Here is a 100,154-nt window from a genome sequence, read left to right on the forward strand (position 1 = left end):
GCCGGGCGCAACAGGCACCCCGGGCGCAACAGGCACCCCGGGCGCAACAGGCACCCCGGGCGCAACAGGCACCCCGGGCGCTTCCACTGAAAAGGCCGCCGGAAGCGCTGCGGCCGACGCCAAGGACATCACTTCCGGCATGCCCAGTTGGCTTGCCGACAACCTGCTCGTCATCGTTACCGCCGTGCTGGCGCTGATCGCGTTCGTGATCGCCTGGCTGCTGCGCCGTGCCGGCGCCCGGCGGGGGGACGACGACGAGGATACGTACGCCTATAACGAGCCTGCGCTGGACACGGCAGCGCTGAACCGCAAGCTCGATACGATCAATCTCGACCTGGACGAACCGCCCACGGACGAACCGCGCCGAGTCAGCGGTCCCAGGGTTTGAATAATGTCTAGAGTTGCATTGGGGCTGGCGTATGACGGCTCCGCTTGGCAAGGTTGGCAGACGCAGCCGCATCGGCAGACGGTGCAAGACACGTTGGAGTCGGCCTTGGCTAGTTTTTGTGGTGGTCAGGGCGTTGTTCCCACGATTTGCGCCGGCCGTACCGATACGGGCGTGCACGGCGCGATGCAGGTGGTCCATCTGGACACGACGCTGGACCGCCGGATGGAGTCCTGGGTGCGGGGCGTAAATGCGTTTCTTCCGCCCAGCGTGTCGGTGCAGTGGGCGCAGCCGGTTTCCGACGAGTTCCACGCGCGCTTCTCCGCGCGTGCCCGCACATATGTCTATTTGCTGTGGCGCGGCCGCGTTCGGCCGGCGCTATGGGCGGGCCGGGCGGGCTGGTGCTTCCAACCGCTGGACGTGGAGGCCATGCGGACCGCGGCGAACGCCTTGCTGGGCGAACATGATTTCTCCAGCTTCCGCTCTTCGCAATGCCAGGCCAAGCATCCGGTGCGCCATATGCACCGGCTGGACATCGAGGAGCGCGGGCCGTTCCTCGTGTTCACGTTGAAGGCGAATGCGTTCCTGCACCACATGGTGCGCAATATCATGGGTGCGCTGCTGCAGATCGGGCAGGGCAGGGAGTCCGTGGACTGGATGGCGCAACTGCTGTCCTGGCGCGACCGCAAGCGGGGTGCGCCGACGTTCTCGCCGGATGGCCTGTATCTGTCCGCGATTGATTACCCGGCCGAATTCGGCTTGGACGAGCTGGACGGCGGTTCGCTGCTGCTGTCGCCGTTCACGCAAACCTATTAGAAAGCCGCCGCAACCCAAGGCGCCTTTTTCGCGCTGACTTGGAGGTCTTTGCCATGCAACGCCGCGCGTTCTTGAAACAAACCGCCTTGGGCGCAGCCACCGCAGGAGGCGCCGTGTTGGCCGCGCCGGCCTTCGCGCAGGAAGCGCCTGCCGTTGCGTGGCGGCTGGCCTCCAGTTTTCCGAATGAATCGCCCACGTTGTTAGCGGGCGCCGAGGATGTCGCGCGGTACGTGGCTGAAGTCACCGATGGCCGCTTCAAGATCGAGATCTTCCCTGCCGGCGATCTGGTGGAGTCCGGCCAGGTGTTGGAAGCCGTCCAGCACCGCGTCGTGGAGTGCGGGCATACCGCGTCGACCCGGTATTTCGACATTGATCCGGCGCTGTGCTTCGATGCCGGCGTGCCGTTCGGCCTGAATACGCGGCAAATGAACGCCTGGATGAGCCAGGGCGAAGGCCTGGCCCTGACGCGCGTGCTGTTCGACAAATACAACATCCTGAACTTCCCCTGTGGCTATACCGGCGCGCAGATGGGCGGCTGGTTCCGCGGCGAGGTCAAGACGGTCGATGACTTGCGCGGGTTGAAGGTCAAGGCCGGTGGATTCGCCCGCCATGTGCTGTCGCGTTTGGGCGCGACACCGGTCGACGTGCCGGTCGCGGAATCCTATGCCGCGCTGGAGCAGGGCACGGTCGACGCCGTGGCATGGATCGGCCCTTACGACGACGAGAGCCTGGCGCTCTATAAAGTCGCCCGGAACTACTACTTTCCGGGGTGGTGGGCGGGCACGTTGCAGCTGTCGCTGTATGTGAACCAGGACGCGTACGACGAACTGCCCAAGCCGTATCAATCGGCGTTGGCGCTGGCCTGCCGGATGGCGACGGGCAACATGATCGCCAAGTACGATGCAGGCAACCCGGATGCGCTGCGCAGGCTGGTGTCGCGGGGCGCCCAACTGAAGGCATTCCCCAAGCCGGTCCTGCAGGCTTGCTACGAGGCATCGCTGGCCGCCTACAAGGAAATGAGCGCCAAGGACCCGATGTTCAAGAAGCTGTACGAAAGCATGGCGGCGTTCCGCGACAAGGAAGTGCCGTGGTTTCGCGTGGCCGAGGGTAGTTTCGATAATCTGGTCGCGACGCTGGGGCAGCCGGGCGCCTGACCGGTTTCTGCTCGCCGGATATACTGATCCGACACGTCGCGCTGGGCGACATAGGTGATGGATTTCATGCGTACCCGCATCAAAATCTGCGGCTTGACCCGCGAACAAGACATCGAAGCCGCCGTTTCGGCCGGCGTCGATGCGATCGGTTTTGTCTTCTACGCCAAGAGCAAGCGCTGCCTGACGCCGACGCGCGCCGCGCAACTGCGCCGCACGGTGCCGGCGTTCGTGGATGTCGTGGCGCTATTCGTGAACCCGGATCCCGCCGACGTTCAAGCCGTGCTGGATGAGGTCGGCCCCGAACTGCTGCAGTTCCATGGCGACGAGACGCCTCAAGACTGCGGCCGCTACGGCCATCGCTTCCTGCGCGCATTCCGTGCTGGCGCACCGGGCCTGGATACCGCGCAAGACCTGGCCACGCACTGCCGCGCATACGGTGAAGCGGCGGGGTGGCTATTCGACAGCTACAGCGCGGGATACGGCGGCAGCGGCCATGGATTCGACTACGCCTTGCTGGATGACGTCCTTGCGGATCCCGTGTCCCGCCCGCTGATCCTGTCGGGTGGCTTGAACGGCGAAAATGTCGGGCAGGCGATCGAGTGGGTGCGTCCCTGGGGGGTCGATGTCAGCAGCGGCGTCGAGGTCGAGCAAGGAATAAAAAGTTCTGATAGAATCTCGTTCTTCGTTGACGCAGCACATGCAGCGGACGCGAAACTGAAGGGAAAAAAGTAGTGCTGGCGGTTGCTGTTTTTGGCTTTGATGCCGACGACTCAAACGCAATGAAAACAGCAAAAAGTCTTCAAAGACGATTTGCACAGTTTAAAAAAGCACTATATAATTCTTCTTCTTTGCAGGCGGTTAGCTCAGTTGGTTAGAGCGCCACGTTGACATCGTGGAGGTCGTTGGTTCGAACCCAATACCGCCTACCAGAATTCCTGCAAAGCAGTGCCAAGCACTGCCTTAAAAGCCGCGAAAGTCCTAGACTTCGCGGCTTTTTGCATTGTGCTTCCGGCTGGCACCGGCCCGTGCGGGTACCCATTACGTGTAATAACTGCGGACGGCAATTGCGATTGCCGCCTGCGTCGGTCCCCACGTTTGCGGGCAGCCGTTTTCGATACCCGTGCAAGCACGCTGCGGATTAATGCGCCCACCGCCGCGGTATCGGTTTTCCCCTTATCTTCGTTCCCTTTGCATAATGCGCGGGGATTCCGTGGGATATTTATCTGATATGTTCCCGGTAATGTTTATCACCGGCACGGACATGCGTTACTTCCTCAAGACAATACTCCTGGCCCCTGCGCTGATGCTGGCCGCGTGTGCCGGCAAGCCGCCGCCGGACGCGCCCGTCCAGGCGCGCATCGATGAACTGCCGATGTATGGCGGCATGGATCGGGCGGCGGCCGCGGAACGGCAGACTGGCGACAAGAAGCTCATTGCCGACGCCACCCAGGCATTCGGCTCGGCCGAGAACGCCTCGAAGGCCTGGGTCTCGCAAGGCTATCGTTTTTATCGAGCCGACCAGCTCGGCATGGCCATGCGGCGCTTCAACCAGGCCTGGCTGCTGAATCCCGACAACCCCGAGGTGTACACGGGCTTTGCGGCGGTTCTGCATGACCAGGGCAAATACTGCCAGGCCATGAGCATGATGGATCAGGCGATCAGCCATGATCCGCCTACCTTCCAGGGTATCTACGCCGATGCCGGCCGGATCGCGGCCCGCTGCGCGGCGGAGGACAAGACCTTGCCGCCGGAAGCCCGGGTGGCGGCGACCGCCCGGTCGGACGCGTGGTACCGCAAAGGGGAAGCCGTGGAGCCCGACAAGGGCTATCTGTATTCGTCCTGGGCGACGGCGTACTACTGGCGCGGCCAATACCGAGAGGCGTGGGCGATGGTCGTCAAGGCTCGCGCCGCGGGCGGCACGCCCGGTCCGAAGTTCATGGACCTGCTGCGCGCCAAAATGCCCGAACCCCGGACATAGGCCTTGCGTCGTATCGGCCAATCCGGTTCCTGCCCGGCATTTGCGATATTCTGCTGACCATCATGATGAAAGCGCTTTGGTTGGTGTTGGGCTGCGTGATGTTGGCATTGGGCGTCATCGGCGCGTTTCTGCCGGTCATGCCAACAACGATTTTCCTGATTCTGGCCGTGGGCTGCTTCTCGCGGTCTTCGCCGCGGCTGGAAAAATGGCTGCTCGACAGCCCCACGTACGGACCGGCGTTGCGCACATGGCGGGAACAGGGCGCAGTGTCGCGCAAGGGCAAGACCTACGCGTGCCTGGGCATGGCCGCGGGTTACGCGCTGTTCTGGTGGAGCGCGCATCCGTCCTGGCCGCTGGCCGTTGGCGTGGCCGTGTTTTTCATCGCCAGTGCAGCGTATGTGATCAGCCGTCCTGCGCCGAAAACCTGATTGCCGTTTAGCCGCTATTCAGGCGTTTGAGACGCTTCTGAAAGGCTGGGCCGGCGCGTAACGCGCCGAAACCGTTGGGTCGGCAATCCCGGGCCGGCGCCCGCATTTTCTCTGATGTAATGGGCCGCAGCAAGGCTGTTCAAGTCGCAGCGCGTCGTTCCGGTCGCGCGTTCAGCCGGCAAGGAACATTCATGGTGAACAAGCGTCGGGAACTTCTATTTGCCGCCATGTCCGGGGCGGCGTTCGGGTGGGCGAATCCATCCTCCGCTGCGTCGGCGGGCCAATCCGCAGTCCAGGAAGCGCTGGACCTTTGGCCGGGCAACTACGCCCCTCAAAGTAAGGGCCCACATCAAGGCAACGGGCCGGAAGGCCCCGAGAAAGTCAGCGCAAAGGGTTCCGTCGCGCAGGTGTCGCGGCCGCGCCTGATTGTCTACCGGCCGGCCCGGCCCAATGGCAGCGCCGTGCTCGTGATTGCCGGCGGCGGTTACGCGCATATCGAGCGGGGCACGGAAAGCACGCCGACCTGCCTATGGCTGCAGGCGCAAGGCGTGACCGCCTTTGAACTCGTCTATCGGCTGCCGGGTGAGCATTGGACGGCAGAGGCCCCGTTGCAGGACGGTCAGCGCGCCATGCGGGTCATCCGTTCGGTGGCGGGGCAGTACGGGCTGGACACCGGCAGGATCGGCGCCATCGGGTTTTCAGCGGGCGGGCATCTGGCCGGTCTCACGGCCGCCACGGCAGCGGTGGCGCGGTATGCCGCGGTGGACGCGGCCGACAGCCTGTCGTCCCGCCCTGATTTCGCGGGGCTTATTTATCCGGTACTGACCTTCATGGCGCCGTTCGACCATACGCATGCACGCCGGGAAATCGTGGGAGAGCACCCCACGGCCGAGCAAAGTGCGGCGTTCTCCGTGGACCGTCTGGTGACGGCGCAGATGCCGCCCGTGTTCCTGGCGCAAGCGCAGGACGATCCGATCTCGCCCGTGGACAACAGCTTGCTGATGTTCAACGCGCTGCGCGCGGCGGGTGTGCCGGCCGAGATGCATATCTTTCCCCAAGGCGGCCACGGCTGGGGGCTGGGCAAGCCCGGCACACGGGTGCATGCGTGGCCGGGTTTGTTTGCCGAATGGGCCGCGATCAGCGGCTTTTTCGGGGTCCCTCAGTGAGAGTGCCGGGGATCGCCGCGCGTTTCGATGACTTTCAGATATAGCGTCGCGGGCTCCAGGCAGCCGCCCGTCGACAACTGGCCGACCAGTTGCCGGTACAGCTCCTGCCAGGGCGTTTGCGAGGCCGGTGCCTGGTAGGGCGGTTCTTGCTTCCGTCTTGCCATTTCCGCGTCGTCGACCAAGGCGGTGACGCTGCGCTGGTTCAGATCGACACGGATCTTGTCGCCGGTGCGCAGCAGCGCCAATCCTCCCCCGACTGCTGCTTCAGGCGACATGTTCAAAATGGACGGGCTGCCGGAAGTGCCGCTTTGCCTGCCATCCCCCAGGCACGGCAGGGAATCCACGCCGCGCTTGATCAGGTGGGACGGAGGCGCCATGTTGACCACTTCGGCGCTGCCCGGGTAGCCCACGGTGCCGGCGCCGCGGATGACAAGGATGCAGTGTTCGTCGATGTTCAGCGCCGGGTCTTCGATGCGCGCGTGGTAGTCCTCGGGGCCTTCGAACACGATGGCGCGGGCCTCGAATGCGTTCTCTGAGCCGGGTTCGGACAGGTAGGCGCGGCGGAACGCTTCGCCTACGACCGACATCTTGATGATGGCGCTGTCGAAAAAATTGCCCGACAGCACGATGAAGCCTGCCCGGTGTTTCAGCGGGGCGGCGCAGCTGCGGATGACGTCGGCGTCGCGGGTCTTGGCGCCCGCGGCGATGTCCCCGATGGTCTTGCCGGATACGGTGGGGCAGTCGGGGTGAAGGCGCCCGGCGGCGAACAGTTCATGCATGACCGCGGGGACGCCGCCCGCGCGGTGGAAGCCCTCGCCCAGATGCTCGCCCGCCGGCACGCAGTTGACCAGCAGCGGCACGTCTTCACCCAGGCGCTGCCAGTCGTCCAGGCTAAGGTCGATGCCGGCGTGGCGGGCCATCGCGATCAGGTGCGGCGGGCAATTGGTGGACGCGCCCAGCGCCGATGCCACGACGATGGCGTTCTCGAATGCCTGCCGTGTCAGGATGTGGGAGGGCCGCAGGTCTTCGCGCACCATGTCGCAGATGCGCATGCCGGTGGCGTAGGCCATCTGGGCGCGTTCGCGGTAGGGGGCGGGAATGCTGGCGCAGGTGGGCAGCGACATGCCCAGCGCTTCGGCCAGCGAATTCATCGACAACGCCGTGCCCATGGTGTTGCAGTGGCCGACCGACGGCGAAGACGCGGTGGCCAGCGTCATGAAGCCCTCGTAATCAAGCTTGCCGGCCGCCATCAGGTTGCGCGCGTGCCAGATGACGGTGCCGGAACCGACGCGCTGGCCGTCGTGCCAGCCGTCCAGCATGGGGCCGCCGGACAGCACGATGGCGGGCAGGTCGACCGTGGCGGCGGCCATCAGGCAGGCAGGCGTGGTCTTGTCGCAGCCGGTCGTCAGCACCACCCCGTCCAAGGGGTAGCCGTGCAGGATTTCGACCAGGCCCAGATAGGCCAGGTTGCGGTCCAGCGCGGCCGTGGGCCGCCGGCCTTGTTCGGCCAGCGGGTGCACGGGGAACTCCATCGGGATGCCGCCCGCGTCCCGGATGCCCGCTTTGACGCGCTCGGCCAGCGCCAGGTGATGGCGGTTGCAGGGCGCCAGATCGCTGCCGGTCTGGGCGATGCCGATGATCGGCCGCCCGGACTGCAACTCTTGCCGCGTCAGGCCGTAATTCAGATAACGCTCGACGTAAATCGCCGTCATATCGGCATGCGCGGGGTCGTCGAACCATTTCTGGCTGCGCAACTTGCGGGGTGTCTGAGACATGGGGGCTCGCTTTGCTTCGGTTGAACAGCGCTAGTTGCGCGCCTTCTGGATCTCGTCATTGAGCTGCTTGATGAGCTCGGGCCCGAGTTCCTGCGTGTACTTGTCCACGACGGGCTGCACCTTCTGCCGCATGCGGGCCACTTCTTCCGGGCTGATCGTATTGATCTTCATGCCAGCCTGCTCAAGCGTCGTCATGGCCTTGGCGGAATCGGTGCGGCTGTCCTTGCGTTCGAAATCGCGCGAGGCGGCAGCAGCCTGGCGGATCAGCTTTTGTTCGTCCGGCGACAGGGTGTCCCACCACTTCTTCGATGCCATCACCACCCAGGGGGTATAGACGTGACGAGAGATTGTCAGGTAGGGCTGCACTTCGTAGAACTTGCTGCTCTGGATCGTGGTGATCGGGTTTTCCTGGCCGTCCACCGTGCGGGTTTCCAGGGCGGTGAACAGCTCGGAGAACGGCATGGGCACGGCATTGGCGCCCAGCGTATTGAAGACGCCCAGCGCGATCTGGTTCTGCATCACGCGCAGCTTGATCCCTTGCATGTCTTCTGCGCGGTTGATCGGGCGTTTGGAATTCGTCATGTTGCGGAAGCCGTTTTCCCAATAGACCAGGCCGACCAGGCCGCGGGCTTCCAGTTTCTTCAGCAGGTCCTGGCCCAGTTGCCCGTCCAGCACCGCGTCGGCTTCCTTTTCGCTGTTGAACAGGAAAGGCAGGTCGAACACGCCGAATTCCTTGACCATGCCGGCCAGCGGCGCGGTGGACCCCACCATCATTTCCTGGGCGCCACCCGCCAGTGCGCCCTGCATCTGTTCGTCCGAGCCCAGGTTGGCCGAGCCGAAGGTCTTCATCTTGAGCTTGCCGCCGCTGACTTTCTCCAGTTCCTGCGCCAGGAAGCGCGCGGCGCGGCCCTGGACGCTTTCTTCGTTCAGACCGTAGCCGAAGCGGATCAGGCGGGGTTTGACGTCCGCCGCCGCGGCCACGCCGGCGACCGCGCAGGACAGCGCGGTCGCCAGCACGAGTAGACGGGTTTTGAATCGATGAATCATGGTGCTCCTCCTTGGGGTTTTCTCTATGCCGCTAGTGCATCCAGCGTGCGGGTACGGTGATCAGTTCGGGGAAGATCACCAGCAGGATCAGCAAGACCGCGTAGGCCACCACGTAGCGCCACACGCCCTTGCAGATGGTTTCCATATTGATGCGGGCCACGCCGCACACGACGTTCAGCACGGTGCCAACCGGAGGCGTCAGCAGCCCCACGCTGCCCACCATGACGAACATGACGCCGAAATAGACGGGGTCGATGCCTGCCTTGATGACGACGGGCATCAGTACCGGGCCCAGGATCAGGATCGTGGGAGTCAGGTCCATGACCGTGCCCACCAGCATCAGCAGGATCAGCAGGGCGAACATCAGCATCTTGGGCTGGTCCATCACGGGTTCCAGCAGGGCGATCAAGTCCTGCGGCATGTCGGCCAGCGTGATCATGTAGGACGAGACCATCGCGGCCGCCACCAGGAACATGACCACGGCCGTCGTGCGCGCGGCATTGGCGAACAGCTGCGCCAGGTCGCGAATGCCGATCTCGCGGTAGACGAACAGGCTGACCAGCAGTGCATAGACCGCGGCGACGACAGCGGCCTCCGTGGGCGTGAAAATGCCGCCGCGCAACCCTCCGATGATGATGACGGGCAGCATCAGGGCCCACAGCGATTCGCGCAGGGCCTTCATGCGGCTGCGCCACGGCACGCGTGGCGCGGGTTTGATGCTGCCGTGCTTGCGCGCCACCCATGACCAGACGGCAATCAGCGTCAAGCCCATCATCAGCCCTGGGGCAATGCCCGCGAAGAACAGCTTGGTGATCGACACGTTGGTCGCCACGCCGAAAATGATGAACGAGATCGAAGGCGGGATGATGGGCGCGACGATGCCGCCGGCAGCGATCAGCCCGGACGCCTGGCCGGCGTCATAGCCCTTTTCGCGCAGCATCGGGATCAGCAGCGACCCCAGCGCGGCGGCGTCCGCCACGGCGGAGCCCGATAGCGAGGCCAGCAACACGCTGGCGAAGATGGCCACATAACCCAGGCCGCCCTGGATATGGCCGACGAAGGCACTGGCCAGATTGACGATGCGGCGTGAAATGCCGCCGGCGTTCATGAGCTCGCCGGCCAGCATGAAGAGCGGCACCGCCATCAGAGTGAAGCTGTTTGCGCCCGACAGCAGGTTCTGCGCCAGGATCTGGGTATCGAAGAAGTCCAGCTGAAACATCATGGCAAGCGCGCTGAGCAGCAGCGCGAATGCGATCGGCATGCCCAGGGCGATCAGCCCCAGCAGCACAAGCAGGAAGACGGTCAGGATCATTGCAGGTGTCCGGGCGGAATGGGGAGGGGGGCGGCGCCGTATCAGGCCAGGGTGAGGAGCTTGGGCATCAGACCAGCGGATCTTCGGGGCTGGACTCCGCCGGCAGCGGGCCGCCCGTCAGCACCCGGACCAGGTCGATCACCGTCAAGATGCCCATGGCCACCGCCGCGTACAGCGCCGCGGAATTGAACACTGCCAGCCGCATGCCCGTGACCGGCAGCACCGTATCCATGCCGATGACGGTCTGCACCCAACTGCCCTCGGCCATCAGCCACAGCACCCATAGCACCAACAGTTGGCAGAACACGTGGGACACGCGGCGCGCCGCCGGCCCGAAGCGTTCCACCAGCATGGTGACGCCGATGTGCTGATGTTCGCGCAGCGCGATCACCGACCCCAGGAAGATCATCCAGACGAACGCCAGCCGGGAGACCTCGTCCGAGGCGTTGATGCCGGAATTGAACAGATAGCGCAGCGCCACGTTGCCGAACAGCAGCACGGTCATGACGATCAGACAGGCCACCATCAGCCAAGTCTGCAATGTGAAGCACCAGTCGGCGGCGCGGGCCAGAGGCGTGCCGCCCGGCTGGCCGGAGGGGCGAGCTTGCATGGTTTGTCTCCTATCCGTTTTCCGGAATTTTCTGGATTATGCTTTTGCGGATGTTAGCGCTAACATTTCCAGTTTGGCAACCCCCCAATTTTTGCGTCAGACTACGCGCTTCCCACTCCACCTCGAGGGCCAATGTCCGTCCGTAAACCCCGAAGCACCCGTGCCGGGCGCGTCACCATGCAGGATGTCGCCCGCCGTGTGGGCGTTAGCGCCATCACCGTGTCGCGCGCGCTGCGCACGCCGGACAAGGTGGCGGAAGCGTTGCGCCTGCGCATCGCCCGGGTGTGCCAGGAACTGGGGTATGTGCCCAACCACGCCGCCAGCGCGCTGGCGTCGGCGCGGTCGCAAACCATCGTGGCGTTGATCCCGTCGCTGAGCAACGTCGTCTTCGTGGATATCATCACGGGCATCAAGGACGTGCTGGACCGTCACGGTTATCACATGCTGATTGGCGTGACGGGGTATTCGCCGGAGGAAGAGGAGGCGCTGCTGCGCAAATATCTGCAGCATTCACCCGACGGGCTGATCCTGACCGGCATTGACCACAACCCGGGCGTGTGGAGCTTGCTGCGCGTACAGCAGATCCCGACGGTGCACACGATCGAAACGTTGCCCGCCGGCGAAGACATGAGCGTCGGTTTTTCGCAGTTCGATTCCGGATACGCGGCGGTCCGCCATCTGCTGGAACGTGGCCACCGCCGCATCGGCATCGTCGGCGCCCAATTGGACCCGCGTTCGCTGCGGCGTTGCGAAGGGGCTCGGCAGGCTTTGCGGGATGCGGGCTGCCATGATCCCGCGCTTGAAATCATGACGCCCGAAAAGTCGTCCATCAGCCTGGGCGCCTCGCTGTTGCAAGACCTGCGCGCGCGCCATCCGGATTGCGATGCGGTCTTCTTCTGCAATGACGACCTGGCCCAGGGCGCGGTCTTCCAGTGCGGGCGCCTGGGCGTGAGCGTGCCCGCGCAGATGGCCATCATCGGCTTCCATGATCTGGCCGGGACGGCTTGGACGACGCCGCCTTTATCGACGATCGCGACCCCGCGCTACGAAATCGGCGCCGCGGCGGCCGGCTTGCTGATGCGCCATCTGGCGGGCGATACGGTGGCCGAGCGGCACGTGGACCTGGGCTTTACGCTGGTGCAGCGCGAAACCAGCTAAGCCTCGAGGTCACGTCGCGCGACGCATGGCCAGGAACACGCCGGAAGCCATGATCAGGGCCATGCCCGCCAACGCCAGCGTGTCGGGCGGGCGCTGGAACCAGAACGTGCTGAACAGCACGGCCAGCAGCAGCTGGAAATAGTTCAACGGCGCCAGCGTGGCGGCCGATACGCGCTGGAATGCGGCGATCAGCAGGATCTGCGCCAGGCCGCTGCACGCGCCCAGGGCGATGATCAGCACCGCATCGGTCAGGTCTGGCCACGGGTCGGGCAGGAAGAACGGGGCGGGCAGCGCCGTGACGATCAGGCAGATGATCGCGGTGTATGCATATTGCACCGGCCCGGCCACTTTGCCGGACAGCTTGCGCGTCAGCACCTGGAAAATGGCGTAGCTGACGGCGGACACCGCCATCAGCACGGTGCCCAGTAGTGGCAGGTCCGAGCCGGGGCGCACGATCAGCATCATGCCCGCGAAACCGGCCGCCACCGCCGCCCATTGCACGGGGCGCACCCGTTCCCCCAGCAGCCATGGCGACAGGGCCACCATGATGAGCGGCGAGGTGAAGTAGATGGCCGTGGCTTCGGACAGCGGCATCCAGATCAGCGCGGTCATGAAGCACGAGGCCACGGTCGCCAGCATTACGCCGCGCAGCACCAGCAAGGGCTTTTCCGGCGCGTCGCGCAGGCGCATGCCGCGGCCGTGCCGCAACAGCATCGCGATCGCCAGGAAGATCACGGCCAGATACCGCATCACGTTCAGGAACGGCGCGGGATAGCGCTCCAGCATGTGCTTGGATCCGGCGTCGAAGGTGGCGAATGCCACCAGCGCGGCGAAAAACAGCAGGATGCCGGCATTGCGGGTGGCGGACGAAGGGGGCAGGACAGCCGAGGGGACGGAGGACATGGCGGGAGCCGCGCGTCAGGCGCCGCCGTGTCCCATGCCTTGCAGGAACGCGTCCAGCGCCGGGCCGATCGCCTGCACCATATAGCCGCCTTCCTGCACGACGACGGTGGGCACGCGCAGGCTGGCGACCCGCGCACCGATGTCGCGGTAGGCGTCGATGTCCAGTTTCAGCACGCTGATGGGATCGTCTTTGTAGGTATCGAAGCCCAAGGCCAGCACCAAGGCTTCGGGCGCGTAACCGCCAAGCGCCGTCAACGCCGTATCCAGCGCGGCCAGGAAAGGTTCGTTGCCCGAGCCGTGCGGCAGCGGCAGGTTCAGGTTGTGGCCTTCGCCCGGGCCGTGCCCGCGCTCATGCGCATACCCCGTGTAGAACGGGTAGTAGGCGCTGGGATCCGCATGCAGCGATACGGTCATCACATCCGCCCGCTGATAGAAGATGTTCTGCGTGCCGTCGCCGTGGTGCGCGTCTACGTCCAGCACCGCCACTTTGGACCAGGTCTGCAATAGGCGGCTGGCTGCCGCGGCGCTGCTGTTCAGGTAGCAGAAGCCGCCGGCGCGGTCGCGGTGCGCGTGATGGCCGGACGGTCTGCACAGTGCATAGGCCATGCCGCCGCGAGCGGCCACGTGATCTGCGGCGGCCACCGCGCTGTGCGTGGACCGCAGCGCCGACCGCCAGGTCTGGGGGCCGATGGGGCAGGACAGGTCGCTCAGGTAGTAGCCCGTCTGCGCCACGATGGAGGGCGACGGGCAAGGCCCGCGGCCTGCCTGTTCGATGCGGCCGTTGTAGTACGGCGACAGGTTGGGCAGCACCTCCGGACCCGGGTCCACGCCGGGCGCCTTCTGCGATTGCCAGCGGGCGTAGGCCGTTTCCAGGTAGTCCAGGTAGTCGGCGCTGTGGATGCTCTCCAGCGGCTTGCGGCCGTAGTCGGCCGGCGCTTCGACTTTGATTCCCCTGGCTGCCAGCGCGCCTTGCAGGCTTTCGGCCCGCGAGGGTAGATCGGTGGGCGCGCTCAAGCGGCCCAGCCGCATGAATTGCTGCGGGGTGTGCAGCAATTGCTCTTCCGAGAAAAACGCCTTCATGTTGATCCTCGCTGACGCGTCAGGCCTGCTTGATTTCGATTTCGACGAAAACGAACTCGGTTTCGCTGGGGTTGATGACGTTGTGCTCGACGCCAACGGGCCGATAGTAGGCGATGCCGGTCGTGAGCTGGCTGGTGATCGGGCCGTCGGGCGTGTCCAGCAGCAGCGGGCCGGTCGTTTGCGGCACGACCACGTAGTTCATGCCGTGGCGGTGCCAGCCGGTTTCCCCGCCCGGCGGAAAGCGCCATTCGGTGACGGTGACCATGTCATTGTCGATCTGCACGGTGGGGACGGCTGCGGGGCGTTGCACGGGGGTATCTCCTGGGGTTGTCATCGGGTTCGGGGGGGCGTGCTCAGGCCATTGTCGCCTGAGTCGGGTCCCAGTGTTGGCCGGGCACGGCGGCGATCAGCTGCCGCGTGTAGGCGTGTTGCGGGTTGTCGAAAATCTGCGTGGGCGAGCCGTACTCGACCACTTTGCCGCGATGCATGACCAGCACGGAATTGCAGATCTGTGCCGCAACGCGCAGATCGTGGGTGATGAACACCAGTGCGATCTTCAGGCGTTGCTGCAAGTCGTGCAGCAATTGCAGCACCTGGGCCTGCACGGACACGTCCAGCGCCGATACCGATTCGTCGGCGACCAAAACCTTCGGCTCTAGCGCCAGTGCGCGGGCGATGCCGATGCGCTGCCGCTGCCCGCCCGAAAACTGGTTGGGATAACGATCGAAGGCGGACGGGTCCAGGCCCACCAGCGACAGCAGTTCGCGCACGCGGGCTTCGGCTTGCGCCCGGGGCACGCCGTTGGCGACGGGGCCGTCGCTGATGATGCGCCCGACCGTATGGCGGGGGTTGAGCGACGCGAATGGGTCCTGGAAGATCATCTGGATATCGTGGCGCATGGGCCGGAAGCGCGACTCCGACATTGCGGCGATGTCCTGCCCGTTGAAGATCAGCTGGCCGCCGTTGATGCCCACCAGCTTTAGCAGGCATTTGCCGATGGTGGATTTGCCCGATCCGGATTCGCCCACGATGCCAAGCGTTTCGCCGCGCCGCACGGCGAAGCTCACGCCATCCACCGCGTGCACTTCGCGCTTGCCGCCCAGCCAGCCATGACCGATCACATAGGTCTTCTTCAGGTCCTTCACTTCCAGCACGGGCTGGTCGTCCGCGGTGGCGACGCGCTCTTCGCCGCGCCGGTGCGGCACCGCCGCGATCAGGCGCTGGGTGTAGGGGTGGCGGGGGCGGTTCAGCACCTCGTCGGCGGGGCCCTGTTCCACCAGCACGCCTTTTTCCATGACGGCGACGCGGTGGGCAATTTCGGCCACCACGCCGAAGTCATGCGTGACGAACATCACGCCCATGCCCTTTTCTTTCTGGATGCGGGCGATCAGTGCCAGGATCTGCGCCTGGGTGGTGACGTCCAGCGCGGTCGTGGGTTCGTCGGCGATCAGCAGCGCCGGCTCCAGCGCCAACGCCATCGCGATCATCACGCGTTGCCGCTGGCCGCCGGACAGGCGGAACGGATAGACGTGATAAAGCGTGGCCGGATCCGGCAGGCCCACGAAGGCCAGCAGCTCCAGCGTGCGCTTCAAGCGTTCGGCGCCCGGGTAGGCGTTGTGCACCCGCATGACTTCGCTGATCTGGTCGCCCACGGTCATCAGCGGGTTCAGGGCCGACAGGGGCTCCTGGAAGATCATCGCCATGTCTTTACCGCGCATGGCTTGCAGGGTGGCTTCGTCTTGCCGCAGCAGGTCCTTGCCACGGAACAGGATGCGGCCCTGCTGCGGGGTCAGATAATCGGGCAACAGGCCCATGATGGCGTTGGCGCTCATGGACTTGCCCGAGCCCGATTCGCCGACGATGCACAGGATTTCTCCTGCGTGGATGTCGTACGAAACGTCCTGCACGGCAAAGGGGCGGTCGCCGCCGCGGGGCAGGGCGATGCTCAAGTTCTGGATGGACAGCAGAGGCGTGGCTTCGGTCATGTCGGCCTCCTATTCGCCGCGCTTGCGCAGTTGCGGGTTCAGGGCGTCGTTCAGCCCCTCGCCGATCAGGTTGATGGCCAGCACGGTCAGCAGGATCGCCACACCCGGCCAGACGCTCATCCACCAGGCTTCGCGGATCATCGTGCGCGCGGCGCCGATCATGAAGCCCCAACTCATCAGGTTGCGGTCGCCCAGGCCCAGAAAGGACAACGACGATTCCGTCAGGATGGCGGTCGCCACCATGAAGGACGCCGACACGATGATGGGCGACATGGCGTTAGGCAGGATCTGGGTGCTGACGATGCGGGCGGGCGTCTGGCCGATGACGATCGCCGCCTGCACGAACTCGCGTTGTTTGAGCGTCATGAATTCCGACCGCACCAGGCGGGCGGCCGGCGGCCATGACACGATGGCGATGGCCCCCATGATGGAATAGACGGACGGGCTCAGGATGGCCACCAGCACGACCGCCATCGCCAACTGCGGAATGGTCTGGAAGAACTCGGTGAAGCGCATCAGCGCGTCGTCCACGCGGCCGCCGCAGTACCCCGCCACGGATCCCACCAGGATCCCGAAGAGCAGCGCCACGGCGGTCGACAGCAGGCCCACCATCAGCGACACCCGGGCGCCCCACACCAGGCCGGCCGTGATGTCGCGGCCCAGCATGTCGGTGCCAAAGGGATAGTCGGCATTGGTGAACGGCGGAATCAGCGGGTCCGCCACCATCATCCAGGGGGATTCTTCATACAGCAGCGGGGCGGCCAGCGCCACGACGACCACGACCAGCATGATGGCAAGGCCCGCCACCGCGCCGTAGTTGCGCATGTACCGTTGGGCGAATGACTTCATGCGGCGGCTCCTTGCTGCGCACCGGCGCCGATGCGGGGATCGATCAGGCGGTACAGCACATCGGTCAGCAGGTTGAACACCACCACCATGATGGAGGTGACCAGGAAAATGCCCAGCAGCAGTTGGTAGTCGCGTTGCAGCAAGGCGTCGAACATCAGGCGGCCGATACCGGGCCAGGCGAACACGGTTTCGGTCAGCACTGCGCCGCCGGCCATCTGGCCCAGCTGGATGCCGGCAAACGTGATGACGGGCAGCAGCGCGTTGCGCAGCACATGGGTGCGGATCACGCGGCTGGGGCTGACGCCCTTGGCCCGCGCCGTCTTCACGAAATCCATGCCGATGACTTCCAACATGGAAGCGCGCGTCAGCCGCACGTACACGGCCATGAAGAAGCAGCCCAAGGTGACGGTGGGCAACACCAGATGCTGGGCGATGTCCGCCGCGCGCGCCAGGCCGGTCAAGCCGGAACCCACGGTCTCCATGCCGAAGGCCGGCAGCCAGCCCAGCACGACCGAAAACAGCAGGATGCCCATCAGCGATAGCCAGAACAGCGGCGTGGCATACAGCAGCAGCGCGCCCGTCATGACGGAACTGTCGATCCAGCGGCGCTTGTTCCGGTAGCGGGCTTTGGCCGCAACGACGCCCAGGAACACGCCCAGCACAATCGAGAACAGGAAGGCACAGGACATCAGCAGGAACGTCGCCGGCAGTCGCTCGACGATGAGGTCCAGCACGGGCACATGGTTGCGGTAGGAAAAGCCCAGGTCCAGCTGGACCACGCCCTTCAGGTACAGCATCAGCTGGGTCAGGATCGGTTTGTCCAGGCCGAAGGCCACACGCAGCTGGTCGACATAGGCGGCGTCGCCCGCGCCGGCCTGGCCCGCCAGCACGGCGGCGGGATCACCGGGCGCCAGGCGGATCAGGAAGAAATTGATGATCACCACGCCCAGCACGACCACCAGGGCCTTGCCGATGCGGGAAACAAGGAAAGACAGGAATTTCATGCTCAGGGTCCTCTCTGGACGGGCGCGGTCTGCGTGGGCTACGTCCGTCGCGCGGGCGGGGATCCGCCGCCGCGGGGGCTCCGCGGCGGCGTCTTGCTGCGCTTACTTCTCGATGTACACGTCGTCGAACGACTCGTTCAGGCCGATGGCGGTCTTGACCAGGTTCTTCACGTTGCTGCGATACAAGGTCGGGAACTCCATGTCCACCAGGAAGCCGTTGGCGACTTCATTGACCAGCGTCGTCTGCAGCGAGGTGTAGAGCGCCTGGCGCTTGGCCGGATCGACTTCGGAGGCGGCGGCCTCCCACTGCTTGTCGGTCTCGGGGTTGCTGTAGCCCTGCACGTTGGCGAACGGCGACCCCTTGACGATGTTCGACGTGATGTACAGGCGCTGCACGCCCAGCGCGGGGTCGCCGTACTGGTAGGTGAAGGTCGTCGTCATGTCGAAATCCCAGTTGCCCGTGCGGCTGGCCCAGCCCCCCGCGTCCGTCGATTCCAGGTTGACCTTGAAGCCCAGTTGCTCCAGTGCCTGCTTGGTGTATTCGCCCAGGCGGTCCCAGGTGGACCCGTAGGGGAAGCTCAACTGGCGGATCGTGTAGTCCTCGGGCTTGATGCCCGATTCCTTGATCAGCGCGCGCGCCTTTTTCATGTCGAAGGGCATGGCCGGCATGTTCTTGTCATAGAACATTTCGGTGGTGACAAAGGGGCTGGTCGACACCTTGCCCAGGCCGAAAAAGATGTTGTTGACGACCATGTTGCGGTTCATCGCCGCCATGACCGCCTGGCGCACCTTCAGGTTGTCGAACGGCGGCTTGCGCATGTTGAAGATCAGGTAGGCCTGCGGCGAGAACATTTCCCAGCCCGCCGTGGTGTATTCCACCTTGGGCAAGGCGCGCAGGCGCTTGATGTCGACGTTGTCCACGTCGCCGCCGCGCAGCACGTCCACGCTGCCGCGCTCGAACGCCACGGCGCGCGAGGCCGCATCGGGGATCACGTTGAACACCAGTTCGTCCAGGTACGGCATGCCTGGCTTCCAGTATTCAGGGTTGCGCGTCAGCTTGATGTATTCGCCGCGCTTCCATTCCTTGAACATGAAGGGGCCCGTGCCCACCGGTTTCTGGTTGGCCGGGTTGGTCATGTAGTCGGTGCCGGCATAAAGATGCTTGGGCATCATCGGGGCAAAGCCGGGTTCGAACATCAGCATGAAGGCGGGAAAGGGCGTCTTCAGCTTGATGACGACGGTCTTGGCGTCGGGCGCCTGCACCGAATCGACGAATTTGTTCAGGATGACGCGGGCGCGCGCATGCGTCTTGGGCAGCATGTCCGCCAGCGAGAACACGACGTCTTCCGACGTGAACGGCTTGCCGTCATGCCATTTGACGTTGTCTTGCAGATGGAAGGTGTAGGTCAGGCCGTCGGCCGCGGCTTCCCACGATTTGGCCAGGCCCGGTTGCGGCTTCAGGTCGGTGGAGTAGGTCAGCAGGCTTTCATAGATCTTGCCCGCGACGAATTGCGTGGGACCCTGCTGGTTGATGGCCGTGACGATCACGGGCGGCTCCGGCTGAACGATCATGTTCAAGGTGCCGCCCTTGGTCTGGGCCAGGGCTTCTGTGGCGGGCAGCGCGGCCGCAAGGACCAATGCGCCGATGCTAAGGGAGAACCATTTCTTCGATTTCACTGCGAGCCTCCGGGCTGGAAAGGGACTGACAGGTGACCGCCGTCGCGCGGCGGATGCCGGGCATTAACAAGCAAACCTCATGCCACCTGCATTTCTCAGGGGTACTACGGGTGAAGCCGCTACAACCATGCTTCATACAGGTGCTGGGTAAGGCAGCCGCGCACCATTGCGGCGAAATCGGCGGTGCTAGCGCGCGGCGTTGGCGCGCGCCACCATGGCGTCTAGCAGCACGTTGCAGCCGGCTTCCAGGTGTTCGGGCTGCGCGTCCTCAATCTCGTTGTGGCTGATGCCGTCTTTGCAGGGCACGAAGATCATCGCCGTCGGGGCCACCGCGGCCATATAGACCGCGTCGTGCCCCGCACCGGTCACGATGTTCATGGCGGGCAGCCGGCGGCTGGCGGCGCCTTGGCGCACTTTGTCCACCAGGTCAGGGTCGAAGGGCGTGGGAAGGAAGGTCTGCACGTCTTTCACCTCGACCTGCACGCCGTGCGCGACGGCGATGTCGTCGCAGGCGCGGCGCCATGCCTGGTCCATGCGCGCCAGCGTCGCTTCGTCTTCGTGGCGCAGGTCTGCCGTGAACCGGACCTGACCCGGGATGACGTTGCGCGACCCCGGATAGGCGTGGATTTCGCCGACGGTACCGCGTCCGTGCGGCTGGTGCGCGTTCGCGATGTTGATCACGGCTTGCACCAGGAAGCTGGCGGCGAACAGCGCGTCGCGGCGAATCGCCATCGGCGTGGGCCCGGCGTGCATTTCCATGCCCGTCACCGTGATGTCGTACCACCGCAGGCCCAGCGAACCCGTCACCACGCCGATGGTCTTTTCTTCGTGCTCCAGGATCGGGCCCTGTTCGATATGTGCCTCGAAGTAGGCGTCGACGGGCCGTCCGCCAACGGGGTCAGCGCCTGCGTAGCCGATGGCCTGCAGTTCGTCGCGCACGGCAATGCCCTGCGCGTCGCGTGCCGACAGCGCCGTCTCCAGCGGGAACTTGCCCGCGAAAACGCCCGATCCCATCATGACGGGCACGAAGCGCGATCCTTCCTCGTTCGTCCAGATGGCCAATTCCAGCGGCGCCTCGGTCTGGATGCCCGCGTCGTTCAGCGTGCGCATGACTTCAAGCCCGGCCAGCACGCCGTAACAGCCGTCGAACTTGCCGCCCGTGGGCTGGGTGTCGATATGGCTGCCGGTCATGACGGGCGGCAGGTCGTTATCGCGGCCCGCGCGGCGCGCAAAGATATTGCCCACCTGATCCACCCGCACCGTCATGCCGGCGTCGCGCATCCAGCCCGTCACGAGGTCGCGGCCCTGGCCGTCCAAGGCGGTCAGCGCCAGTCGGCAATTGCCGCCCTTGGGCGTGGCGCCGATCTGCGCCAGATCCATCAGTGATTGCCACAGCCGCTTGCCGTTGATGGAAAGGGAAGACGATGTCATGGGTTGCCTCGAACGTCGGTGAATGAATCGAAGTCTTCGCGCAGGCGCGCCAGGATGCCCAGCAGGTGCGCATGCATGGCGTGCCGCGCCCGGATCGGATCCCGCGCCGCGATGGCGTTCAGGATGCGCTGATGCTCGGCATGGGCCGCGGCCCATGCCTGCGTGGTGACGAAGTAGTCCTGCATGCGGCTGTACAACGGGCTGGCCTGGCTGAGGTTCCACAGGTGCGCGACGGCCGATGCCAGCGCCGCGTTGCCGCAAGCGGTCGCGATGGCGCTATGGAACTCACGGTCGTGGCGGCCGGGGGAATCGGTCAGGGACATGTCGGCATGCGCGTCGCGGATGGCGGCGATCTGCGCGGGCGAAGCCTGGTGCGCGGCCAGCGCGGCGCATTCGGGTTCGATCAGCATGCGGGCTTCCAGCAGGTCGAAGGGGCCGAAGTCGTCGCGTTCGGCTGCGCCGTGCGGGGCCGCACTGACGGGCGGCGGAAACCCGGCGCCGTCGGGGGCGATGGTGACGAACACGCCCGAACCTACCCGCACTTCCACATAGCCTTCGATCTCCAGCGCGATCAAGGCTTCACGGATCGACGCCCGGCTGACCTGCAATTGCTCCGCCAATTCCCGCTCCGACGGCAGCCGGCCGCCGCGGGGGAAATCCCCCGCCCGGATACGGCCCGCGATTTGGTCGGCGATCATGCGGTACAGCCGGGTAGCAGCGACAGCCTGGAACGTGCTCATGGCGTGATTGCCAACTTTAATGGCCTGGTGGTCAGGCCGCCAATATAGGCATGCCGGTATTGAAATAGAAGGAAAATATCGAATATTCAGGGAAAACGATCAGAGGGATTTCACGTCTTCCTATCAAGTGGTCAGGCCAGTTAGGAACGCGTTTCCCCTCCTTTCGGCTTTACAGTTTTCGAACAATTGGCGAACAAAATCCCCGGGCTTGGCGCGCCCCGCAAACTGATAATTCTCCCGGCCCGGTGGCGGGCAGTCGAAGCGGTCCGCCGGATGGCGGCGCAGGGAGATGCGGGTGGGAATGGGGGTAACGCGGACGGCCCGGATAGAGGGGTGGAAGATTGGCGTGGGGCTGCTGGTGTTCGCCCTGTGCTGGCTGCTGCTGCTGGATCGCGGGGCGCTGGCGCCGCCCACCGACAATATCGAGCAACTGACCTGGGTGCGCAGCCTGGAATGGGGCTATTACAAGCATCCACCGCTGCCGACCTGGCTGCTATGGCCGGTGGTGCAGGTGCTGGGGTGGTCGGCGTGGGCAACGTATGTCGCGGGCGCGGCGTGCACGCTGGGCGCCTTCGCGCTGTTGTGGCGCTTGCTGCGCGAACTGCGCGGGCGCGTCTACGCCACGACCGCCTTGCTGGCCGGCCTGTGCGTCACCTTCTACAACGGCCGCTTGTACTTCTATAACCACGAGATCGTGCTGATCCCCCTGGTGGTGGGCTGCGCGGCGGCCTGCTGGAAGGCCTACACGACGCGTCGCATCGGCTGGTGGATCGCGCTGGGCGTCTGCCTGGGTTTGGGCGCCTTGGCCAAATACCAGGTTGCGGTGGCGGGCGTGGCGGTGTTCGTGTTCTGGCTGAGCCAGCGGGGCTGGCGCGACCCGATGCAGGTGTTTGGCTTGCAGGTGGCGGGGTTGGCCGCGCTGGCCGTGTTTTCGCCGCATCTGGTCTGGCTGGCAACCAACGATTTCGAGTCGCTCGGCTATGCCATGTCGTCGTCGCTGGCGGCCAGCCTGTCGTGGCCGGCCCGCGCGCAAGAGGTCGCGCGCTGGTGGGGCGACCAGTTCCTGAACCGGGCCATGCCCGCATGGGTGCTGCTGGGCGCGTCGTGGCTGTTGGCGCGGCGCCGGCAATCCCGGCGGGCCGTTCCTGTCGCACCGGCCGCGGCGCCAGGTGGCCCGGGGCGCGCGCTGCTGCTGGCGTTCGGCTTCACGCCGCTGGTCTTCGTCAGCACGATGACGCTGGCCACCGGTTCCCACATCCAGCTGCATTGGGGGACGCCGTTTCTGTTGTTCGCGGTGCCGGCCGTCATGGAGTTGCTGCGCGGCCGCGCAGGCTGGGGGCATGTCAGGCTGCGCGACGCGGTGGGGGGCTTCGTGCTGATCCAGTTGCTGCTGATGGCGCGCGTGGAACTGACCTCGCCCGCGGGGGCCGGCCTGTCGCGGCGGGCTGCAGACTGGCGGTATTTCGATTCACAGGCGTTGGCGCAGGCTTTGCATGCGCGCGCCAAGCAAACGTTGGGCGGACCGGTCCGCGTGATATCGGGGCCGCCGGCCGAAGCCGGGGCGCTGGCTTTGCGGCTGCCCGAGCAGCCCCTGGTGCTGATCGACGGGCAGCCGCGTTTCAGTCCTTGGGTGCCCGCCGGATTGGCGGCGGCCTGCGGTGCGCTGGAATTGCGCCTGAATGCGCGTCCCGAGGGCTTCGAGCCGGTCGGCGCTGATTTTCCCGGCCTGTACTGGCGGCTGTTGCCGCCCGGCGCCGCTTGCGGCGCGGACGGCTAGGCGAGAGGACTACTGTGCGTCGCCGTCCGGCTCCGGCGTCTGCGTGAAGGCGCGCACCAGCCGCGCGATGCCGTCCAGTTCGTCGTGTGCGCCCACCACCCATTCCGGCTTCTCGAACGGGCTGTCCGACGGCGCCTGGTCCATGTTGGCCTTCAGGTCGTTCAGCAGTTCCAGCGCCATATCGGTCGCTTGGGGGCTGCTGCGGGTGGAAAGGGCGATGGCGATCGCCAACGCCTGGCGCATGGCCAGCAATCGGCCTTCCAGTTCAGTGCCCATGAGGTGTGTCCTTGTTCTGCAACGTGAATGGACGCATTTTAGGGCCAGGCCGTGCGCGCCCGCGCTTGGTGCGAGGTTTGCGCAAAATCAAGGTGGGAGGGGCGCCACAGGCGAATAATCCAGGGTATGCAAGCCGCCCTACGCCCACTCATTTCAGAACCGCCGGCTCCTGCCGCCTCCGAGCCCTTTTTTCCGCCCCAGTTGCTGGCCAGGCTGGATAAGAACGGGCCGCGCTACACCTCGTATCCCACGGCCGACCGCTACCACGGCGGCTTCGGCGAACAGGATTACCGGCAGGCGCTGCAACAGCGGCGCGCCGTCACCCCGGACGAGCCCCTGTCGTTGTACGTGCATATCCCATTCTGCGATTCGGTCTGTTACTACTGCGCCTGTAACAAGGTGGTGACACGGCATCACGAGCGCGCCGCCCGTTATCTGGATGCGCTGGCGCAAGAAATCGCGCTGCATGTCCGGGAGCTGGGGGCGGGCGTTCCGGTGTCGCAACTGCATTTCGGCGGCGGCACGCCCACCTTCCTGTCCGACGACGAACTGACCCGCCTGATGCAAGACCTGCGGGCGAGTTTCCGGTTTGAACCGGAGGCGGAAATCTCGATCGAGGTCGATCCGCGCACCGCCACCCCGGCGCGCCTGGCCCACTTGCGCCAACTGGGCTTCAACCGGTTGAGTTTCGGGGTGCAGGATTTCGATCCCAAGGTCCAAGTGGCGGTACACCGGGTGCAGTCCTTCGACGACGTGCGCACGCTGATGCAAAGCGCCCGGGCGCTGGGCTATGACTCGGTCAACGTGGACCTGATCTACGGGCTGCCCTTGCAGACCACCGAATCGTTCACGCGCACGATCTCACAGGTGGTGATGCTGCGGCCCGACCGCATCGCGTTGTATGCCTACGCGCATTTGCCGGAACGTTTCAAGCCGCAGCGCCGCATCAACGACGCCGACTTGCCCGACCGCGCCACGCGCGTCGGCTTGCTCAGTTCGGCCATCGACGGCTTCCTGCAGCAGGGCTACACGTACATCGGGATGGACCATTTCGCGCTGAACACGGACGCGTTGGCCATCGCGAAGCAGCGGGGCGAGCTGCACCGGAACTTCCAGGGCTACAGCACGCAGCCCGACCGCGATCTGGTTGCGCTGGGCGTGTCGGCCATCGGCCGCATCGGCAACACCTATAGCCAGAACGCCAAGGGGCTGGACGCCTATTACGCGGCTATCGAGTCCGGGCAATTCGCGGTCGAGCGTGGCTTGGCGCTCAATGCCGACGACGTGGTGCGGCGCGAGGTCATCATGGACATCATGTGCCAGGGCCGCGTGGATTTCGCGCGTATCGAGGCACGCCATGGCTTGCGCTTCGGCGACTACTTCAGCCGCGAATTGCTGCAAATGGCGAACCTGGCCGAATTGGGCCTGGTGAACCTGCGCGCGGGCGAGGTCCAGGTGACCGGCCTGGGCTGGTACTTCGTGCGCGCCGTCGCCATGGCCTTCGACGGCTATCTGCGCAGCGTCAGCACCAGCGCCAGCTATTCCCGGATCATCTGACCGGCAGGGGAAAGGCGTGGGCGCCGATTTGCGCATCATTCGGCGAACTTCTCGCGCAGGTACAGCGCCAGCGACAGGTCATCGGCCAGTTGCAGCTTGCGCATGGCGCGGCGCTTGTGCGTGCTGACCGTCTTTTTGCTGCGCATGAGTCGGACCGCGATCTGCGTCACCGACAGCCCCTGGCTGATATGGCGCAGGATTTCGACTTCGGACGTGGTCAGGAGCGCTTGAGGGTGCGTGGGCAGCAGGGGGCGGACCTTGCCTTCCACCACCGACAGGAAGGGATCCCTGCCGTTCAGTACGCCGCGGATCATGTCCGGCAGCGAAGTCATTCCCCATTGTTTGGCCAGGTACCCGTTGGAGCCGGCCCGGAACGCGGCGTACTGCGTTTCGTAGAGGTTACCGGCCGAAAACGTGATGATCGCCAGGTTGGGGTGGTATCGGCGCAGGCGTCGCAGGTAGTTGACGCCGTCCCAGGGTTCCTGGGGCAGGTAGAAATCGATCAAGGCCACGTCACAGGGCGAATGGCTGAGTTTTTCCAACAGGGAACGCGCCGATGTCTCCCGGTGGACGACCCGGAAGCCCGGACGGCTTTCCAGATACGCGGCGACGCCCAGCGTCACGACGGGATGGTCGTCCAGAACGGCAACCCGGATCGTGGGGGGAGGGCGCGACAGCAGCAGATGCCGGCGTGCGCCAGGACGGTCATCGCTGTCGCCGCCGCGTGACGGAGACGAAAAGCATGACGCCACGGTCATAGGCGTTGAAACAGGTCTCATCGATGCCCCATAGGCCGGTAGAAGGGAACGCCGGTGGCGGTTTCATCCGGTTCAGGGCGAAATCCGAAGCACGCGTCGCGGTTGTCTGAAATTTGCGAAGGCAGATTACGTTTTCGTACGGTTGTTCGGACGGGAAAAGCGCCAAAATCAGACTGTTGCACCCTTGGCCTGATATAGAGCGTAAGCATGTCCACGAAGATCCTGGTGTTAGGGCGAGACGGTCAGTTGGGCTTTGAACTCAGGCGCAGCCTTGCGCCGCTGGGCAACGTGACGGCGGTGGGAAAAAGCGAGTGCGACCTGACCTATCCCCTGCAACTGGCTCGGCTGGTCCGCCGTGAAAAGCCCGACGTGATCGTGAATGCCGCCGCACTGACGTCGGTCGAGCGCGCCGAGGAAGACGTGGTGCGGGCCATGCGAATCAACGGCGAGGCGGCGGGCGAACTCGCCGCCCTGGCCGCAAGCCGCAGCGCGCTGATTGTCCATTACTCGTCAGATTACGTGTTCGATGGCGCCAAACCCGATCCCTACGTCGAATCCGACAGGCCGGCGCCATTGAACGCGTATGGGCGCAGCAAGCTCGCGGGCGAGCGCGCCGTCCGGGCCATGAACCCGGCGCACCTCGTGTTCCGCACGTCCTGGATCTATGGCGTCTTCGGCAGCAGCTTCCTGAGATCCGTGCTGATGGCGTTGCGGCAGCCCGAGCCGCTACGCGTCGTCAGCGACCAGCGTGGCGCGCCGACGGGCGCGGCGTTCATCGCCGACGTGACGGCGCTGGCGGTGGCGCGCTATCTGCACGGGGGAGCCGGGTTCCCGTTCGGGCTGTATCACCTGGCGGCTGCGGGCCATGCCTCGTGGCATGAATATGCCTGCTATGTGGCGGAGCAGGCCCGGATTGCGGGGCTGCCCATCACGCTGACGCCCGCGGACATCCAGCCGGTCCCGTCCAGCGAGTACCCCTCAACGGCGCGCAGGCCCTTGAACTCCTGCCTGGACACCGGTCTGCTCGAGCGGCAGTTCGGGATCCATGCGCCGCCTTGGCGGGACGGCGTCCGGCATGCGCTGGCTGCCATGGCGGGCAGCCGCAACTTGGCGTGACGGGATCGGTTTGTCTCGCTTACGCCACGGAAAGGGCGCAAATGGTGCTACAATCGGCAACGATAAACGCAATTGATCGATCCGTTGATCCCGATTGCGTCACTTTGCTCCGCGCCGCCTCGGGCGCGTACCAACAGGCTTAGAAACATGTTTTTCCCGCTGGCACGAACTACGACCCGGAACTTTCGCCCTATGTCGCGTTAGTTTTTCGTGCGTCGGGTTTCACCGTGTCAGGTCAGCGGTAGGACTCAGCAAGACAACCACTAGAACGCGGCTCTCAGGCCGCGTTTTTCGTTTCCGATTTTCGTTTTTTCCAGTTCCAAGAACCCCAGGAAGCACTCCCGATGGTACAGATCACATTGCCCGATGGTTCGCAGCGCCAATATCCGGGGCCGGTAACGGTCGCCGAAGTGGCGCAATCGATCGGTACGGGCCTGGCCAAGGCCGCCTTGGGCGGCCGCGTGACGGTTGAAGGCGCGGAATCCAAGCTGGTCGATACCAGCTTCCGCATCGAAGGCGACGCGCGCCTGGCGATCGTGACCGCCAAGGACGCCGACGGCCTCGACCTGATCCGCCACTCCACGGCCCACTTGCTGGCCTATGCCGTCAAGTCCCTGTTCCCTGACGCCCAGGTCACCATCGGCCCCGTGATCGACAACGGCTTCTACTACGATTTCTCGTACAAGCGCCCGTTCACCCCGGAAGATCTGGCCGCCATCGAAAAGAAGATGGCCGAACTGGCCAAGAAGGACGAAGTCGTCACGCGCGAAGAATGGTCGCGCGACGATGCCGTCGAGTTCTTCAAGGGCATCGGCGAAACGTACAAGGCCGAGATCATCGCTTCGATTCCCTCGAACGAGCCGCTCAGCCTGTATCGCGAAGGCGACTTCATCGATCTCTGCCGCGGCCCCCACGTGCCGTCCACGGGCAAGCTGAAGGTCTTCAAACTGATGAAGGTGGCCGGAGCCTACTGGCGCGGCGACAGCAAGAACGAGATGCTCCAGCGCATTTACGGCACGGCCTGGGCGACCAAGGAAGACCAGGAAGCGTACCTGCACATGCTGGAAGAGGCCGAACGCCGCGACCATCGCAAGATCGGCCGCGAACTCGATCTGTTCCACTTCCAGGACGAAGCGCCGGGCCTGATCTTCTGGCACCCCAAGGGCTGGGCCCTGTGGCAGCAGGTCGAGCAATACATGCGCGCCGTCTACAACAACAACGGCTACCAGGAAGTCAAAGCGCCGCAGATCCTGGACCTGTCGCTGTGGAAGAAGACGGGCCACTGGGACAACTACCGTGAAAACATGTTCACGACCGAGTCCGAGAACCGCGTCTACGGCCTGAAGCCGATGAACTGCCCGGGCCACGTGCAGATCTTCAATTCCGGCCTGCATTCCTACCGTGAACTGCCGCTGCGCTACGGCGAATTCGGCCAGTGCCACCGCAACGAACCCTCGGGCTCGCTGCATGGCATGATGCGCGTACGCGGCTTCACGCAGGACGACGGTCACATTTTCTGTACCGAAGAACAGCTCCAGGACGAATGCGCCGACTTCACGGCCCTGCTGCAGAAGGTTTACCGCGACTTCGGCTTCACCGAAGTGCTGTATAAGGTCGCTACGCGTCCTGAAAAGCGCATCGGCTCGGACGAAGTCTGGGATACGGCAGAACAGGCGCTGATGGAAAGCTTGCGCCGCACGGGCTGCGAATTCGAGATTTCGCCCGGAGAAGGCGCGTTTTACGGCCCGAAGGTGGAATACACCTTGAAGGACGCCATCGGCCGTCACTGGCAATGCGGTACGATTCAGGTCGACTTCTCCATGCCCGTGCGCCTGGGCGCCGAGTACGTGGACCAGAACGACCAGCGCCGTCCGCCGGTCATGCTGCACCGTGCCATCCTGGGTTCGCTCGAGCGTTTTATCGGCATGCTGATCGAAAACCATGCCGGCGCGATGCCTCCCTGGCTGGCTCCGGTGCAGGCTGTCGTATGCTGCATTTCCGAACCTTCGGCCGATTATGCGGCTGAAATCACACAAAGCCTGAAAAAACAAGGCTTTAGAGTAGAGTCCGATTTGCGTGGTGAAAAAATCACTCGTAAAATTCGTGAGCACAGCCTGCAAAAGGTGCCGTACATTCTTGTCGTCGGCGACAAGGAGAAGCAAAACGGCACCGTAGCCGTACGCGGTCTGGGCGGACTGGACCTTGGCGCCATCGCATACGACGAGTTCGTCGCGCGATTGTCCGAGGATGTGTCCACCCGTCGCGACGTCAATCAACCTGATAGCAGTGCTGCTTAACATTTCTAGGAGCTTTCAACATCGCCACTGAAAAAGCCAATCGCATCAACGGTGAAATCCGCGTCCCCGAGGTGCGCCTGATAGGTCTGGAAGGAGAACAGCTGGGCATCGTCAAGATCGCCGACGCGTTCCGTCTTTCCGAGCAAAGCGACGTGGATCTGGTGGAAATCGCGCCGAACGCCGAGCCGCCGGTCTGCCGTTTGATGGACTACGGTAAGTTCAAGTACCAAGAGCAGAAGCGCCAAGCCGAAGCTCGTTCCAAGCAGAAGGTCATTCAGGTCAAGGAAGTCAAATTCCGTCCGGCCACCGACGAGGGCGACTACCAGGTCAAGCTGCGCAACTTGCGCCGCTTCCTCGAAGAGGGCGACAAGGCCAAGGTGACGCTGCGTTTCCGTGGCCGCGAAATGGCTCACCAGGAACTCGGTATGCGGGTGCTTGAACGTGTGCGCGACGATCTGCTGGAACTTGCCCAGGTCGAAGCCATGCCGAAGCTCGAAGGCCGTCAGATGGTCATGGTGCTGGCACCGAAGAAAAAGGCAGTGCCCGCCGCGGGCAAGCCTGAATCGGCCGCCTGAGTTCCAGCCGCAGCCCTCTCAAGAGGGCTGGGCCGCTCCACTTCCGACCCGCCGTCCGTCCCGTGACCGGCGGGTTCGCTTATTGGGCGGCTCTGCGCTACGATGTCTTATAAAGCCGCCTTCCCTCCAGGGAAGGCGGCGTACGTTCGGGGTGTCGCGATGCATGTTTTGTTCGTTTTGGATCCCTTGCCGCTGCTAAAAGCGTACAAGGACAGTTCTGTCGCCATGATGCGTGCCCTGGTGGCGCGCGGCCATACGCTCAGCGTGGCCATGCAGGGCGACCTTTACATCGAGGCAGGCGTCGTCAAAGCCGTCACCACGCCGATCGCGCTGGTGGCGGACGCCGACCTGCACGGTCATGACTGGTGGACGGAGTCCGCCGCCCAGGATCTGCCTTTGGCAGATTTCGGCGCAGTCGTCATGCGCAAAGACCCGCCTTTCGACATGGAATACGTGTATTCCACGCATCTGCTTGAATACGCCGAAGCGCAGGGCGCCCGCGTTTTCAACAGCGGCGCAGCCATCCGCAACCACCCCGAAAAGCTGGCCATCACCGAAATCAGCGAGTTCACCGCGCCCACGCTGGTGACTCGCAACATGGCCCGGTTGAAGGCGTTCCACGACACGCACCACGACGTCATCGTGAAGCCGCTGGACGGCATGGGCGGCACGGGCGTATTTCGCCTGCAGCCCAAGGATCCCAACTTGAACGCCATTCTGGAAACGCTGACCGACAACGGCGCGCGCACCATCATGGCCCAACGCTACATCCCTGACATCGTCAAGGGCGACAAGCGCATTCTGCTGATCGGCGGCGTGCCGGTGCCGTATTCGCTGGCCCGCATTCCGCTGGCCGGCGAGACGCGGGGCAATCTGGCTGCCGGCGGCCGCGGCGTCGCGCAGGAGCTGTCCGCGCGCGACCGCGAAATCGCCGAAGCCGTGGCGCCCAAGCTTGCCGCCCGCGGGTTGCTGCTGGTCGGCCTGGATGTCATTGGCGACTACGTCACCGAAGTCAACGTCACCAGCCCCACCTGTTTCGTAGAGATTGCCGAACAGACCGGTTTCGATGTCGCAGGCATGTTCGTCCAGGCGCTTGAAAAAGCCGTGGCGACCACTGCCCGGGCGGCCTGATCTCTCTGGAATCCGTCATGACCACGGGTATTGTTATCGTCGTGCACGCGCCTTTGGGCGCGGCGATGCGCGAATGCGCCAGCCATGTCATGGGCAACCTGGACGGCATGCTGGCCATTCACGATATCCAGCCCGAAGACCGGCCGGACGACCTGGCGCCGGATGTCCTGAAAGACATTCTGGGGCAGGACCACGGCGCTGGCGTGCTGGTGCTGACGGACCTGATCGGCGCCACGCCCGCCAATATCTCCAAACGGGCTGTGGCCGACGCCCAGGCGCAGGGCATTCAATGCTGCGTGCTGGCGGGCCTGAACACGCCGATGCTGCTACGGGCACTGACCTACCGCAACTTGCCGCTGGCTGAAACCCGCGAGAAGGCCTTGGCCGGCGGGGTGCAGGGTGTCTTGCGAGTAGACTGACGGGCGGCAATTTGCCCTATTATGTCGGCGTGGCAATTCACGCCGAAAAGCAGTTGGCGGTTTGGCGTTTTGCTGTGATCAACACCGCGGCGTTCATCTGCGGTCATAATATTTCCTATGCCTACTAAAGACATCGTCATCAGCAATAAACTGGGTTTGCATGCGCGGGCGGCTGCCAAGCTGACGCAGCTTGCCAGTAAGTTCTCGAGCGAGATCTTCATCTCTCGCGGCGCGCAGCGCGTGAACGCCAAGAGCATCATGGGTGTCATGATGTTGGCGGCCGGGTTGGGCGTGACGGTCAAACTGGAGGCTTCGGGCGGCGACGCCGAGCAAGCCCTTTCCGAAATTGAAACTCTGTTCGACAGCAAATTCGGTGAGCAGGAATAGAACCCCCCCTGAATCCGCCGGCCTGAGCGCTGCCCGGGCCGGCTCGTCCTCGACCCTGGACCCCGCTTACGACGGATCTGGCGCTGCCAGCCCCGTCGTTTGTCTTTACGGCAAGGGGGTTGCCAAGGGATACGCCATCGGGCGGGCCGTCGTCATGGGCGCCGCCGCCCTGGAAGTGGCGCACTACCGGATATCTCCGGAAGACGTGCCTGCGGAAAGCGCCCGCCTGACCGACGCCCTGGACTCGGCGCAGCACGAGCTTCGGCAACTGGCCGACACCTTGCCGGCGGATGCGCCGCGCGAGCTGGGCGCCATGCTGAACGTACACAGCTTGCTGCTGGGCGATCCGCTGCTGGCCGAGCAGACGCTGGCCCTGATTGCCGAGCGCCATTACAACGCCGAATGGGCGCTGACCACGCAAGGCCAGATACTCGGCCAGCAGTTCGATGCCATGGAAGACGAGTACCTGCGCGAGCGCGGGGCTGACGTGCGCCAGGTGATCGAGCGCGTGCTGCATGTGCTGGCCGGCACCTCGGCCATCTTGCCCGACATGTCCCACATGGGCGGCGATGATGCGCTGGTCGTGGTGGCGCACGACATTTCGCCGGCCGACATGTTGCGTTTGCGCGGCGGCCGCTTTGCGGCGTTCGTGACCGACCTGGGCGGCCCGACTTCGCATACGGCCATCGTCGCCCGCAGCATGGGCGTGCCGGCTGTCGTCGCCATGGGCAACGTGCGCGAGCTTGTCCGCGACGGCGACATGCTGATCATCGATGGGGCCGCGGGCGCCGTGGTCGTCAATCCGTCGGATCGCATCCTTCAAGAGTACCGCCGCCGCCAGGCCGCGTATGCCGACGAACGGGCGGAGTTGGGCCTGTTGCGCGACGAACCCTCGGTCACGCTGGACGGCATTGATGTGGTGCTGCACGCGAATATCGAACTGCCTGAAGAGGCCGCGCTGGCGTTGGCCTCCGGCGCCGACGGCATCGGCCTGTTCCGCAGCGAGTTCCTCTTCATGGGGCGTCCGGACCTGCCCGGCGAAGAAGAGCAGTACGAAGCTTATTCGTCGGTCGTGCGGGTCATGGCAGGCCGTCCGGTCACGATCCGCACGTTGGATATCGGATCGGACAAGACGCTGGACGGCGAGGCCACCGTGGCGACCAACCCCGCGCTGGGCCAGCGGGCGATCCGCTATTGCCTGGCGCGTCCGGAAATGTTCGCGACGCAGCTGCGCGCCATCCTGCGGGCTTCGGCTCACGGGCCGGTTCGTCTGTTGATCCCGATGATCGCCCACATGCATGAAGTGGTGGCAACCAAGGCGGCGATCGAATCCGCCCGTCGCGAGCTTGATGCGCGCGGACAGGCGTACGCGCCGCACATGGAGGTCGGCGCCATGGTCGAGGTGCCCGCCATCGCCATCGCGATCGAGCCCTTCGTCCAGGCCCTGGACTTCCTGTCCATCGGCACCAACGACCTGATCCAGTACACCCTGGCGATCGACCGCGGCGACCATGACGTGGCGACGCTTTACGATCCGCTGCATCCCGCCGTGCTGCGCCTGGTGGCCAACACCATCAATGCGGGCGAGCGCGCGGGCAAGCCGGTGGCGGTCTGCGGTGAAATGGCCGGCGATTCCCGCATGACCCGGCTACTGCTGGGTTTGGGCCTGACCGAGTTCTCGATGCACCCGCAGCAGTTGCTGGACGTGAAGCGCGAGGTGCGCCGCGCGCATTCCAACGCCTTGCGGATCAAAGTGGCCACGGCGCTGAACCGCGCCTTGCCGGTGGATCTGGACGCGCTGGATCCGGCCTGAACCGAAACCGCGCGTCGGGGGCGCCAGGCGCGGTGGAATAGAAAAAGCCCGGACCGCAAGGTCCGGGCTTTTTTTCGTCCATCACCACCACATCGCTGTGGTTGGCCGTGATTAGCTGTGGTACGCCGATTCGCCGTGGCTCGTGACGTCCAGGCCTTCGCGCTCCTGGTCTTCCGGCACGCGCAGGCCGCACAGGGCGTTGGCGATCTTGTACGCGATCCAGGCCACCACGCCGGACCAGACGATGGTCAGCAGCACGCCTTCCAGCTGGACCCACAGTTGGTGGGCGATCATGCCGGGCTCGGCCAGGCCGGGGCCGCCGAGGATTTGCGCGTTGAACACGCCGGTCAACAGGGCGCCGACGATACCGCCCACGCCGTGCACGCCGAACACGTCCAGCGCATCATCGGCACGCAAGAGGCGCTTCAGGCCGTTCACGCCCCAGACGCAGACGATACCGGCGATCACGCCAATGACCAGCGCGCCCACCGGGCCCACCAGGCCGGCGGCAGGGGTGATGCCCACCAGGCCGGCGATTGCGCCCGACGCGGCGCCCAGCATCGAGGGCTTGCCCTTGACGGCCCATTCCGTGAACAGCCAGGCCAGGACGGCGCCAGCGGTGGCGATCATCGTGTTGAAGAAGGCCAGGGTGGCGTTCTCGTTGGCGGCCAGGGCCGAGCCCGCGTTGAACCCGAACCAGCCCACCCACAGCAGGGCGGCGCCCACGAAGGTCATCGGCAGGTTATGCGGCTGCATGGCTTCGCGGCCGTAGCCCACGCGCTTGCCCACCACATAGGCGCCCACCAGGCCGGCCACGCCGGCGTTGATGTGCACGACGGTGCCGCCGGCGAAGTCCAGCGCGCCCTTGGCGTTCAGCAGGCCCGGTGCCGTCTCGGAGGCGAACCACACCATGTGGGCGATCGGCACATAGGCGAACGTGAACCAGATCACCGTGAATACCAGTACCGCCGAGAAGCGGGCGCGTTCGGCGAAGCTGCCGACGATCAGCGCGCAGGTGATGCCGGCGAACGTGGCCTGGAACGACGCGAACAGCAGCTCGGTCAACGTGTTCGACATGGCGTACTTGCCGTCAGCCGGTGTGAACATGCCAGAGAAGAAGGCGCGCGACAGGCCGCCGAAGAAGGCGTTGCCCTCGGTGAAGGCAAGGGAATAGCCGTAGATGAACCAGAGGACCAGGCCCAGCACGAACGTGCACAGCACTTGCAGCAACACAGAGAGCACGTTCTTGCTGCGTACCAGGCCGCCATAGAACATCGCCAGACCGGGTACGGCCATCATCAATACAAGCAGGGTAGAGACGAGCAACCAGGAGATATCTGCTTTATCCATTTTCAGGCTCCAATGAGTCTTTCTTTATTTATTTACAGCGCAGCTTCGCCAGCTTCACCCGTTCGGATACGGATCACCTGTTCCAGGGGCGCGGCGAAGATCTTGCCGTCGCCGATCTTTCCGGTACGGGCGGCTTGTTCGATCGCTTCGATGACCTGATCGACAAGGTGGTCGGGCACCGCGGCTTCAACTCGCAGCTTGGGCAAAAAGTCGACGGCGTATTCGGCGCCGCGATACAGCTCGGTGTGACCCTTCTGGCGTCCAAACCCCTTGACTTCGGTAACAGTCAGACCCTGGACGCCGATTCCGGATAGAGCCACCCGCACTTCGTCGAGCTTGAAGGGCTTGATGATGGCGATGATGAGTTTCATGGCATTTCCTCTCATGGTTGCACGTTGGCCTCGTCTATCAAGCAAGTTCCATGCCATGTCGCCTGAACCCGGACAAGCGGGTGCCAGGCGCCTGAGTTGTGCCTGTTTGCACCAATGTAGTGCGCCATGCACCATCCGTCAGCCTCAATTTGGTGCGTAATGCAGGGATTCCACGGCTTGAAACGAAATATGTTTCAAGGCCGCCATTTGTTGCCAGTTGATGCTGGGGCTGTTGCGGTTTGTAGTGGATTTCCGCGCCAGCAGCCACGACGCCCGAACGGTCGCTTCGGCCCGCACAGCGTTACAGGCCGTGGCTGTCCGGCGGATCGGGTGACGATTCAACGCCTGGCCGGCTTGGAGTCGGGAGGGTCGAAAATGGGGATGTGCTTGATACCGGGGTTTACACGGATACGCTTGTTGCCGAGGGGGCACTGAAGAAGAATCAACAACAGCTTATGGCTTATCTCAAAAAGCCGGAGCGAATCGGACCGCTGGAGAGGTTCCGGTGCGGCGGTCCACCCAAATAAGAAGCAAGAACGGAAAGAGGACACCATGAAGATTCAACGCAAGATGATCGGCATTCTGGCGCTGGCCGCATCGGTCGGCGTGCTGGCCGGCTGCAACAAGAGCGACGAAAAAGCGGCGCCGCCAGCCGCTTCTACGACGCCGGCACCGGCCGCCACGCCGCCGGCGTCGACACCGCCAGCCGCGACGACACCTGCACCCACCGCAACCACGCCGCCGACCGCCAGCACCTCGCCTTCCGTGCCTGCGGAGTGCGAAGCGTATCTGGCCAAGGTCAACGCCTGCATGGACAAGCTGGGCAGCAGCAACCCGGCGGCGGCCAGCATCAAGCAGCAACTGGAGTCGGCCAAGTCCCAATGGGCGGCGATTCCCGACAAGACCCAATTGGCGGCGCAGTGCAAGCAATCGTCGGACCTGTTCGCGCAATCGGCAACCCAGATGGGCTGCCCGTAACGATGTTGGTAGGGGGTTGCCGCCATGGCAGCCCGGTTTTCTCCTGTGCTTTGATGGGCGGTCACCGCATGCGGCCCGCCCTCTTTTTTTGCCCATTCGTCCTGCAGTGCGGGGCCCGAAGCACTACACTTGAGGCATCAAGAACACCGAGAGGCCGCTATGAACAATCGCACCCAGTGGATGGAAGACATCCAGAAGAACATCTCCGACCTGATCGCCCGCAGCCCCGCTGCCGACGTTGAAAAGAACGTGCGCGCCATGATGGCGCAGGCATTCACCAAGATGGATCTGGTCACACGCGAAGAGTTTGACGTCCAATCGGATCTGCTGGCGCGCACCCGCGCCCGCGTGGATCAGCTGGCTGCGCAAGTGCAGCAGCTGGAAGAGCGTCTTTCGGCGCTGGACAAGTAAGCTCTCGCCTGTCTGCATCGCTGCATTGACGGCCGCCAAGCGCGGCCGTTTTTCATTTGGGATCCCGGCGGGCAAGGGACGAATACGTCCCTGCCTTGTCCACGGTGTTCTGCTGATTGCCGATACTGACGGCCTTGTTCCCTTTGGGAGAGCGTCTTGACGCTTGCCGTTCTTGCCAGTCGGGCGCTCAGTGGGTTGCATGCGCACGCCGTCCGGGTTGAAACGCATCTGGGGCCTGGGCTGCCCAGCTTCAATGTGGTGGGGTTGCCCGACACCGAGGTGCGCGAAAGCCGCGAGCGGGTGCGCGCCGCCATTCTCAATAGCGGCTTCGAGTTTCCGCCCGGTCGTATCACGGTGAATCTGTCGCCGGCTGATATTCCCAAGGAGTCGGGCAGGTTCGATCTGCCCATTGCGCTGGGGTTGTTGCTGGCCTCAGGCCAGTTGGCCGCGCCCACCGACGGCGGCGGCCCCGATCTGGCCGCGCCTGATCCTTCCCTGGCCGGCTTGGTGCTGGCAGGCGAGCTGTCTTTGACCGGCGCGCTAGTGCCGGTGGCGGCTCCCTTGGTGATTGCGCTGAGCGTGGCGCGCGAGGCGCCTGACGCGACGCTGATCCTGCCGGCAGGCAGCGCTGAGCAGGCGGCTTGGGTGCCGGGCCTTGGCGTGCTGTCGGCGCGAAGCCTGGCGGACGTGGCCGCACACATCACGGGTGCGTGTCGGTTGCCGGATGCGGTGCCCAAGGCGTGGCCGGCATCGCCACCTGCGCCATGCCTGTCGGACGTGCGGGGGCAGCCCGGCGCGCGGCGGGCGCTGGAAGTGGCCGCAGCCGGTGGCCATAGCCTGTTGATGATCGGGCCGCCCGGCGCGGGCAAGAGCATGCTGGCGTCCCGCCTGCCGGGGTTGTTGCCGCCTTTGCGCCGTAACCAGGCCCTGGAAGCTGCCGCGGTGGCCGCGCTGGCAGGGATGCCCGAGGTCTTGATGGGCCATCCTCCGTTCCGATCGCCGCATCATTCGGCTACCGTCGCGGCGCTTGTCGGCGGCGGCAGCCGTCCGCGTCCGGGCGAGATCAGCCTGGCGCACCATGGGGTCCTGTTCCTGGACGAGCTCCCGGAGTTCAGCCGGCGCACGCTGGAGGCGCTACGCGAACCGCTTGAGACGGGCAGGGTGGTCATCGCCCGTGCCCTGCATGCCGCCCAGTTCCCTGCGCGCTTTCAATTGGTCGCCGCCATGAACCCGTGCCCATGCGGCTGGCGCGGGCACCCGGGGCGCGCCTGCATTTGCACGCCCGATCAGGTGGCGCGCTATGTGGGCAAGATATCGGGGCCGTTGCTGGATCGTATCGACCTGCACGTGGCGCTGCCGCCATCCGATCCCGAGTCCATGGGTGGCCCGCCCGGCGAGGCATCCGGACCGGTTCGGGATCGGGTGATGCGTTGCCGGGACCGCCAGCAAGCCCGTCAGGGCAAACCGAACGCGGCATTGACGGGGACAGAGCTGGACCAGTACTGCGTCATGGATAGCGAGGCGCAGGCGCTGCTGTTCCAGGCCATGCGCCGCATGGCGGGGTCCGGGCGGGCGCTGCATCGGGCGATGCGGGTGGCGCGCACGATCGCCGATCTGGATGGGGTGGAAGTGCTGGGCGCCGGGCATGTGGCGCAGGCGGTGCAGTACCGGCGCCCGGGGGTATGATGGGCGGCTGAAACGCTTGGCTGGGCGCCAGAGGCGGTCCCTTCTGCTTTTTACAGCGGCCGACTCGACAAAGACCAGGAAATCACCATATAATCAAAGGCTTTCCCGGATCTGGCGTACCTTTTTGCTAAGAGTTTGCCAAGAGTTTGCCAAGAGCTGGGAGGAACCCGTGCCTGGCAGTGATGCCTTAGCCCGGTGGGAATCAACCCACGCAATATCCCAGCAGTACCCCAGCAATACCCCAGCAGTAACCCTGAAGTACCCCCAAGAAGTGACAACAGGTCTACAAGTTTTGCCGTTGCATCGGTGCTAGCCCTAGGGCTTTTTGCCAGCAACGCCAAGCACCTCGCGTCATGTCAAATCAACTACGAGTTTAAGTTTAGGGAATCATCATGCCCAAGATGAAAACCAAGAAAAGCGCCTCCAAGCGCTTTAAGGTTCGCGGCAGCGGCTCCATCAAGCGTGGTCAGGCGTTCAAGCGCCACATTCTGACCAAGAAGACCACCAAGGCCAAGCGTCAACTGCGTGGCTCGGCAGCGGTTCATGAATCCAACGTGGCCTCCGTCAAGGCCATGATGCCTTTCGCTTGATAAGGGAGATCTAATATGCCTCGCGTCAAACGCGGCGTAACTGCCCGCGCACGTCACAAAAAAGTCATTGCCGCCGCCAAGGGTTACCGTGGCCGCCGCGGTAATGTGTTCCGTATTGCCAAGCAAGCAGTCATGCGCGCTGGCCAATACGCCTACCGCGACCGTCGTAACAAGAAGCGCACGTTCCGTGCTCTGTGGATCACGCGTATCAACGCCGCCGTCCGCGAACATGGCGTCAGCTACAGCGTGTTCATCGCTGGCCTGAAGAAGGCTTCGATCGAACTCGACCGTAAGGTCCTGGCCGATCTGGCCGTGCGCGACAAGGCCGGCTTTGCCGCCATCGTGCAGCAAGCCAAGGCTGCCTTGGCTGCCTGATCGCGCGCTTTAACTCATCGCGCATCGCTGCAAACGGGGCTGTAATAGCCCCGTTTGCGTTTTGAAGGCTGGATTTCATGACTCTATTGGTTGACGACCTGGTCTCCCAGGCGCAAGAACGGTTCGCCGCGGCTACGGATGCCGCCGCGCTTGAGAACGCAAAGGCTCGATTCCTGGGTAAGGAAGGCGCACTGACAGTGCTGCTGAAAGGCCTTGGCAAACTCGATCCCGAGCAGAAGCGCGAAATGGGCGCCCGGATCAATCAGGCCAAGCAACAAGTCGAAGAGCTTCTGACTGCTCGCCGCGCCGCGTTGGCGCAGGCGGAATTGGATGCCCGGCTGGCCTCTGAAACCATTGACGTCACGTTGCCTGGACGCGGTCGCGCGCCGGGCGGCATCCATCCGGTGATCCGGACCTGGGAACGCGTGGAAGCCATCTTCCGTTCCATAGGCTTCGATGTGGCCGATGGCCCCGAAGTGGAAAACGATTGGACCAATTTCACCGCGTTGAACAACCCGCTGGACCATCCGGCGCGTTCGATGCAGGACACGTTCTACGTCGACATGAACGACGCCGACGGCCTGCCGCTGCTGCTGCGCACGCACACCAGCCCCATGCAGGTGCGCTATGCCCGCATGCACAAGCCGCCCATCAAGGTCATCGCGCCGGGGCGCACCTACCGCGTCGACAGCGACGCCACGCACTCGCCCATGTTCCATCAGGTGGAAGGGCTGTGGATCGCCGAGGACATCTCGTTTGCCGATCTGAAAGGCGTGTACACCGATTTCCTGCGTTGCTTCTTTGAAAGCGACGATCTCGTCGTGCGCTTCCGTCCGTCGTTCTTCCCGTTCACGGAACCGTCCGCCGAAATCGACATGATGTTCACCTCGGGTCCCAACCGCGGCCGCTGGCTGGAGATTTCCGGCTCGGGCCAGGTGCACCCCGAAGTGGTGCGCAATTTCGGTCTTGATCCCGAGCGCTACATCGGCTTTGCCTTTGGTTCCGGACTTGAGCGCCTGACGATGTTGCGCTATGGCGTGAACGATCTGCGCCAGTTCTACGAAGGCGATTTGCGCTTCTTGCGCCAGTTCAACGAATAACAGACGGCTGATCATGCAATTTCCCGAATCCTGGCTGCGTACGCTGGTCAACCCTCCGATCGCAACCGATGAACTCGCGCACCGGCTCACCATGGCCGGCCTGGAAGTCGAAGACACCGTGCCCGCCGCACCTGCTTTCACGGGCGTGGTCGTGGGCCATATCGTCGACATCGCGCCGCACCCCGACGCCGACAAGCTGCGCGTCTGCCAAGTGGACGATGGTTCAGGCGAGCGCCTGCAAATCGTGTGCGGCGCGCCGAACGCGGCCGCCGGCCTGAAAGTGCCGCTGGCCCGCGTGGGCGCGGAACTGCCCGGTGGCATGAAAATCGGCGTAGCCAAGATGCGCGGCGTGCAGTCGTCGGGCATGCTGTGCTCGGCCCGCGAGCTCGGCCTGTCGCAAGACCACGCCGGCCTGCTGGAACTGCCTGCCGACATGGTGCCTGGTCAGTCCATCCGCGACGCGCTGGACCTGGACGACACGCTCTTCACGCTCAAGCTCACGCCCAACCGCGCCGACTGCCTGTCGATCCTGGGTGTCGCGCGCGAAGTGGCTGCCCTGACGGGTGCGCCGCTGTCGGTGCCGACCGCCGTCGCCGTGCCCGTCACGCTGGACGAGCGCCTGCCCGTCAAGATCGAAGCCCCTGACCTGTGCGGCCGTTTCGGCGGTCGCGTGATCCGCGGCGTGAACGCCCGCGCTGCGACGCCCGGCTGGATGAAGGCGCGCCTTGAGCGCGCCGGCCAGCGTTCGCTGTCCGCGCTGGTGGACATCTCCAACTACGTCATGCTGGAACTGGGCCGTCCGTCGCACGTGTTCGATCTGGACAAGATCGGCGGCGACATCAGCGTGCGCTGGGCCCATGAAGGCGAAACGCTGGAACTGCTGAACGGCCAGACCATCACGCTCGACCCGAAGGTGGGCGTGGTAGTGGCGGGCGACCAGGTGGAAAGCCTGGCCGGCATCATGGGCGGCGAAGCCACGTCCGTGACGCTGGATACGCAGAACATCTACCTGGAAGCCGCGTTCTGGTGGCCGCAAGCCATTGCCGGCCGCGCGCGCCGCTACAAGTTCAGTTCGGAAGCCAGCCATCGTTTCGAACGTGGCGTGGACTACGCCAGCATTCCCGAACACCTTGAATTCATCACGCGCCTGATCGTCGATATCTGCGGCGGGCAAGTCGGCCCCATCGACGACCAGATCGTCAACCTGCCGGCCCGTCCGCCGGTGCGCATGCGCTTGGCGCGCTGCCATCGTGTGCTGGGCGTGCCCGTCACGCAGGAGCAGGTTGCGAAGATCTTCGGCAGCCTGGGCCTTGCGTTCACGGTCGAAGGCGATGACTTCATCGTCAGCCCGCCGTCGTACCGTTTCGATCTTCAGATCGAAGAAGACCTGATCGAGGAAGTGGCCCGCATCTACGGTTTCGAGAGCATTCCCGATGTGCCGCCGATGGCGCGCGCCAAGATGTTCTCGCAGCCGGAAGTGCATCGCGGCGCGCATGCGCTGCGCCGCCTGACCGCTGCGCAGGACTACCAGGAAGTCGTGAACTACAGCTTCGTCGAAGCGGATTGGGAACGCGACTACGCGGGCAATGAAACGCCGGTTCGACTGGTCAATCCGATTGCCAGCCATCTGTCGGTCATGCGTTCCAGCTTGATCGGCGGGCTTGTTGCCAACATTCGCCACAACGCCAACCGCAAGCAGTCGCGCGTGCGCCTGTTTGAATTGGGCCGCGTGTTCATGCGCGACGCATCCGTAGAGGACGGTCCGCTGGAAGTGGCGGGCGTGAACCAGCCGATGCGCCTGTCCGGCGCGGCCTGGGGGCCGGCCGTGGAAGAACAGTGGGGCGTCGCGACGCGCCAGGTGGACTTCTATGACGTGAAGATGGATGTCGAAGCGCTGTTCGGCGCCCGCGGCCGCCGCCTGCGCTTCGAACCCGCTGCACATCCGGCGCTGCATCCGGGCCGTAGCGCCCGCATCGAACTGGACGGCCGCGCGATTGGCTGGATCGGTGAACTGCACCCGCGTTGGGCGCAGCAAGCCGACCTGGCGCATGCGCCCGTCGTGTTCGAATTGAACGTGGATGCCCTGTCCGAAGGCGAGTTGCCGCAGGTGCGCGAACTGTCGCGCCAACCCGTGGTGGTGCGCGACCTGGCGTTGTGGGTCGATGCTCCCGTATCCACGCAATCGATGCTGGACACTGTGGCCGCGGCCGTCAAGGCGGATGCGCAATTGGCCGTGGTGCAGGATGTCCGCGTGTTCGATGTGTGGCGCGAAAAGGCCCATGGCAGCGAACCCGTCACCGAGAAAAGCCTTGCTTTCCGTTTCTGGCTACAGGACACTGAAGTCACTCTGGACGAAGCCCGTGTGGCGGATTGCCTGTCCCGCATCAAGGATGCATTGGTCAGTGCCCACGGCGCGCGCCAGCGTGCTTGAACCATGGGGAACAGTATGCTTGCTGCCGAGCCGCGCACTCTGACCAAGGCTGAGCTGGCCGAACTGCTCTTCGAGCGGGTCGGCCTGAACAAGCGCGAAGCCAAGGACATCGTCGATACGTTCTTCGAAGAAATCCGCGATGCCCTGGCGCGCGGAGATTCGGTCAAGCTTTCGGGCTTTGGCAACTTCCAGGTGCGCGACAAGCCGCCGCGCCCTGGCCGCAATCCCAAGACCGGCGAGACCATTCCCATCGCCGCACGCCGCGTGGTCACGTTCCACGCGAGTCAGAAACTCAAGAGCGTGGTGGAGCAGGCGACCCCTGCTGCACCCGACGCCGCGGAGTGATACGCTTTGTCGGTAATTGTTATCGGCTTCCTGCGCCCGCGCGGCATAAAATTCGCTTATGACACGTACTGAACCCACCGTTACCTTACCGCCCATTCCCGCCAAGCGTTACTTCACCATCGGTGAAGTCAGCGAGCTGTGCGGCGTCAAGCCCCACGTCTTGCGGTACTGGGAACAGGAATTCACGCAGCTCAAGCCTGTGAAGCGTCGCGGCAACCGCCGCTACTACCAGCATCACGAAGTGTTGCTGATCCGGCGCATCCGTTCCTTGCTGTATGAACAAGGCTTTACTATCAGCGGCGCACGCAATCGCCTGGGCGACGCGCGCGACATGCCGCATGATCAAGATGCCGCCGTGCGTTTGTCGGGCGCCGAAATGCAGGCCTTGCGCAACGAGCTCGGCAACGTCTCGACGATGTTGGCCGATGCGTTGGGCTTGCCTGCAAACGCGGCGGCTGGCGTGCCGGCCAGCGCCAGCGCAAGCACCGTCGGCACTGCCGCGTAGGCAGCGAAAGCACAGTCGTCCGCGATCGTTTGATCGAATGCAGTACGGCATCGCGCGTCGCTATTGAAGCGATGCGCAATGCAAGCAAGCAGTACGTTGCGCCTTGTGTGGCGCCTTGCACGCAGTGAGTGCAGGCGACGAACATGAGGCGCAAATTTTTTGAGTATTCAGCACTTTTTTTGCACCAATGCGTGCAAACTTATTTTTGTTCTGCTATACTCTTTTTCTTTCGGGGCGTAGCGCAGCCTGGTAGCGCACTTGCATGGGGTGCAAGGGGTCGCGAGTTCGAATCCCGCCGTCCCGACCAGAAGTTCCAAGGCCGTTAGTGAGAAATCACTAACGGCCTTTCTCATTTGTCTTTCGTATTTTTGTCTTCTGCATTTTTGCCTTTCCCATTTTTATCTGGCACCTTGCACCTTGCGGCGCGGATGGCTTGGCACTTCAACGAGTGTATGTCGCAGAGCGTCCGGCGAGCCCGACACCGGCTCAGATGTGTTATTGCGAAACAGTGATATCTTTGTGTAGAAGAATCATCGATAGTGGTCCCGGGAATATTTTTTCCCTGTACCTCTAGGACTTACATTGAAGATTGAAACTGGTATCGTGAAGTGGTTCAACAACGACAAGGGCTACGGCTTTATTTCGCCGGAACTGGGTGGTAAAGACCTCTTCGCGCATTACTCTGAAATTCAGGGTGACGGGCACAAATCGCTTGAAGAGAACCAGCGCGTGTCGTTCGTCGCCGGCCAAGGACAGAAAGGTCCTCAGGCGACCATGATCAAATTGATTTAATCGCTGAGCTGCTTGCCGTAACGCGCAGCAGCTTGGTGGCAGGTGTAAGGCCGGACCCTTTGAAACATCGGGTCCGGCCTTTTCGTTTTTTGGGCAGAACCGCAGGTGAGCAGGCCCTGCACTGAGCGGGCTCGAAGGTCGCGGGCTGCGCAGTTCGATTTGGCGCATCAGCCACGTCGGCACCCGGCGCGCTTTTCACGTCAGTCGAAAACATCGAAGAGCACATCGGCGACGATAGCGGTGGCCACCGCGACGAGAATGAGATCCGAGCCGGCGACTCTCCATTCATAGCCCGGATAGACCGGCAGGCGGGCCAACATCGGGCCTGGGACCATCTTTTTCGCGATACCAGGGGGCAGGGGCTTGCCGCGAGCGAGGTTTTTGCGGATTCCCGGCGGCAGCGAGCCATAGCCGGACAAGCCATATTCCTCGGCGTAGCCTCGGGCGGTGGTGATTGTGATGCCGGCGTGGCGAAGCGTGACGTTCACGTCGCCGGAATCGCCGCCGCCTTTGGACGATCCGCCATTGCCGTTATTGCCCTTGTTCGAGCTGTTGCCTTTGCCCGAGCCTTTACCGTTGCCGGCGTTTCCCTGGCCTTGGCCCGCGTTGTCCGGCTTGCCTTTTCCCTCGGGCGGAGCGGCCAGGGCGGTGCCGCCCAAGAACAGACAGCAGATGGCCGCAGTGACGATTCGCTTGGCAGTTGGGGTGGTCATGGATGGCTCCTGGCTGGCGGGCGCGCCGCAAATGCACTAGTCCGATTCTAGGGTTGGCTCGTCTTTTGGCGTAGATGCCAAACTGATAAAGATGTAAGCAGGTCTGGAGCGAATCGCTTGGCTGGGTTGCAGTCGGTGCCGGCGATGTCCGCTTTTCTTGGTATGCCGAATGCGCGAAGTGCTGGTATAACTGCGCCGCATCAGGTCAACCTCTTTCGTGCAAAGGATTCCCGTGTCGAACAAGCTCCCGGCAAGCCGCTATTTCGCGTTGACGGCAAGTACGCTTCGACAGGAGGGGAATCGTCTATTCAAGTCGGCGCCGTGGGCGTCTGCCGTATTCATCCTGACGTTGCCGATTGCACTGCTGTTGCCGCACTTGTCCTCGGTGTCTTCGGCGTTCTTCCTGATCGTTGTCGTGAACATGCTGGCCTTGACGCGCGTGTCGGTCGCATGGCTTCGGCAGACCGTGCTGGGCGGCCATGCGGATAATGCGGATTGGCGCTTGGGTAAACCAGAATGGAAAGCCGTTGCTTTGCTTGCCCTGCTTATCGCGATAGGGACGGGGTTGATGTACGCCACCGCTAGAGTGCCGATCCTTATTTATTTTTCATTGGACGGCAACGCCGATAGCGTGTTCTTCGCATGCCTGTTTTTGGCGCTTGCGGCAATATGGGCGCCTGTGCTGTATGGGGTCAGCACGTTTGCGCCGAGCCTTGCGCGCGTTGCGGTATCGGGCCAGTACAACTTCTGGCGGACGCGCCAGGCGCGGCGCGTGCGTGCATGGCCGATGATGTGCATGCTGTTCCTGCTGGCGGTGTTCGTGGTGATCACAGGCGCCTTGCTGGCGACCGCGATATCCGATATGTCCGCTACCGCGATCGGGCTTGGCTTACTGGGCATCCTGCTCTGCATCGGGTTGCTGATGATGACCACGACGATGTGCGCAGTGGCGTATCGCGAGCAGGCGGCAGGGCGCGCCGGCGCCGGGGAGTAATTCCCCTGGAGCGCGCCGCGCACACCGGGGATTAGTCCCCCAGCAGTTCACGCAATTCGGCGGCCCTTTGAATGTTCAACTGCATGGGGCAATAGCCGAACATCGGTGAGCCCACATAGGATGTCGCCAAGTCGCATTGCCCATTGCGATACACGAGCCATGCCTTTTGCGTTTGCTCGAGCTTGTCGGCATCTTCCGCCGATTGCTGCGCCAGGCGCGCATGCAGTTTTCCGTACAGCGCGTTGATTTCCGCTTTGACCGACGCCGATACGGTACTGGAGCAATTCAGTACCGAGGTATTGTTGGTGGCGCCGGCTTCCGACAGGCAGCGGTCGTATTGCGCGGCGTAATCTTTCGCGCCCGCGGCGTGGGTGGCGGTCGCCATCAGCATCAGGGCAAGGGCGGTCAGCGGGCGGATCATGGGCGTGGGGTGGGATGAAGTTGCGCTGAGCGCCAGTTTCTCATGAGCCAGAGATGTTGTGTGGGGGCAGGGTTATATTGGTTGCTTCGCCCTTCCTTCCAACGCCTGACGTCATCCACCATGGCTTCCATGCATCAGATCAAATCCGGCCGCGCCCTGTTGGCCGCGGAAGTTGTTGGTACCGGAGATCCAGTCATTTTCCTGCACGCGGCTATTTGTGACCGCCGGATGTGGTGGGCGCAGATGGCCACCGTTGGCGCGACGCATCAGGCCATTGCCTACGACCGTCGCGGATTCGGCCAGACGTGTGCAGAAACAGAGGACCATTCTGCCGTTGGCGATTTGTTGGCGGTGATGGATGCCTTCGCACACGGTAGGCCGGTGACGCTGGTGGCGTGCTCTCAAGGGGGGCGCATCGCGCTGGATACGACGCTGCAGCATCCTTCCCGGGTTCGTCGCCTGGCGCTGATTGCACCCACGGTGCCGGGGGCGCCGGAGGCGGCGTACCCGCCCGGCGTCCAGGCGCAAATGGCGGCGTTGAAGCAGGCCGAAGTCAGTGGGGACCTGGACGGAGTGAATGCGATGAAGGCGCATCTGTTTTTGGACGGGCCGCAGCAAGCCGAAGGACGGGTTGGGGGCGCGGCCAGGCAGCTGTTCCTGGATATGCATGGCACCGCGCTTCGATCGACGCCGGCGGGGCTGAGTCTGGACACGCTCGATACGTTTCGCCGACTGGTGGAGATCACTGCGCCGACGCTGGTGATGTGGGGAGATTTCGACTTTCCCCACATCCAGGAGCGGTCACGGCGAGTGTCGACGCTGATCAGGGGCGGCGTCGGGCAGGAAGTGCCTGGCGTCGCCCACCTGCCCAGCCTGGATCAACCCGAAGCGATCTCGCGCCTGCTGGCGGATTTCATTTAACGCCGCCTGGTCGCCTTGCGCGGGGCAGGCGGCAGCGGATCGCCGACGTGGCTGGCCAGCCAGTGTTCGATCTTGTCGTCACGGCGGGCGGCCCAGTCGCGGCCGATTTCCAGCACGAGCATATTGCGGGTATCGCCGTAGTCCTGGCCCGGTTCCTTCTGGAACATTTCGCGCCAGATGTCCGAGGCGACCAGGTCTGTCGTCAACAGGACGCCAATGCCTTTGGCGTCGATCCACAACGGGGCGGCGCGCTCGTCGACGTGTTTCTTCAGGTTTTCAAGCAGCTTCTGGGCGAGCGAGGCGTTGTCTTTCGATGCCGCGATCAGGACCAGATATTGCCGGTGATCGCTGGAGGGTTCGTCGGAGTCGCCAAAAGGGTTTTCCATGGTGCATTCCTTTCGGGGTAAGCGGGCATTGGGGCGCGAATGCGTCCTGGGGGGACAGGTTACTCGACCCGGGCGCTGCGCCGTGCTGTTATGGCGAAAGTTATGCCGTTCTGTGCCTGTCGCACGGTGGCTGCGCCCTTGCATACTGCATCCTTCCCTTTCGGACACAGAGAAGCTTGCATGCGCTACCGATACGTCACTGCCGATGTTTTCACCACTCAGCCCTATAGCGGCAACCCGTTGGCGGTTGTGCTGGACGCCCAGGGGCTGGATAGCGCGCAGATGCAGCGCATCGCGCGTGAATTCAATTATTCGGAAACCAGCTTCGTGCTGCCGCCCAAAGACCCGGCGCATACCGCCTGGGTGCGCATCTTCACGCCTGACCGCGAGGTGCCTTTCGCGGGGCATCCCAATGTGGGCACCGCGGTCGTGCTGGCGCGTGACATGATCGCCGCCGGACGCCCTGCGCCGGATGCCTTCGTTTTTGAAGAGGCGGCGGGCTTGGTGCGGATTTCGCTTGCGACGGGCGCGAGGGGCGTGGAGGGCGTCGAGTTGCTGGCGCCGCAGGCGTTGTCCCGCGCCAGCGAGGCGCCGGCGGCCGCGGTGGCCCGGGCGTTGAAGTTGGATCCCGCCGACATCGACACGTCGACGCACGCGCCCCAGGTGGTCTCGGTGGGGCTGATCTTTCTGGTCGTGCAGTTGCGCAGCCGCGATGCGCTGCGCCGTGCGGCGCCGGACGCCGATGGCTATGCGGCGTTGCTGCCGCTGGACGGCGCGAAGTCCATCTATGCCTATACGACGGACACGACCGGCGACACCGTGGATGCGCCGACGGACATCCAGGCCCGGATGTTTACCGGCCGCATGACCGAAGACCCGGCCACCGGCAGCGCGACGGCGGCCATGACGGCGTTGCGCGCGGCGTTGCGTGGCGACGGCATGTTGCGGCTGCGCGTGGGGCAGGGCGTGGACATGGGCCGCGCCAGCCTGTTGCTGGCACACGCAGAGCCTCGCGCCGATGGCGTCTGGGCAGGCGTGGCGGGCCAGGCGGTCATCGTCATGGAAGGGATGCTGCCTGCGCCCGAAGCGTCTTGATGGGATCAGGCGGGGGGGCGGTATTGCCTGTCGGGCAGGGGCTCGTGTATGCTCATTCGCATGAACGCAATGCACTCAGCGCCGGCATGCCGCGCAGATAACCGACGAATCACTCGACGTCTACGTTGAGTGGCAAGTCACGTTCAGGCGCTGAGTTCTCAGCGCTTCATCCTGAAGGCCACGATACCCCTCGTGGCCTTTTTGCTTGTGTTTTCCCGATTTTTTGTTGTCGCTCGCGAGGCGTATCGCAAGGCCTTCGTTTCCCTCATCCCAGGAACGAAGCATGACCCATCAAGACCTTTCCATTCGCCCTTATCATCCCGCCGACGAGTCCGCCATCGTGCAGCTATGGCGCGATTGCGGCCTGACGCGGCCGTGGAACGATCCAGTGAAAGACATCGCTCGCAAGCTCACCGTGCAGTCCGACCTGTTTCTGGTGGGCGAAGCGGACGGCGAGATCGTGGGCACGCTGATGGGCGGTTATGACGGCCATCGCGGCTGGATCAACTATCTTGCCGTATCGCCCGCGCATCAACGGCGTGGCTACGCCACCGTGCTGATGCGCGCGGTGGAGCGCAAACTGTTGGAGATGGGGTGCCCCAAGATCAATCTCTTGATCCGTTCGGGCAACGTCGCGGTGCAGGGCTTTTACGAGTCGCTGGGCTTCTCGTGCGACGAGGTGATCAGCCTGGGCAAGCGCTTGATCCCGGATCTTTGAACTGAACGGATCCGGCACGCGCTGGTGCCGGACCTGTTCAGGTGCGTGGCAGCACGCTGCCGGCGGTTCGGCTTAGATCGCGACCGTCAGGTACACGGCTTCGCGGCCGACGATCGGCATGCGGGTTGGCATGAAGATCGTGCAGTTGTCGCACGGCGAGCGGATTTCTTCGGTGCCGTTCATGGCGATCAGCTCGTCTTTGTCGAAGGTCTCGAAGCCGATGACCGGGCGGGTGAAATGGAAGTCTTCGGACTTCACCATATGGACTTCCAGCAGTCGGTACCGCTGCGGCGCCGGCGGCGGCGTGGCGTCCGCTGGAGCGTCGATCAGGCCGGTGTGCGCCAGGAACCGCAGTGTGACGTCGGTGGCAAGTTCGGCGGCGGACTTGGCGAAATGCTGTCCGCATTCCACCACCAGTGAACCGCCGCTATCGGACAGCGGGTCGCCGTGATGGCCGTAGCCCATGACGCCCGTGCCCGGGAATTTGTGCTGCGGCATGACCAGGTGCACCAGCGGCGCGCCGACAGCGGCGGCCAGCGCGGTGTTGCGGTCCATCTCGTTATAGACCCAGAAGGGCTGCACCGGCGCGCGGGTCGAATGGATGTCCAGCACGAAGTCGGCGGCGTCCAGCACCGGGCGCAGTTCGCGGGCGCGGCGCAGTTCCGGGCTGTCTTCGGTGCCGTCCAGCATGGCGGCCGACCAGATGCGGTTCAGGTTGTGCACCAGTTGGCGGTTTTCGTAGGGCTGGTCGATGTCGAACGCCTCGTAGGCTTCGACGTGGGCGAAGCTGACTGTCAGCGTGCCGATCTTTGGCCGCACCCCGGTGTCCAGCAGATGGGTCGCGGCGACCATGCCACAGATTTCGTTGCCGTGGGTGATGGCGTTGATCAGCACATGCGGGCCGGGCACGCCCGACTCGAAGCGATGGACGTAAGGGATGCCGGTGTTGCCCTCCCGGTAGGCCGAGAGGTCGCGAGGCAGGACTTCAAGCGGAGCGGTGTCGGGTTCGAAAGCAGGATTTTGCATGGGATGGGGCCTATTCGGGGCGGATGCCGGCGCGGTCGATCAGGTCTTTATACAGCGCCAGGCGTTCGGTCATCATGGTGGTGAACTGTTGCGGGGTCTGGTTTTCGGGTGGCAGGGCGCCGGCCTTCTCCAGTGCTTGCGGCATGCCGTTCTGGCTGGCGGCGGTACGCACGGCGCCAAGCAAGGTCTGGACGATATCGTCCGGCGTGCCGGCCGGGGCGGCCAGGCCGATCCACGACATGGCGTTCAACACCGGATAACCCAATTCAGCGAAGGTCGGCACGTCGGGCAGGGCATCCAGGCGCTTGGGCGCGGCCACGGCCAGGGCGCGCATCTTGCCGACCTGGATGTGGGGCAGGAAGGGCGCCAGGTTGTCCAGCGCGAATTGCGCCTGGTTGGACAGCAGGGCGTTGATCAGGGGCGCGCCGCCGCGGTAAGGCACGTGCATGGCCTGGACCTGCAGGGTGTTCTTGAACAGCTCGGCGTTGAGCTGCCCCATGCTGCCGATGCCAGCCGTGGCATAGTGCAGTTCGTCGGGACGGGCCTTCAGCAAAGCCACGAATTCGGCCAGGGTCTTGGCCGGTACGTCGATGTTCGTCACCAGCACGTTCGGCGTGCGCGACAACTGCGAGATCGAGGTGAAATCCTTGATCGGGTCGTAGCCCAGATCGGTGCGCATCAGCGGATTGGCCAAGTGCGAGCTTTGCGACGAGGCGACCAGCGTGTAGCCGTCCGGCTTGGCACGCGCCACGCGCTGGCTGCCGATGGCGCCGCCAGCGCCATCACGGTTTTCGATGATGACCGTCGTGCCCAGCGCTTTGCCCAGTGCCTCCGCGTAGATGCGGCCGATGAGGTCGACGGATCCGCCTGCAGGGAAGGGCACGACCAGCGTAATGGGTCGGGAAGGGTAGGCGTTGGCCCGTGCGGCCAGGGGCAGGACGGCTGCGCCCAGGCCGGCAAGGACAAGGCTGCGGCGCGTCAGGGACGGCGCAGCGGAGGGGTGCTTCATGACGCTCTCTTGTGGTTGAAGTCAGATTGGTCTATTTTGCAATATAGATTGCAGAGTCAAATATAAGATGCAATGAATATTGTGGAATTTGGGGTTATCACCTAGTGCCGCCTCTTGCGGAATCGCTGCCATCATGAATCTGAATCAACGCATCGCTACGTACGCCAAGAAACTCAGCAAGACCGAAAGCCTGCTGGTCGAAGAAATGCAGGCGCGTTACCCGCAAAGCCTGCTGGAATCGGCGACCGCGCTGGCCAAGCGCATGGGCACCAGCGCGTCCACCGTCGTCCGCTTGTTGGCCAAGCTGGGCTATGACAGCTATGCGCAGGCGCAGATGGAGGCACGCTCGGAAGTGACGGCGCGCCTGGCGTCGCCGGGCGAACGCGCGGATGCGGTCAGCGGCGACAACCTGTCGGCGCGCGCCTGCCTGCACAACGCGTTGCTGCACGATCAGCACAACCTGCAAGAGACGTTCGCGGCGATCGATGTGGGGGCGTTCGAAGGCGCGGTGCGCCTGCTGACGCAGCGCAAGGCGCGCGTGCATGTGCTCGGCCTGCGCCAGGCGGCGCCATTGGCCAGCCATGTGGCGCTTTACCTGAACCTGTGCCTGCCGGGCGTCAGGCCGATGGGCGGGGCGGGGCCGATGTTCCTGGAGGATCAGCTGCTGTGGATCGGCGCCGACGATGTGTTGCTGGCGTTCACGTTCAGGCGGTACTCGGTTGCCACGGCGAATGCGGTGAAGGTCTTCAGGCAGCGCGGCGGCAAGGTCGTGTTGGTCACGGATGCGGCGTCGGCGCCTGCGGCCGCCTCAGCGCACCATGTGCTGGTTGCGCGCAGTTCCAGCGCGTCTCCGTTCGATTCCTATACGGCCGCGTTCTCGGTGTGCAACGCGTTGCTGGCCGCCGTCGCGCAGCGCTGCCGCAAAGCGCTGGGCGCGGCGTTGGAGCGGGGGGAAGACCTGTGGGAGTCGAAGTGGATCCGGCCGCCGGGCGAGGGTTCGGCGCCGAAGTAAGCGTGTCGGGCCCTCGTTCATCGCCATCCGGAAAAATGCGCCATCCGCGCAAAAAGGCCCGATTTCTCGTGTTTTTTGCCCCCTGCAAGATGTACCTGCACTACCCAGACTAGTGCGTCATAACCCGTTGAAAGGACTGCTTTTCAAGCGCTTTTATTTTTGGCATATTGCGCCCGGATACATCCATTTCAGGAGCAATAAGCATGAGCGTGTGGCCCCAGCGCCATATCGATGGTTTTCAAGTGGGATGCGAGATCGTGAGCCTGGACGCCGGCGTACTGGCCATCGAAGTGACGGTGCGGCGCTCGGGCGCCGGCGATTTCCAGCAGCGCTGGTCGTTGCCCAGATTCGTGACGTTCGCCGATGCGGCGGTGGCCCGGCGCCATGCTGAACTGGTGCTTTCGGGGATTGTTTCGGTGGACAAGGCGACGGGCGAGCCCCGTTATGGCATTCTATAAGGGCGCGGTCCCCGGCAGTCGCCCTGCCATTGCCTACCAAATGTTGCTGGTCTTCGACAGCGTCGTTTGGGCTGGCAGGCGCATGGCGCTTGAACAGGGTTCGCGTTAAAGAAAGCGGCAACAGGTAGGTTTTGTTTCGTTTATCACAATCGCGTGCCTTGTACAGACAGGTTTGGCCGGTACAGTGGTAGCGGAAGACAACAAAAAGGAGAGTTCCATGTTTGATACTTTTCCTGTCCTGCGTCGTGTTGGCCTGGCGGCCGCGACCATCGGTGTGGCGGGCTTGCTGTTCGCAGGCTGCTCCACCACCACTCCCAAAGACTCCGCGACAACATCGGAGAAGCGCGAGTCGATGAACAGCGCGGCCAACGCCACGTTGAGCAAGCTGTACGAGGCTTCGCCGCAATCCAAGGAATTGGTGGCGCGCGCGCGAGGCGTGCTGGTGTTTCCGGACGTGCTGAGCGGCAGCTTCATCGTGGGCGCCGAGCATGGCAACGGCGTGCTGCGGGTCGGCGGCGCCAATTCGGGCTACTACAGCACGACGGCGGGTTCCATCGGCTTCCAGGCCGGTGCGCAATCCAAGGCCATGGTGCTGCTGTTCATGACGGACGACGCACTGAACAAGTTCCGCAACAGCAGCGGCTGGACCGTGGGCGCCGATGCGACGGTGGCAGTCGTGAACGTGGGGGCCAACGGCCGCATCGATACCAATACGGCGCAGCAACCCATTGTCGGCTTCGTGATGAACAACGGCGGCCTGATGGCAGGCGTGTCGCTGGCCGGTACCAAGATCTCCAAGCTCAACTGGTAAGCGAGCAACGCTGAAAAACAAAACGCCGCGGAATGGTTCCGCGGCGTTTTGTTTTGGGGGCGGCGTTTCAGCCGAGCAGGGTGTCGCCGTTGTTGCGCACCGCGTTTTCGCGCTGCATTTCGGCTTCTTCGATATCCGGGTCCAGGCCGCGCCAGCGCACGATGCTGCCGCGGTCTTGCTCGGGTTCCCAACCCAGCATGCCGTAGCGCGTGATTTCAGTTTCGCCTGTGTCGAATTCCACTTCAAAGTAGCCCTGACGATCGGGTAGCGTGCCACCGGGGAACCATTCAGTTTCGGGCATGGTTTGCTCCTTGCTAAGCGATGGGAGGGATGTCGGCGGCGGTTGCTGCCGACGCGCCCATTGTGCGGGGGCGGGCGGCATCCCGCAAGTTTCCGAAAGCGTCGCGCCGTATCGTCAGGCGAGCGGAACTGCGGTGGTGTACAGCACCTGTTTCAACGCAAAGCTCGAGCGGATGCTGGCGACGCCCGGGATGCGGGTGATGTGTTCGACGATCAGGCGTTCCAGCGCGTCCACGTCCGGCACCAGCGCGCGGATCAGGTAATCCGCGTCGCCCGACATCAGATAGCACTCCATGATTTCCGGCAGGACGGCGATTTCGCGCTCGAAGACGTCCAGCGCGGCCTTGCGCTGCTTGTCCAGCGAGATCTGGATGAACACGTTGACCTTCAGCCCCAGCTTGCGCGCGTTCAACAGCGTGACGCGGCGGTCGATCAGGCCCTCGGTTTCCAGGCGGCGGACACGGGCCAGGCAGGGCGAGGCCGACAGGTTCACGCGGGCGGCGAGCTCGACGTTGGTCAGGCGAGCGTCGCGCTGAAGTTCGTTCAAAATTCGGATGTCAGTGGCATCCAGGTTGATTTCCGGCATAAGTCACCTAGGAGTTATTCATATGCAGTTCTTTTGTGCTGCAAATGTAGTGTATAGAAGTGAATTGAGGTGAAATATGCCGGGGTTTACCCTATAGACTATTTCTTCCTTTGGTCAATCGGCCAAAGTGCAGAATAATCAAGCGGTAGATCGAGTAGTAATGAGTCAGCAAAGCACGGTGCGCAAGTTTTTGCCGTTGATCGGCGCGGTCATGGTTTGGGGCGGAAATTGGCCTGTCATGAAGTTGGGGCTGACGCACATGAGCCCGCTCTGGCTGGCCGCCAGCCGCTTCGGGGCGGCGGCGCTGATCAGCGTGCTGGTGTTGGGCGCCATGGGGCGCTTGCGCCTGCCGACCCGCCAGGAATGGCCCTTGGTGGCGGGCGTGGCGTTGCTGCAGATGGGCGCGTTCACGGCTTTGGCGCTGTGGGCCCTGCAATACGTGGCGCCCGGTCGCGCGTCCGTCATCGCCTACGCCACGTCGATCTGGGTCATTCCGTTGTCGGCGCTGATCCTGAAAGAGCGCTTGTCGGCGGGGCAATGGCTGGCGACCGCGTTGAGCTACGCCGGTATCGGCGTGATCGTCGCACCTGCGTTCAGCCCATGGCAGTCGCATACGGTGATCGGCCTGGTCATGCTGCTGGGCGCCTCGTTCGCGTGGGCATGCAACATCATCCAGCTGCGCGGCAATCGGCATGTGCGCCTGGGGGCCGACATGATTCCGTGGCAGACTGCCATCGCCACCGTGCCGCTGGCCGCGCTGGCATGGATGCGCGACGGCGCGCCGGTTTTTCTGGCGGCGCCCGACGCGTGGCCCATCATCCTCTATACCGGTCCGCTGGCCACGGCGTTGACCTTCATTGTGGTGCTGGGCATGACGCAGAAGATGCCGCCTGTCGCCACATCCATCGCGATGCTGTGCGTGCCGGTGATCGGCCTGATCGTATCGTCGGTGGTGTTCCATGAACGCATGTCGGCTGACCTGGCGCTGGGCCTTGCGCTGATCGGCGCAAGCGTGGCCGCCTCGGCGGTAGCGTCGCGGTTCAAGCGGCCGATGGTGCTGCGTCCTTCCTAGAACGCTCTAGAATGGCTTCGCGCCGGGGAGGGCCTGGCACGTCTTCTGGGTGCATGGCTGAAATGAATTCGCTATATGTGTTGGTCGTAGTGGGCGCCATGGCCGCGGGGTTCGTGCAAGGCTTGTCGGGATTCGGATTCGGGATGGTGGCCATGTCGTTCTGGGCGTGGACCATCGACCCCAGGCTGGCGGCCGCGATGGCCGTGTTTGGTTCCCTGACTGGGCAGTTGCTGGCTGCCTTCACGGTGCGGCGGGGTTTCGCGATGTCGCATCTGTTGCCTTTCATCGTGGGCGGGCTGGCGGGGATACCGTTGGGCGTGATGCTGCTGCCGCATTTGGAACCGTTGATATTCAAGGCTTTCATCGGCGGGCTGCTGGGAATCTGGTGCCCGATCATGTTGTTTGCCACGCGCCTGCCGCGGATCACCGCAGGCGGCAAGGTGGCGGACGGTGTGGCCGGCGCAGTGGGGGGCATCATGGGCGGCATAGGCGGGTTCACGGGCGTCATCCCCACGTTGTGGTGCACCTTGCGAGGATTCGACCGCGACGTGCAGCGCTCGGTGATCCAGAATTTCAATCTGTCCATGCTGGCGGTGACGATGGCCACCTATGTGTTCACGGGCGTGGTCACGCGCGACATGCTGCCGTTGTTTGCCTTGATCGTGCCCGCGATGCTGGTGCCCTCGCTGTTGGGCGCACGCTTATACGTGGGCATCAGCGATCTTGCGTTTCGCCGCATCGTGCTGGGCCTGCTGACGCTGTCGGGCATTGCGCTGCTGGTCTCGTCGGTGCCCAAGCTGCTGGCCTAGTCGGAAGCGGCCTGGCCGGCATGCTATCGTTCAGGGATTCAAGAGAGAACCACGCATGGCATTGCATCGTTTCCAGAAGGGCGAACTGGGTCACTGGCTGCGGCTTGTGGCCGATAATTGCGAGCCCGGCGCCGCGCAAGTCGACGTGCCCGACGAGGTCGCGAAGGCGTTGGTCACCCTGCGTTGCGTTCAACCCGGCGCCGATGGCCGCTGGATGATCACCGAAAAGGGCAAGCTCGCCCTGCGCATGGAAGAGCCGGGCGCGATACACGTGCGTTGACCGCTCAGCGCGCTGACGCCGCCGGCCAGCTGGGGCGGTCTGATCCGACCGCCTCTCATTGCTCTGCGCAACGCGGCTTTTTTGCGCCACTCCCGAATATCCACATAGTTTGCGAATGTTTTCGCTGTATGTCGCGAGTTCGCGGGTATTGGCGGGACAGTACGGGAATCTCCTGAGACGGAATGTTCGATTTGGCATCTTCCGGACGTATCGCGCATGCTGCGTCGCCAGTAAGATGAACTTGCGTGACGCTTTCAGGTCTTTTTATTTATGCGGGATTTCTGCACCCGCCACGTCACGCGTGGTTCACGCGTTTAGGTAACCGACTGGGAGGTAGCACATGCAGCATCGTGACCAGGAAGTACTGATCGACGTTTCCACAGCGGCCATGGATACCGGCGGATATGGCGTTTTGCTGACGGTAACGGCCGAGGGCGGCACCGAAGTGGATGCCGCATTTTCCCACTTGGGCAACTGCGCTTCGTTGGACGAAGCACGTGATCGCGCGGAAATCTTCGCGCAGAACTGGGTTGAGGAAAATATCTTCCGATAGGGCATGCCGCCCTGGGCGAAGCTAAGCGGTTAAACCGGTCTGTGCGCGCATGACGCTGCGGAGAATGCTCGAAAGTTTGCGACGAAAATTTCGGTTATCGTTGCTGCTCCAAAACCTGGGGCCCTATTCGGGCATGCGTCGTTCCAAGATGACTGCCGCACAGACCAATCCCTCTCTCGCGCAGCACATCCACGCGCTGCGTGAACATTTCGATAGCGTCATCCTGCCCTTGTGGATGGGCCGGGGCTTCAATGACGCAACCGGTCTGCCTTACGAATCGCTGGATGCCGCGACAGGCGCGCCGCTTGCGCCGGTGCGCTATCGCGCCATGGCGTGCGCGCGCCAACTGTACGTGTTCGCGCAGGCGCCCGGCGCAGCCGCCGGCCAACATGCCGATCGCCTGTTCGAATCCTTGTGCAGCGTGTTCCGCGACGAGGCGCGCGGCGGCTGGCGATACAGCGTGGACGCCGATGCGCGTCCGCTGGACGAGACCCAGGATCTGTATACGCACGCGTTTGTCGTGCTGGCTTCTGCCGCCTATTTTCAGCGCAGCCGCCACGCCGATGCGCGCAAGCTCATGCTGGTCACCGCGTCGACGATCGAGGCGCGGTTCAAGACCCGCGACGGGCTGTACCACGCTGCGCTCAGCCCCGACTTGAGCGAGCCGTTGCGTCCGCCCGCGCAAAATCCCATGATGCATCTGACCGAAGCGTATCTGGCCGCGGCCCAGGTGGCCGAGCCCGCGATGTTCGCGCAGCATTTGCGCAGCCTGGCGCAAGGGGTCAGCCAGTTCTTCGTGCATGCGCCTACCCAGTGCATTTCAGAAGCGCTGCAGGGCACGGCCGGCAACCGCCTTGAGCCCGGGCACCAGTTCGAATGGCTCTCGCTGGTGCATGGCGCCGCCGAGGTGTTCGACGGCCTGGATCTGGTGGAATCGTTGCCGCGCGCGGTGCAATGGTCCCGCAAGCATGGCGTGGATGTCGCTGGTCCGGGCGTGCTGGCGTCATTGGACGAGTCGGGCGCCGTCATTGACGATACGCGGCGCATCTGGGCGCAGACGGAATACCTGCGCACGTTGGCGGTGCTGGGCGATTGGACCGCGTTAGCGTCGGGGCTGGCCGATTTCCGGGCCCGGTTTCTGCATGACGGGGGGTGGTACGAGTGCCTGGACGCCAGCGGCGCGGTCGTGCGCGCCGACATGCCGTCTACGTCTCCGTACCATCTGGCGACCTGTCTGGCGGCCTTGCCGGGCGTTGTTTAATTGCGGCGTTAACAATTTTTGTCGATCTGTTGTCATGAATTGATAGAAAAACATTGGTGAAATCCCTTACAATTTGCTAACACTGTTTGTGGGGAAGCATCAATGAGCGTTATGTGCTTGGCTTGCCAACGCATTAACCCGGGGCTGTCAGGCGTTGCGCCGCATTCGCACCTGGGACATCAAGGTTTCACCAACCCGACCCAGAAAGGGCGGGAGGAAAGCCGTGAAGACCATTTTCGCTGCCTGAGTTGCGGGGCGAAATGGCTGCGTGAAACCGATAAGTGGGGCGTGGACCTGGGCTTCAAGCTCGCACCCTGATCGCGTTGTGCCATCGCATGGGAATCGGGTCTCTGAAAAGAGGCCCGTTTCATTTTGAAATGTTATGCGGGGTATTTCTGAAACGTTATGCTGCCGCGTCGCCGGCCCCGGAGGGCGGGCGCGGCGGTCTGGCCGCCGCGACGTCGGGGTCCGCGCTGGCGGTCTCCAGCAGCCATTGCCGAAAACAGGCCAGCGCGTAGTGGTCACGGCGTTGGGCTGGCGCGCACAGGTGATAGCCGCGGCTGAGCCGGATGGGCAGATCGCCGAACGGGGCGGCAACGCGGCCGGCCTGGAGCTCGTCGCGCACCAGGCAACGCTGCAGCACCGCGATCCCCATATCGGCCATCACGGCGCGGACCAGGATGGATACCTGGTCGAAACCATTGGATAGCGTGACAGCGTCGCGGGGCACGCCGGCCGCGGTGAACCATTGCGCCCAGTTGTCCTTGCCGTTCGAGTGGTACAGCAGCGGTTCGCCAAGCAGGCCGTGCGGCGTGCTCCACAGGCCTTGGGCCTGCCTTGCCGCCAGCCGGCCCGGGTGGCAGATCACCACCATTTCCCGGCCGATGACGTAGTCGGCCTGCCAGCCGGGCCACTGTTCGGGCGTGCCGGACAGGATGCTGGCATCGGGCGTTGCGCCCGAAAAATCCTCATTGCGCCGGTAGGCCGCGAAACTCAGCTGGATCTCGGGATGGCGCCGATGGAAATCGGGCAGGTGCGGCACCAGCCAGGCGCTGGCCAGCGTGGGGACGGTGGACAAGGTCAGGCGCAAGCGGCGGTCGTCGGCCCGCAGTTCGGTGCTGAGCGATTCGATTGCCTGCAATGGCCCCTGCGCGCCGTCGTAAAGCCGCTTGCCCATGTCGGTCAAGGTCAGCCCGTGCGCGTTCCGGTGCATCAGGGGCTGGCCGAAATGCGCTTCCAATCGGGAGATGGCGCGGCTGATGGCGCCCTGGGTCACGCACAGCGTCTGTGCCGCCTGTGTGAAGCTGGAGAGGCGCGCGGCCGTGATGAAGGCGTGCAGCTCTGACATGGACGGCGAGTGCAGGCGCATTGAGCATGATCTTTGGTAATGAAGGAGTGCAATATAGTCGTTTGAAAGGGGACCGTAAAGTTTGGACACTGGCGGCCGTATCAGCAGACCCATAACGTTTTTCCCTTTTCGGAGTAACCCCATGTCCCGCCGCCTGTTGGGCCGGTCCGCGCGTTTCGCGCTTGCCGGCATGTTCGCCACGCTGTCTTTTGCCGGCTTGTCCCACGCCGCCGACTATCCTTCCCGTCCCATCAAGCTGGTGGTGCCGTTTGCCGCGGGCGGTTCGACCGACATCGTCGCCCGCCTGGTGGCGGAATACGCCGGCCGCGACCTGAAGCAGACCATCGTCGTCGAAAACAAGGCGGGCGCGGGCGGTTCGATGGGCATGGAGCAAGTGGCACGCTCCACGCCGGACGGCTACACGATCGGTATGGCCACGATGAGCACGCATGGGTCTAACCCAGCCGTGTACCGCAAGATGAATTACGACCCGGTGAAGGATTTCGTGCCGGTGGCCAACGTGCTGGCCGTGCCCAGTATCTTTGCGATCAATCCGAACCTGCCGGCCAAGAACATGGCGGAATTCGTGGCGTTGGCCAAGCGCGCGCCGGCTGACCGGTACAGCTTCGCGTCGCCGGGCGTGGGCTCGTTGGGCCACGTGAACATCGAGAACTTCATGATGTTGTCCGGCATCAAGCTGCTGCACGTGCCGTACCGTGGCGCGGGCCCGGCCTTGAACGATGTGATGGGCGGGCAGGTGGATGCGATCACCGATAACCTGTCGTCGACCTTGCCGCAGGTGCTGGGCGGCAAGTTGCGTCCGCTGGCCGTGCTGGGCGCCGAGCGTTCGCCGCTGCTGCCGGACGTGCCCACCTACATTGAACTGGGTTATCCCGACATGGGCACGGGTGGCTGGTTCGGCCTGGTGGCGCCGGCGGGCACGCCGACCGCCGTGGTCGACCGCTTGAACCAGGCGGTGCGCGCCGCGATGCAGGACCCCGAGTTCCGCAAGAAGGCCGAGGACGTGGGTGGTACGCTGATGCCGACGACCCCCCAAGAGTTCCAGGTCCAGATCGAACAGGCCCTGGCCCGCTACGCCAAGGTGGCCAAGGCCGCCAACATTCAGGCTGACTGACGATGAGAAACGCCGATTTCAACGCGGTTTCCGTGCATGAACCCCAGGGGCCGGCGTTGCCGCTGGTCTGTGATTCGCCCCATAGCGGCGAACGCTATCCGGATGACTTCCGCGCCGCCGCGACGCGTTCGCAGCTGCGCCAGGGCGAAGACACGCACGTGGACGCGTTGTGGTCGGCGGCGCCGGCATTGGGCGCCACGCTGATCGCGGCGAACTTCCCGCGCGTCTATATCGACCCGAACCGGACGTTGCAGGACCTGGATCCGGAACTGCTGGCCGAGCCGTGGCCCGAACCGCTGGCGCCGGGCGAGAAGACCCGGCTGGGCAAGGGTCTGATCTGGCGCCGGATGGACAAGGCCACGCCGGTCTACGACCGCAAGCTGACGCTGGACGAAGTGCGCCACCGCATTCAGGCGTATTACGAGCCCTACCATGCGGCCTTGTCGCAGGCGATCGGCCGGGTCGAGCAGCGTTTCGGCGCCGTCTGGCACCTGAACCTGCATTCCATGCCCAATGACGCCTACGAACGCCTGGGCCGGCAAAGCGAGCACCCGCTGGCGGACTTCGTGCTGGGCGACCGGGACGGCACCACCTGCGAGCCGGAATTCATCGCGCTGATCGAGAAGGCCTTGCGCGATCTGGGTTATACGGTGGCGCGCAACGATCCCTACAAGGGCGTGCAACTGATCGCGCAGATCGGGCAACCGGCGCTGAACCGGCACAGCCTGCAAGTGGAGATCCGGCGTCCGTTGTACATGGACGAGGCCACGCGGGAGCGCAACGCAGGATTCGAACTGTTGCGCGGGCATCTGTCGCAGGTGCTGGAGCAGGTGGCGGACTATGTACGCGTTCGCATGAAGGCGGTCACGTCGACAAAATAGATTCGCGTGTGTGAAGCGGTGCCCGAAGCCGGAATTGATGCAGATCAATTCCGGCTTCTTTTTTTCGGGCGGGCCTCTCCGAGGTAAAAGGCATTCGCTCCTGGAGCAACGAGCCCGCGTCGACGGGAGCCGCGTGCCGGCCTGCTTTTTCAGGTACTTAAGTTTTCTTGTGTCGGGCCGTTGTCGCTAACAACGAGCTGCGCCGCCTTTGGCCGTGGCGATAGGGAACCGTAATGCTAGAGAAGACGATCAACGGATTTTCGGTGGTTGCGTACGCAACGCAACCCGAGGGCCGCATCCCCCCGCGTGCGTTCCTGGAAACGCGGCGTCTTGTGCCCAAGGCCAAGCCTGCAGATGCCGAGGCCGAAGCGGCCGAGTCGGCGCAACCGGAAGCGGACAAGCCCGAAGGCCAGCCCTTCGAAATCTTCGTCAGCCGGCGGTTTCGCAGCACGATCGAAGCCATGTCGGCGGCGCGCAACGCGTTGGATCGCGTGAAAAACGTGGATGAGGACGGTGTGCCGGACCCCCTGCCGGAGTAGCGCGCGAGGGCGGGCGAGGCGGGGCCGGCAACGTTGATTGCCGGCGTCGGACCCATATTGTTATCCCGACTTTGTATTTGTCGAACCCCTGACAGCAGGCTGATGATGCCGCATGGCAATCATCGCCATTCACAGTCTGCTCAAAAGGAAGGTTGATGAATACGAACGTCCATTGCCCCGCGCTTACCGCGCGGGGAGTTTCACGCCGCGCCCTGTTGCGCGCGGCGAGCGTCGCGGGATTGGCCGCGCCGCTGGGCATGCTGGGTTCCCGCGTGCTGGCGGCCGATTCGGCGCCGCGAACGTTCAAGATTGCATGGAGCCAGACCGCCGTCTGCCAGTCGCCCGTGTCTGTCGCGCTTGAGCGCGGCTTCTTCGAAAAGTACGGGTTGAAGGTCGAACGCATCAATTTCAGCGGATCGACCGATCAGTTGCTGGAAGCGATCGCCACCGGGCATGCCGACGGCGGCATCGGCATGGCGCTGAGGTGGCTCAAGCCGCTGGAGCAGGGCTTTGACGTGAAGCTGGCAGTGGGCACGCACGGCGGCTGCATGCGCTTGCTGACCGCGGAAGACTCGCCTATCAAAAGCGTGAACGACTTGAAGGGCCGCCGCGTGGCCGTATCGGATCAGGCCAGCCCCGTGAAGAATTTCTTTGCGATCCGCGTGGCCCAACTGGGCATCGACCCCGAGTCCGTGGACTGGCGTCAGTATCCACAGGATCTGTTCGGCGAGGTGCTGAGAAAAGGCGAGGTGGATGCCATCGCCGGCGACGATCCGCTGATCTATACGCTGCGCGAAGACAACAAGCTACGCGAGATTGCGACCAACATTGAAGGCGACTACGAGAACCGAACCTGCTGCGTGCTGGGCCTGCGCGGCGACCTGGTGCGCAAGGATCCCGAGGCGGCCGCGGCCATCTCGCGCGCGGTGATCGACGCGCAACGCTGGACCGCGTCCAACCCTGACGAGACGGCGCGCATTTTCGCGCCCTATGTGCCGGGCAAGGTACCGGCCGATCGCGTGGCTGCAATCTTGCGCAGCCATAGCCACGGGCACGCCTCCACGGGGGCCGCGTTGCGCGAGGAGATCGTGGGCTACGCCAAGGACTTGAAGACCATCAAGGTACTGAGCGCGAATCTGGATATCAACAAATACGCGCAAGTGGTGGTGCCCAATGTCCTCGGCTGACGCATTGCCGGCCCGCGCGGGGGGCGCGGCGCTGGCGCCGGGCTGGCGCTTGTGGAAGACGGGCGTGGCCGCCGCCGCCGTATGGGCAGGCGTGGGCGGCGTGACGCTGGGCTGGCCGAACGTGGAAGTGGGCTTTTCGTCTTGGGGCTACACGCAAGAGTTCGGCGTGGCGACCTTGGCGCTGGCGGCGCTGCTTCTGCTGGTGGCGGTGTCGGGCGCAGAGCAGGCGCGGCCGGTGCGCGCCCTGCGTCGCGCCGGGCCATGGCTGCTGGCGCTGGCGCTTGCGGTGGGTGTGTGGGAAATCGCGACGGCGAAACTGGCGCTGCTGCCCAGCCCGTTCTTTGCCCCGCCGCAGTCGCTGATCGAGGTCTACGTCACCGACTACAAGCGCTTGGGCGACAGCCTGGTGAATTCGCTGTGGCTGCTGGCCAACGGTTTCCTGCTGGGGGCGGCCGCGGGCTTTCTGACGGGCGTGGCGATCGGTTGGTCGCGGGGACTGGGCTACTGGGTGCATCCGGTGCTGCGCTTTCTGGGGCCGGTGCCGTCCACCGCCTTGCTGCCAATGGCGTTCTTCTTCTTTCCCTCCAGTTGGTCGGCGGCGGTGTTCCTGATCGCACTGGCGACGTGGTTTCCGGTCACGGTGCTGACCTGGTCCGGCGTGGCGGGCGTGAACCGCGCCTACTACGACGTGGCGCGCACGATGGGCGCCAACGAATGGTTCCTGGTGTTGCGCGTGGCGATTCCGGCCGCGTTGCCGCAGGTCTTCGTGGGCCTGTTCATGGGGCTGGGCGCGTCGTTCTCGGTGCTGGTGGCCGCGGAAATGATGGGCGTGAAGTCCGGGCTGGGCTGGTACTTGTCGTGGGCGCAGGGCTGGGCGTCGTACGCCAATATGTATGGCGCGCTGTTCGTCATGGCGCTGGTGTTCTCGGGGCTGATCACCTTGTTGTTCCTGGGGCGGGACCGCCTCCTGGCTTGGCAGAAAGGAGTGGTGAAATGGTAGCGGCAGCCGTGGCGCAAGCGCCCATCCCGCGCGGCGCGGCGCTGGCCGTGCAAGGCGTGAATCATCATTTCGACCTGGACGGCACCGCTTTGCCGGTGCTGGACAGCATCGACCTGGAGGTCAAGCCCGGCGAGTTCGTGGCGCTGCTGGGCCCCAGCGGTTGCGGCAAATCGACGCTGTTGCGGCTGGTGGCGGGTTTGGAGCCGCCGGCGCAAGGGGGCTTGCTGGCGGATGGCGAGCCGATCGACGGACCGTCGCCGTCGCGCATCGTCGTGTTCCAGGATCCCACCCTGTACCCCTGGCGCACCGTCTGGAACAACGTGGCGTTGGGACTGCAGGCGCGTGGCCTGTTGAAGACCGAGCGCCATCGCGTCGATGACGCCTTGCAGCGCGTGGGCCTGGCTTCCTTCAGCAAGGCGTATCCGCATCAGTTGTCGGGAGGCATGGCCCAGCGTGCAGCATTGGCCCGCGCGCTGGTCAACGACCCGCGCATCCTGATCCTGGATGAGCCCTTGGGCAAGCTGGATTCGCTGACGCGCATCGCCATGCAATCCGAACTGGTCGAATTGTGGCAACGCGCGGGGTTCACGGCCCTGCTGGTGACGCACGATGTGGAAGAGGCCCTGTTCATGGCGTCGCGCATCGTGGTGTTGAGCGAGCGGCCCGCGCGGATCAAGGACGAGATCATCAACGATCTGCCCTATCCGCGGCATCGGGGCGACCCGAGGCTGGCGGCATTGCGCCATCGCGCACTGTCCTTGCTGGGGCTGGATGCGACGTGGTGAGGATATTGGGGCTGGCGCTGGCTGTGCTGGGCGTGCTGGGGGTTGCGGTCGCCGTGGCGGTCTGGCGGCAACCGCAAGCGGCGCTGGCGATTTCCCACTGGCCTTTCGCCTGGCGCTATGACCCGGACCTGCCCGTCAGCCCGCACACCTGGCGGCAGCTATGGCTGGCATTGGCGCAAAGCGGCGTCGCGCTGGTGATGCTGGTGTGCGCGTTGTTCTCCAGACGCTGGCGATACGGTCTGCTGGCCGTGGCCGTCGTGCTCGCCTTCAGCACGCAGTGGCCGCGTCCGCAGATGCTGTTGACCGAGGCGCACAGCACGTCGTATCAGCGTTCGCCGTTGGTCTTTTCGGACGCCAACGTGCTGCGGGGCGGGCGGCTGTATCAGGCGCAGTGCGCAAGCTGCCATGGCGCGGCGGCCGACGGCCGCGGGCCGCGGGCGGCTAGCTTGCCCACTTGGCCCAGCGTGTTGGGCGCGCCGCTTTTCGACAACCGCCTGGAAGGCGAATTGCATTGGCACGTGGGCCAAGGCGGCAAGAGGCCGTCCGCGTCCGCCATGCATGGCTTTCAAGCGGTGTTGAGCGCGGACGACATTTGGCGCGTGCTGGACTACTTACGACTGCGCGCCTATGGCACAAGCGGCGGCGCAGGCATGCCGGCCGTCCCGGCGCCAGTTGTGCATCTGGTCTGCCGCGATGGGCGCGCGGATAGCCTGAGCGGATTGCGCGGCCTGCCGTTGCGTGTGGTGGCACACGCGCTGGAGGCTCCGGACCAACCGCAGGACCCGCGCATATTGACGATTGCCCTGACGCGCGGCGCGCCAGGCAAGGCCAATGCCGACTGCGTGGCGGCGGATCGCGGCGCGTGGGATGCCTATGCCCTGGCGGCGGGTGTGCCGCCCGAGGCGCTGGCGGGCGCGCAATTCATGGTGGATCGGCGCGGTTGGTTACGCGCGCGGCGTCTGCCTGGCGCCGCGCCCGCCTGGACCAGCGCGGACAACGTCTGCGGGCCGGGGGGGCGGATGGAGGGCGGGGCCGCGGGCGGGCTGGGCGAACTGCTGCTGGCGATGGATCGCACACCCATTGCCTTGCCACAGAGATCCCCTTGAATCCCGCAAGACCGGGTGCCACGTTGGGAGCGCTTCTTGCGGGAGAAGGGGGCGGCCATTCGGCCGATCAAGGTGAAGCGACATGAACACACCCCTACCCAACCCGCCCATTGAACCCGAGCATTCCGATTCACAGGAAAAACTGGATCTTCCAGACGATGCGGACGACGGGTCCGACCTTCCCGAAGTCGAAGCCCAGCCGGAAGAACTGGCCGAACTGGAACCCGAAGAGCCGGTAGGCACGCCGGCATCCAATCAGCAGGAGTCATGAGTGCCCCTTGCCTGCGTGGCCGGGATAGCGCATCCGGCCAGCTGGGAAAAGGCAGCGCGGCGGCTCAGGTCAGCGTGCTGCGCATCAGGATCTCGGTGAGCGCGCGGGTGGGCTTGTTGGGCGCGGGCGCCGAGATGACGATGAATTCCACCTGCGGCAAGGCGGGCAACTGGCTCGCGCCTGCGGGGGCGGCCAGGCCCGCCGTGGACAGATGGGAGGGTTGCACCGTGATGCCCAGCCCGGCGCGGGCGGCGGCCTGGCAGCCGGCGTAGCTGGTGCTGGTGCAGACGATCTGCCAACTGCGGCCGGCGCGCGCCAGCGCGTCCAGCGTCAGCGTGCGGGTCACGCTGGGCTCGCGCAGCAAGATCAGCGGCAGCGGTTCGTCGGGGGCGATGCGCAAGCCCTCCTTGGCCCGCCACAGCAGGGCTTCCTTGTGCAAGGTCTGTCCCCGGCGGTCGCCGCGGCGGCGTTTGCCGATCATCACATCCAGCCCGTTGTCGTCCAGCAGCTTGTAGAGCTCGCTGGTGACGCCGATGGTCAGGTCCAGCTCCACTTCGGGGTGGGCCAGGCGGAAGGCGGCCAGTACGTCGGGCAGCGGTCCCATCGCCAGGTCGTCCGAGGTGCCCAGGCGCACGCGGCCGCGCAGGCGGGGCGCGTCGAACAGCCTTTCGGCCCGCTCATGGGCGTCCAGGATGATTGCCGCGTGCACCAGCAAGCTGCGGCCGTCGCTGGTCAACGTCAGCGAATGCGTGTCGCGCAGGAACAGCCGGCGGTTGACGGCCTGCTCCAGTTGCCGGACGTGTTCGCTAACCGTGGGCTGGGTCAGGCCCAGCCGCCGCGCGGCTTCGGTGAAGCTGGGCGCGGCGGCGGCGGCAGCAAAGGTCTTGAGCCACAAGGGATTGAGCATGGCGCAGTTGGGTCATAGGAATTACCGATGACAGTTAAAGTAATCAGTGGGCTTCACGATGGCAAGGGGCGCGCCTATAGTTTTCCGTAACTTCTTGGAAAACCCTTTCGCCATGCGCCGCTTCCTACCTGACCAATTCACGCTCATCCTGATCGCTACGGTGGTGTTCGCCAGTTTCTTCCCCGCGGTGGGCAAGGGCGCATCCTTCATGATGGTGGCCAGCAACGTGGCCATTTCGCTGCTGTTTTTCCTGCACGGCGCGCGCCTGTCCACCGACGCCATCGTGGCGGGGGTGAAGGACGTGCGCCTGCATGCGCTGATCCTTGCGTGCACCTTCATCCTGTTTCCGGCGTTGGGGTTGGGGCTGCGGGCGCTGTTCCCCGGTTTGCTGACGCCGTCGTTGTGGCTGGGCGTGCTGTTCGTCTGCACCTTGTCGTCGACGGTGCAATCGTCCATCGCGTTCACTTCGATGGCGCGCGGCAACGTACCTGGCGCCATTTGCGCAGCGACGGCATCCAATCTGCTGGGCACGGTGTTGACGCCGCTGCTGGTGGCCGTGCTGCTGCATCGCCAGGGCGGCGGGCACGGGCTGGCCGACGCCGGCCGCATCCTGCTGCAGCTGTTGCTGCCGTTCGCGGTGGGCAGCCTGCTGCGGCCGTGGATCGGGGCCTGGGCTCAGCGCAACAACCGTGCCTTGTCCAAGGTGGATCGCAGTTCGATCCTGCTGGCCGTCTACACCGCGTTCAGCGAAGCCGTTGCCCAGGGTATCTGGCATGCGTTTCCGGCCATCGATCTGGCCACGATGGTGCTGGTCAACGCCTTGTTGCTGGGGTCGGTGCTGCTGATCACGACATGGGGCAGCCGCAAGCTGGGCTTATCCAAGGAAAACGAGATCACGCTGGTCTTCTGCGGCTCGAAGAAGTCGCTGGCCTCGGGCATTCCGCTGGCGACCGTGCTGTTCGGCACCTCGCAGATGGGCGTGGTGGTGCTGCCGCTGATGATCTTCCACCAGATGCAGTTGATGGTGTGCGCGGTGCTGGCGCGCCGGTATGCGGAGCGACAGGAGCCGGTCCGGGTGGCGGTGGCCGGCGCCTAGGGACGGCCGCCGCTGACAGGCCCCGTCAGGCGGCCTGGTCCCGCGGCTGGATCTTGCCGCTGGGTTGCCAGAAGACGTCGCCGTCGCGCTCATTGACGGTCAAAACGGCCAGGCGGCCGTTCTTGCAGGGGCCGCCCACGCACAGGCCCGTGTCGGGTTGGTAGGTGGCGCCGTGGCGCGCGCACATGAGCAGGTCGCCGGCGCGCGTGAAAAAGCTGCCTTCCCAGTCGAGTTCGACGCCCACGTGGGCGCAACGGTTCAGGTAGCCATGCACGCGGTCCTGGTAGCGCACGAAGAACGCGGTGGTCTGGCCCGCGCTATCGGTCACCGGCACTTTTACGCCCAGCCCGCCGTTGACGAGCTCGGAGGCGGCACAGACGCGGACTTCGGGGGCGGCGGGGGAATCCTGCATAGTGGGCCTTCTAGGAAAAGGGTGCGATATTCGGACAGGGGGCAGGGCTTGTCAATCGGCGGGCGCGGCGGGGATGGCGGGGGCGCTGTCCTGCTGGCGGGCCCACATGCTGGCGTAGACGCCGCCCTGGGCCAGCAACTGGGGATGGCGCCCGCGTTCGATGACGCGTCCGTCGGACAGCACGATGATCTCGTCCGCATCCGCCACGGTGGACAGGCGATGGGCGATGATCAGCGTGCTGCGGCCCTGGCTGACTTCGCGCAGGTTCGCCTGGATTTCGCGTTCTGTATGGGTGTCCAGCGCGCTGGTGGCCTCGTCGAACAGGAAAATGGCGGGGTTTTTCAGGATGGTGCGGGCAATCGCCACGCGCTGCTTTTCCCCGCCCGACAGTTTCAGGCCGCGCTCGCCCACCATGGTCTGGTAGCCGTCGGGCATGGTCATGATCAGGTCATGGATGTGCGCCAGCCGCGCGGCGGCCTGGATCTCGGCGTCGGTGGCGCCGGGCCGGCCGTAGCCGATGTTGTAGTGGATGGTGTCGTTGAACAACACCGTGTCTTGCGGCACCACGCCGATCGCCGCCCGCAGGCTGGCCTGGGTGACGTCGCGCACGTCCTGGCCGTCGACGACGATGGCGCCGCTATCGGCGTCGTAGAAGCGGAAGAGCAGCCGGCCGATCGTGGATTTGCCGGCGCCCGATGTGCCCACGACCGCTACGGTCTTGCCGGCGGGGATGGTAAAGCTGACGCCTTTCAGGATGGGGCGGCGCGCGTCATAGCCGAAATGCACGTCGCGGAATTCGACCTGGCCGCCTGCGATCTGCAGGGGGTGGGCATCGGGGCGGTCAGCGACTTCGCGGTCCTGGCCCAGCAGTTCGAACATGCGCTCCATGTCGATGATCGCCTGCTTGATCTCGCGGTAGATGAAGCCGAAAAAGCTGAGCGGCTGGTACAGCTGCAGCAGGTAGGTGTTGACCAGCACGAAGTCGCCCAGGGTGTAGCGGCCTTCGGCGATGCCGGTGGCGGCCATCCACATGACCAGCGTCAGGCCGACCGAGATGATGGCGGCCTGGCCCACGTTCAGGATAGACAGGCTGACCTGGCTGCGCACGGCGGCACGTTCATAGCGGGTCAGTGAGGCGTCATAACGGCGCGCTTCGTGCTCTTCGTTGCCAAAGTACTTGACGGTTTCGTAGTTCAGCAGGCTTTCGATGGCTTTGGTGTTGGCCTCGGAGTCGGTCTCGTTCATCTGGCGCCGGAACTTGGCGCGCCACTCGGTGACGGCAAGCGTGTAGGCCATGTACAGGATCACGGTCGCACCGGTGGCCAGCGCCAGCCACACGTCGAACATCTTCCAGAGCACGATGCAGACCAGGCCGATTTCAAAGAACGTCGGCAGGATGTTGAACAGCAGGAACGACAGCAGCGTCTGGATGCCTTTGGTACCGCGTTCGATGGCCCGGGTCAGCCCGCCGGTCTGGCGCGACAGGTGAAAGCGCAGTGCCAGGGCGTGCAGGTGCCGGAAGATCTGCAGGCCGACGGCGCGGATGGCGTGCTGGCCGACCCGCGCGAAGATGGCGTCGCGCAGTTCGGAGAACAGCAGCGACAGTACCCGGGCCGTGCCATAGGCCAGGATCAGGCCCAGCGGGACCGTGACGGCACCGGGGGCGCCTTTGCCCAGTTCGTCGATGGCGTGCTTGTAGATCAGCGGCACGTAGACGGTGGCCGCCTTGGCGGCGAACAGACAGAGCAGCGCGGCGACGACGCGCACCTTCAACCCTGTCTTGCCGGGTGGCCAAAGATAGGGGAAAAGCGTACGCAGGGTGGAAAAACCGCCGCGGTTGCTGGGCGGCGCGTCAGGGGGATTCATGGCTGGCTGGGGACCGGATGCGGGGGGCGGGAGGGCGTTTGACGGCCATTATCGGGCACCGGCGCTATTATTTGGCTGATAACCCCTGGTGCATACGGACCATTGCTGGGGGAGGTTCATCCGGTATTGCGAGGCGGGCGCAGCTCGGCAAGCCCGCTCCTTTTTTCTCTTCAATCCTGGGATAGGCCGGGCTGTGCCCAGGGTTGCGCGACGTGGCGCATATTCGCCGCGCCGATGTCGCGGTGCAAGCAACGGAGGGTCTTATGGCGAAAGTACCCGCAGTGAAATTGAACGACGGCAACAAGATCCCGCAACTGGGGCTGGGCGTCTGGCAGGTGCCGGACGAGCAGGCCGCGTCCAGCGTGAAGGAGGCGCTGGCGGCCGGTTACCGCTCGGTGGACACCGCGGCCATCTATGGCAACGAGTCGGGGGTGGGCGCTGGATTGCGCGCGGCCGGCGTGGCGCGCAAGGACCTGTTCGTGACCACCAAGCTGTGGAACGACCGGCACGGCTATGACGACGCGCACAAGGCGATGGACGAAAGCCTGGAAAAGCTGGGTCTGGCGTATGTGGACCTGTACCTGATCCATTGGCCCGTGGCGGGCAGCGCGAAGTTCCTGGACGCCTGGCGTGCCATGGTCGAGATGAAGGAAGACGGCCGCGCCCGTTCGATCGGCGTATCCAATTTCACGCAGGCCAATCTGGAACAGTTGATGGCGTCGTCGAAAGTGACGCCGGCCGTCAATCAGATCGAGCTGCATCCCGGCTTCGCCCAGCGCGAACTGCGGGCATTCCACGCCAGGCACGGGATCGCGACGGAATCCTGGAGCCCCTTGGCCCAGGGCGCCATCACGAAGGAAAAGGTCATCCTGGAATTGGCGAAAAAGCACGGCAAGTCGCCCGCGCAGGTGACGTTGCGATGGCATTTGCAGAGCGATCTGATCGTAATTCCCAAATCGGTCACGCCCGCCCGCATCCGCGAGAACATCGACGTTTTCGACTTCGAACTGTCAGAGGACGAGATGGCGGCGATCGACGGCATCAAGGAAGGCGTGCGCCTGGGGCCCGACCCCGAGCGTTTCGGCAAATAAGGCCGGCAAACGCAAGCTGGCGGGGATGGGGCGGCGGGACCCCATATTCCCCGTGTCCGCCGCGCTAGTGCTTCAGCGGGAAGCACCAGTAACGCACGATGACGACCAGCAGGATGGTCAGCGTGATCCAGGAGGCCCAATGCCAGCCGCCGGTGCCGAGCAGGGCGGCCAGCAGGCCGAACACGCTTAGCGCGCCCAGCAGGATCGGCACGCCCCAGACAAACATGACGCCACGGCCCCCTTTGCTTTTATGGGCGCTCATGCGGGGGTCCTTTGCGGGGCGGCGGCAGCCTGGTGCTTTCTCACGAGTTCGTTGATGCGCGCTTCGGTGGCGCGGCGGCGCGCCAGCCACAGGTAGAGGCCGCTGACGAGGACCACGATGGTGATCAGGTCCAGCAGGGCCCAGATGATCTTCAGGGGCAGGCCGGCGTAATCGCCGAAGTGCAGCGGGCGGGACACTTCCAGCGCGGTCAGGTACCAGGGCATCTTGGCCACGGTTGTCAGCGCGCCGGTCTTGCCGTCTACCAGCACCGGCGTATTCAGCTTGGAGGTCAAGGGCGTATCGCCGCGCATCCAGGCGATGTAGTGGTGCGGGCTGCCGAAGGCGTTGCCGGGAAAGGCGATGAACGACACTTCGTTGCCCGGCAGGGCCTTTTTCGCCGTATCGGCGGCCAACTGGGCCGATGCCAGCTCCGTCGGCACGGTCTGGCCCTTGTAGGGTTCCAGGATGCGGACCAGTTCGGTCGATTGCCACAGGCGGAACAGCGGCGTCGACAATTCGTTGATGACGCCCGTGACGCCCACCACGAACGCCCAGACCAGCGTGACGATGCCCAGCAGGTTGTGCAGGTCCAGCCATTTCAGGCGCGAGGACCGCGTGGCGCGCACGGTGCCGAATTCCAGCTTCTTCATGAAGGGGCCGTACAGCACGACGCCGGACACGATGGCCACGCAGAACAGCAGGCCCATGAATCCCAGGAACAACTCGCCCGGCAACCCTGCGAACAGGTCCACGTGCAGGGCCAGCATGATGCCCATGAAAGAGAACTTGTCCTGCGTGTAGGGTGGGCCGTCGAGCAGCACGTCGCCCGTGCGGCCGTCCATGCGCACGGCGTGCCCGGATGCCTGGCCGTCGCCCGGTTTCTTGGCCATGCCCACCCAGACCTGGGGTTCGTCGGGGTCGAAGAACAGGTAGTCGATCACTTCGCCGGGATACATGGACTTGGCGCTTGCGACCAGTTTGTCCAGATTGGCGGGTGGCGTGTTGGCCGGCACGTCCGACAGGGGTTTGGCGTCATCCAGCCAGTGTTCGATTTCGTGGTGGAACACCAGCGGCAAACCGGTCAGACAGATGATGAGCAGGAAGATGGTGCAGACGAGGCTGGTCCATTTATGGATCCAGTACCAGGTCTTGATGGTGGAGGCGGCTGTCATGGCGACGGCAGGAGGCGGCCTGCGCGGCCCCCTTTCAGGTATCAGTTGGGAAAGTCGGAACATTATCACGAACAATACCGATTCTCGTAACGCAATATTTTGACCTCGTTGGCAAGGGGGGCGCACGGGCGTGGGGCGGGAAAGCGGGTTAAAAAGAAGGGTCAGGTTTCAACAGGCAAGCACAGCCACGGCCGGGTTATGGGGACGGATTCATCCGCCCACGGACGGTGGTTCTCGGATCATCATGGAGCAGCGATTTCTGAAAATTCCGCGCAATGAACGCGGCCGCGATTTTGCGGTGGGCGACGTGCATGGGCATTTTTCCCGGTTACAGGAAAGCCTGGACCGCCTGGGTTTCGATCCGGCGTGCGACCGGCTGTTTTCCGTGGGCGACCTGGTCGACCGGGGCCCGGAAAACGAGGCCGCGCTGGAATGGCTGGCCCAGCCCTGGTTCCATGCGGTCCAGGGCAACCATGAGGACTATGCGATCCGCCACGTGCGCACGGGCCAGGTAGACGTCATGAACTGGCGCGGCTATGGCGGCGGCTGGTTTCTTGACCTGCCGCCTGACCGGCAGAAAGTCTTTGCCGAAACGTTTGCGCAACTGCCCATCGCCATCGAGGTCGAGACCTCAGGCGGCGCGGTCGGCTTGCTGCATGCGGATTGCCCGGTGCTGTTCTGGCCGCGGCTGGAATCCGCGCTGCAAGACCGCTACCAACGCACCAGCGCAGCCTGCCAGTGGTCGCGCGAACGCCTGCGGCAAATGGACAGGACAGTGATCAAGGGCGTGCGGGCGGTGGTGGCGGGGCATACCCCGGTGGCGGCGCCCTTGCTGCTGGGCAACGTCTATCACATCGATACCGAGGGCTGGCGGGCGGGCTATTTCACGTTCCTGGACCTGGAGTCCCTGCTGGCCTGGCCGCGCGAGGTGGTCACCGAGCTGGCCACCGAGGAAGAATAGCCGGCTGGCCCGCCCACGGCGGGGCAATGGAAAAGAGCGCCCTGGAGAGGCGCTCTTTTGCGTTTGCGCAGGCCGGGCTCAGAGCGGCCGGGCCGCGACCGGGGCAGTGGTGGTGACCGCGCTGGCGCTGACGCCATTGCCATCCAGGTTGAAGGCGGGGGCACCTGCGGCGGGCGATCCTGCGGCGGGCGATCCTGCGGCAGGCGATCCTGCGGCAGGCGATCCCGCGGCGGGCGATCCCGCAGCGGGCGTGTTGTCCGCACGGGGTGGCGGGATCGGCATCAAGGGGGCCTGGACGGCGCTGTTCGGGTTCGACGGCGCCAAGGCCGCGCCGGGAGCCGGTAGCGGCTTGACCGAGGTGTCGACCCCGTCGGTGGAGCGGTTGTTGTTCAGGAAGTCGGTCAGGGCGTCGCCCGAGGACAAATCCAGCGAGGCCACGGCCTGGCCCGGCGGGAATTCGGAGAAGTAGTACTCGCCGTTTTCGACCAGCAGCCCGTCCGGGCGCGGCGCCTGCTTGGCATCCGGCACGCCCTTGAGCACCGGCTGCATGAAGTCCAGCCAGGTCGACAGGGCCAACCCGCTGCCGAATTCGTTCGTGCCCAGCGATTTGGGCTGGTCGAAGCCCATCCAGACCGTGGTGGCCAGCGCGGGCGTGAAACCCGAGAACCAGACGTCCACGGCTTCGTTGGTGGTGCCGGTCTTGCCGCCGACGTCGTTGCGCTTGAGCACCTGGTGCGCGCGCGCCGCCGTGCCGCTGGTGGCGACGCCGCGCAGGATGTCGTCCATGACCCAGGCCGTGCGCGGATCGATGGCGCGCGCCGCTTCGTCGCCAGCCTTGACGGGTTGCGCCTGCATCAGCACTTTGCCGGAACGGTCGGTCACGTGGTCCACCAGATAGGGCGTGACGCGGTAGCCGCCGTTGGCGAAGACGCTGTAGCCGTTGACCACCTGCAAGGGCGTGGCGCCGCCCGCGCCCAGCGCCAGCGGCAGCACGGCCGGCCAGCGGGACTTGTCGAAGCCGAAGCGGGTCAGGTAGTCCTGCGCGTACTGCGGCGAGATGGCTTGCAGGATGCGGATCGACACCATGTTCTTGGAACGGTACAGGCCCTGGCGCAAGGTCAGCATGGGCTCGTACTTGTTGCCGTCGTTCTTGGGCTGCCAATCCTTCGAGCCGGTCTGGGCCGCGGTCAGCATGAATGGCTGGTCCGAAATCTGCGTGGCGGGGGTGAAGCCGCGCTCCAGCGCCGCCGCGTAGACAAACGGCTTGATGTTGGAGCCGGGCTGGCGCCAGGCCTGGGTCACCCGGTTGAAGGTGCCGCGGTTGTAGTCGAAGCCGCCGATCATGGCGCGGATGGCGCCGTCCTGGGGCGCCATGGACACCAACGCCGCCTGCAGCGCCGGCATGTTGATGATTTCCCAGCTGTCGCCGTCCTTGTCGCCGGTCTTGTGGATGTAGACCACCGAACCGCGGCGGATGCGCTGGCTGTCGCTGGCCTTCGGGTTAAGGGCGCGGGCCACGACGGCCAGCGCCTTCTTGTCGGAAATGGTGATGATGTCGCGTCCGCTGCGGGCCAGCTTCACTTCCGTGGGACTGGCCGACAGCACCACGGCGGCCAGCAGGTCTTCGCTGTCGGGCGCCTTGTCCTGCACGCCGTCCAGGACCTCGTCCAGCGCTTGCGGGTCGCTTTCCACGCCGTCGGGCAGGTCGATCTGGTCTTCCGGGCCGGGGTAGACGGCGCGGCGCGTGTAGTCCAGGACGCCGTCGCGCACGGCGCGGTAGGCGGCTTCCTGGGCCTTGGAGTCGATCGTGGTGTAGACGTCGATGCCCTTGGAATAGGTGTCTTCCTGGAACACGCCGTACATCAGCTGGCGCGCCAGTTCGGCCGGGTAGTCGCCATGCACCGCGAAGCCGCGCGCGCTGGTGCCGTCCGCGCCGCGGATCGTCAGGTGCTGCTTCAAGGCTTCGTCGGCCTGCTCCGGCGTCAGGTAGCCCAGCGTCTTCATGCGGCCCAGCACGTAGTGCTGGCGGATTTCAGCGCGCGGGAAATTGGTGATGGGGTTAAAGCGCGACGGGGCCTTGGGGATGCCGGCCAGCATGGCGGCCTCGGCCGGTGTCACTTCAGACAGCGGCTTGCCCAGGTAGGTGCGCGATGCGGCGGCGAAGCCGTAGGCGCGGTGGCCCAGGTAGATCTGGTTCATGTAGAGCTCGAGGATCTGATCCTTACTGAGCTCGTTTTCGATTTTGAAGGTCAGCAGCAGTTCGTAGAACTTGCGCGAATAGGTCTTTTCCGACGACAGGTAGAAGTTGCGCGCCACCTGCATGGTGATGGTGCTGCCCCCTTGCGACTTCGAGCCCTTGACGACGTTGGTCAGCACGGCACGCGCGACACCCATCCAGTCGACGCCGCCGTGGCTGTAGAAGCGGTCGTCCTCGGCCGCCAGTACCGCCTGGCGCATCACGGCCGGGATCTCGTCGAAGCGCAGCACGTTGCGATGCTCTTCGCCGTATTCGCCGATAAGCACCTTGTCGGCCGTATAGATGCGCAGCGGCACTCGCGGACGGTAGTCCGTCATGGCGTGCAGGTCGGGCAGGCTGGGCCAGGCCAGCGCCAGGGCGAGGCCCAGCAGAACGGCCCCGCACACGCCGGCACCGGCCGCGGCGATGCCCGCTTTGACCAGGATTCGTTTCCAGGGAAGGCCCGATTTGCCGCCCGGGGTGGCGGAGGATTGCTGGGGGGTGCTCATTGCAGGCGATTCTAGGGCAGAACGCTATAGACCGGCCATGGCGCAATAAGGTTTCAGTAACCAAACTTGCCGAGGGCGCGGTGGGGGACGTGTGCCACGTAAATATAGGGACGGGGTCTAGCATACGCCGGACGCGGCTTTCCCGCGCATGGGCATGGGAATGCGCTGTGAAATGTATTGCGCGCGGTGACAAACGGCAAGGCCGGTTGCACGATTTTGTCGGAATTCAGCGTCGGTTCAGCGCATCTGCGCCTTGCAGGTAGCGCTGCGGCGGCGCGCCCAGCGCCCGATGGAACATGGCGCTGAATGCGCTGGGGCTGCGGTAGCCCAGGTCGGCCGCGATGCGCGCCACCGGCACTCCCAGCGACAGGCGGCACACCGCGTCCGCCAGGCGCACCTGCTGCACCCACTGCCGGTAGTTCAGGCCCAACTCCGCCTGGAACAACCGGATCAGGGTGCGGGCGCTGGCGCCGACATCGCTGCCCCAGTCTTCAATGCCGCGTTGCAACCCCGGCTGGTCCAGGATGGCCATGCAGATGGTCTGCAGCCGGCGGTCGCGCGGCCAAGGGATCTGGAAGGGCACCACGCGGGCAGCGGCCAGTTCGGACAGGATCAGCGCGGCGACCTGTTCTTCGCGACCGCCCAGCGGGTAATCGGCGGGCGCGGCCGTCAGCGCCAGGATCAGTTCGCGCAGCAGGCCGCTGACCTCGACCACCTGGCACTGCGACCAATAGTCCGCCGCGGCCTCGGCCTGGATGTATAGCGATCGCATGGACACCGCGCCCACCATGTCCACCCCGTGCGGCACGCCCGCCGGCACCCATAGCGCGCGCAGAGGCGGCAACGCCCAGAAGCCGCTGGGCGTGGTGACGCGCATGACGCCTTCGACTGCGTAGATCAATTGGGCGCGGGGATGGGAGTGCGCGCCGGTCTGGGCGCCCGCCGGGAATTCCTTGGCCATGGCCGTGACCGCGCGCGGCAGGTGCTGATAGTCCTGGGCATTGATGCTGCGGGCGGGGTCCGGCACGGGCGGGCGGGTGGGCATAGGTGTCACTTTCGACAAAAGGATGAGGGGAATCCTGAAAGCGTTGTAGCCGTATTTTGTCACTTTCACGACGAAAATTGGCAGATCTCCGCCGCGCCGGATTCCTACACTGTCCTCTGGTCCCCGGCTCGGCGCCGGGCAATCCGGCCCCTTTTTCCATGCGCACCATGAATTCCGCCCAGAATCCTGTCGCCGGCGTTACCGACGCCGCCATTCCCGCTCCCGCATCCGCGCCGGCGTCAGACCCGTCTACCGCCTACAAGGTGCTGGGCGCCATCAGCGTGGCGCATTTGATGAACGACATGATCCAGTCGATCCTGTTGGCCATCTATCCGATGCTGAAAGAATCGTTCAGCCTCTCGTTCGCGCAGATCGGGATGATTACGCTGGTCTATCAATTGGCCGCTTCACTATTGCAGCCGTTCATCGGTTTCTATACCGACCGCCATCCCAAGCCGTATTCCTTGCCGGTGGGCATGGGCTTCACGCTGGCGGGCCTGTTGCTGCTATCGGTCGCGCCGTCGTTCGGTTGGCTGCTGGTGGCCGCCGTGCTGGTGGGAACGGGCTCGTCCGTGTTCCATCCGGAATCGTCCCGGGTGGCGCGCATGGCCTCGGGCGGACGTCACGGCCTGGCGCAGTCGCTCTTCCAGGTGGGCGGCAACGTGGGGTCGGCGTTGGGGCCGCTGCTGGCGGCGCTCTTCATCATTCCGCACGGGCAGGGCAGCGTGGCGTGGTTTTCGCTGGCGGCGCTGTTGGGCATCGTGGTGCTGACGGGAATCGGGCGCTGGTACAGCGCCAACCGCGTGCGCCTGAAGCCGCGTGCGCGGCGCGACGGGGCGGGCAACGGACTGTCGCGCAACCAGGTGCTGGGCGCGTTGACCGTGCTGGGCGTGCTGGTGTTCTCCAAGTATTTCTATCTGGCCAGCCTGAACAGCTATTTCACTTTCTACCTGATCGGCAAGTTCGGTTTGTCGGTGCGCGAGGCGCAGCTGTACCTGTTCCTGTTCCTGGCCGCCGTGGCGGTGGGTACGGTGGTGGGCGGGCCCATCGGCGACCGCGTCGGCCGCAAGATCGTGATCTGGGCCTCCATTCTGGGCGTGGCGCCGTTCACGCTGATGCTGCCCTACGCGAACCTGTTCTGGACCGGCGCGCTGGTCGTCGTGATCGGCATGGTGCTGGCGTCGGCGTTTTCCGCCATCGTGGTCTATGCGCAGGAACTGGTGCCGGGCAAGGTGGGCATGATCGCCGGCCTGTTCTTCGGCTTTGCGTTCGGCATGGGCGGCGTGGGCGCCGCGGCGCTGGGCAAGCTGGCGGACGCGACGAGTCTGGGCTATGTGTACCAGGTGTGCGCGTATCTGCCGCTGCTGGGAGTGGTGGCGATCCTGCTGCCGAATGTGGAGAAGCCCCGGGCCGGCACGGCCCGCGGGTGACGCGCGCCGTGTGCCTGCGCACCCTGGCGTCGTCAACGACGGCGCGCGGGCGCAGGCCCCGCTTGCCGTCAGCCCGCTTGCACCGCGTGCAGGCGGGGCTGGCTCTTCTCTATCTGCAGGATTTCGCCGTCGTGGCCGTGATGGATGACCGAGATCCGGGCTGCGCGCAGGTCCGCCAGCTGGGCGGACGTGACGGCGAAACTCTTGGCCAGGCGTTGGTCCGAGAGCGCCTTGATGGGCTTGCGGCGGTCCTTGCCGCCGAAGCGCCGGTGGTTGTAGACCGCCCAGCCCACCAGCACGGCGGCGTTCGCCAGCGCCAGCAGCCCGTAACCCCAGAGCGTGCGCACCGTGGGCAGGAAGACGGGCCACAAATTCACGTCGGGGCCGCCCGCCGTGGCGCGCAGGATCGCGACGATGCCCGACCCAAACAAGTAGACAAAGGCGAACCAGCCGATGGCCGTTAGCAGCAGGTCGACAAGGTAGCCCGCGCGCGAGCGTTGCGTGGTGATGATCATGATGCGTCCGGTGATTTGATGCCCCGGTCCGGGCTGGTCCAGCGCGCGCGCCGGGCCTGCTTGCGAAGCATGACTTTGGGGAAACTGACCAGCGTGGTGAACAGGCTGACCATCCAGTAGGCCAGCGGATACCAGATGACCCAGTACAGCGCGCGGGTCAGGCCGGTTTCATAGCGGCGGTCGATCAGGATGCTGACGGCGAATTGCAGCAGGCACACCATCGCCAGCATCATGCCGGTGAAGGCGGGCGGCATCAGGCTGGCGATCTGCATCTGGTTGGGCAGCGCGACGAACTGGCTGATCACCCATAGCAGCACCGAAATCGCGAACGCGAAGGCCCAGGCGGTGGACAGGCAGAATTCCGCCACCAGCGGCCATAGCCGGCGATGACGCCAGCTCCAGATCGAGCGCAGGTTCTTCAGGAAAACCTCGGCGCCGCCCTGGGCCCAGCGCAAGCGCTGCTTCCACAATCCGCGCAGGGTTTCGGGCATCAGGATCCAGCACAGTCCGCGCGGCTCATAGAAAATCGACCAGTGATCGCGTTGCAGCTTCCAGCTGATGTCGATGTCTTCGGTGATCATGTCCAGGCTCCAATAGCCCACGCGGTCCAGCGCGACGCGGCGGAACGCGGCCACGACGCCGGATACGGTGAACACCTGTCCGTAGACGCGTTGCGTGCGTTTGATCAGGCCGATGATCGACGAGAATTCGCCCACCTGGATGCGGCCGATCAGCGTGGATCGCGTGCGGATGCGCGGGTTGCCCGTCACCGCGCCCACGCGCGGGTTGTCGATCAGCGGCGCGACCAGATACGCGGCCGCATCCGGATCCAGCACCGCGTCCCCGTCGATGCAGACCAGGTATTCGCTGCGTGCGGCCAGCGCGCCCATGCGCAACGCCATCGCCTTGCCCTGGTTCTGGGCCAGGTGCACGACGCGCAGTTTCGGGTGCACCGCCGCCAAGCGGTCCAGCATGGCGGCGGTGCCATCGCGGGAGCCGTCATTGATGGCGATGACCTCGATGTGCGGATAGTTCTGGCCCAGCGCGGCCAGCAGGGTTTCTTCGCCGTTGTCGGCTTCGTTGAAACAGGGCACGAGGATGGACACCAGCGGATCGCCGGCAAGCAAAGGCGGTTGGCGGTCCTTGCCCCATTTCCAGTGCCGCTCCCAATGCCACCAGAAGTAGATGCCGCCGGCCATCCACATGCCGGACATGAAGAGGGGATAGAAGAAGACGAAGCCCAGCAGCGCCTCGCCGGTCAGCATCAACGTGAAGCCGAACGGCGCGCCGAGCACTGCGCAAAGGATTATCAGGGCGAGCAGACGGTCGATCATCGGAGGGGATACCACGCTTCGGAGATGGCGGGCCGGATGCCTTGCAACCGGGGCTGGTCTTGCGAGAAGTCATCGGGGTAATAGCCGAAACTGAGCGCGCCGCGCCGTTGCAGGCGCTGCATCCAGCCGGCCAGCACCGCGGTGTCCACGGGTGCGCCTTCAGGCTGGCCAGGGCCGGTGCGCCAGTCGCGGCTTTGCAGTTCGAACACGGTCTTGCCGAGTGCGCCCGGGCGGCGCGCGACGGCGTCGACCATCGAATCCAGCCACGCGTTCTCCTGCCCCTTGGACACGTTTTCCATCAAGGGCATCGCCATGGGGGCAGTCCAGTCGTACGCGCCCAGGAAGTCGTCCAGGTTCTGCGCGAACCAGGTCTCGGACGCCGGGTTCAGCACGGGTTGCGCATAGATGTTGCGGGCCGTCTTGATTTGCGGCCCGCGCACCGTCCGTACGCGTTGCGTGAGGCTGGCGGTGAAATCGACCAGGGCGCGGCTTTTGAAACGGGTCCAGCGTTGCAGGGTGTCCGGGTCCGCGCGCAGCTCGGCGATGCTGCCGGGCAGGCCGGCCGAGCGGTAGGCGGCAAGCGCCGCGGGGCTGGCGTCTTCGAAGTCGGACAGCAGGGCGTCGTCGTGGAACAGCACGCCGTCGAAGATCGCGTAGCGCGCCAGGTCTTCGTACAGGTCGCCGATGCGCGCCCGCACCGTAGCGTCGAAAGGAGACAGGCGGCGGTACTGTTCCGGGTCGGGCTGCGCCAGGCCTTCCGCCGCCGGATCCCAGCGGGTGACGCGCGGCAGGGCTGGATCAAGATCGAACGCCAGCACCGGCATCCAGGCGTAGACCATCACGTTGGCGCGGTTGTGCAATTGCCAGGCCGCGCGATTGAACAGGTCGGCGCGCATGGGCAGCCAGCGGTTGGGAAAGTACACCGACTTCACCAGGCCGTCGCCCTCCGGGTCCGCATAGGCTTGCAGGAAGACGGTGTTGATCTGCATGTCCAGGATGCGCTGTACCAATTCGCCCAGGTTGCGGTCGGTCTGTGCGGGATCGGGGTCGTAGACGTAGTCCAGGTCGATGTGCGCGACCCGCATGAACGGATTCGCTTCCATGCCGATGACACTGTTGGCGAAGGGCTTTAACGCGGGGTCGCTGGACAACAGCAGCCGTGGCGTGGACATCAGGCGGCCCAGCCGGCCGGCGCCGTCTTCCAGCGTCAGGGCCAGTTGATAGCCGTGTTCACCCGCGATGCGCAGCGTAGAGCCGCCTTCCGCGCCATAGGGCCAGACCCAGACGCGCGGGGTCTTGCCCGTCGCGCGGCGGATCTTTTCGGTGATGGCGGCCACATCGCGGCCCATGCGGGCGTCGAACTCGGCCTCGGTTTCATATTGGCGCGTTTGCGCGTTGTAGGCGCGGATGGCCGCGGCCGGCTCGGTATTGCCCTGGGGGTTGGCCAGCGCGCCATAGTGGGACGCGTTGGTGTGCGCGGCGATCTCTACCAGGCCGGATTGCGAGATTTCGCGGATCTCGTCCCAGTTCAGGAAGCGCTTGCGCGCCTCGGGGCTGCCCCCGAAGTCCACCGGCTGCCCTGCCGGCGTATCCATCCAGACGCCGACGGGGGCCAGCAGCGCGGGCCAGCCGTAGGCTTTCAGGATGGGCAGCACCCGGGTGTAGAAGCTGCGGTAGCCGTCGTCGAACGACAGCAGCACGGCGCGGTCGGGAAGGGGCTTGCCGCCCTGGCGCGCCGCCAGGATCTGGTCGACGGACACGGCCTGGTAGCCATTGGCGCGCAGCCAGGCCAACTGGTCGACCAGCCGGTCGGTGCGGACGCTTAAGAAACCCTGGTCAGGGTCGTCGTCTTCGACGTCGTGATAGGCCAGCGCCAGGAACTGATCCGGCTTCCAGGGTTGTTCCGCGGCGGCGACGGGGCGCTCGGCCGGCGGCGTGTAGACGGGGATGTCCTTGGCACAGGCGGTCAACGCCAGGATGACCAGCAGCAGCAAGGCTGCCAGGATCAAACGGGTGGGGGTGTTAAGCGGCATGACGGGTTCCAGGTCCGGGTTCGGATGGAGGTTCAGAAGCGGTAGGCAAGGTCGAACACGATGCGCAGTTCGCGCTCGCGCACGCCGTCGTAGGGCCGGCTGATGCCGGTGACCATGGCGCCCATGTCCAGCACGTCATTGGCGCGGTAGCGTTGGCCGTAGCCCAGTGCGATGACGCCGCCGGTGCCGTAGCCTTGCTGGCTGTAGGCGCCGGCGCCCAGCGTGCCGATCTGTTCCCAGGCGGTTTCGTAGCGGCGATGGAGCGTGTGCGTCAGGCGCACGCCGGGCACCGCCATGAAGTCTGCGCTGGGGTTGAAGTAGGGGGCGTCGTCGCGCGTGTTGTGCTGCGAGGACAGGTCCAGTTCCAGATCGGCCTTCAGGTGGGGGGCGGTATAGACGCGTTCGCGGCCGTTGACGCCCAGTTCCCACCGCTGGTTGCCGTCGCTGAAGCGGGAAGGGGCCACGGCCAGCGTCCATTCGCGCCGTTCGTTGGCGCGCCAGCGCACGTAGCCTGCCAGGCGGTTGGACGAGATGTCGTTGGTCAGGGCGCGCAGTGGCGTGTCGCGCGACATGATTTCGCCCGATCCGCCGATTTGCCAGTGGTCGTCCAGGTCGTAGGCGGCAGACAGACGCACGCCGGGCTTTACGCCATGGCCGTAATCGTGGGTTGACACTTCGCCCTCGACGGTCAGGTCGCGGCCACGCCATTCCACGCCGGTCCGCAGCCAGCGGTAGTCGCCACGGCCCTCTTCGAAGTCGCCGGTGGCATAGCCGCCGCCGCCGAATGCGCGCCAGTTGTAGTCGATGGGCGAGGAATAGAGCACGGCGTCGATGCCGAAGTCGCCATTGCCGTTGACGGGGCTGTCCGAGGCCAGGCCGCGGTAACCGCTGATGCGCAATTCGGCTTTGTTGTGCACTTCCCATTCGCGCGCCAGGCGGCGGCTGGTCAGGTTTTCGGGCGCGCGCGCCAACGTGTCGGCGGACAGTGCTTCCGCCTGACGCCATTCCTGCAGGTCCAGCGCGGTGAAGCCCTGGCCGTTTTCCACGCCCAGGCTGCGCGGCGCCTGGGTTTCGGCCATTTTCAGTTCGGCCTCCGACGCGCGCGGCAGCGAACGCGCGCGGTAGACGCCGGCCAGGTCGGTGCGCAGGCCGGAATTGTTGGGCGCGTTGGCGACCATGTCTTGCAGGCGCTGCTGCGCGGCGACGGTGTCGTCGGCCTGCAGCCGGGCGGCCGCAAGCGTCTGGCGGCTTTCCAGGTTCAGGTCGTTAGGCATGCGAGCCGCCTGGCCCTTGTAGTACAGCCAGGGGGCATAGCCCGACTGCACGGCTTCGGTCACGGCGCCCGTCTCGTCGTACTGCTCGCCCTCGGCCAGCGCGTAGTAGCGCCCGGTCTGATTCGCCAGCCGCTGCTCGGGGTCGTCGTTGTCGAAGGCATCGTCGGCGGCGACCTGCCGGTAGAGGTCGCGGGCGCGTTCAGGCTGGCGTTGGTACAGATAGGCGGACGCCACGTCGTTCAAGGCGTAGCGCGGCACGCTGATTCCTTCGGCGACGAGCGCTTCGTATTCCTGCGTCAGGTCGGCCATGCGCGCGCGCGCGTGCAAGGCGTGCAGGCGGTCGATGCGGGCGCGAGTCACATCGTCGCGGGCCGCCTCGCCCAACTGCCGCCACGCGGGGATCAGCGTGGCATAGCGTGCCAGCGCCCGGTCGGCGATCACGAAGCGTTCGGCCTCGCTGCGGGTCGGCATCGCGGCCAGCCGCACTTGCTGGGCCAGCGCGTCGGCTTCGAAGCCGCGCATCTGCCCGGCGTTGAACAGGTCCGGGTACCGCTGCGCGCGCTCCAGCGCCGCGTCGGCCATGCGGGCACGCTGCAGCGCGTAGATATATTCGCGCTGCACGGCGGGAGACTCGGGCGCCAGGCCAAGTGCCCGGTCCGCCTGGTGCAGGGCTTCGAAGGGCTGGCCCTGGCGGGCGTAAACATAGCCCAGCGCCAGTCGCGCATCCGGGTTCGCGGGCTGGCGCGACAGCCATGTCAAGCCGGCGGCCTGGGCCGCGTCGAACTGGCCGGCGTCCGCCAGGGTCATGATTTCGCCGGCGGCGAAGGCGGGCTGCCCGGGATGGCGGCGCAGTCCTTCGCGGTAGCGGGCCAGGGCGTCTTGCCAGCGCCGTTCATCGCGATAAGCGCGGGCCACCGCCAACAACACGTCCGCGGGCAGGGCGGCGCCGGCCGGCAATGATTCATAGGCGGCGACGGCCTCGGCGGGCTTGCCGGCCCAGCTGGCGATGATGATGTGGTCGTGGACGGCCCGTACACCGCCTGCGGGGCCTTGCTGGCGCAGCAGGGCCAGCGCGGGCTCGTAGTCCCCAGCGCGGGCGCGGATGATCAAGGCGTCGTAGTCGTCCGCCGGCCCCGCCAGGGCCAGGGCCGGCGCCAGGGCTGCGCAGGCGGCCAGGTGGCGCAATGTCGTACGGGCAACCGGGGGTTGCTTGGATCCTCTATTTTGCATCTGTTGCACTTCCGCAGTTGCGACTAGGGATGTTCATGGCTCCGCCGCCCTGCGGGCGCGCTGGCGGTCGAACCGGCAGCGACACGAGCGGCGCGCAAGGCGCCCTCGGGAGGGGGAGTCGAACATGTGGTGTGGACTGCGCGGCGCCCGCTACGGGGACCTTCGCACGCGCACTGAGGCGGTGCATGGCTAGTACGCGCCACGCCCGTAGGGCGTGGTCGAGGAGCTTCTTGCGGCTTCTGCGACAGGGAGACTGTAGGGGTTTTCCGTAAATTCAACTGTCAATTACTGCAAAGGGCGATCCTGGCGCGGCGCCCTTGGCGTATTCTTCGTCGCATACCGTGCAATCGTCCTGGCGCGGGTGGTAAAGGTTCTGGACATATCGCATTCGCCTCGCGTCGGCCGTCGGTCGTGTTGCGCGCTGTGCGTCTATTCGTCCTTCTGGTAACAAAAAGCATCAAAAATGCTGACGTGTAACGCGTTTCCACTTACGAACCCAGTGCAACGGCAATTCCAAGCGACGGCAAGCGCTCTGCGGCGCAAGCCGTAAAAACCATGACGACTTCCTTGTTCTTCCTGATGTGGGGGCTTGCCACGGCGTTGGCGTTGCCGCTGTTGCTGCCGTTCCAGGCGCGCGGCGTGGGCGGCGTCCAGGCGTTCATCGTGGCAAACGCGCTGGCCGTGCTGTCCCTGCTGTCATATGCGTCCGCCAACTTCATGGCTCCCGGCGTCTATGTGATGGTGTCCAACGCCGCGTGGGTGTGCGCGGTGGGCCTGGTCTATGTGGGCCTGCGCCAGTTCTTCGGCCTGCGTCCGCACATCGCGCGTACCGTGGGCATCAACGCGGCCTGTCTGTTGGCGTTCGCGCTGATGCTGTATGCCAAGGACAACATGGGCGCACGCATGGTGCTGTTTTCCGCCTACACCTGCGTGTTCATGGCGATGGCAGGGCGGGTGATTTTCCAGCAGCGCAAGCAGATCCAGACGCGCGGCGTGGCGCTCTACCTGATGCTGGCGATCTTCGGTCTGGCGGCCCTGCACGCGGTGCGCGTCGTGATCTACGGCACGGGCCTTGAACAACCGGTTTCCCTGTTGCAGCCGTCGCCCTGGGGATTGTTCTTCATCGTGTGCGGATCGGTCACAGTGCCCGCGCTGTTCCTTGCGCTGCTGCTGTTGATCCAGACCAGTTTGTCGGAACAGATGCAGGCCGCGTTGACGTTCGACAGCCTGACGCGCGCGTACTCACGGCGCAGCATCCTGGACGAGTTGGAACACGAGCTGCAGCGGTGCAGCCGCACGGACGGCCAACTGGCGGTGCTGGTGCTGGACATCGACCATTTCAAGTCCATCAACGATCGCTACGGCCACGCGGCCGGAGACACGGCGCTGCGGCACTATGCGCACGTCGTGCAGAACGCGGTGCGAGGGTCGGACCGCTTCGGCAGGCTGGGCGGCGAAGAATTCGTGCTGCTGATGTACGACTGTGATCCGGCGCGGGCGTTGATCCACGCGCAGCGGGTGTGCGACGCATTGCGGGATACGCCGCTGTACCTGCAGGGAGCCGAAGTGCAGATGACCACCAGCGGTGGCCTGGCGTCCTACCAGGCGGGCGACAGCGCCGACGTGATCCTGGCGCGCGCGGATGTGGCTTTGTACCGCGCCAAGGAGCAAGGGCGCGACCGTGTGGAAATGGCGTTTTCCGGGCGCGGCGCCGTGCGCGCGCAAGTGGCCGGGCTGGCGGCCAACGCGCCGTTGGCCGCCCAGGAGGCCGCGGGGGACTAGTGCCCCCGCACCGTCTGGCCTGGGCAAGCCCTAGGGCTTGAGGTGTTCCGTCAGGAACTTCTCCATCGCTTCGTAGAACTCGAACTTGTTCTCGTCGTTGTGGAAGCCGTGGCCTTCGTTGTCCTTGACCATGTATTCCACTTCGATGCCGCGGGCCCTGAGCGCCTTGACCATCTGGTCGCTCTCGTCTTTGTTTACGCGCGGGTCCTTGGCGCCCTGCGCGATGAACAGCGGCGTCTTGATCTTGTCCGCGTGCAGCGCCGGCGAGGTGGCCGCCAGGCGGTCGTGGTCGCGCTCCGGATGGCCCACCATGTCCTGCATCTTGTCCAGCATGGGCTTCCAGTACGGGGGAATGGACTTCATGAACGTGAACAGGTTCGACACGCCCACGTAATCCACCGCGGCGGCATAGAGGTCGGGCGTATACGTCACGCCCGCCAGCGTGGCGTAGCCGCCGTAGCTGGCGCCATAAATGCCGATGCGCTTGGGGTCGGCGATGCCTTCCTTGATCAGCCATTGGACGCCGTCAGTGATGTCGTCCTGCATTTTCAAGCCCCATTGCCCGAAACTGGCTTCCCAGAAAGCGCGGCCATAGCCCGTCGATCCACGGAAATTCATCTGCAGCACGCAGAAGCCGCGGTTGGCGAGGAACTGCGTCTCGGGGTTGTAGCCCCAGCCGTCGCGCGCCCACGGGCCGCCGTGCGGGTTCACGATGCAGGGCAGGTTCTTGGGATCGCGGCCGGCGGGCAGCGTCAGGTAGCCGTGGATGGTCAGGCCGTCGCGGCTTTGGTAGCTGATCGGACGCACGTGCGACATGTCGGCTTCCGGGATGGCCGGGTTGATGTCGGCCAGCTTGGTCAGCGTGTCGGTGGCGGCGTCGTAGATGTAGCGCGAGCCGGGCGTGCGGTCGTTGTAGGCGGCGACGATGAACTTGTTTTCATCGCGGTTGGAGCCTTGGAGCGCGATCTCGTAGCCTTTGAGCTTGGCCGACAGCGTTTTGTACAGCGCTTCGGACTGGGCGTCGAAGAACTTGTACTGCGGTTTGTCGGTCTGGTAGGCGGCCACGGTCAGCACGCGGCGCTTGCGCGAGTAGCCCGCGCCGTCCAGGTCCACGGTATCCGGCGTGAAGACTTCTTCTTCGGCGTCGGGCCTGGCCGGGTCGATGACCACCAGCGACAGCTTGTCGCGGCCCCGGTTGCTTAGCGCGTAGATCTTCTTGTCGTCGAAGGTGAAGAAGGACGGGCTGACGCTGGTGCGGTAGTCGGTCGTGACCAGCGGGCGGAATTCGGAGGCTTCGTCGTCGCGGTAGAGCAGGGTGGTGTTCAGGCCGTCGCTGGTGACGGCCGCGCGCACCTTGCCCGCATGGTCCGTCTGCCAGCCGACAATGTTGCCGGGGTTCTGCGCGACCAGCACGGCGGCGCCAGTGTGGACGTTGACGCGGTAGACGTCGAAGACTTCGGGGTTGCGCTGGTTGTGGCTGATCAGGACGTGGTCGGGGTCGTCTTCCAGGTCGTCCTCGATGCTGGCGCGGGCGCCCTCATACGGGGTCAGGTCGGTGATCTTGCCGGTCTTCGCGTTGACGGCGAGCACGTGGTAGTTTTCGTCGCCGCCGAAGTCCTTCTGGTAGAGCACGACGTCGCCGCCCTTCCAGAAGTAGTTGCTGATGTCGCGGGCGGTTTCGCGTGTCAGTTGGCGGGGCTCGCCCACCAGCTTGCTGCCTTCCAGCGGTTGCACATAGATGTTCATGCGGGCTGGGTTGCCGTCCACGCTGGTGGGCTGCATGAAGGCCAGTGTCTGGCCGTCTTCGGCCAGGCGGAAGAAGCCGCGCTCCGGATTGCGGAAGAAATCTTTCAGGGGATAGGCGCGAGGCGGCGGCGGCGTGGCGCAGCCGCCCAGTGTGGTGCCGACGATGCTGGCGGCGAGAACGGTGCGCGTCATGAATGAAAACAAGGGGAGACCTCCGTGATTTCAATGCCTTACGTGATTGGCATTGGCGGACTGCGGCGCGTGCCGGCGCCGGGCGCCGGCGGCTCGTCGATAATGCCATAGTCGCGCGGGCGGTGTCGAACCGACCCCACTTATGCCGCCTGACGGTTTGCGGGATAATCGCGGCAATTCATCTGGAGAATTACATGTACAGGAATCTGGTCGCGGCATCGGCGCTGGCGCTGGGCCTGGCGGGCTGCTCGCTGGGCATTTCGCAGGACAGCGCGTCGCCGCACAGCGAGTTCAAGGCGCCGGTCGCCTTCAAGGATGCCTATGCCACGGTGATCCGGCAGTCGAACAACTGCCTGCGCAGCACGGACAACGCCTACCGCGTGATCCCCGAACTGAACGAAGGCGCGCAGACGGCCGTGGTGCGCGTGCTGGCGCCGTATACCGATAACGAGATGTCGCGGGTCGACCTGAAGGCCGCCGGCGACAAGAGCACGGACGTGCGTATCGTGATGTGGGGCAAGGGCACCTGGGACGCCGCGGCGATGCGTGCGATGCAGGACGCGATCTACTACAGCATCACGTCGTGCAGCACCTACATGCCGCTGGATCCCCGGCCGCCGGTCAAGCCGTCGCGCGACCTGCCGAAGTAGGCCGGCCGCAGCGGGGTACCCGGGTCAATCGCCGCCCGGACGGCGGCGGATGATCTTGAAGGTGGCGGTGGCGCGGGCGACCAGTTCGCCATCGGTGCGGCGGATGTCGCCTTCACAGAAGGCGATGGACGCGCCGCGGCGCAGGCAGCGCGCCTCGATGACCAGATCGCCCGTGCCGGGCGACAGGAACGTGGTGTTCATGTCGATGGTGGCCATGCCTTCGGTGGCGTCTGCTGAACCGCGGGCCGCGGCGCTGAGGGTGAAGTCCAGCACGCTCATCAGCGTGCCGCCATGCACGTCGCCGCGGCTGTTGGTCAGGTCTTCGCGCCACGGTAGCGTGGTGCGGGCGTAGGCCGGCGCGATGCTCTCGGGCACCAGGCCGATGAAAGTCATGAAGGGTATCGTCAGGCCGAAGTAATCAGTTTGGGCAGGTGCGGTCATGGATCGGTGGTGGGCGGAAAGGGAAAGCGGATCAGCCGGTCATAATATATTTTTTTGCAGTGGCCGCCAGCGCCTAGCCGCGCCGGCCACGTTGTCCCGAGCGGAATGTCTGAACTTATGCGCAAGATCGTGCATGTGGACATGGATGCGTTCTACGCCTCCGTGGAGCAGCGCGACAACCCTGATCTGCGTGGCAAGCCGGTGGTCGTGGCCTGGACCGGCCCGCGCTCGGTCGTGTGCGCCGCGTCTTACGAGGCCCGGCGTTTCGGGATCCATTCGGCCATGTCCGCCGTCCGGGCGGAACGGCTCTGTCCGCAGGCCATCTACGTGCCGCCGGACTTCAACCGCTACCGCGAAGTCTCGCGCCAGATCCGCCAGATATTTGCCCGGCATACCGACCTGATCGAACCGCTGTCGCTGGACGAGGCCTACCTGGACGTCACGATCAACAAATGCGGGCTACCGTCGGCGACTGAAGTGGCGCAGGTCATCCGGCACCAGATCCGGGAAGAGACCGGGCTGACCGCGTCGGCGGGCATCGCACCCAACAAGTTCCTGGCCAAGATCGCGTCTGATTGGAACAAGCCCGACGGCCAGTTCGTGGTGCGGCCCGGCAAAGTGCTGGAGTTCTTGCAGCCCTTGCCGGTTCGCAAAGTGCCCGGGGTGGGCAAGGTGACGCAGGCCCGGCTGGAGCAGTTGGGCATCCACACCGTAGGCGATCTGGCCACGCACGGCGCCGATGAACTCGAGCACTACTTCGGTCGCTACGGCCGGCGCCTGTACGAGCTGGCGCGCGGCATCGACGAGCGCGAGGTGCAGACCGACCAGCCCTTGCAGCAGGTGTCCGCGGAGACAACATTTTCGGAAGACATCCGGCTGGATGCGCTGGGCGACGCCATCGACCGCATGGCCGACCGGGTGTGGGACCAGGCGCTGAAGAAGGGCGCGCTGGGGCGCACGGTGGTGCTGAAGTTGAAGACCGACCGATTCCGCATCCTGACCCGCAGCCAGACCAGCCCGAATCCGCCGGCATCGGCGGCGGAACTCGCCGCCGTGGCCCGGCTGCTGTGCGAACGCGTGGAATTGCCGCCGGAAACGCTGTATCGGCTGGCGGGGGTGGGGATGAGCAACTTTGCCGATCCCGCCGAGCAGTCGCGCCAGCCGGATCTGTTCGGCGGCGCGTTCTGACGGCTTAGGCCGACTCAGGCCAGGCGGGCCTTCACTTGCTGGGACAGCGCGGTCATGTCGGCACGGCCGGCCAGGGCCTGCTTCAGCAGCGCCATGACCTTGCCCATCGCGGGTGCGCCGGTCACGCCCTGCGCGGCCACTTCGGCCAGTGCGGCGTCGATGGCGGCAGCCACTTCCTCAGGCGTGGCGGCTTGCGGCAGGAACTCCTGCAGCACGGCCATTTCGGCCTTTTCCTGCTCTGCCGTTTCCGTGCGGCCGGCCTGTTCGAACGCGGCGATCGACTCGCGGCGTTGCTTGACCTGCTTTTCGATGATGGCGGTGATTTCGGCGTCGGTCAGGTCGCGACGTTCGTCCACTTCCTTCTGCTTGACGGCTGCCAGCAGGAAACGCAGCGTCGTCAGGCGCTCGGCGGCCTTGGCGCGCATCGCGTCCTTGACGGAATCGGAGAGGCGGGTCTTGAGCGTAGCAGTGCTCATCGGGGAACCTTTTGTGTGGTGTTGCGGCAATCCGGAAGTGTAAACCGGACGGGCTTACTTCAATTGGGTCAGGTCGCCGCGCAGCGCCACGCCGGCGACCATCGCGCCCGCATGGCATTCGTAGTCGGTCTTGCTGGTGTATTCGTTCTTGCGATAGTAGCTGACGATGTTGGTCACGGCGTTCGCATTGGCCTTCTTGGCCGCTTCGTGCAGGGCGATGACCGCTGATTGGGCCACCCATTCGCAGGCCTCGGCGTCCTTCTTGGCGAACGCATTGGTCTTGCGGTTGGTCACGACGCCGGCTTCCAGGATCCGGCCCTTGGGACCGGTGCCCGCCAGGTAGAACTTGACGCTTCCGTCGATCTTGCCGGCGGCGAGCGCGGCATCGATGGCGGGCTGCAAGGGCAGGAACACGGTGCGGTCCGCGGCCAGCGCCTGTGCCGAGCAGGCCAGTGAAAGGGACAGGGCTCCAAGCAGCCTGGAAGGGAAAGTCATCAAACGCGCTCCATGGATGGAAAGTTGAAAGGGGCGGGCGCCGGGTTCAGCGCCACCGCCGGAAGATCAGGGAAGTATTGATGCCGCCGAAGGCGAAATTGTTGTTCATGACGTACTCGTTGCTCATGCGCCGGCCGTCGCCCTGCAGGTAATCGAGTTCGCCGCAACGAGGATCGATGTTGCGCAGGTTCAGCGTGGGGGCGTACCAGTCGCTGTTCAGCATCTCGATGCTGAACCAGGATTCCAGCACGCCGCAAGCGCCCAGCGTGTGTCCCAGGTAGCTCTTTTGCGAACTAATGGGCATGCGGTTGCCGAAGAGACTGTGCGTCGCTTGCGTTTCGGCGATGTCGCCCTGTTCGGTCGCCGTGCCGTGGCCATTGACATAGCCGATGGCCTGCGGCGCCAGCGCCGCGTCCGCCAGCGCCATTTCCATGGCGATGCGCATGGTGCGGGCCTCGGGGCGGGTGATGTGCGTGCCATCCGAATTGCTGCCGAAGCCCACGATCTCCGCGTGGATGCGGGCGCCGCGGGCCAGCGCGTGGTCCAGGGACTCCAGCACCAGCATGCCGCCGCCTTCGCCGATCACCAGCCCGTCGCGGTCGCGGTCGTAGGGGCGGGGGGTGAGTTCCGGCGTGTCGTTTTGCTGGCTGGTGGCGTAGAGCGCGTCGAACACCAGCGCCTCGCTGGCGCAGAGCTCTTCCGACCCGCCGGCCAGCATCATTTCCTGGCGGCCGTAGCGGATGGCTTCGTAGGCGTAGCCGATGCCCTGGCTGCCTGACGTGCAGGCGCTGGAGGTGGGGATGATGCGGCCTTTCAGTTCGAAGAAAATGCCGACGTTGGCCGCAGTGGTGTGCGGCATCATGCGCACATACGAGTTGGCGTTGAGGTCTTCGGTGACGCCGTTGAGCAGCATGTTGCCGAAGGCGCGGATTTCGGCCGTGCTGCCCACGGAAGACCCGCAGGCCACGCCCATGCGGCCGTCGGTGATGCTCGGGTCGCCCAGCAGCGCGGCGTCCGCCAGCGCCAGTTCGGCGGCGCGGACGGCCAATTGCGAGACGCGCCCCATGCTGCGCAATTGCTTGCGGGTCCAGTGCGCGGGTACCTGGAAATCCTCGACGGGGCCGGCCAGGCGGGTGTTCAGTTCGGCGTACCGGGACCAGTCCGGCATGTGCCGGATGGCGCTGCGGCCCGACGCGAACGCCTGTTGCACGCGGGTCCAGTCGGAACCCAGGGCGCTGATGCCGGCCATGCCGGTAATGACGACGCGCTTCATCAGCACAGGCCTCCGTTGACGGCGATGACCTGGCGCGTGATGTAGGCGGCGCCCGGCGACATCAGGAACACCACGGCGGCGGCCACTTCTTCAGGACGGCCCATGCGCTGGGCCGGTACCGCTTTCAGGATCTCTTGCACGGGCACGTGCTCGTCGATCATGTCGGTATCGATCAGGCCGGGGGCGACGCAGTTCACGGTGATCTGGCGCTTCGCCAGTTCGACGGCCAAAGCCTTGGCGGCGCCGATCAAGCCGGCCTTGGAGGCGCTGTAGTTGACCTGGCCGCGGTTGCCCACCAGACCCGAAACCGAGGCCATGCAGACCACGCGACCGGCGGCGCGGCGCCGGATCATCGGCATCGCAAGCGGACTGAGCACGTTGTAGAAGCCGTCCAGATTGGTCCGCAGTACCTGGTCCCAGTCGTCGCCCGTCAAGGCGGGGAAGGCGCCGTCGCGCGTCAGGCCGGCGTTCAGCACGACGCCGTAGCAGGCGCCGTGGGCCTCGACATCCGCTTGGAGGACTGCGGCGCATTGCGCGCGGTCCGCGACGTCGAATTGCAGGATGCGCGCCTGGCGCCCGCGGGCCAGGACTTCGGCCTGCACGGCTTCGGCCTGTTCGCGCTGCTGGCGGCAATGCAGCACCAGGTCATGGCCGGCGTCGGCCAGGGCCAGCGCGATGGCGCGGCCGATGCCGCGGCTGGAGCCGGTTACGAGGATGGGGGCAGCGCTCATTGAAGGGGGGCTTCCTGGATAAATGCGGTGGGGTCTTTGGGCTGATAGACATTCAGCCGGGCCTGGGCCAGCAGGCGGGTCTCGTCGCGCAGTTCGCACTCGAAAACGCTCATGCCGCTGGCGTCGATCAGGCCCCGTTGGACGTGGATGCTTAACGCGGCGCCGGCGGGCAAGCGGTCGGCGTGGCTCGTGTAGCGCCGCGTGCCAAGCAGAAAGCCCAGCTTGATGGCTTCGCCCGCCTGGCGCGCCTGGCAGCCGGCCCAGGCGCCTATGGCCTGCGCCATGAACTCCATGCCCAGCCAGGGCGGCAGCGAGCCGTCGGGCAGCGAATACGGGCCGGGGCGGACGACGGCGCGCGCGCTCAGACTGTCGGCGTCGTAGGCATGCACGGCGTCGATCAGGATCATGTTGCCGGCGTGGGGCAGCAGGCTGGCGACGGGCCAGGGGCATGCGTTCATGGCTGGGCTCCCAGGATCAGGCTGGCGTTGTTGCCGCCGAAGGCGAAAGAATTGCTCACGGCGATGCGCGGCCGGCCTTGGGCGTAGCGGTGCCGGCCCGTGCTGAAGTCCAGCGGGGGCAGCGCGGGGTCGGGTTGGCCGTCCCAGACATGGGGTATCAGGCGGCCGTCGGCATTGCCGGGCGACAGCGTGATCCATGCCAGCGCGGCTTCCATGGCGCCGGCGGCGCCCAGCGTGTGGCCAGTCAGCGCCTTGGTCGAGGCGCAAGGCACGCCTTCGGGAAACACGGCCTGCATGGCCTGGCTTTCCATGGCATCGTTGTGCGTCGTGCCGGTGCCGTGCAGGTTGACCCAGCCGATGTCGGCGGGCGAAACGCCCGCGGATCGCAGGGCGGCCTGCATGGACAGGCGCGCGCCGGCGCCGGAGGGTTCGGGCGCGGACATGTGCCAGGCGTCGGAGCTGGCCCCGCCGCCCAGCAGGGCGACGGCGTGCGCGTCGGCGGCGTCGCGTTCCATCAGGAACAGGACGCCCGCTTCGCCGATGTTGATGCCTCGGCGGTTGGCCGAGAACGGCACGCACAGCCCGTCGTCCACGGCTTCCAGCGTGGCGAAGCCATTGATCGTCAAGCGGCACAGGGTGTCGGCGCCGCCGCAGACCACGGCGTCGCACAGGCCGGCGGCCAGCATCCGGTGCGCCGACAGCAGCGCGCGGGCGCTTGAGGTGCAGGCCGTCGACAGCGTGCAGGCCGGGCCGGACACGCCCAGATGGGCCGCCAGGAAAGCCGCGGGCGAGGACAGGGCCTGGCGCCGGTAGTCGTAGCTGGCGGGCCATGTGCCCGTGGCCGCCAATTGGCGGAAGGCGGGCGCGTTGTCGTTCACCCCTGACGTGCTGGTGCCCAGCACGACGGCGACGCGCGCCGGACCGTAGCGGTCGATGGCGCGTCGCAACTGCGGTTCGATCTGGGCCGCGCAGGCCAGCAACAATTGATTGTTGCGGCTGTGATGCTGCGCGGGCTGGGTGTCGGGAATCGGCGGCAAGGCCCCGGCGTACCCGCCCAGCGTCAGGCTGCGGCCGTCGACCCAGCCCGTCTGCGCGACCATGCCGCCCGTATCGCCGTTGAAAGCGGCTTGCGCCGCGGCATTGATGCCGGCGCCCAGCGCGCAGACGATGCCGGGCGTGCCCAACCAGCTATTCATGGTTGCTCCTTGAGGGGCGCGATCCGCCAGATGACGCCGTTGGCGTCGGTGATGGAAAAGACGTCCGGGTCGGCGGCCTGCGGCCAGCGTATGGTCCAGCGCGCCGCGCCGCGATCCCGCAAGCTGCGTTCGGCTGCGCCGTCGGGAGTCTGGCGTGCCTGCCAGGCGCCCGGGCCATAGGCGGCGTCCAGGTCCGCTTGTGGCGTCCAGGCGAACATCAGCGCGGCGAACAGGTTGCGCGCCTGGGCGTTCGGACGCAGGAACCCGTCATTGCGCCACTGGCCGTGCTCAAGCATCTGCCGGGCCTGCGGGACGCCCATCGGGTCGAACAAGGACCACCGCAGCGCGGCGCCTTCGCGCTGCACCACCAGCATCGTATCCAGCGGCGGCTGGCCGGGGGCCGCTTGCACCACGTGCAACTGGCGCGGCACGGTGAAGGCCGCTTCCCGTGCCGGGACGGGCGGCGCGCCGGCGCAGCCCGCTAGCAGCGCGATCGCGATCGCCGCGGCGATCGCGCGGCACGTGGACAGGAAGGGCTGGGATGAGCGCATGTCGGGTATCAGGCCGGTTCCGCCTGCGCATCGACGCCGCGGCAAAGTTCACTCAGCATGCGCAAACGGCGCTGCGGGCTGGCGACGAAAGGATTGTCGGTGTCCCAGGCGTAGCCGGCAAGGATCGAGCTGATCATGCGGCGGATGTCCGGCTGCGCGTTCTTATAGAACACCACATCCTGGAATTCGCCGCTGTACCAGCCCTGCACGTAGGCGCGGAACGTCTCGACTCCCAGCATCAGCGGATCGGCGAAATCGCGTTGCCAGTCGACAGGCTCGCCGCCCAGTTGGCGGTGCAGGGCGTCGGTGGCCAGCTTGGACGAACGCAGGGCGATGGTGACGCCGGACGAGAACACCGGGTCCAGGAATTCGGCGGCATTGCCCAACAGCGCGTAGCCCGGGCCGTGCAGGCGCGTGACGCTGGCCGAATAGCCGCCGATGGTACTGGCAGGCGTATCCCAGACCGCGTTCGCCAGGATGCGTTTCAGGTTGGGCGCGGCGTCGGCCATGGTGCGCAAGGTGGTCATCAGGTCCTGGTCGGGCGCGCCGAACAGGTCTTGCCCACCGACCACGCCGAACGAGCAGCGGCCGTTCGAGAACGGGATCAGCCAGTACCAGATGCCCGGTTGCTGGGGATGCACGCTGATCAGGATCTTTTCGCGGTCGAAGCCGGCGTCGTCGATGCGGTCTTCGATATGGGTGAAGATGGCTTTGCGCGGCGGCATGGACGAGGGGCGCTCAAGGTCCAGCAGGCGCGCCAGCACGCGGCCGTAGCCGCTGGCGTCCAGCACGAAGCGGCTCTTGACCTGATAGGTGCCGCCGTCGGCATCGCGCACGTCCAGGAGGGGCCCGTCGCCGCCGAAGTCGGCGGCCGTGACTTCCTGCAGGTAGCGCACGTCCACGCCCTGGCGGACGGCGTCGTCGGCCAGCACCTTGTCGAAGTGCGCGCGCTGCACCTGGAAGGTGGTGCCGGGACCGGCGGTGAACTTGTCGCGGAAGTCGAAGTAGGTGTATTCGTCGCCGCGGGCGAAGGCGGCGCCGTTCTTCACCTGGAAACCCGCGGCCGCGACGGCGGGCATCATGCCGGCTTCTTCCACGAATTCCAGGCAGTGCGCCAGCAGGCTTTCGCCGATGGAAAAGCGCGGGAACTGCTGGCGCTCCAGCATCAGCACATCGTGCCCTTGCCGTTTCAGCAGGGCAGCGGCGACCGCGCCGGCGGGGCCGGCTCCGATGACGACGACTTCACGATGTTCCATGCGGGATGATTCCATGTCGGTATGAAGAAAGGAGGATGGGGCTCAGGCCGTGCGCGGTGGGCGGATCCAGGGGGCCCACAGCAAGGAAAACGCGACGCCCAGGGCGACCGCCAGCCCGAAATTGGCGATGGCCGGCGTCTGGCTGATGGCCAATAACCCGAACGACAGCAGCGTGGTGGCGGCGCCCAGCAAGATGCCCACCAGGCTGGCTGCGGCGCCCGCGACACGCTCGTACATGAAGATGGCGTAGTCCACGCCGATGGCGGAGACCAGCAGCAGGCCGAACAGGCTGAACAAGGTCAAGGGTTGGCCCAGATAGCCCAGGGCCGCCAGCGAGCAGGCGGTCGCGGCCAGCGGCACGGCCAGGATGCGCCAGGCGGCGGCGCGCCCCAGCGTCAGCAGCAGCAGTACCGCGGCCACTGCGTACGACAGCAGCTTGAGTTCGGCGGCTTCGATGCGGGTCGAGGCAAACATCCGGTTCAAGTCGCCGCTGCGGTCCACCAGCACGACGCCGGGCAGGTCTTGCGCGATGCCGTCGAGCGCGGCGGCGTTGCGCAGGCCCAGCAGCGTCACCATGCCCGCCGCTTCGCCGTCGTGCACGCCCAGCCATTGCGCGCGCCAGCGTTCGGCCAGCGGGCCTTGCAGGGCGCCGTCGATCGTGACCGCGGGCAGCGAGGCCAGCGCCTGCAGCTCTTGGCGCAGCGCCGCGAATGGGATGCCGATGTCCGTCAGCGGCTTCCAGGCATCGGGCTGCGAGGCCAGGGCGGCCAGCCGTTGGCCCAGCGCGCGCTGGGCCGCCACCGGCGAGACCAATTGGCTGAGGGCGCTGTAGGCGGCCAGATCGCCGCGCTGGATCAGGGCGTCCAGCTTTTGGGCGACCTGCGATTGGCGGCGCAGCAGCGCGTCGGCGCTGTCGGCGCGGACCAGGAAAAACTGGCTGGTCGGCGTAAAGCCGGTGATGTCGCCGATCTGGCGCGCTTGCTGCAGCAGGGGCGCAGGCAGGCTCAGCCATTGGCGCAGGTCGTCCTGGATGGCCAGCCGGCTGATGCCGCCGACGGTTGCCGCAGCCAGCATCAGCGCGCCGATGCCAAGCAGGACGCGCCGGCCGGCCAGGCGTGCGCGCAAGCGCAA

Annotated in this window: 100 protein-coding genes, 2 tRNA genes and 2 pseudogenes; 57 read left to right on the forward strand and 47 right to left on the reverse strand. The window is 65.1% G+C overall.

The features are described 5' to 3' along the window. From HG262_RS14695 to HG262_RS14730, 8 genes and pseudogenes are all read left to right on the forward strand, one after another. Nucleotides 1-388: pseudogene (locus HG262_RS14695) on the forward strand (peptidoglycan-binding protein LysM); the annotation flags it as partial. Nucleotides 389-391: 3 nt separating this feature from the next. Next, nucleotides 392-1,201: a tRNA pseudouridine(38-40) synthase TruA gene (gene truA, locus HG262_RS14700; protein ID WP_169271722.1), complete on the forward strand. Its 810-nt coding sequence runs from the start codon at nucleotides 392-394 to the stop codon at nucleotides 1,199-1,201. A 53-nt stretch (nucleotides 1,202-1,254) separates the two neighbouring features. After that, entirely contained in the window at nucleotides 1,255-2,355 is a 1,101-nt protein-coding gene (locus HG262_RS14705) for an ABC transporter substrate-binding protein (protein WP_169271723.1), read from the forward strand. 66 nt (nucleotides 2,356-2,421) lie between these two features. Further along, complete coding sequence (locus HG262_RS14710; RefSeq protein WP_169271724.1) at nucleotides 2,422-3,087, forward strand: phosphoribosylanthranilate isomerase; 666 nt, start codon at nucleotides 2,422-2,424, stop codon at nucleotides 3,085-3,087. Nucleotides 3,088-3,207: 120 nt separating this feature from the next. Then, nucleotides 3,208-3,284: transfer RNA gene (locus tag HG262_RS14715), tRNA-Val, on the forward strand. A gap of 332 nt (nucleotides 3,285-3,616) precedes the next feature. Continuing rightward, on the forward strand, nucleotides 3,617-4,333 hold the full coding sequence (locus tag HG262_RS14720; RefSeq protein WP_169271725.1) for a tetratricopeptide repeat protein: 717 nt from the start codon (nucleotides 3,617-3,619) through the stop codon (nucleotides 4,331-4,333). Between the two features lie 62 nt (nucleotides 4,334-4,395). After that, nucleotides 4,396-4,761, forward strand: a complete 366-nt coding sequence (locus tag HG262_RS14725) for a YbaN family protein (RefSeq protein WP_169271726.1) — start codon at nucleotides 4,396-4,398, stop codon at nucleotides 4,759-4,761. A 191-nt stretch (nucleotides 4,762-4,952) separates the two neighbouring features. Next, nucleotides 4,953-5,927 (forward strand): alpha/beta hydrolase, encoded by a 975-nt coding sequence (locus HG262_RS14730; protein ID WP_169271727.1) that lies wholly within the window; start codon nucleotides 4,953-4,955, stop codon nucleotides 5,925-5,927. Here the strand turns inward: HG262_RS14730 and HG262_RS14735 are convergent. From HG262_RS14735 to HG262_RS14750, 4 genes are all read right to left on the reverse strand, one after another. Continuing rightward, the gene (locus HG262_RS14735) at nucleotides 5,921-7,702 is read right to left on the reverse strand and encodes an IlvD/Edd family dehydratase (protein WP_169271728.1); all 1,782 of its coding nucleotides are present in this window, start codon (nucleotides 7,700-7,702) and stop codon (nucleotides 5,921-5,923) included. The two genes, HG262_RS14730 and HG262_RS14735, sit on opposite strands and share 7 nt — an antisense overlap. Before the next feature lie 30 nt (nucleotides 7,703-7,732). Beyond that, nucleotides 7,733-8,749: a TRAP transporter substrate-binding protein gene (locus HG262_RS14740; protein ID WP_169271729.1), complete on the reverse strand. Its 1,017-nt coding sequence runs from the start codon at nucleotides 8,747-8,749 to the stop codon at nucleotides 7,733-7,735. Nucleotides 8,750-8,780: 31 nt separating this feature from the next. Further along, nucleotides 8,781-10,061 carry a TRAP transporter large permease subunit gene (locus tag HG262_RS14745; RefSeq protein WP_169271730.1) on the reverse strand — a complete coding sequence of 427 codons (1,281 nt, stop codon included), beginning with the start codon at nucleotides 10,059-10,061 and terminating at the stop codon, nucleotides 8,781-8,783. A 67-nt stretch (nucleotides 10,062-10,128) separates the two neighbouring features. After that, nucleotides 10,129-10,671 (reverse strand): TRAP transporter small permease, encoded by a 543-nt coding sequence (locus tag HG262_RS14750; protein WP_169271731.1) that lies wholly within the window; start codon nucleotides 10,669-10,671, stop codon nucleotides 10,129-10,131. A gap of 132 nt (nucleotides 10,672-10,803) precedes the next feature. Here HG262_RS14750 and HG262_RS14755 point away from each other — a divergent pair, with 132 nt between their 5' ends. Next, the gene (locus HG262_RS14755) at nucleotides 10,804-11,829 is read left to right on the forward strand and encodes a LacI family DNA-binding transcriptional regulator (RefSeq protein ID WP_169271732.1); all 1,026 of its coding nucleotides are present in this window, start codon (nucleotides 10,804-10,806) and stop codon (nucleotides 11,827-11,829) included. 9 nt (nucleotides 11,830-11,838) lie between these two features. On the opposite strand, the gene HG262_RS14760 is transcribed toward HG262_RS14755, so the two are convergent. The 9 genes from HG262_RS14760 to HG262_RS14800 all read right to left on the reverse strand — a co-directional run bounded on the left by HG262_RS14760 (nucleotide 11,839) and on the right by HG262_RS14800 (nucleotide 21,498). After that, complete coding sequence (locus HG262_RS14760) at nucleotides 11,839-12,732, reverse strand: DMT family transporter (RefSeq protein WP_169271733.1); 894 nt, start codon at nucleotides 12,730-12,732, stop codon at nucleotides 11,839-11,841. Between the two features lie 15 nt (nucleotides 12,733-12,747). Further along, on the reverse strand, nucleotides 12,748-13,812 hold the full coding sequence (locus tag HG262_RS14765; RefSeq protein WP_169271734.1) for a histone deacetylase family protein: 1,065 nt from the start codon (nucleotides 13,810-13,812) through the stop codon (nucleotides 12,748-12,750). 19 nt (nucleotides 13,813-13,831) lie between these two features. Then, entirely contained in the window at nucleotides 13,832-14,122 is a 291-nt protein-coding gene (locus HG262_RS14770) for a cupin domain-containing protein (protein WP_169271735.1), read from the reverse strand. 43 nt (nucleotides 14,123-14,165) lie between these two features. Next, the gene (locus HG262_RS14775; protein ID WP_169271736.1) at nucleotides 14,166-15,797 is read right to left on the reverse strand and encodes an ABC transporter ATP-binding protein; all 1,632 of its coding nucleotides are present in this window, start codon (nucleotides 15,795-15,797) and stop codon (nucleotides 14,166-14,168) included. A gap of 9 nt (nucleotides 15,798-15,806) precedes the next feature. Beyond that, on the reverse strand, nucleotides 15,807-16,646 hold the full coding sequence (locus HG262_RS14780; RefSeq protein ID WP_169271737.1) for an ABC transporter permease: 840 nt from the start codon (nucleotides 16,644-16,646) through the stop codon (nucleotides 15,807-15,809). Further along, a complete protein-coding gene (locus tag HG262_RS14785) occupies nucleotides 16,643-17,650 on the reverse strand; it encodes an ABC transporter permease (RefSeq protein ID WP_169271738.1) in 1,008 nt (335 codons plus the stop codon). Before HG262_RS14785 ends, HG262_RS14780 begins: the two co-directional genes overlap by 4 nt. Before the next feature lie 102 nt (nucleotides 17,651-17,752). After that, nucleotides 17,753-19,327 carry an ABC transporter substrate-binding protein gene (locus HG262_RS14790; protein ID WP_169271739.1) on the reverse strand — a complete coding sequence of 525 codons (1,575 nt, stop codon included), beginning with the start codon at nucleotides 19,325-19,327 and terminating at the stop codon, nucleotides 17,753-17,755. 186 nt (nucleotides 19,328-19,513) lie between these two features. Beyond that, the gene (locus HG262_RS14795; RefSeq protein ID WP_169271740.1) at nucleotides 19,514-20,758 is read right to left on the reverse strand and encodes a Zn-dependent hydrolase; all 1,245 of its coding nucleotides are present in this window, start codon (nucleotides 20,756-20,758) and stop codon (nucleotides 19,514-19,516) included. Beyond that, nucleotides 20,755-21,498, reverse strand: a complete 744-nt coding sequence (locus tag HG262_RS14800; protein ID WP_169271741.1) for a FadR/GntR family transcriptional regulator — start codon at nucleotides 21,496-21,498, stop codon at nucleotides 20,755-20,757. The genes HG262_RS14795 and HG262_RS14800 overlap by 4 nt, the downstream gene beginning before the upstream one ends. A gap of 301 nt (nucleotides 21,499-21,799) precedes the next feature. Between HG262_RS14800 and HG262_RS14805 the strand changes: the two genes are divergently transcribed. Further along, nucleotides 21,800-23,275, forward strand: a complete 1,476-nt coding sequence (locus HG262_RS14805) for a glycosyltransferase family 39 protein (RefSeq protein ID WP_169271742.1) — start codon at nucleotides 21,800-21,802, stop codon at nucleotides 23,273-23,275. A 9-nt stretch (nucleotides 23,276-23,284) separates the two neighbouring features. On the opposite strand, the gene HG262_RS14810 is transcribed toward HG262_RS14805, so the two are convergent. Continuing rightward, a complete protein-coding gene (locus HG262_RS14810) occupies nucleotides 23,285-23,551 on the reverse strand; it encodes a hypothetical protein (RefSeq protein ID WP_169271743.1) in 267 nt (88 codons plus the stop codon). A 126-nt stretch (nucleotides 23,552-23,677) separates the two neighbouring features. Between HG262_RS14810 and hemN the strand changes: the two genes are divergently transcribed. Then, a complete protein-coding gene (hemN, locus tag HG262_RS14815) occupies nucleotides 23,678-25,108 on the forward strand; it encodes an oxygen-independent coproporphyrinogen III oxidase (protein ID WP_211187348.1) in 1,431 nt (476 codons plus the stop codon). Between the two features lie 35 nt (nucleotides 25,109-25,143). Here the strand turns inward: hemN and HG262_RS14820 are convergent, their stop codons facing one another. Beyond that, nucleotides 25,144-25,887, reverse strand: a complete 744-nt coding sequence (locus HG262_RS14820; RefSeq protein ID WP_248293365.1) for a response regulator transcription factor — start codon at nucleotides 25,885-25,887, stop codon at nucleotides 25,144-25,146. Between the two features lie 186 nt (nucleotides 25,888-26,073). Between HG262_RS14820 and rfbD the strand changes: the two genes are divergently transcribed. The 7 genes from rfbD to ptsP all read left to right on the forward strand — a co-directional run bounded on the left by rfbD (nucleotide 26,074) and on the right by ptsP (nucleotide 33,604). Beyond that, nucleotides 26,074-26,982: a dTDP-4-dehydrorhamnose reductase gene (gene rfbD / locus HG262_RS14825; protein ID WP_169271744.1), complete on the forward strand. Its 909-nt coding sequence runs from the start codon at nucleotides 26,074-26,076 to the stop codon at nucleotides 26,980-26,982. A 344-nt stretch (nucleotides 26,983-27,326) separates the two neighbouring features. After that, complete coding sequence (gene thrS, locus HG262_RS14830) at nucleotides 27,327-29,279, forward strand: threonine--tRNA ligase (RefSeq protein ID WP_169271745.1); 1,953 nt, start codon at nucleotides 27,327-27,329, stop codon at nucleotides 29,277-29,279. 20 nt (nucleotides 29,280-29,299) lie between these two features. Further along, entirely contained in the window at nucleotides 29,300-29,854 is a 555-nt protein-coding gene (infC, locus tag HG262_RS14835) for a translation initiation factor IF-3 (RefSeq protein WP_081534364.1), read from the forward strand. Between the two features lie 159 nt (nucleotides 29,855-30,013). Further along, nucleotides 30,014-30,985, forward strand: coding sequence for a glutathione synthase (gene gshB, locus HG262_RS14840; RefSeq protein WP_169271746.1), 972 nt, complete (start codon nucleotides 30,014-30,016; stop codon nucleotides 30,983-30,985). Between the two features lie 17 nt (nucleotides 30,986-31,002). After that, on the forward strand, nucleotides 31,003-31,404 hold the full coding sequence (locus tag HG262_RS14845) for a PTS mannose transporter subunit IIA (RefSeq protein WP_006226963.1): 402 nt from the start codon (nucleotides 31,003-31,005) through the stop codon (nucleotides 31,402-31,404). A 117-nt stretch (nucleotides 31,405-31,521) separates the two neighbouring features. Next, nucleotides 31,522-31,791 carry an HPr family phosphocarrier protein gene (locus tag HG262_RS14850; RefSeq protein ID WP_006218730.1) on the forward strand — a complete coding sequence of 90 codons (270 nt, stop codon included), beginning with the start codon at nucleotides 31,522-31,524 and terminating at the stop codon, nucleotides 31,789-31,791. A gap of 55 nt (nucleotides 31,792-31,846) precedes the next feature. Then, a complete protein-coding gene (gene ptsP / locus HG262_RS14855; protein WP_169271804.1) occupies nucleotides 31,847-33,604 on the forward strand; it encodes a phosphoenolpyruvate--protein phosphotransferase in 1,758 nt (585 codons plus the stop codon). A gap of 111 nt (nucleotides 33,605-33,715) precedes the next feature. On the opposite strand, the gene amt is transcribed toward ptsP, so the two are convergent. Together amt and HG262_RS14865 are read right to left on the reverse strand one after the other, a co-directional pair. Continuing rightward, nucleotides 33,716-34,954, reverse strand: a complete 1,239-nt coding sequence (amt, locus tag HG262_RS14860; RefSeq protein WP_006226960.1) for an ammonium transporter — start codon at nucleotides 34,952-34,954, stop codon at nucleotides 33,716-33,718. A 32-nt stretch (nucleotides 34,955-34,986) separates the two neighbouring features. After that, on the reverse strand, nucleotides 34,987-35,325 hold the full coding sequence (locus HG262_RS14865) for a P-II family nitrogen regulator (RefSeq protein ID WP_006218735.1): 339 nt from the start codon (nucleotides 35,323-35,325) through the stop codon (nucleotides 34,987-34,989). Nucleotides 35,326-35,877: 552 nt separating this feature from the next. Here HG262_RS14865 and HG262_RS14870 point away from each other — a divergent pair. The 11 genes from HG262_RS14870 (at nucleotide 35,878) to HG262_RS14920 (ending at nucleotide 44,538) form a co-directional block, all read left to right on the forward strand. Continuing rightward, nucleotides 35,878-36,303 carry a DUF5339 family protein gene (locus HG262_RS14870; RefSeq protein ID WP_169271747.1) on the forward strand — a complete coding sequence of 142 codons (426 nt, stop codon included), beginning with the start codon at nucleotides 35,878-35,880 and terminating at the stop codon, nucleotides 36,301-36,303. Nucleotides 36,304-36,462: 159 nt separating this feature from the next. Continuing rightward, a complete protein-coding gene (locus HG262_RS14875) occupies nucleotides 36,463-36,714 on the forward strand; it encodes an accessory factor UbiK family protein (RefSeq protein WP_006226958.1) in 252 nt (83 codons plus the stop codon). 156 nt (nucleotides 36,715-36,870) lie between these two features. Beyond that, a complete protein-coding gene (locus tag HG262_RS14880) occupies nucleotides 36,871-38,400 on the forward strand; it encodes a YifB family Mg chelatase-like AAA ATPase (protein ID WP_169271748.1) in 1,530 nt (509 codons plus the stop codon). A gap of 392 nt (nucleotides 38,401-38,792) precedes the next feature. Further along, complete coding sequence (rpmI, locus tag HG262_RS14885) at nucleotides 38,793-38,990, forward strand: 50S ribosomal protein L35 (protein WP_006226956.1); 198 nt, start codon at nucleotides 38,793-38,795, stop codon at nucleotides 38,988-38,990. A 15-nt stretch (nucleotides 38,991-39,005) separates the two neighbouring features. Then, on the forward strand, nucleotides 39,006-39,365 hold the full coding sequence (gene rplT, locus HG262_RS14890) for a 50S ribosomal protein L20 (RefSeq protein ID WP_006218741.1): 360 nt from the start codon (nucleotides 39,006-39,008) through the stop codon (nucleotides 39,363-39,365). Nucleotides 39,366-39,442: 77 nt separating this feature from the next. Continuing rightward, entirely contained in the window at nucleotides 39,443-40,465 is a 1,023-nt protein-coding gene (gene pheS, locus HG262_RS14895; protein WP_105558844.1) for a phenylalanine--tRNA ligase subunit alpha, read from the forward strand. 13 nt (nucleotides 40,466-40,478) lie between these two features. Beyond that, on the forward strand, nucleotides 40,479-42,896 hold the full coding sequence (gene pheT / locus HG262_RS14900) for a phenylalanine--tRNA ligase subunit beta (protein ID WP_169271749.1): 2,418 nt from the start codon (nucleotides 40,479-40,481) through the stop codon (nucleotides 42,894-42,896). Nucleotides 42,897-42,899: 3 nt separating this feature from the next. Beyond that, complete coding sequence (locus tag HG262_RS14905) at nucleotides 42,900-43,241, forward strand: integration host factor subunit alpha (RefSeq protein ID WP_006218744.1); 342 nt, start codon at nucleotides 42,900-42,902, stop codon at nucleotides 43,239-43,241. A gap of 58 nt (nucleotides 43,242-43,299) precedes the next feature. Beyond that, nucleotides 43,300-43,746, forward strand: coding sequence for a MerR family transcriptional regulator (locus HG262_RS14910; RefSeq protein ID WP_169271750.1), 447 nt, complete (start codon nucleotides 43,300-43,302; stop codon nucleotides 43,744-43,746). A gap of 230 nt (nucleotides 43,747-43,976) precedes the next feature. Next, nucleotides 43,977-44,053: transfer RNA gene (locus tag HG262_RS14915), tRNA-Pro, on the forward strand. Between the two features lie 275 nt (nucleotides 44,054-44,328). Further along, nucleotides 44,329-44,538 (forward strand): cold-shock protein, encoded by a 210-nt coding sequence (locus HG262_RS14920; RefSeq protein WP_105558848.1) that lies wholly within the window; start codon nucleotides 44,329-44,331, stop codon nucleotides 44,536-44,538. A 200-nt stretch (nucleotides 44,539-44,738) separates the two neighbouring features. On the opposite strand, the gene HG262_RS14925 is transcribed toward HG262_RS14920, so the two are convergent. Beyond that, complete coding sequence (locus HG262_RS14925; protein ID WP_169271751.1) at nucleotides 44,739-45,251, reverse strand: anti-virulence regulator CigR family protein; 513 nt, start codon at nucleotides 45,249-45,251, stop codon at nucleotides 44,739-44,741. Nucleotides 45,252-45,666: 415 nt separating this feature from the next. Here HG262_RS14925 and HG262_RS14930 point away from each other — a divergent pair, with 415 nt between their 5' ends. Further along, nucleotides 45,667-46,245, forward strand: coding sequence for a hypothetical protein (locus HG262_RS14930; RefSeq protein ID WP_169271752.1), 579 nt, complete (start codon nucleotides 45,667-45,669; stop codon nucleotides 46,243-46,245). 31 nt (nucleotides 46,246-46,276) lie between these two features. On the opposite strand, the gene HG262_RS14935 is transcribed toward HG262_RS14930, so the two are convergent. Next, nucleotides 46,277-46,666, reverse strand: a complete 390-nt coding sequence (locus HG262_RS14935) for a lysozyme inhibitor LprI family protein (RefSeq protein WP_169271753.1) — start codon at nucleotides 46,664-46,666, stop codon at nucleotides 46,277-46,279. A gap of 120 nt (nucleotides 46,667-46,786) precedes the next feature. On the opposite strand from HG262_RS14935, the gene HG262_RS14940 reads away from it, so the two are divergent. Beyond that, nucleotides 46,787-47,587, forward strand: coding sequence for an alpha/beta hydrolase (locus HG262_RS14940; RefSeq protein ID WP_169271754.1), 801 nt, complete (start codon nucleotides 46,787-46,789; stop codon nucleotides 47,585-47,587). Here HG262_RS14940 and HG262_RS14945 read toward each other — a convergent pair. Next, nucleotides 47,584-47,973 carry a hypothetical protein gene (locus HG262_RS14945; RefSeq protein ID WP_169271755.1) on the reverse strand — a complete coding sequence of 130 codons (390 nt, stop codon included), beginning with the start codon at nucleotides 47,971-47,973 and terminating at the stop codon, nucleotides 47,584-47,586. The two genes, HG262_RS14940 and HG262_RS14945, sit on opposite strands and share 4 nt — an antisense overlap. Before the next feature lie 180 nt (nucleotides 47,974-48,153). Here HG262_RS14945 and HG262_RS14950 point away from each other — a divergent pair, with 180 nt between their 5' ends. After that, the gene (locus tag HG262_RS14950) at nucleotides 48,154-49,068 is read left to right on the forward strand and encodes a PhzF family phenazine biosynthesis protein (RefSeq protein ID WP_169271756.1); all 915 of its coding nucleotides are present in this window, start codon (nucleotides 48,154-48,156) and stop codon (nucleotides 49,066-49,068) included. 283 nt (nucleotides 49,069-49,351) lie between these two features. Then, the gene (locus tag HG262_RS14955; RefSeq protein WP_169271757.1) at nucleotides 49,352-49,786 is read left to right on the forward strand and encodes a GNAT family acetyltransferase; all 435 of its coding nucleotides are present in this window, start codon (nucleotides 49,352-49,354) and stop codon (nucleotides 49,784-49,786) included. 72 nt (nucleotides 49,787-49,858) lie between these two features. On the opposite strand, the gene HG262_RS14960 is transcribed toward HG262_RS14955, so the two are convergent. Both HG262_RS14960 and HG262_RS14965 read right to left on the reverse strand, forming a co-directional pair. After that, nucleotides 49,859-50,812, reverse strand: coding sequence for a succinylglutamate desuccinylase/aspartoacylase family protein (locus tag HG262_RS14960; RefSeq protein WP_169271758.1), 954 nt, complete (start codon nucleotides 50,810-50,812; stop codon nucleotides 49,859-49,861). Between the two features lie 10 nt (nucleotides 50,813-50,822). Further along, nucleotides 50,823-51,821, reverse strand: a complete 999-nt coding sequence (locus HG262_RS14965; protein WP_169271759.1) for a tripartite tricarboxylate transporter substrate-binding protein — start codon at nucleotides 51,819-51,821, stop codon at nucleotides 50,823-50,825. 133 nt (nucleotides 51,822-51,954) lie between these two features. On the opposite strand from HG262_RS14965, the gene HG262_RS14970 reads away from it, so the two are divergent. The 3 genes from HG262_RS14970 to HG262_RS14980 all read left to right on the forward strand — a co-directional run bounded on the left by HG262_RS14970 (nucleotide 51,955) and on the right by HG262_RS14980 (nucleotide 54,102). Continuing rightward, nucleotides 51,955-52,833 (forward strand): MurR/RpiR family transcriptional regulator, encoded by an 879-nt coding sequence (locus HG262_RS14970; protein WP_169271760.1) that lies wholly within the window; start codon nucleotides 51,955-51,957, stop codon nucleotides 52,831-52,833. A gap of 203 nt (nucleotides 52,834-53,036) precedes the next feature. Next, nucleotides 53,037-53,291 carry a hypothetical protein gene (locus HG262_RS14975; RefSeq protein WP_169271761.1) on the forward strand — a complete coding sequence of 85 codons (255 nt, stop codon included), beginning with the start codon at nucleotides 53,037-53,039 and terminating at the stop codon, nucleotides 53,289-53,291. Nucleotides 53,292-53,508: 217 nt separating this feature from the next. Beyond that, a complete protein-coding gene (locus tag HG262_RS14980; protein ID WP_169271762.1) occupies nucleotides 53,509-54,102 on the forward strand; it encodes a YSC84-related protein in 594 nt (197 codons plus the stop codon). A 67-nt stretch (nucleotides 54,103-54,169) separates the two neighbouring features. On the opposite strand, the gene HG262_RS14985 is transcribed toward HG262_RS14980, so the two are convergent. Both HG262_RS14985 and HG262_RS14990 read right to left on the reverse strand, forming a co-directional pair. After that, nucleotides 54,170-54,403, reverse strand: coding sequence for a hypothetical protein (locus HG262_RS14985; protein WP_169271763.1), 234 nt, complete (start codon nucleotides 54,401-54,403; stop codon nucleotides 54,170-54,172). A gap of 114 nt (nucleotides 54,404-54,517) precedes the next feature. Further along, nucleotides 54,518-54,988 (reverse strand): Lrp/AsnC family transcriptional regulator, encoded by a 471-nt coding sequence (locus HG262_RS14990; RefSeq protein ID WP_006226939.1) that lies wholly within the window; start codon nucleotides 54,986-54,988, stop codon nucleotides 54,518-54,520. Between the two features lie 160 nt (nucleotides 54,989-55,148). On the opposite strand from HG262_RS14990, the gene HG262_RS14995 reads away from it, so the two are divergent. The 6 genes from HG262_RS14995 (at nucleotide 55,149) to HG262_RS31200 (ending at nucleotide 59,281) form a co-directional block, all read left to right on the forward strand. Then, nucleotides 55,149-56,060, forward strand: coding sequence for a DMT family transporter (locus tag HG262_RS14995; RefSeq protein ID WP_169271764.1), 912 nt, complete (start codon nucleotides 55,149-55,151; stop codon nucleotides 56,058-56,060). A gap of 62 nt (nucleotides 56,061-56,122) precedes the next feature. Then, nucleotides 56,123-56,869, forward strand: coding sequence for a sulfite exporter TauE/SafE family protein (locus tag HG262_RS15000; RefSeq protein ID WP_169271765.1), 747 nt, complete (start codon nucleotides 56,123-56,125; stop codon nucleotides 56,867-56,869). 55 nt (nucleotides 56,870-56,924) lie between these two features. Beyond that, entirely contained in the window at nucleotides 56,925-57,149 is a 225-nt protein-coding gene (locus HG262_RS15005) for a hypothetical protein (protein WP_169271766.1), read from the forward strand. Nucleotides 57,150-57,489: 340 nt separating this feature from the next. Beyond that, a complete protein-coding gene (locus HG262_RS15010; protein ID WP_006218759.1) occupies nucleotides 57,490-57,702 on the forward strand; it encodes a hypothetical protein in 213 nt (70 codons plus the stop codon). Between the two features lie 148 nt (nucleotides 57,703-57,850). After that, the gene (locus HG262_RS15015; RefSeq protein ID WP_169271805.1) at nucleotides 57,851-58,963 is read left to right on the forward strand and encodes an AGE family epimerase/isomerase; all 1,113 of its coding nucleotides are present in this window, start codon (nucleotides 57,851-57,853) and stop codon (nucleotides 58,961-58,963) included. A 102-nt stretch (nucleotides 58,964-59,065) separates the two neighbouring features. After that, entirely contained in the window at nucleotides 59,066-59,281 is a 216-nt protein-coding gene (locus tag HG262_RS31200) for a hypothetical protein (protein WP_082386981.1), read from the forward strand. Between the two features lie 85 nt (nucleotides 59,282-59,366). Here HG262_RS31200 and HG262_RS15025 read toward each other — a convergent pair whose 3' ends face one another. Continuing rightward, nucleotides 59,367-60,332, reverse strand: a complete 966-nt coding sequence (locus HG262_RS15025; RefSeq protein ID WP_169271767.1) for a LysR substrate-binding domain-containing protein — start codon at nucleotides 60,330-60,332, stop codon at nucleotides 59,367-59,369. A 121-nt stretch (nucleotides 60,333-60,453) separates the two neighbouring features. Between HG262_RS15025 and HG262_RS15030 the strand changes: the two genes are divergently transcribed. From HG262_RS15030 to HG262_RS15065, 8 genes are all read left to right on the forward strand, one after another. Then, nucleotides 60,454-61,446, forward strand: a complete 993-nt coding sequence (locus HG262_RS15030) for a tripartite tricarboxylate transporter substrate binding protein BugE (RefSeq protein WP_169271768.1) — start codon at nucleotides 60,454-60,456, stop codon at nucleotides 61,444-61,446. Between the two features lie 2 nt (nucleotides 61,447-61,448). Beyond that, on the forward strand, nucleotides 61,449-62,327 hold the full coding sequence (locus HG262_RS15035) for an N-formylglutamate amidohydrolase (RefSeq protein WP_169271769.1): 879 nt from the start codon (nucleotides 61,449-61,451) through the stop codon (nucleotides 62,325-62,327). Between the two features lie 233 nt (nucleotides 62,328-62,560). Next, complete coding sequence (locus HG262_RS15040) at nucleotides 62,561-62,866, forward strand: hypothetical protein (RefSeq protein WP_169271770.1); 306 nt, start codon at nucleotides 62,561-62,563, stop codon at nucleotides 62,864-62,866. A gap of 155 nt (nucleotides 62,867-63,021) precedes the next feature. Continuing rightward, nucleotides 63,022-64,053 (forward strand): ABC transporter substrate-binding protein, encoded by a 1,032-nt coding sequence (locus HG262_RS15045; protein WP_169271771.1) that lies wholly within the window; start codon nucleotides 63,022-63,024, stop codon nucleotides 64,051-64,053. Beyond that, the gene (locus tag HG262_RS15050; protein WP_169271772.1) at nucleotides 64,040-65,053 is read left to right on the forward strand and encodes an ABC transporter permease subunit; all 1,014 of its coding nucleotides are present in this window, start codon (nucleotides 64,040-64,042) and stop codon (nucleotides 65,051-65,053) included. Before HG262_RS15045 ends, HG262_RS15050 begins: the two co-directional genes overlap by 14 nt. Continuing rightward, entirely contained in the window at nucleotides 65,047-65,838 is a 792-nt protein-coding gene (locus tag HG262_RS15055) for an ABC transporter ATP-binding protein (protein WP_169271773.1), read from the forward strand. The genes HG262_RS15050 and HG262_RS15055 overlap by 7 nt, the downstream gene beginning before the upstream one ends. Then, nucleotides 65,832-66,944, forward strand: a complete 1,113-nt coding sequence (locus HG262_RS15060; protein WP_348984394.1) for a cytochrome c — start codon at nucleotides 65,832-65,834, stop codon at nucleotides 66,942-66,944. The genes HG262_RS15055 and HG262_RS15060 overlap by 7 nt, the downstream gene beginning before the upstream one ends. Before the next feature lie 82 nt (nucleotides 66,945-67,026). Continuing rightward, nucleotides 67,027-67,215, forward strand: coding sequence for a hypothetical protein (locus HG262_RS15065; RefSeq protein WP_169271774.1), 189 nt, complete (start codon nucleotides 67,027-67,029; stop codon nucleotides 67,213-67,215). Nucleotides 67,216-67,279: 64 nt separating this feature from the next. On the opposite strand, the gene HG262_RS15070 is transcribed toward HG262_RS15065, so the two are convergent. Continuing rightward, on the reverse strand, nucleotides 67,280-68,122 hold the full coding sequence (locus HG262_RS15070) for a LysR substrate-binding domain-containing protein (protein WP_169271775.1): 843 nt from the start codon (nucleotides 68,120-68,122) through the stop codon (nucleotides 67,280-67,282). A 112-nt stretch (nucleotides 68,123-68,234) separates the two neighbouring features. On the opposite strand from HG262_RS15070, the gene HG262_RS15075 reads away from it, so the two are divergent. Continuing rightward, nucleotides 68,235-69,218, forward strand: coding sequence for a bile acid:sodium symporter family protein (locus tag HG262_RS15075; RefSeq protein ID WP_169271776.1), 984 nt, complete (start codon nucleotides 68,235-68,237; stop codon nucleotides 69,216-69,218). Nucleotides 69,219-69,243: 25 nt separating this feature from the next. Here the strand turns inward: HG262_RS15075 and HG262_RS15080 are convergent, their stop codons facing one another. Both HG262_RS15080 and HG262_RS15085 read right to left on the reverse strand, forming a co-directional pair. After that, a complete protein-coding gene (locus HG262_RS15080; protein ID WP_169271777.1) occupies nucleotides 69,244-69,630 on the reverse strand; it encodes a Rieske 2Fe-2S domain-containing protein in 387 nt (128 codons plus the stop codon). 51 nt (nucleotides 69,631-69,681) lie between these two features. After that, entirely contained in the window at nucleotides 69,682-71,496 is a 1,815-nt protein-coding gene (locus HG262_RS15085; RefSeq protein ID WP_169271778.1) for an ABC transporter ATP-binding protein/permease, read from the reverse strand. A gap of 263 nt (nucleotides 71,497-71,759) precedes the next feature. Here HG262_RS15085 and HG262_RS15090 point away from each other — a divergent pair, with 263 nt between their 5' ends. Next, nucleotides 71,760-72,587, forward strand: a complete 828-nt coding sequence (locus HG262_RS15090; RefSeq protein ID WP_169271779.1) for an aldo/keto reductase — start codon at nucleotides 71,760-71,762, stop codon at nucleotides 72,585-72,587. A 64-nt stretch (nucleotides 72,588-72,651) separates the two neighbouring features. Here HG262_RS15090 and HG262_RS15095 read toward each other — a convergent pair whose 3' ends face one another. Beyond that, nucleotides 72,652-72,849, reverse strand: coding sequence for a hypothetical protein (locus HG262_RS15095; protein WP_169271780.1), 198 nt, complete (start codon nucleotides 72,847-72,849; stop codon nucleotides 72,652-72,654). Further along, nucleotides 72,846-74,021, reverse strand: a complete 1,176-nt coding sequence (locus tag HG262_RS15100) for a PepSY-associated TM helix domain-containing protein (RefSeq protein ID WP_169271781.1) — start codon at nucleotides 74,019-74,021, stop codon at nucleotides 72,846-72,848. Before HG262_RS15100 ends, HG262_RS15095 begins: the two co-directional genes overlap by 4 nt. A 244-nt stretch (nucleotides 74,022-74,265) precedes the next feature. On the opposite strand from HG262_RS15100, the gene HG262_RS15105 reads away from it, so the two are divergent. Beyond that, nucleotides 74,266-74,982, forward strand: a complete 717-nt coding sequence (locus HG262_RS15105; protein ID WP_169271782.1) for a metallophosphoesterase — start codon at nucleotides 74,266-74,268, stop codon at nucleotides 74,980-74,982. Nucleotides 74,983-75,060: 78 nt separating this feature from the next. Here the strand turns inward: HG262_RS15105 and HG262_RS15110 are convergent, their stop codons facing one another. Beyond that, nucleotides 75,061-77,727 carry a PBP1A family penicillin-binding protein gene (locus HG262_RS15110; RefSeq protein ID WP_169271783.1) on the reverse strand — a complete coding sequence of 889 codons (2,667 nt, stop codon included), beginning with the start codon at nucleotides 77,725-77,727 and terminating at the stop codon, nucleotides 75,061-75,063. A gap of 226 nt (nucleotides 77,728-77,953) precedes the next feature. Further along, complete coding sequence (locus HG262_RS15115; protein ID WP_169271784.1) at nucleotides 77,954-78,772, reverse strand: helix-turn-helix transcriptional regulator; 819 nt, start codon at nucleotides 78,770-78,772, stop codon at nucleotides 77,954-77,956. Nucleotides 78,773-78,939: 167 nt separating this feature from the next. On the opposite strand from HG262_RS15115, the gene HG262_RS15120 reads away from it, so the two are divergent. Then, a complete protein-coding gene (locus HG262_RS15120; RefSeq protein WP_169271785.1) occupies nucleotides 78,940-80,202 on the forward strand; it encodes an MFS transporter in 1,263 nt (420 codons plus the stop codon). A 68-nt stretch (nucleotides 80,203-80,270) separates the two neighbouring features. On the opposite strand, the gene pgaD is transcribed toward HG262_RS15120, so the two are convergent. The 4 genes from pgaD to pgaA are packed head-to-tail and all read right to left on the reverse strand — an operon-like array spanning nucleotide 80,271 to nucleotide 86,588. After that, nucleotides 80,271-80,717, reverse strand: coding sequence for a poly-beta-1,6-N-acetyl-D-glucosamine biosynthesis protein PgaD (gene pgaD / locus HG262_RS15125; protein ID WP_169271786.1), 447 nt, complete (start codon nucleotides 80,715-80,717; stop codon nucleotides 80,271-80,273). Continuing rightward, nucleotides 80,714-82,051, reverse strand: coding sequence for a poly-beta-1,6-N-acetyl-D-glucosamine synthase (gene pgaC, locus HG262_RS15130; protein ID WP_169271787.1), 1,338 nt, complete (start codon nucleotides 82,049-82,051; stop codon nucleotides 80,714-80,716). The genes pgaD and pgaC overlap by 4 nt, the downstream gene beginning before the upstream one ends. Next, a complete protein-coding gene (gene pgaB / locus HG262_RS15135) occupies nucleotides 82,048-84,084 on the reverse strand; it encodes a poly-beta-1,6-N-acetyl-D-glucosamine N-deacetylase PgaB (RefSeq protein WP_169271788.1) in 2,037 nt (678 codons plus the stop codon). Before pgaB ends, pgaC begins: the two co-directional genes overlap by 4 nt. Before the next feature lie 32 nt (nucleotides 84,085-84,116). Further along, nucleotides 84,117-86,588, reverse strand: a complete 2,472-nt coding sequence (gene pgaA, locus HG262_RS15140) for a poly-beta-1,6 N-acetyl-D-glucosamine export porin PgaA (protein ID WP_169271789.1) — start codon at nucleotides 86,586-86,588, stop codon at nucleotides 84,117-84,119. 555 nt (nucleotides 86,589-87,143) lie between these two features. Here pgaA and HG262_RS15145 point away from each other — a divergent pair. Then, nucleotides 87,144-88,370, forward strand: coding sequence for a GGDEF domain-containing protein (locus HG262_RS15145; RefSeq protein ID WP_169271790.1), 1,227 nt, complete (start codon nucleotides 87,144-87,146; stop codon nucleotides 88,368-88,370). Between the two features lie 30 nt (nucleotides 88,371-88,400). Here the strand turns inward: HG262_RS15145 and HG262_RS15150 are convergent, their stop codons facing one another. After that, nucleotides 88,401-90,320: a S9 family peptidase gene (locus HG262_RS15150; RefSeq protein WP_169271791.1), complete on the reverse strand. Its 1,920-nt coding sequence runs from the start codon at nucleotides 90,318-90,320 to the stop codon at nucleotides 88,401-88,403. Nucleotides 90,321-90,502: 182 nt separating this feature from the next. Between HG262_RS15150 and HG262_RS15155 the strand changes: the two genes are divergently transcribed. Continuing rightward, nucleotides 90,503-90,958 (forward strand): hypothetical protein, encoded by a 456-nt coding sequence (locus HG262_RS15155; protein ID WP_169271792.1) that lies wholly within the window; start codon nucleotides 90,503-90,505, stop codon nucleotides 90,956-90,958. Nucleotides 90,959-90,982: 24 nt separating this feature from the next. Here HG262_RS15155 and HG262_RS15160 read toward each other — a convergent pair whose 3' ends face one another. Next, complete coding sequence (locus tag HG262_RS15160) at nucleotides 90,983-91,399, reverse strand: PaaI family thioesterase (protein WP_169271793.1); 417 nt, start codon at nucleotides 91,397-91,399, stop codon at nucleotides 90,983-90,985. A 105-nt stretch (nucleotides 91,400-91,504) separates the two neighbouring features. Between HG262_RS15160 and dinB the strand changes: the two genes are divergently transcribed. Next, nucleotides 91,505-92,587 (forward strand): DNA polymerase IV, encoded by a 1,083-nt coding sequence (dinB, locus tag HG262_RS15165; RefSeq protein ID WP_169271794.1) that lies wholly within the window; start codon nucleotides 91,505-91,507, stop codon nucleotides 92,585-92,587. 14 nt (nucleotides 92,588-92,601) lie between these two features. On the opposite strand, the gene HG262_RS15170 is transcribed toward dinB, so the two are convergent. From HG262_RS15170 to HG262_RS15210, 9 genes and pseudogenes are all read right to left on the reverse strand, one after another. Continuing rightward, nucleotides 92,602-93,063, reverse strand: a complete 462-nt coding sequence (locus HG262_RS15170; protein WP_105558887.1) for a GatB/YqeY domain-containing protein — start codon at nucleotides 93,061-93,063, stop codon at nucleotides 92,602-92,604. 54 nt (nucleotides 93,064-93,117) lie between these two features. Beyond that, on the reverse strand, nucleotides 93,118-93,558 hold the full coding sequence (locus tag HG262_RS15175; protein WP_169271795.1) for an excinuclease: 441 nt from the start codon (nucleotides 93,556-93,558) through the stop codon (nucleotides 93,118-93,120). Nucleotides 93,559-93,604: 46 nt separating this feature from the next. After that, on the reverse strand, nucleotides 93,605-94,831 hold the full coding sequence (locus HG262_RS15180; protein ID WP_169271796.1) for a beta-ketoacyl-ACP synthase: 1,227 nt from the start codon (nucleotides 94,829-94,831) through the stop codon (nucleotides 93,605-93,607). Further along, nucleotides 94,831-95,562, reverse strand: coding sequence for a 3-oxoacyl-ACP reductase FabG (fabG, locus tag HG262_RS15185; RefSeq protein WP_169271797.1), 732 nt, complete (start codon nucleotides 95,560-95,562; stop codon nucleotides 94,831-94,833). The genes HG262_RS15180 and fabG overlap by 1 nt, the downstream gene beginning before the upstream one ends. Then, nucleotides 95,559-96,020, reverse strand: coding sequence for a hotdog family protein (locus tag HG262_RS15190; RefSeq protein ID WP_169271798.1), 462 nt, complete (start codon nucleotides 96,018-96,020; stop codon nucleotides 95,559-95,561). Before HG262_RS15190 ends, fabG begins: the two co-directional genes overlap by 4 nt. Continuing rightward, nucleotides 96,017-97,216, reverse strand: coding sequence for a beta-ketoacyl-ACP synthase (locus HG262_RS15195; RefSeq protein WP_169271799.1), 1,200 nt, complete (start codon nucleotides 97,214-97,216; stop codon nucleotides 96,017-96,019). Before HG262_RS15195 ends, HG262_RS15190 begins: the two co-directional genes overlap by 4 nt. Next, a complete protein-coding gene (locus tag HG262_RS15200) occupies nucleotides 97,213-97,767 on the reverse strand; it encodes a DUF3261 domain-containing protein (protein WP_169271800.1) in 555 nt (184 codons plus the stop codon). Before HG262_RS15200 ends, HG262_RS15195 begins: the two co-directional genes overlap by 4 nt. Nucleotides 97,768-97,775: 8 nt before the next feature. Then, the gene (locus HG262_RS15205) at nucleotides 97,776-99,023 is read right to left on the reverse strand and encodes an NAD(P)/FAD-dependent oxidoreductase (protein ID WP_169271801.1); all 1,248 of its coding nucleotides are present in this window, start codon (nucleotides 99,021-99,023) and stop codon (nucleotides 97,776-97,778) included. Nucleotides 99,024-99,065: 42 nt separating this feature from the next. Next, nucleotides 99,066-100,154 (reverse strand): annotated as a pseudogene (locus tag HG262_RS15210) (hypothetical protein); the annotation flags it as partial.

The organism is Achromobacter sp. Bel (assembly GCF_012928505.1).
GTDB lineage: Bacteria > Pseudomonadota > Gammaproteobacteria > Burkholderiales > Burkholderiaceae_B > Achromobacter.

Bases quoted from the DNA above. Each gene is read 5' to 3' on its own strand.
- truA (WP_169271722.1), top strand. From the start codon at position 392: ATGTCTAGAGTTGCATTGGGGCTGGCGTATGACGGCTCCGCTTGGCAA.
- HG262_RS14705 (WP_169271723.1), top strand. From the start codon at position 1,255: ATGCAACGCCGCGCGTTCTTGAAACAAACCGCCTTGGGCGCAGCCACC.
- HG262_RS14710 (WP_169271724.1), top strand. From the start codon at position 2,422: ATGCGTACCCGCATCAAAATCTGCGGCTTGACCCGCGAACAAGACATC.
- HG262_RS14720 (WP_169271725.1), top strand. From the start codon at position 3,617: ATGCGTTACTTCCTCAAGACAATACTCCTGGCCCCTGCGCTGATGCTG.
- HG262_RS14725 (WP_169271726.1), top strand. From the start codon at position 4,396: ATGATGAAAGCGCTTTGGTTGGTGTTGGGCTGCGTGATGTTGGCATTG.
- HG262_RS14730 (WP_169271727.1), top strand. From the start codon at position 4,953: ATGGTGAACAAGCGTCGGGAACTTCTATTTGCCGCCATGTCCGGGGCG.
- HG262_RS14735 (WP_169271728.1), bottom strand. From the start codon at position 7,702: ATGTCTCAGACACCCCGCAAGTTGCGCAGCCAGAAATGGTTCGACGAC.
- HG262_RS14740 (WP_169271729.1), bottom strand. From the start codon at position 8,749: ATGATTCATCGATTCAAAACCCGTCTACTCGTGCTGGCGACCGCGCTG.
- HG262_RS14745 (WP_169271730.1), bottom strand. From the start codon at position 10,061: ATGATCCTGACCGTCTTCCTGCTTGTGCTGCTGGGGCTGATCGCCCTG.
- HG262_RS14750 (WP_169271731.1), bottom strand. From the start codon at position 10,671: ATGCAAGCTCGCCCCTCCGGCCAGCCGGGCGGCACGCCTCTGGCCCGC.
- HG262_RS14755 (WP_169271732.1), top strand. From the start codon at position 10,804: ATGTCCGTCCGTAAACCCCGAAGCACCCGTGCCGGGCGCGTCACCATG.
- HG262_RS14760 (WP_169271733.1), bottom strand. From the start codon at position 12,732: ATGTCCTCCGTCCCCTCGGCTGTCCTGCCCCCTTCGTCCGCCACCCGC.
- HG262_RS14765 (WP_169271734.1), bottom strand. From the start codon at position 13,812: ATGAAGGCGTTTTTCTCGGAAGAGCAATTGCTGCACACCCCGCAGCAA.
- HG262_RS14775 (WP_169271736.1), bottom strand. From the start codon at position 15,797: ATGACCGAAGCCACGCCTCTGCTGTCCATCCAGAACTTGAGCATCGCC.
- HG262_RS14780 (WP_169271737.1), bottom strand. From the start codon at position 16,646: ATGAAGTCATTCGCCCAACGGTACATGCGCAACTACGGCGCGGTGGCG.
- HG262_RS14785 (WP_169271738.1), bottom strand. From the start codon at position 17,650: ATGAAATTCCTGTCTTTCCTTGTTTCCCGCATCGGCAAGGCCCTGGTG.
- HG262_RS14795 (WP_169271740.1), bottom strand. From the start codon at position 20,758: ATGACATCGTCTTCCCTTTCCATCAACGGCAAGCGGCTGTGGCAATCA.
- HG262_RS14800 (WP_169271741.1), bottom strand. From the start codon at position 21,498: ATGAGCACGTTCCAGGCTGTCGCTGCTACCCGGCTGTACCGCATGATC.
- HG262_RS14805 (WP_169271742.1), top strand. From the start codon at position 21,800: ATGGGGGTAACGCGGACGGCCCGGATAGAGGGGTGGAAGATTGGCGTG.
- HG262_RS14810 (WP_169271743.1), bottom strand. From the start codon at position 23,551: ATGGGCACTGAACTGGAAGGCCGATTGCTGGCCATGCGCCAGGCGTTG.
- hemN (WP_211187348.1), top strand. From the start codon at position 23,678: ATGCAAGCCGCCCTACGCCCACTCATTTCAGAACCGCCGGCTCCTGCC.
- HG262_RS14820 (WP_248293365.1), bottom strand. From the start codon at position 25,887: ATGAGACCTGTTTCAACGCCTATGACCGTGGCGTCATGCTTTTCGTCT.
- rfbD (WP_169271744.1), top strand. From the start codon at position 26,074: ATGTCCACGAAGATCCTGGTGTTAGGGCGAGACGGTCAGTTGGGCTTT.
- thrS (WP_169271745.1), top strand. From the start codon at position 27,327: ATGGTACAGATCACATTGCCCGATGGTTCGCAGCGCCAATATCCGGGG.
- gshB (WP_169271746.1), top strand. From the start codon at position 30,014: ATGCATGTTTTGTTCGTTTTGGATCCCTTGCCGCTGCTAAAAGCGTAC.
- HG262_RS14845 (WP_006226963.1), top strand. From the start codon at position 31,003: ATGACCACGGGTATTGTTATCGTCGTGCACGCGCCTTTGGGCGCGGCG.
- HG262_RS14850 (WP_006218730.1), top strand. From the start codon at position 31,522: ATGCCTACTAAAGACATCGTCATCAGCAATAAACTGGGTTTGCATGCG.
- amt (WP_006226960.1), bottom strand. From the start codon at position 34,954: ATGGATAAAGCAGATATCTCCTGGTTGCTCGTCTCTACCCTGCTTGTA.
- HG262_RS14865 (WP_006218735.1), bottom strand. From the start codon at position 35,325: ATGAAACTCATCATCGCCATCATCAAGCCCTTCAAGCTCGACGAAGTG.
- HG262_RS14870 (WP_169271747.1), top strand. From the start codon at position 35,878: ATGAAGATTCAACGCAAGATGATCGGCATTCTGGCGCTGGCCGCATCG.
- HG262_RS14875 (WP_006226958.1), top strand. From the start codon at position 36,463: ATGAACAATCGCACCCAGTGGATGGAAGACATCCAGAAGAACATCTCC.
- rpmI (WP_006226956.1), top strand. From the start codon at position 38,793: ATGCCCAAGATGAAAACCAAGAAAAGCGCCTCCAAGCGCTTTAAGGTT.
- rplT (WP_006218741.1), top strand. From the start codon at position 39,006: ATGCCTCGCGTCAAACGCGGCGTAACTGCCCGCGCACGTCACAAAAAA.
- pheS (WP_105558844.1), top strand. From the start codon at position 39,443: ATGACTCTATTGGTTGACGACCTGGTCTCCCAGGCGCAAGAACGGTTC.
- pheT (WP_169271749.1), top strand. From the start codon at position 40,479: ATGCAATTTCCCGAATCCTGGCTGCGTACGCTGGTCAACCCTCCGATC.
- HG262_RS14905 (WP_006218744.1), top strand. From the start codon at position 42,900: ATGGGGAACAGTATGCTTGCTGCCGAGCCGCGCACTCTGACCAAGGCT.
- HG262_RS14910 (WP_169271750.1), top strand. From the start codon at position 43,300: ATGACACGTACTGAACCCACCGTTACCTTACCGCCCATTCCCGCCAAG.
- HG262_RS14925 (WP_169271751.1), bottom strand. From the start codon at position 45,251: ATGACCACCCCAACTGCCAAGCGAATCGTCACTGCGGCCATCTGCTGT.
- HG262_RS14935 (WP_169271753.1), bottom strand. From the start codon at position 46,666: ATGATCCGCCCGCTGACCGCCCTTGCCCTGATGCTGATGGCGACCGCC.
- HG262_RS14940 (WP_169271754.1), top strand. From the start codon at position 46,787: ATGGCTTCCATGCATCAGATCAAATCCGGCCGCGCCCTGTTGGCCGCG.
- HG262_RS14945 (WP_169271755.1), bottom strand. From the start codon at position 47,973: ATGGAAAACCCTTTTGGCGACTCCGACGAACCCTCCAGCGATCACCGG.
- HG262_RS14950 (WP_169271756.1), top strand. From the start codon at position 48,154: ATGCGCTACCGATACGTCACTGCCGATGTTTTCACCACTCAGCCCTAT.
- HG262_RS14955 (WP_169271757.1), top strand. From the start codon at position 49,352: ATGACCCATCAAGACCTTTCCATTCGCCCTTATCATCCCGCCGACGAG.
- HG262_RS14960 (WP_169271758.1), bottom strand. From the start codon at position 50,812: ATGCAAAATCCTGCTTTCGAACCCGACACCGCTCCGCTTGAAGTCCTG.
- HG262_RS14965 (WP_169271759.1), bottom strand. From the start codon at position 51,821: ATGAAGCACCCCTCCGCTGCGCCGTCCCTGACGCGCCGCAGCCTTGTC.
- HG262_RS14970 (WP_169271760.1), top strand. From the start codon at position 51,955: ATGAATCTGAATCAACGCATCGCTACGTACGCCAAGAAACTCAGCAAG.
- HG262_RS14975 (WP_169271761.1), top strand. From the start codon at position 53,037: ATGAGCGTGTGGCCCCAGCGCCATATCGATGGTTTTCAAGTGGGATGC.
- HG262_RS14980 (WP_169271762.1), top strand. From the start codon at position 53,509: ATGTTTGATACTTTTCCTGTCCTGCGTCGTGTTGGCCTGGCGGCCGCG.
- HG262_RS14985 (WP_169271763.1), bottom strand. From the start codon at position 54,403: ATGCCCGAAACTGAATGGTTCCCCGGTGGCACGCTACCCGATCGTCAG.
- HG262_RS14990 (WP_006226939.1), bottom strand. From the start codon at position 54,988: ATGCCGGAAATCAACCTGGATGCCACTGACATCCGAATTTTGAACGAA.
- HG262_RS14995 (WP_169271764.1), top strand. From the start codon at position 55,149: ATGAGTCAGCAAAGCACGGTGCGCAAGTTTTTGCCGTTGATCGGCGCG.
- HG262_RS15000 (WP_169271765.1), top strand. From the start codon at position 56,123: ATGAATTCGCTATATGTGTTGGTCGTAGTGGGCGCCATGGCCGCGGGG.
- HG262_RS15005 (WP_169271766.1), top strand. From the start codon at position 56,925: ATGGCATTGCATCGTTTCCAGAAGGGCGAACTGGGTCACTGGCTGCGG.
- HG262_RS15010 (WP_006218759.1), top strand. From the start codon at position 57,490: ATGCAGCATCGTGACCAGGAAGTACTGATCGACGTTTCCACAGCGGCC.
- HG262_RS15015 (WP_169271805.1), top strand. From the start codon at position 57,851: ATGACTGCCGCACAGACCAATCCCTCTCTCGCGCAGCACATCCACGCG.
- HG262_RS31200 (WP_082386981.1), top strand. From the start codon at position 59,066: ATGAGCGTTATGTGCTTGGCTTGCCAACGCATTAACCCGGGGCTGTCA.
- HG262_RS15025 (WP_169271767.1), bottom strand. From the start codon at position 60,332: ATGCGCCTGCACTCGCCGTCCATGTCAGAGCTGCACGCCTTCATCACG.
- HG262_RS15030 (WP_169271768.1), top strand. From the start codon at position 60,454: ATGTCCCGCCGCCTGTTGGGCCGGTCCGCGCGTTTCGCGCTTGCCGGC.
- HG262_RS15035 (WP_169271769.1), top strand. From the start codon at position 61,449: ATGAGAAACGCCGATTTCAACGCGGTTTCCGTGCATGAACCCCAGGGG.
- HG262_RS15040 (WP_169271770.1), top strand. From the start codon at position 62,561: ATGCTAGAGAAGACGATCAACGGATTTTCGGTGGTTGCGTACGCAACG.
- HG262_RS15045 (WP_169271771.1), top strand. From the start codon at position 63,022: ATGAATACGAACGTCCATTGCCCCGCGCTTACCGCGCGGGGAGTTTCA.
- HG262_RS15050 (WP_169271772.1), top strand. From the start codon at position 64,040: ATGTCCTCGGCTGACGCATTGCCGGCCCGCGCGGGGGGCGCGGCGCTG.
- HG262_RS15055 (WP_169271773.1), top strand. From the start codon at position 65,047: ATGGTAGCGGCAGCCGTGGCGCAAGCGCCCATCCCGCGCGGCGCGGCG.
- HG262_RS15065 (WP_169271774.1), top strand. From the start codon at position 67,027: ATGAACACACCCCTACCCAACCCGCCCATTGAACCCGAGCATTCCGAT.
- HG262_RS15070 (WP_169271775.1), bottom strand. From the start codon at position 68,122: ATGCTCAATCCCTTGTGGCTCAAGACCTTTGCTGCCGCCGCCGCCGCG.
- HG262_RS15075 (WP_169271776.1), top strand. From the start codon at position 68,235: ATGCGCCGCTTCCTACCTGACCAATTCACGCTCATCCTGATCGCTACG.
- HG262_RS15080 (WP_169271777.1), bottom strand. From the start codon at position 69,630: ATGCAGGATTCCCCCGCCGCCCCCGAAGTCCGCGTCTGTGCCGCCTCC.
- HG262_RS15085 (WP_169271778.1), bottom strand. From the start codon at position 71,496: ATGAATCCCCCTGACGCGCCGCCCAGCAACCGCGGCGGTTTTTCCACC.
- HG262_RS15090 (WP_169271779.1), top strand. From the start codon at position 71,760: ATGGCGAAAGTACCCGCAGTGAAATTGAACGACGGCAACAAGATCCCG.
- HG262_RS15095 (WP_169271780.1), bottom strand. From the start codon at position 72,849: ATGAGCGCCCATAAAAGCAAAGGGGGCCGTGGCGTCATGTTTGTCTGG.
- HG262_RS15100 (WP_169271781.1), bottom strand. From the start codon at position 74,021: ATGACAGCCGCCTCCACCATCAAGACCTGGTACTGGATCCATAAATGG.
- HG262_RS15105 (WP_169271782.1), top strand. From the start codon at position 74,266: ATGGAGCAGCGATTTCTGAAAATTCCGCGCAATGAACGCGGCCGCGAT.
- HG262_RS15110 (WP_169271783.1), bottom strand. From the start codon at position 77,727: ATGAGCACCCCCCAGCAATCCTCCGCCACCCCGGGCGGCAAATCGGGC.
- HG262_RS15115 (WP_169271784.1), bottom strand. From the start codon at position 78,772: ATGCCCACCCGCCCGCCCGTGCCGGACCCCGCCCGCAGCATCAATGCC.
- HG262_RS15120 (WP_169271785.1), top strand. From the start codon at position 78,940: ATGAATTCCGCCCAGAATCCTGTCGCCGGCGTTACCGACGCCGCCATT.
- pgaD (WP_169271786.1), bottom strand. From the start codon at position 80,717: ATGATCATCACCACGCAACGCTCGCGCGCGGGCTACCTTGTCGACCTG.
- pgaC (WP_169271787.1), bottom strand. From the start codon at position 82,051: ATGATCGACCGTCTGCTCGCCCTGATAATCCTTTGCGCAGTGCTCGGC.
- pgaB (WP_169271788.1), bottom strand. From the start codon at position 84,084: ATGCCGCTTAACACCCCCACCCGTTTGATCCTGGCAGCCTTGCTGCTG.
- pgaA (WP_169271789.1), bottom strand. From the start codon at position 86,588: ATGCAAAATAGAGGATCCAAGCAACCCCCGGTTGCCCGTACGACATTG.
- HG262_RS15145 (WP_169271790.1), top strand. From the start codon at position 87,144: ATGACGACTTCCTTGTTCTTCCTGATGTGGGGGCTTGCCACGGCGTTG.
- HG262_RS15155 (WP_169271792.1), top strand. From the start codon at position 90,503: ATGTACAGGAATCTGGTCGCGGCATCGGCGCTGGCGCTGGGCCTGGCG.
- HG262_RS15160 (WP_169271793.1), bottom strand. From the start codon at position 91,399: ATGACCGCACCTGCCCAAACTGATTACTTCGGCCTGACGATACCCTTC.
- dinB (WP_169271794.1), top strand. From the start codon at position 91,505: ATGTCTGAACTTATGCGCAAGATCGTGCATGTGGACATGGATGCGTTC.
- HG262_RS15170 (WP_105558887.1), bottom strand. From the start codon at position 93,063: ATGAGCACTGCTACGCTCAAGACCCGCCTCTCCGATTCCGTCAAGGAC.
- HG262_RS15175 (WP_169271795.1), bottom strand. From the start codon at position 93,558: ATGACTTTCCCTTCCAGGCTGCTTGGAGCCCTGTCCCTTTCACTGGCC.
- HG262_RS15180 (WP_169271796.1), bottom strand. From the start codon at position 94,831: ATGAAGCGCGTCGTCATTACCGGCATGGCCGGCATCAGCGCCCTGGGT.
- fabG (WP_169271797.1), bottom strand. From the start codon at position 95,562: ATGAGCGCTGCCCCCATCCTCGTAACCGGCTCCAGCCGCGGCATCGGC.
- HG262_RS15190 (WP_169271798.1), bottom strand. From the start codon at position 96,020: ATGAACGCATGCCCCTGGCCCGTCGCCAGCCTGCTGCCCCACGCCGGC.
- HG262_RS15195 (WP_169271799.1), bottom strand. From the start codon at position 97,216: ATGAATAGCTGGTTGGGCACGCCCGGCATCGTCTGCGCGCTGGGCGCC.
- HG262_RS15200 (WP_169271800.1), bottom strand. From the start codon at position 97,767: ATGCGCTCATCCCAGCCCTTCCTGTCCACGTGCCGCGCGATCGCCGCG.
- HG262_RS15205 (WP_169271801.1), bottom strand. From the start codon at position 99,023: ATGGAACATCGTGAAGTCGTCGTCATCGGAGCCGGCCCCGCCGGCGCG.